Raw genomic sequence first — 110,500 nt, forward strand, 5'->3', positions numbered from 1 at the left:
TCACCAGACCCAGCACACGGTCGCCCAGAAACTCCAGCCGCTGGTTGTCGTCGCGGGTGGGGGATGACATCGACGAATGGGTAACGGCCCGATGCAATAGCTCGGGCCGCTTGAACGTGTAACCAATCCGGCCCGCAAAGGCCTTTAGTTCAGACGAGAGTTTCATTTTATTGCCTTTTGATAGCGTCCCTTACGCCATGCCCAGAATGATAGCAACGACAGACCAGATGAAGAAAACACAACCATATCCGCGCGGGCAATCAGATTTTCTTCAGGCACAAACCCAATCCCACCGGTATTAGCATGAAACCGGCTGTCAATAGAGTTGTCGCGGTTATCCCCCAAAAAGAAATAATGGCCTTCGGGGACGGTATAAACGCCCGTGTTGTCCTGAGAGTAATCGCCAATATCCAGCATATCATAGCTTACACCATTAGGCAGGGTTTCAGTTTTCAGCGTCTTTATACAGGTTTCACCGATTGCCGGATTATTTGCGCATAGCGGGTAGTTGCCCGAAAATCCTTGTCGCTCATAGGTTTCCGTAAACGCGCCCGCCGGTTCAGTCTTTACCGCCTGACCATTGATATGCAGTACACCGTTTTTTATCTGGATCTTGTCGCCGGGCATCCCGATCAGCCGCTTGATAAAATCCTCTTCCAGAACAGGATGCCGGAAAACCACGACATCGCCGCGCTTTGGTGGGTTCGTCCAAATCTTCTTGCCGCCGCAAGGCCAGCCACAATACAGACCATATGCATACCGGTCTGCAATCAGGTAGTCGCCAACCAGCAAAGTTGGCTTCATTGAGCCTGCGGGAATATAGTATTTATCGATGTGCGCCAGACTCGCAATGAATGTGATGGCCAGCAGCAGCATGTCCCTAGTTTACCGCCTTAAAGAAACGATCCGAACGCCATGTCCAGAAATAGAACAGCGATTTACCGGCGGACGAAAACATGATCCGGTCGGCACGGCCGATGATGTTTTCAAACGGCACATAGCCAACACCACCCGCGGTCTGCGGGAAACGGCTGTCGGTGGAATTGTCGCGGTTGTCGCCCATAAAGAAATAGTGACCTTCGGGCACGACATAAATGCCGGTGTCATCCTGTGCCTGTTTTCCAATATCCAGAATATCGTGTGACACACCGTTTGGCAGGGTTTCGATTGCGCGTGTCTTTTCGCAGACACCGCCAACGCCCGGATTATTGGAACAACGCGGAAAAGTGCCAGCCGACCCCTGCCGCTCGTAGGTTTCGGTAAACACGCCAGCCGGCTCAATCTTCACCGCTTGGCCGTTGATATGCAATACGCCACCCTTCATCTGGATTTTATCACCGGGCAGGCCGATCAACCGCTTGATAAAGTCCTGACCGTTCACCGGATGGCGAAACACCACCACATCGCCGCGTTCGGGTTCGGACCCCATAATGCGGCCGGAAAATGGGCAGGCCGAAAACGGGCAGGAATATCTGGAATAGCCATAGGCCATTTTGTTCACAAACAGGAAATCCCCGATCAACAAGGTATCTTTCATTGACCCTGACGGAATCCAGAAAGGTTGAAAGAACAGGGTGCGAAATACGCCTGCAATCAGCAGTGCCCAAAAGACTGTTTTTACTGTTTCCATAATACCATCGGGTTTATCTGCTTTGCTTGCCATTGTGTGGGGTGTTCCTGCTCGGATTGATGTTTAAGGCTACATGAATGGCAGCGGCGGCAGAGTCAAGTTTTCGGGCGTGCTTCGATGATCACAAAGGCCTGTGCCCAAGGGTGATCGTCAGTCAATGTCACATGGATGATGGCCTCGTGGCCCGCTGGCGTCATTGCATCCAGCCGTTCCCGCGCCCAACCCGTCACCGCCATCACGGGCTGACCGGTCTCCAGATTACTGACCGCCATGTCCCGCCATGAAATTCCCATCCGCAAACCGGTGCCCAGCGCCTTGGAACAGGCCTCTTTTGCGGCCCAGCGTTTGGCATAGGTGCCTGCCACATCCTTGCGGCGTTCGGCTTTTTGCTGTTCGACCTTGGTGAATACGCGGTCGCGGAACCGGTCGCCAAAACGCGCCAGCGTCTTTTCGATGCGTTCTATATTCGCAAGGTCTGTGCCGATGCCCAAAATCATCTGAAACTTGCCTGAACCTGACTTGTTGCGCGGTTGATCACGGTTGTGTCTCGAAAGTGGTGGAAATTGATTTCAGGCACCTCCGAGCGGGTTGAGTTATGCGCCGGTCAGGCGGCTTGGTCAAGGGTTGCGTCGGCGACGGGCTGAGCGAGCGTTTCCCAGCCATCGACCTTTCGCATGACGATCTGCCCCGAGGCCATCAGAGCCCAAAGCAGCATCGGCACGGTCTCGGCGCATGGCAGCACGGTCTGGGTCTTGATGCGGCGGCGGAATTCCTCGTTCAGGCGTTCGATCGCATTTGTCGTTCTGGCCGATTTCCACTGGCCTTGTGGCAGACGCGTGAAGGTGAAAAGCTTATCTCCTGCTTCTTCCAAGCTGTCAGCGACGGCCTTGCATTTCAGCCGCCATTTTCGCAGAAATGCCTTGCGGCGGGTGGCGATTTCCTCGGGTGTTTTGGCGTAGATCATGTCGCGGTAATCTTCTGTCAACTCATCATGCATACGCTTGGGTGCCTTGGCCAGAAGGTTGCGGTGCTTGTGCACCGTGCACCTCTGGATCGGCAGATCTTCACCCCAGAGGGCAATGAGAGCGACCTCAAGTCCCGGTGCCCCGTCCACGATGACAAATTCGGGCCGTTTCAACCCGCGCGCATCCAGATCGTTGATGAACTGACGCCAGGCGGAGGTGCTTTCGCCGCCCATGTTCATCAGTGATAACAAGACCTTCTGCCCATCCCGGCGCACGCCAATCGCGGCCAGAACCGAGATATTGGTGGCCTTCCTGTCAATCCGCGTTTTGATCACGGTGCCGTCCAGGATCAGCCGCACGATGTCTTCATCCGCAAGGCTGCGGGCGCACCACGCCTGCCAGTCCACCTTCACCTTGCGCCAGGCGCGGCTCACCACATCCTTGCTGACCGCCCCCTGAAACAGGCCGAACAGGGCGCGTTTTACCCGCCGTGTGTTGGTGCCCGAAAGGTAGACAGCAGCGATCAGCGCCTCGGCCTTCTTCGTCAGCCGCTGGTAGCGGGGCAATGCCTTCGAGCGCCATTCTCTGGCCTTGCCGGCCTCGCCTGTGATCCGCGCACGCGGCACGCGCACCGTTTCGGTTCCAAATGTTCCGACCAGTTGCCGCTCGCGATGCCCGTGGCGGTATCCGGCCTTTGCCCCGCCGCTGCGGCCATACCGGCAACGGCCCAGAAACTGCTCCAGCTCCTCTTCGAAAACCGCCTCGATCGTCGCGCGGATGTTCTGGCGCAGCCGGTCTTCAATCGGGTCATAGCCTGCTTCATTGGCCAGTAGCGCGGATGTCGATGTTGCTGTATTCTTTGTCATGGCGTGATCTCCTTGGCGGTTCCAGCCGCCGGTTGGGTGGCTTCGATGCACCCGGAGATTACGCCGTCCTCGAATTTCCACCAAACTCGCGACACTACCGTTGATCACCACGGTTACCGTGCCCGGAATTGCACGGCCCGCATCATAATCATATTTTTCCGCATCGATCATCAGGACCAGTCCGCGCGCGGGGTCATAGCTGGCCTTTAATCCGTCCAGCGAGAGCATGTTATAGCCGTCCCCGATACCACCGGCGGAAACCACCTTGCAGGCGCGTCCCTCGGCCTCGATGTAATCATTCGGGAGATATATAACCGCCAACTGGAATGCCGCGTTTGCCGGGTCCCAGTAATCCAGCACAGCAACCCGCACATCGCCATTGGCAAAGATCCGGGTGTTTTCTTCCCACGGTTCGGCCAATAGGTTGATGGTGATTTCCCCTTCACAATCACGCACAATTTCTGCCTGCGCGGACAGGGTGCTGGCAACTAACGACAAGATGAATAAAATAATCCGCATTTCAAACCCCTTCAATACAATACCTTACAAGGGCCATCCTGAACGCGGAGGCTGTTGGCAGCAAGTGGGGATATCCTTACTCACCACTCCTCAGGCTCGTGCCTCGTCCATCAGATCGCGCATTTTCCGGATGGCTGGTTGCAAGCCCATGAAGATCGCCTCGCCAATCAGGAAATGACCGATGTTCAGTTCCATCACCTCGGGGAATTCGGCGATTGGTTTGACAGTGTCATAAGTGATACCGTGACCCGCGTGCACCTCCAACCCCAGTGAATGGGCATAGGTCGACATATCACGCAGCTTTTCCAGTTCCGTTTCCGCCACATCAAAATGCCCTTCAGAAAAGGCATCGCAATAGGGACCGGCGTGCAGTTCGACAATGTTTGCGCCAATCCGTGATGCCGCGTCAATCTGGCGTTTATCGGTGGCCACAAACAGCGATACACGGCAGCCTGCCTCGCGAATGGGGGCGATGAAATGGGCCAGCCGGTTTTCCTCGCGCGCCACTTCCAGACCGCCTTCGGTCGTCAGTTCCTCGCGTTTTTCGGGCACGATACAGACCGCGTGGGGTTTGTGGCGCAGGGCAATCGCCTGCATTTCCGGCGTTGCTGCCATCTCGAAATTCAGCGGCACCTTTAGCACCTCCATCAGCCCGTCAATGTCGGCGTCCGAAATATGCCGCCTATCTTCGCGCAAATGCGCTGTGATGCCATCGGCGCCTGCTTCTTCGGCTAGCTTGGCAGCACGTAGCGGGTCGGGATAGCTTCCGCCGCGTGCGTTGCGCACTGTGGCAACGTGATCAATGTTAATTCCAAGCCGCAGCTTGCCCAGATATTCCTGACCCATTGAATTGGCCCCTTTGTGACTCGATTTCGCAAAAGCCTAGACTTATTCGCCACCCTCGTCAGCCTTCTTTGCCTTCTTATCGCGAATTTCTGCAAGTTTCGCTTTCAGGCGCCCCTTGCGGCGGTTCTGATATGCAGTAATCACCGGCACACTCAGATAATAGCAGATTACACCGGCAATCGGCCCAAGGATCAGACCACCCACCAGATAGGGCAGGAATATTTCGTGATAAAAGCTGGCAAGATTGCCCCATTCGGCAACCTGATCGGTAAACATCGCCCAGAAATTATGCTTCAGGTCATCCCATGCACCGCCAAACGTCGCCATAAGCGAATGGTTTACCCCTTCGTCATAATGCGATCCCAATATCCAGTGGCCAAGTTTCAGGCCACCCGCGGCAATAAACGGGAATGTCAGCGGATTGCCGAAAAACGTTGCCATGATGGCAGCGATCACATTCCCGCGAATGGCTAGAGATATTAGAGCTGCGATGACAAAGTGAAATCCGAATAACGGCGTGAAGCTGACCAACACACCGGCAAATACCCCGCGGGCAATCCTGTGCGGCGGGTCTGGCAAACGGCGCACACGGTGTTTGACGTAATGAAACGCCCTCACCCAGCCGCCTTTTGGCCAGATCAACTCCCAAAGCACCTTGAAAAAGGGCCTTTTATCACGGCGTTTGAAAACCAATCTGGTTGTCCTTTACTCTCAAAATACCTGCCCGATCAGGGCTTGCGGGCTGGATCCCGATACCGTTCCAATGCAGCGACATCGCTGTCTGCCTCCAGTGCAGTCATTACCGTATGCAGATGCTCGACATCCCTCAAGTCCACATCAATCAGAATTCGGTAAAAATCCGGTTTCCGGTCCATAAATACCAAGTCCGCAATATTGGCCTTTTGCTCGCCGATCAATGTGCAAATTCGTCCCAGCACGCCAGCGTCATTCGAGATGGTCATCATAAAGCTGACCGTGTGGCCCGCAGGGTGCTTGCCACTGTGCCAGTGCAAATCAACCCAACGGTCGTTCTGATCCTCGAATTCCGACAGGACAGGGCAGTCGATGGCATGAACAACCACACCTTTTCCGCGGTAACTGATGCCGACAATCCGTTCACCGGGAACCGGCTGACAACAGGATGCACGCTCGAACGTCTGGTCCTGCTCCAGCCCGACAACCGCGCGGGTCAGTTCAACTTCGTCACCGGTGTGGGTGGCCAATTCGGGATATAGGCCTTCGACCACTTCGCGGGCATTCATCTCGGCGCTGCCAAGTAGTGCCAGCAGTTCATCAGCGTCAACCAGCCCCATGCGTTTAGCTGCGGTGGCCAGTGCTTTGTCGGTTGCTTTTTTGCCGACATGCTCAAATGCCACGCGGGCCAGTTCACGACCGAGTTTGATAAACCGCTCACGGTCCTCGGAACGCAAGGATCGGCGGATCGCGGATTTCGCCCGCCCAGTAACAGCGATATCAATCCAGGTCGCCTGTGGGCGCTGGCCTTCGGCTGTCATAATCTCGATCGATTGGCCGTTCTTTAGCCGCGTCCACAGCGGCACGCGAATGCCATCGACCCGCGCCCCAACACAAGAATCCCCAATCCGCGTGTGGATCGCATAGGCAAAATCCAGCGGCGTCGCCCCACGTGGCAGTTTCACAACCTCGCCTTTGGGGGTGAAACAGAACACCTGATCCGAGTACATCTCCAGCTTTACATGCTCCAGAAACTCGTCATGATCCTCGGACGAATCCAGCCGGTCTGTCAGGCTTGCCACCCATTTCGCCGGATCCACCGCAAAGGGGTTTTCCGAACGCACCCCGTCCCGATAGGACCAATGCGCCGCCACACCGGATTCCGCCACGTCGTGCATTTGCTGGGTTCGTATCTGCACTTCGACCCGCTTGCCGTCACGGCCCGAAACCGTGGTATGAATGGACCGGTAACCGTTCGATTTTGGCTGACTGATGTAATCCTTGAACCGTCCCGGCACCGCGCGCCAGCGCTGATGGATCGCCCCCAGAACGCGGTAGCAGTCACATTCTGTCGTGGTAATCACACGAAAGCCGTAAATATCGGACAGGCGGGAAAAGCCCTGTCCCTTTTCTTCCATCTTGCGCCAGATCGAATAGGGTTTCTTGGCGCGGCCCAGAACCTCGGCCTTGATCCCGACTTTGTCCAGTTCGATTCGGATATCGTCGGTGATCTTCTTGATCACATCGCCGCTTTCTTTTTGCAGTGTGATGAACCGGCGCATGATGGAATTGCGGGCCTCGGGGTTCAGCACCGAAAAGGCCAGATCCTCCAGCTCTTCTCGCATCCACTGCATCCCCATGCGACCTGCCAGCGGTGCGAAAATGTCCATCGTTTCACGGGCCTTTTGCACCTGTTTGTCGGGGCGCATGGATTTAATCGTGCGCATGTTGTGCAAACGGTCAGCCAGCTTCACCAGTATGACGCGTAAATCCTTGGACATCGCCATGAACAGTTTGCGGAAATTTTCCGCCTGTTTGGTCTGGGTCGACGATAGTTGAAGATTGGTCAGCTTGGTCACACCATCGACCAGTTCTGCAATCTCCTTGCCGAATTTCTCGGTCACCTCGGTATAGGTGGATTTTGTATCTTCGATGGTGTCGTGCAACAGGGCGGTGATGATCGTCGCGTCATCCAACCGCTGCTGGGTCAGTATCGCCGCCACAGCCACCGGATGGGTGAAATACGGCTCACCGGAATGGCGGAACTGCCCTTCGTGCATCGCTTGCCCATAGGCAAAAGCCTCGCGGATCAGCGGTTCGTTTGTCTTAGGATTATAGCTGCGAACAAGCGCGATCAGATCGTCTACTGTGATCTTTTCCGGCATCCGGTCCGCGCCTTATTGCAGGGGGTTATGGCCGCCCCTGTGCTTCCATCAATGCCCGCAGCAGTTTTTCTTCCGACATGTCGTCTTCTGCCGGCTTGTCTGCCTCGGCCCCCATCAGAAGTGCCATGGCATCTTCTTCCGGCTCATCCACCTCGATCTGGGTTTGCTGGCTTTCGATCATCCGCTCGCGCAGATCTTCAACCGATTGGGTTTCCTCGGCGATTTCGCGCAGGGCCACAACGGGGTTTTTGTCGTTGTCGCGATCCACGGTCAGTTCGGCCCCGGACGCGATTTCGCGCGCACGATGGGCGGCAAGCATGACCAGATCAAAACGATTTGGTACCTTATCAACGCAATCTTCAACCGTAACGCGGGCCATAGGGCGACTCCTGAATATCGACTTCGGGGTGTTAGAAGGTGCTATTTAGGGGCTTTAGACCTTGATGACAAGTATTGAATCGGCATCCTTATAACGGTTTTACCTGCGCAACATCGGCTGGGTCCAATTCATCGCGCATTTGGGTCGCCGTGCACCCCAACACAGGATGCCGCCATTCAGGCGCGATTTCCGCCAATGGCACCAGCACAAAAGCACGGTCCTGAATGCGCGGGTGGGGCAGAATTAATTGTGTTGGTGCCTCTTTCATCTGCTCGCCTAATGGCAGATTCATCCAATGCCGAAATGTAGTCAGATCAGGCCGAATCACTTCTCCATATGCTAATAAATCAAGGTCCAGCGTTCGTTGCCCCCATCTGGTCACTCGTTCACGGCCTAATTCGGTTTCTATTTCATGCAGACGCGACAATAAGTCCGCCGCGGAAAGCCGCGCGGTCAGGATAGCCACCGCGTTCACATAATCAGGGCCGGAATTTTCAGGAAAACAAGGGGTTTTGTAAAATCGGCCTACAGTTTCAACATGAAGATCCTTGCTTTTTAGCAAGGTCAAAGCCCGGTGCAAAGTCACCTCCGGCCCACCCGCTGCTGAAGGTAAGTTCGCTCCAAGGCCAATAATCGCCGATATTGGTCCGGTTTTCTGCCCAAAGGGTTGCAAGATTTGTAACAATCCTTAAAGATGAAAGCGGTTTCGCATATTTTAACAGTAACCACACTCACTCACGGAAACGAAGTCGAAACCGACTACCGGAAGGAAAATTTTATGTTCTACAGAGACGAACGGCTGGCGCTGTTCATCGATGGCTCGAACTTATATGCAGCGGCAAAATCGCTGGTGTTCGACATCGACTATAAACTGCTACGGCAGGAATTCATGCGTCGTGGCAAAATGTTGCGGGCGTTTTATTACACCGCGCTGCTGGAAAACGATGAATATTCACCGATTCGCCCCCTGGTCGATTGGCTGCATTACAACGGCTTTACCATGGTGACCAAACCGGCCAAGGAATACACCGATTCCATGGGCCGCCGTAAGGTCAAAGGCAATATGGATATCGAACTGGCCGTCAATGCGATGGAACTGGCCCCGCATGTGGATCACATGGTGATCTTCTCGGGTGATGGCGATTTCCGTCCGCTGGTGGAAAGCCTGCAACGCCAAGGCGTGCGTGTTTCGGTGGTTTCGACCATCCGTTCGCAACCGCCAATGATTGCCGATGAACTGCGCCGTCAGGTTGATAATTTCATCGAGTTGGACGAATTGCGCGACGTGATCGGCCGCCCCCCGCGGGAACCTGTTCACACGCCTGCGGCCGCAGAAGAAGTCGTCGATTAAACAATTTAAAGCCGGGGCAGTCGCTCCGGCTTTTTCCTTTTGTGGGCTGGACGCCGCCCCTTGTAGGCCCTAATTCTATGCCAACCGAAACAGGGCCGATATGACAAAACCATCACTAACCCTTTACCTTGCCGCCCCGCGCGGTTTTTGCGCCGGTGTCGTGCGCGCCATCAAGATTGTCGAACTGGCAATCGATAAATGGGGCGCGCCGGTCTATGTGCGCCACGAAATCGTGCATAACAAATTCGTGGTGGATGGTCTGCGCGAAAAGGGCGCCGTGTTTGTCGAGGAACTGGACGAATGCCCCGATGACCGTCCGGTGATCTTTTCTGCCCACGGTGTGCCAAAATCTGTCCCTAACGCAGCGCGGGTCCGCAATATGACCTATGTCGATGCCACCTGCCCGCTGGTGTCCAAGGTCCATATCGAGGCCGAGCGCCACAATGAAAACGGGCTTCAAATGGTGATGATCGGGCACGAGGGCCACCCTGAAACCGTAGGCACAATGGGGCAACTGCCTGCGGGCGAGGTTCTGTTGGTCGAAACCGCCGGGGATGTTGCCAAACTGGATGTACGCGACCCCGAAAAGCTGGCCTATATCACCCAAACCACCCTTTCCATCGACGACACTGCCGAGATTGTCGCAGCATTAAAGGCCCGCTTCCCCGCCATTATCGGACCGCACAAGGAAGACATCTGTTACGCCACCACCAACAGGCAAGAGGCGGTCAAGGAAATCGCGGCCAAATCCGACGCCATCCTTGTGATCGGCGCGCCGAATTCATCCAACACCCGCCGCCTGGTCGAGGTAGGCGCGGCAGCAGGCTGTGACTATTCACAACTGGTGCAACGCGCCCGCGATATCGACTGGCGCGCATTGGACGGCATCACATCACTGGGACTTGCCGCTGGTGCCTCGGCCCCTGAAGTGCTGGTGGACGAGGTGATCGACGCCTTTCGCACCCGCTATGACGTGACCGTAAAACTGGTGGAAACCGCCAAGGAACATGTCGAATTCAAAGTGCCACGTATATTGCGGGAAGGAGATACGACATGATCTCGGTCGAATTTCTGCTAACCGCGCTGGCCGTGGTTCTGATCCCCGGAACTGGCGTGATCTATACGCTTGCTACCGGCATCAGCCTTGGCAGTCGGGCGGCCATCGCGGCGGCTTTTGGTTGCACCTTCGGGATTGTTCCGGCCATGTTTGCCGCAATACTGGGGCTTGCCGCATTGCTGCATACATCTGCGGTTGCCTTCCAACTGGTGAAATTCGCAGGCGTTGCCTTTTTGCTGTACATGGCATGGCAAACCCTGCGCGAGGCAGGGACGATGAGCATCAATCAAAAGGTAAAATCCCGCGCCCTTGGAAAGATCGCCCTGCGCGGAATACTGATCAACGTGCTAAACCCCAAACTGTCGCTTTTCTTCCTTGCCTTCCTGCCGCAATTCTTGTCGGGCAACCCCGAAAACGCGGCTTTCGAAATGCTTGGCTTGGGCGTTGTGTTCATGGTGATGACCTTTGTCGTATTCGTGTTATACGGCCTGTTCGCCGCCACAGTCCGCGACCGTGTTCTGTCCAGTCCCCGCGTTTTGAAATGGATGCGACGCGGATTTGCCGCCACCTTTGCCGGACTCGGCCTGAAACTTGCGTTTGAAAAAGCATGAGCAGCGACACTACCACCATCGCCGCCTATTCGAAGGCCGCGCAGGATTATGCCAACGGGTTTGCCCGAAAAAAGAACGCCGAACAGGATCTGGATATGACCGGTTTTCTGGCGCTTGTTCCCGACGGCGGGCGTATCCTTGATCTTGGCTGCGGACCGGGTCATTGGGCGGCGACGTTCAAGGATGCAGGTTTCATGGTTGATGCCACCGACGCCACCCCGGAAATGGCCGATCTGGCGCTTGAGCGCTATGGTATCAAGGTCCGCGTCGAACACTTTGATGCACTGGAAGCAGTGGCCGAATATGATGGTGTCTGGGCCAACTTCAGCCTGCTGCACGCGTCACGCACAGAATTTCCTGCGCATCTGACACGCATCCATCGGGCCTTGCGTCCGGGCGGCGCCTTGAGCCTTGGCATGAAGCTGGGCACCGGCGAAGGCCGCGACCGGCTGGGCCGGTTCTATACCTATTACACCCAGAATGAATTGACGGGGTTGGTTACGGCAGCGGGGTTCACCGTCATTCAAACCCGGCGTGGTAATGGCGCCGGATTGGCCGGCGGGGTTGAAACATTTATGGTGCTGACTGCTCATGCCTGACCTGTTCGCTTATACCGACGGCGCCTGCTCTGGCAATCCCGGCCCCGGTGGCTGGGGCGCGCTGCTGATCGCCCGTGATGGCAACAAGGTGCTTAAAGAACGTGAACTGTGTGGCGGCGAGGCTGACACAACCAACAACCGCATGGAATTGCTGGCCGCGATCCATGCGCTCGAGGCGCTCGAACGCCCCTCGACCCTGACCATCATCACTGACAGCGCTTATGTGAAAAACGGAGTGACATCCTGGATCCACGGCTGGAAGCGCAATGGCTGGCGCACATCGAACAAAAAGCCGGTAAAGAATGTCGAACTATGGCAGCGTATCGATGATGCGCAAGCGCGCCATGACGTGACATGGGAATGGGTCAAAGGCCACGCAGGCCATCCGGAGAATGAGCGCGCGGACGAGTTGGCCCGTCGCGGGATGGAGCCTTTCAAGCCGTAAAAAGACGCGGATTAGGGTCTATTTTTGAAAATACGTCCGGTAAACCCAGATCAGCAACACTGCCCCCAGAACCGCTCCGACAAAGCCAAAAGCAATGCTGGTCAGCGTCAGCAACACCCGCAGGGCAATCCCCCCGATCAGTGCGCCGAAAATGCCGATAGCAATGGTGGTGACAACATCCGTTTCCATACGCATCATCCGCGTGGCAATGAACCCCGCAGCGGCACCGATTATGATCAGAAATATCACTGGCATAGGTCTAATATAGGGTGCCTTGGCGCGTTTTCAAATCGAACGCAAAGCGCTTTAGCTTAACCGCTTTGGCAATTCGAACCCGCGCAGCAATTCTTCGGCCTCCATTGGCCGTTTCCCTTGCCGCTGGGCCTGCATAATCTCGACCGCCCCATCGCCGCAGGCAATCCGCAAACCACCCAGCACCTGACCGGCCGACCCCTTGCCTTCAACCACACGGCTGCGCAGCAATTTCAGGCGCTCGCCATCCACATCACACCACGCACCCGGAAAGGGCGACAGCCCGCGGATCAGCCGGTCCACTTCGACTGCCGGTTTTGACCAATCCACCCGCGCCTCAGCTTTGTCGATCTTTTTGGCATAGGTCACGCCTTCTTCGGGTTGCGAAACAGGCTCTAACCCGTCAAGATTCGCCAATGCTTCGACAATCGCCCCGGCACCCAGCGCCGACAGGCGGTCGTGCAACTCTGCTGTGGTTTCCTCGGCCCCGATCGTCACCATCTTGCGCAGCAACACCGGCCCCGTGTCCAGACCCGCCTCCATCTGCATGATGCAAACGCCGGTTTCCTGATCCCCCGCCATGATCGCCCGATGGATCGGCGCCGCGCCGCGCCAGCGTGGCAACAGGGACGCATGGATGTTCAGACAGCCCTTAGCGGGTGCATCCAGTACCGCTTGCGGCAGGATCAGCCCATAGGCCACCACAACGGCAATATCAGGCTCTAACGCAGCGAATTCCGTCTGTTCCGCTTCGCCTTTTAGCGATTTGGGAAAACGCACCGGCAAGCCCAGTTCCTCGGCCTTTGCCTGCACCGGACTGGGGCGGTCCTTTTTGCCACGCCCCGCTGGCCGTGGCGGCTGGCAGTATACGCAAAGCACCTCGTGCCCCGCATCCACCAGCGCCTCTAATACCGGTACCGAAAAATCCGGCGTGCCCATGAACACAACCTTCATCGCACCCCTTTCCGTGCCTTGCGCAGCAACATATCGCGTTTCACCTTGGATAGGTTGTCAAAATACATCCGCCCGTTCAGGTGATCAATCTGGTGCTGAACGCTGGTCGCCGACAGCCCGACGAAATCCTTTTCTTCGACCTGCCCCGCCGTGTTCAAAAACCGCACCGTCACCGCGCGGGGGCGTTTGATTATGGCCGATACACCGGGCAGGTTCGGGCTTGCCTCTTCATGTTCCCGCAGCTTGGCCGAGGCATGCAGCACCTCGGGGTTGGCCAGCAAGATCGCCTGCCCGCGCTCCTCGGAGCAATCCACCACCGCAAGGCACAGCATCACCCCGATCTGTGGCGCGGCAAGGCCGACGCCGGGCATCGCATCCATGGTTTCGACCATATCCGCCCAGATGCCGCGCACCTCGTCCGTCACGGCCTCGACCGGATCGCATACCGTTTTCAACCGCTTGTCGGGGTAGGGCACAAAGGGGTGGATCATGCCTTTTCCCGTGCCCGCTCGCGTTTTAGTTTCACCATTTTGCGGGTGATCATCTGGCGCTTTAACGTTTTGAGGTAATCAATGAACAGCTTGCCATCCAGATGGTCGATTTCATGCTGAACGCAAGTCGCCCACAACTTGTCGAACTTCGCCTCGCAAGCGGCCCCGTGCATGTCCAGCCATGTCACCTTCACCTCGGCAGGGCGCTCGACCTCAGCGTATTGCTCGGGGATGGACAGACAGCCTTCCTCGTAAACATTCAGCGCCTCGGACGTCCACTGAACCTTGGGGTTGAACAGCACCATCGGTTGCGGGTCCGCGCCCTCTTCCTTGATGCAGTCCATCACGATCAGACGTTGCAAAACACCCACCTGCGGCGCGGCCAGACCAATGCCCGGCGCTTCATACATGGTTTCCAGCATGTCCTCGGCCAGTTTGCGCATTTCATCACTTACCCCCTCAACAGGGGCACAAACCTTTTTCAGGCGCGGGTCGGGGTGTATCAGGATCGGTCGTATGCTCATATCGCCCATGTAAGACATGATGCGCCAACGTGCAACGCCCCTTGCGATTATGGCGCAATCCGCTAGCGTGCAGACAAAACGGATAAGGGACAAAACCATGAGCTTTGACGACATCATCGACCGCCGCAACACCCACTGTGCCAAATGGGACGTGATGGAGCCTTTGTACGGCGTGCCCCTGAAAGACGGCATTGCCATGTGGGTCGCCGATATGGATTTCCGTGCGCCCGATTGTGTGCAGGACGCGGTGCAGAAAATGCGCGATCACGGGATTTACGGCTATTTCGGGGATGATGCCGAATACAAGGCCGCAATCCAGTGGTGGATGAAGAACCGCCACGGCTGGGCTGTGCAGGCAGGCGATATTTTCACCACGCACGGGTTGGTGAACGGCACGGCGTTATGCGTCGATGCCTTTACCGAAAAAGGCGACGGTGTGGTGCTGTTCACCCCCGTTTACCACGCCTTTGCCAAGGTAATTAACGCCGCAGGGCGCAAGGTGGTGGAATGCCCGCTGGTCAACAATGATGGCCGCTATGAAATGGATTTTGCCGCTTATGACGCACAGATGACGGGGGCGGAAAAGATGGTGATCCTGTGTTCACCACATAACCCCGGCGGTCGGGTCTGGACGCGCGATGAATTGCAGGGCGTGGCCGATTTTGCCAAGCGCCATGATTTGGTGCTGGTATCGGATGAAATCCACCATGACCTGATTATTTCCGATGCCGAACACACGGTGATGCCGCTGGTTGATCCATCCATCGCGGATCGTCTGGTAATGATGACGGCTGTTACCAAAACCTTTAACATCGCGGGCGCTCACACCGGCAACGTGATCATCGCTGATCCCGATTTGCGGGCCAAATTCGCAGCCACCATGCACGCGCTTGGCATGTCGCCCAATTCATTCGGCCTGTTCATGACCACCGCCGCATATTCGCCCGAAGGGGCCGCATGGGTGGATGAACTGACCACCTATCTGGCTGGCAACCGCGAGTTGTTCGATACGGCGATCAATGCCATTCCGGGCCTGAAATCCATGCCGCTTGAGGCCACCTATCTGGCATGGGTCGATTTTTCCGGCACGGGGATGGACGCGGCGGAATACACCGCACGGGTCGAGAATGTCGCCAAAATAGCGGTGAACCACGGCGAAACCTTTGGCACCGGCGGCGAGCCCTTTTTGCGTTTCAATCTGGCCACGCCAAGGGCCGTGGTGCAGGAAGCGGTTGATCGGCTGAAAGAAGCATTCTCCGACCTACAGTAGGGCGGGGTTCACCCCGCCAGCCGCTTTGTCACCTGCACCCTCGACCGTCAGATTATACGCCCGCAGCGGCTCGGCCAAAACATCGGACAAAACCACCTCGGCCTTTGATCCGTCATCATTCAGCAAACGGTCGCCAGTCAGAAGATCAGCGGCATCCACCCAATATCAATCCGCCTAAACCCCCGCATCAAATGCGGGACTGCCCCCGTCCCTACCTAAACAACAAAACCGGTACCTGACAGCTTTGCACCATCGCCGTTGTGGTAGACCCAATGATCAGGCTGCGGATGCGGGAATGGCCATAGGCACCCATCACCAGAATATCGGCACCATCCTTTTGCGAAGTCTCGCAGATCACCTTTTCCGCCTGCCCCTGCGCAATCTCGGTTTCCACCTGATAACCGGCACCCCGCAACAGCGCCGCCGCCCCTTCAAGGGCGCGTTTGACCTCGGGCTTGTCCGCGCCCACCGTCAGCAGCTTGCAATCCAGACCGGCGAAAACCTTGCTCTGTTCGATATGGTTCACCGCCTTTAATGACGATGCCCCACCGTCAAAGGCAATCATGAACCGCTGTGGTTTCTCGAATGCGCGCGAGGCCACCAGAACCGGTTTTTTGCACGACCGCACAACACGTTCCAGATTGCTGCCCAGATGCAGCTTGGCGAAATCCGCCGCCTCGCCACGCTTGCCGATGATCACCAGATCGGCATCCGCTTCAGCGGCCAGCAGTTCCTCGACCAGATCGCCCTGCCGCAGCCGTGTAGTGACATCCGTCACCCCGTCGGCCCGCAACCGTGCTTCGGCGTCTTCCAGAATGGCCCGCCCGCGTTTTTGCGCCAGTTTGGCGTTTTGTGCATCCAGATCGGCCAGTTCTTCCATCAGCTTGCTGCGCGCACCCAGACCGATGTTGCCGGACAGGTTGGTTTGCTTGCTTTCGGGGTGTTTCAGAACATGGATTACTTCGACACTGGACCCTTTACGCGTGGCCACCCATGCGGCATGGTCACAAACGCTTTGCGAATAGATGGAGCCATCCACCAGTGCGATAATTTTTGACATGTTCTAGTGCCCCATCAGACGTTCAATTGCATCAGGCTTATCATGGATCGCGAGTTTATCCACGATGGTTTCGGTGGCTTCGTTCATGCCGATGATTTCCACCTCGGCGCCTTCGCGGCGGAATTTGACCACCACCATGTCCAGCGCCTGCACCGATGAAATATCCCAGATATGCGCGTGGGTAACGTCGATCACCACGCGCTCCAGCACCTCGTGAAAATCAAACGCGGCGGTGAATTCGGGGGCCGAGGCAAAGAACAACTGCCCTTCAACCGTATAGGTCCGCTGCCGCCCGTCCGGCGTCAATTCAGAAGTAACACGGAAGATTTGCGCGATCTTTCCGGCAAAGAAAATCCCCGACAACAGCACACCGGTCAGCACACCATAGGCAAGGTTATGGGTCAGTACCGTAACCACAACGGTCGCCAGCATCACAATGCTGGAGGATTGCGGATGATGCCGGATATCGCGGATCGAGGACCAGCTGAATGTGCCGATCGACACCATGATCATAATCGCGACCAATGCGGGCATCGGGATCTGTTTCACCCAATCGCCCAGCACCACGATCAAAAACAGCAGGAACACACCGGCGGAAAAGGTGGACAACCGCCCACGCCCGCCGGATTTCACGTTGATCATCGACTGGCCGATCATCGCACAACCGGCCATGCCGCCGATGAAACCCGTAGCGGTGTTGGCAATCCCCTGACCCACACATTCGCGGTTTTTGTCGCTTTCGGTGTCGGTCAGATCATCCACGATGGTGGCTGTCATCAGGCTCTCAAGCAAGCCCACAGCAGCCACGCCAGCAGACACCGGAAAGATGATTTTCAGGGTTTCGAAATTCAGCGGAATGTCGGGGATCAGGAACACCGGCAGGGTATCGGGCAGCTTGCCCATGTCCTGCACCGCCCGCACGTCCAGCCCGAAATAGATCGTCAAACCCGTCAGCACCACAATGGTCACCAGCGGCGACGGTATGGCCGTGGTGATATAGGGGAACAGGTAAATGATGGCCAATCCACCCGCGACCATCACATAGGTCAGATAAGTCACCCCTGTCAGCTCCGGCAATTGCGCCATAAAGATCAGGATCGCCAGCGCGTTCACAAAACCGGTGATGACCGAGCGGGACACGAACCGCATCACCTTACCCAGCTTCAACATCCCCGCCGCGATTTGCAGCAGCCCCGCCAACACGGTCGCCGCCAGCAGGTATTCCAGCCCGTACTCTCTGACCAAAGTGCCCATCAGCACCGCCGTTGCCGCCGTCGCCGCCGAGATCATCCCCGGACGTCCGCCGACAATCGCGGTGATCACGGCGATGGAAAAGGACGCATACAGGCCAACCTTGGGGTCAACCCCCGCGATGATCGAAAAGGCAATCGCCTCGGGGATCAGGGCCAGCGCCACCACAAGGCCCGCCAACAGGTCGTTACGGATGTTGCCCAGCCAGTCATGGCGCAGGGTGGTCAGAAAATCAGTTTTCACGTTCAGGTCTCCAGAACCTTGGTCAAGCCGCAGGCTTTACCCGCCCAAAGCCGAACTGGCAAGGTCCGCGTTCTAATCGGTCCGATCCTGGCTAAATCCATAGGGAACCTCTAAAAATCCCCCAAAATCCGGCCTGACGGGGTAGAATCGTCATCAGGATGAAAATGATTCGACCGACGGGGTTTTGTCATGGGTCAGATGGGATTTTTTGATCTTTCCAGCCGATACGCGGGACTGGACAAATCTGGTGATCCGCTGGTGTTGCTCAACGACATGGTGCCGTTCGAGGATTACCGGGACGAGCTGAAGGCCATATGGCGCACGCCGCCCGAACAGCGCAAATCCAACGCTGGCCGCCCGCCTTGGGATGAGGTGCTGATATTCAAGACGATGGTTTTGCAGCAGCTCTACAACCTCTCTGACGATCAGATCGAGTATCAGATCCGCGACCGCCTGTCGTTCATGCGGTTTCTCGGCCTTGGCATTGAAGACAGCGTACCTGACGCCAAGACCATCTGGGCCTACCGTGAAAGGCTGGCCGGGGCCGGGAAGATGAAGGAGCTGTTTGACAAGTTCGATGCCTTTCTGCGCGAAAAGGGCTATCTGGCGATGGGCGGGCAGATTGTTGATGCGAGCATCGTTCCGGCGCCGCGCCAGCACAACAAAAGGGACGAGAACGAGAAAATCAAGGCGGGCGAAACGCCTGAAGAGTGGGAGGAAAAACCCCACAAGAAGCGCCAGAAGGACGTGGATGCGCGCTGGACGAAGAAGCACGGCAAGAGCTATTACGGCTACAAGAACCACATCAATGTCGACCGGCGGCACAAATTCATCCGCGCTTATGATGTCACCGATGCCGCCGTGCATGACAGCCAGGCGCTTGCCGGTCTGATTGATGCGAGCAACACCTCATCGGACCTGTGGGCCGACAGCGCCTATCGCTCGCAAAAGATCGAAAGCGAGCTGGAAGAGCGGGGGCTTCACAGCCATATCCATCACAAGGGCAGGCGCGGCAAGCCGCTTGGCGAGCGCCAGCAAAAGGCCAACCGGAGGCGCTCGAAAGTGCGGGTCCGGGTCGAGCATGTATTCGCTTTTCAGGAGCGCTCCATGGGCGGCAAGCTGATCCGCTCCATCGGCCTGAAGCGGGCGCGATTTCGCATCGGGATGATGAACCTGGTCTACAACATGAAGCGCTTCGTCCAGTTCGAATGCGGCCTGGCGGCGCCGGGATAAGGGTTCATGGGGTGAGGTGTGCCTGAAATACCCAAAACCGGCTTGAAACCGGTGAAAATGGGTTTATGATCCGAAGCAATCAGGCGGGACAGGCGAAAAACCGTCCACCCCGCCGCGAAGAAGGCGAAAACGGGAATTTACAGAGGTTCCCTTTATACTCGAAATTCGGCATGATTCACCTTTTGGGTTGTCGCAAGACGCAAGTCTTAGCAAATTCATTTGTCCAAGTCCAAACGCTTGTGGCTGTTTCCCGCCGTCTCTATCAGTTCAGCTTTTTCGCAATAATTTCGTTCACCGCTTTGGGGTTGGCCTTGCCGCCGGTGGCTTTCATCACCTGCCCGACGAACCAGCCTGCAAGTTTGGGGTTTTCCCTGGCCTTTTCCACTTGGGCGGGGTTGGCGGCCATGATCTCGTCTACAGTTGCTTCGATCGCGCCCATATCGGTGACCTGTTTCATGCCGCGGGCTTCGACGATCTCGGCAGGGTCGCCGCCTTCGGTATAGACAATTTCAAACAGCTGTTTGGCGATTTTGCCGCTGATGTCCCCTTTGGTGATCAGGGTGATGATCCCGCCCAGTTGTTCGGCGGAAACCGGGCTGTCCTTGATGGTTTTTTCATCCTTTTTCAGGCGGCCGAACAATTCGTTGATTACCCAGTTGGCGGCCAGTTTACCATCGCGGCCTTTGGCCACATCCTCGAAAAACGCGGCATTGGCCACATCGGCGGTCAACACCGAGGCGTCATAATCGGACAGACCGAATTCGCTGATGAAACGCAGTTTTTTCGCGTCGGGCAGTTCGGGAAGGGTTTTGGCAATATCGTCTACCCAATCCTGTTCGATGGTCAGTGGCAGCAGGTCGGGGCAGGGGAAATAGCGGTAATCATGCGCCTCTTCCTTGCTGCGCATCGAACGGGTTTCGTTTTTGTCCGGATCATACAGGCGGGTTTCCTGATCAATCTTGCCGCCGTCCTCAAGAATTGCAATCTGGCGGCGGGCCTCATAGTCGATCGCGGCCTGCATGAAGCGAAGCGAGTTCATGTTCTTGATTTCACAACGGGTGCCAAGGTGGCTGAAATCCTGCGTTTCCATGTAACGCTCGTAATCACCGGGGCGGCAGACCGAAACGTTCACATCCGCCCGCAGGTTGCCGTTTTGCATATTGCCCTCGCAAGTGCCCAGATAGCGCAGGATCTGGCGCAGCTTGGTGACATAGGCGGCGGCCTCTTCCGAGCCGCGGATGTCGGGGCGCGAAACGATCTCCATCAGCGCCACACCGGTGCGGTTCAGATCGACAAAGGACATGTTCGGGTCCATGTCGTGAATGGATTTGCCGGCGTCCTGCTCCAGATGGATGCGTTCCACCCGCACCACACGGGCCATGCCTTCGCCCATTTCCACAAGGATTTCACCTTCGCCAACGATGGGGTGGTAAAGCTGTGAAATCTGATACCCCTGCGGCAGGTCGGGGTAGAAGTAATTTTTGCGGTCAAAGGCGGAATAAAGGTTTATGTCTGCCTTCAGTGCCAGACCGGTGCGCACCGCTTGTTCCACGCAATATTCATTGATCACGGGCAACATGCCGGGCATGGCGGCGTCCACAAAGGCGACGTTCGAATTCGGCTCGGCCCCGAATTGGGTCGAGGCGCCGGAAAACAATTTGGCGTTGCTGGACACCTGTGCGTGCACCTCGAGGCCAATCACCAGTTCCCAGTCGTGTTTGGCACCACTGATAACTTTGGGGGCGGGGGCGGTATAGGTCAGGTCGAGCATATCGTGTCCATCCGGATGTTGGTTGTTCCCAGCCTTCTAAAACAGGGGCGGTCAGGGGGCAAGGGGGGACAATGGGCAAGCGGCCGCTGAAAAGGGGTATCAGGATTTGCACTTGGGGGGGAAATGCAGCATCACTGCACAAAATGGTTGTTGGAAAGTTGATATGATGCGTTTGCTCCCTTTAGTTGTCTCTTTGTTTTTGCCGCTTTCGCTAGCGGCCTGCAATACTGATCAGGGGGATACGCTGGAACCCGAACCCGTCTGGTTCACCATGGACGATGCGGCCCTGCCCGCCGCACGGTGGGATCACCAACCGATGGGCAAACTGTGGACACGCACCGCAATCGGGGATCTGGTTTCGGGCGCGGGGATGCCTTTGATCAATATGGTGCCAAATGATATTGATGCATGGTGCCCGGCCTACCCTGATCAGGACCAGATCGGGCGCGCGGCGTTCTGGACGGGTCTGCTGTCGGCGATGGCAAAGCACGAAAGTACTTATAATGAGGCGGCTGTTGGCGGTGGAGGGCAGTGGTTCGGGCTGGTGCAGATTTCACCTGCGACGGCCAGACATTACGACTGCGGGGCCACCACGGGCGGGGCTTTGAAAAATGTCGTGAACAATCTGCAATGTGCCATCACGATTATGGCGGCGACGGTGCCGCGTGATGGGGTTGTCGCCGCCGACGGGCGCGGCGTGGCGGCGGATTGGGGCCCGTTCCACAGTGCTGCGAAACGGGCGGAAATGCAGGGTTGGGTTTCTTTGCAGGCTTATTGCCGTTAGGTAGGTTCGGCAACAAGCGTTTTTTGGGCCTGACGCAGTTTTGCCAGCGAGAACAGATGCAGCCCAAGGAAGATCGGAATCAAGAACCCCGGAATCAGCGCCAGCGGATACTGGGTGATGATGTTGGTTTTGCCATGCGCAAACAATTGCAGCATTCCCGCGCTGCTGAAAGTGCCGGCACCGACAGCGACGACAAAATCCAGAATCCCCCAGATATTGGTCCGTTTGATAAACCGGCTTGCCCGACCGTCGTTTCGCAGGGTTGCGACCATTGCCTGAAGGGCCAGCAGGCCGACGATGGTATCCCCGATGGCCGCCGGAAAGGCGAATTGCCAGGGCAGCAGGCCGAGATACCAGGCAACGATAAAAATCGCCCCTGCGACACGCGGTATCTGAATGGCCATCAGCAGGGATTGATCCGCGTTGCTTATGGCCTTTTGCGTTAGGGGGGTGACCTTGACATAGCCCCAGAACAACAGGCTCCCGCCCAGCAGGAACAACAGAATGTAGGGCGGTGAACCTAATGAAAACGGTCTGGCAAACAGCCCGGATTTTGCCGAAACGGCGACCAGCCCGAACCATAGCCCGAACAGAACAACCAGCGGCAGCAGCAGGCGCAGCATTTTTGAGGCCCCGAAATTCATATTCATGCTGCTGATGGCAAAGATGACCAACACAAACCCCGGGATTAAAAAGGCGGTGCTGAGCATGAAAAAGGTTGTGTCTCGAAAGTGGTGGAAATTGATTTCAGGCACCTCCGAGCGGGTTGAGTTATGCGCCGGTCAGGCGGCTTGGTCAAGGGTTGCGTCGGCGACGGGCTGAGCGAGCGTTTCCCAGCCATCGACCTTTCGCATGACGATCTGCCCCGAGGCCATCAGAGCCCAAAGCAGCATCGGCACGGTCTCGGCGCATGGCAGCACGGTCTGGGTCTTGATGCGGCGGCGGAATTCCTCGTTCAGGCGTTCGATCGCATTTGTCGTTCTGGCCGATTTCCACTGGCCTTGTGGCAGACGCGTGAAGGTGAAAAGCTTATCTCCTGCTTCTTCCAAGCTGTCAGCGACGGCCTTGCATTTCAGCCGCCATTTTCGCAGAAATGCCTTGCGGCGGGTGGCGATTTCCTCGGGTGTTTTGGCGTAGATCATGTCGCGGTAATCTTCTGTCAACTCATCATGCATACGCTTGGGTGCCTTGGCCAGAAGGTTGCGGTGCTTGTGCACCGTGCACCTCTGGATCGGCAGATCTTCACCCCAGAGGGCAATGAGAGCGACCTCAAGTCCCGGTGCCCCGTCCACGATGACAAATTCGGGCCGTTTCAACCCGCGCGCATCCAGATCGTTGATGAACTGACGCCAGGCGGAGGTGCTTTCGCCGCCCATGTTCATCAGTGATAACAAGACCTTCTGCCCATCCCGGCGCACGCCAATCGCGGCCAGAACCGAGATATTGGTGGCCTTCCTGTCAATCCGCGTTTTGATCACGGTGCCGTCCAGGATCAGCCGCACGATGTCTTCATCCGCAAGGCTGCGGGCGCACCACGCCTGCCAGTCCACCTTCACCTTGCGCCAGGCGCGGCTCACCACATCCTTGCTGACCGCCCCCTGAAACAGGCCGAACAGGGCGCGTTTTACCCGCCGTGTGTTGGTGCCCGAAAGGTAGACAGCAGCGATCAGCGCCTCGGCCTTCTTCGTCAGCCGCTGGTAGCGGGGCAATGCCTTCGAGCGCCATTCTCTGGCCTTGCCGGCCTCGCCTGTGATCCGCGCACGCGGCACGCGCACCGTTTCGGTTCCAAATGTTCCGACCAGTTGCCGCTCGCGATGCCCGTGGCGGTATCCGGCCTTTGCCCCGCCGCTGCGGCCATACCGGCAACGGCCCAGAAACTGCTCCAGCTCCTCTTCGAAAACCGCCTCGATCGTCGCGCGGATGTTCTGGCGCAGCCGGTCTTCAATCGGGTCATAGCCTGCTTCATTGGCCAGTAGCGCGGATGTCGATGTTGCTGTATTCTTTGTCATGGCGTGATCTCCTTGGCGGTTCCAGCCGCCGGTTGGGTGGCTTCGATGCACCCGGAGATTACGCCGTCCTCGAATTTCCACCAAACTCGCGACACTACCCAGGAACTGACCCATGGCGGGCTGTCCAAGAAAAGCCGCCAGATGCTGAAGGCACTGTCCGCCGAGATGCACGGCAAGCGGCTGGGCGGCCAGCCCAAAATGCTGGACGATCGCAAACCCATCCCCGGCACCCGCCTGATCCGTGAATGGCAGGGCGTCACTCATGTGGTCACCGTTCAGCCCGACGGCTTCGATTATGGCTGCCAGCGCTACAAATCGCTTTCCAAGGTGGCCAACACCATCACCGGCAAGCACTGGAACGGGTTCGCATTTTTCGGCCTTGGTCGTGCGCGGAAAGGCGGTGCCTGATGGATGGATCATTGCAAGCCACCCGCAAACTGCGCTGCGCCATTTACACCCGCAAATCCACCGAGGACGGGCTGGAGCAGGAATTCAACACGCTGCATGCCCAACGCGAGGCCTGCGAGGCCTATATCACCAGCCAGCGGTCCGAAGGCTGGGTCGCGGTGCGCGAACATTACGACGATGGCGGGTTCTCCGGCGGCACGCTGGAGCGCCCCGCGCTGCGCCAGATGTTGGCCGACATCGAGGACGGGCTGGTCGATGTGATCGTGGTCTACAAGATCGACCGACTCAGCCGCTCGCTAATGGATTTCGCCAGGCTGGTGGAGATTTTCGACCGCAATCAGGTGACATTCGTCTCGGTCACGCAATCCTTCAACACCACCACGTCGATGGGGCGGCTGACGCTCAATATCCTGCTGAGCTTTGCCCAGTTCGAGCGTGAGGTCACCGGCGAGCGCATCCGCGATAAGATTGCCGCCTCGCGCCGGAAGGGCATGTGGATGGGTGGCAGCGTGCCGTTCGGCTATGTGCTCCAGGACCGGAAATTGGTGCCCCATGATATTGAGGCCCCGATCGTGAAGGCAGCGTTCGAGCGCTATATCGACCTTGGCTCCAGCACCTTGCTGGCGCGGGAACTGCAGGCCAAGGGCGTGACCACCAAGGCGGGCAATCCACCGAATTCCCAATTCGTCATCCGCATGCTGCAAAATCCGGTCTATGCGGGCATGGCGCGCCACAAGGAAAAGAGCTTTCAGGGCGAGCATGAGGCCATCGTCGATCAGGCCACATGGGACCGCGTGCAGGAGCGGCTCAAAGCTAACGGTCGCAAGCACCGGCGCGGGCGGCGGCCGAAAAACCCCGCCTATCTGCGCGGGTTGATTTTCCATGAGAACGGCGCAGCCATGACCCCGCATCACACCGGCAAGAAGAACAAGGAATACTGCTATTACGTTTCGACCGACTATCTGAAAATCCGCCACACCGAGCCCTCCGCCGCACCGCAACGCCTCGCCGCCGGCATGGTCGAAGGCGCGGTGGTGCGCGAATTGCGCCGTGTATTGCGTTCCCCCGAAATTGCCGCGCGCACGGCGGCGGAACTGTGCAGCAACGCTGAAACCAGCGAGGTTGCCGCTGCACTACAGGATTTCGACAGCCTCTGGGCCCAGCTTTTCCACAATGAGCGCGCCCGCATCGTCCAACTACTGGTGCAGCGCGTGACCGTCACCGGCGAGGGATTGGCGATCGACCTGCGGGCCGACGGGCTGAAGGGGTTGGCAACCGAATTGATGACTGGGCAGGAGGCAAGCATATGAACACCCCCGACACCATCCGCATATTCGTGCCGCTGGAATACCGCCGCCGCAACGGTCGCACCCAGATCCTGCCGCCCGAGAACCGGCTCGATGCCGAAGACCGCCAACAGGACCCCCACATCCTGCGCGCCCTGGCCCGCGCATGGGAATGGCGGCGGAAACTGGGGAGGCGAACACGATCAGCGATCTCGCGGCCGATGCAGAGCTGGCTGATCGGCATGTCAGTCGCCAAATCCGCCTCGCCTACCTTGCGCCCGCAGTCATCGAGCGCATGATCGTGGAACAGGAAATTCCGGCCGTCAGGATCATTGATCTGATCGATGCCGTATCATTGCCTTGGGCCGAGCAAGAGGCCGCGGTGTTTGAAACTGGATGATATTCAATCCCCGTGGCGCTTGATCTTTTCCAATGTCAGCCGATCATCCCCGTCCATACCATATGACATAAGCGGACCATCTTTGCCGGCGGAATAATCAAGACACAGAGCGTTCGGGGCTTGCAACACCGGCTGCCCGGTCAGCCAGTAATGGCCGAAGAACACCGGCTTGGCCGTTTCGGGGTAGACCATTGCCGATACATCCGCAGGCAGCCCACCCTTGGGTAAATCATCCGGTTCGGGCACTGACATGGCAATGTCGGCCCAGCTTTGTCCCTCCCCATTCCACCATTTTACCCGCACCTCGGTGCGCTGGTTGCCATCCTTGTCAGCAAAGCTGTGCCCATTCGGCAAGATAACCTCGGGGCCTTTGGTAATAGTTTCCACGAGATCATTGAGCGGATCGGCCGGATCGGCGGCCATGATGAGTTTTTCTTCCGATAGCACGCCCGAGGCCGTTTCCGTCTCCAGCCGAGCAATAAGCCCCTCGTCCCAGCAGGCATGCACGGCGCGAAACCCGTCAAGTTTCAGATAGAGCGGAAGGCTGCGCATCCAGCCGATGACATCACGCGTGGCGGTGCTTTCCGGCGGGAATTCATCCAGAAAGCTCTGGTGCTGACGCAGGTTTCTAGGGGACCACGGGCGCAAAGGCACGCCGGTTTCGGGATGCTTGGTATGGAAATGGATCGCGTTCAGTTCGTGATTGCCCATCACCGCCAGCGCTGTTCCGGCATCCAGCATCCCGCGCACCAGAGCGATGACATCCTCGTTTCGCGGGCCACGATCGATGAAATCGCCCAGAAAAACGCAAATGCGCCCGGGGTCCGAGTGCCGCCACGCTCCGTTTCGCCTTGCATACCCCAGTGAGGTCAGAGCGTGCTCCAGCTTTTCAAACTGGCCGTGAATGTCGGGAATGATATCGTACAAACTGTCCTCCAATTTCCAGATTGTATCTGGTTATCACAGGAAAAGGCAGCGCCATTCTCGTGGCCCCTGTTCAATGCATCCACCGAAGTCACCCCCGCACTGCCCTGCGGCTTTTCGCGCCAAAACGCCCCCTTCGGGTTTCTCTCGTCGAGTGAGAGGATTTGACATCGTTGCAACCGGTCGGGCACGAAATTCACGAAAAATCCTTGTTTTATTGGAGTTTTCGTGACCGACCTTAAACGCCCCGAAGGTCGGTCGAATAGAGAGAAACGGGGATTAGAGAGCGTAATGAGGTGATCGGGCATTCTCGCGGGTTCGGTCACCAGGCCTAAACCCCTTTGAAACATAAGGAAAATCACCCCCGCGTCGGGGCATATCCGCGTTTTAATGAAGGCAAGTGGCGGAGGGGACGGGACTGGTGTTGAAAGTTCTCCAAACTATGAACCCTCGGACGGCGAATGACTCGCTGCGGCATCTTAGAGCGGCTTGCATCTGATCGGATTCGGGATTCCCTTTTGTCTTGAAGCGTGATTTCCTGTTTCAAACAGACAAGGGCGGTCAGTATGGGCAAACCTCATCCATTGGAGCTTCGGCAGCACGTTGTTGCGCATGTCGAAGCGGGCAACACGCATCATTCGGCGGCGGCGCGGTACGATGTATCGGTTAAATTCGTGAATGACATGGTCAAGCTGAAGCGCGAGACCGGGGCGCTTGCGCCGAAACGGCAGGGCAATCCGGGCATCGGCAAGCTGACACCTCACGAAGGCTGGGTGCGTGCGCAGGTAGAGGCCAAGGGCGAGATCACGCTCGACGAAATGGCGGCACGCCTGCAGGCCGAACGTGGCGTGTCTGTCGATCCCAGCTCGGTCTGGCGGCTCTTCCGGCGGCTCGGCCTGACACACAAAAAAAGACATTCAGGCGCTTGAGCAGAAGCGCACCAAGGTCGCGCGCCAGAGGCACTTCTGGATCGCGCATCGCCAGCCCTTCATGGCGCATATGCTCGAACGCATCGGCTTTCTGGACGAGACCTGGCTCAAAACCAACATGGCCAAGACCACCGGTTGGGCTCCGCGAGGTCAGCGGCTGGTCGATCATGCCCCGTTCGGGCACTGGCGCACGCAGACCTTTGTCGCCGCCCTGCGCCACAACCGGCTGGATGCGCCCTGAGTCATTGATGGCACCATGAACCGCGTGACCTTCGACACCTACGTCGAAACCCAGCTCGCGCCGACCCTGAGCAAGGGCGATGTGATCATTCTGGACAATCTGTCCAGCCACAAAAGCGCCCGCGCTGCCGAGGTGTTGCGTGATGTCGGCGCATGGTTCCTGTTCCTTCCGCCGTATTCGCCCGATCTCAACCCGATCGAGATGGCCTTCTCAAAGCTGAAAGCCCTGATCCGAAAAGCCACCGCGCGAACCTACGAGGACCTTTGGAATGCTGTTGGCCATGTCTGCGACCTCTTCTCGGACGAGGAGTGCTTCAACTTCTTCAAAGCCGCAGGATACGGAACCGATTAAACGCAAAACGCTCTAGCGTTTCTTCCTGTCAGTTTGTTTCAAATGGATAAACCCCGGAGACAGCGGCCTGGCCTAGGGCAAGACCGCCATCATTCAAGGGCACTGCGGACGCACGAATGATGTCGAGCCCCTGCTTTTCCAACTGCGCAACAACTAAGGCCAGAAGATGGGCGTTCTGAAACACGCCACCGCAGAGGGCGATCGTGCCCAGCCCATGTTCGCCCGCCAACCGGGCGGCGGTTTCGGCGACGCCGGCGGCAAGCCCGCGGTGAAACCGTGCCGCGATCACGGCAGCCTGTTCGCCGCGCCGCAGGTCGGCGGCAAGTGCCCGCCACATCGGCGCCCAGTCAAGCACTTTACCCGGACCCACCGGATATCCGCCGCTCTCGGCCGGCACACGTTCGGCCAGCGCCTGAAGACGCATCGCCGCCTGGCCTTCGTAGGTCTGTTCGTCGAAACACAGCCCCAGCGCGGCGGCAACCGCGTCGAACAGGCGCCCTGCCGACGACGCCGGGGGCGCGTTCAGCCCGCGGTCGATCATCTGTTGCATGGGCTTCCAGGGTTTTTCGGAGAGGCGTGCAAGACCGGCACCGTCGCCGTCCGCAATCATGCGGGCGGTTACTTCCGCTCCGAAAGCATGGTTCAGATGCGCCAGAAGATTGCGCCAGGGCTGCCGGCTGGCCGCGTCGCCGCCGGGCATCGGCACGGGCGCGAAGTGGGCCAGACGCGTGAAACCGCGAAAATCGGCGCACAGGAATTCGCCGCCCCAGATCGTGCCGTCCATGCCCCAGCCCAGACCGTCGAGCACCACCCCCAGCACAGGGGCGGCATCTGGCGGCAATCCCGCGCCAGCCATCACGGCGGCGACATGGGCGTGGTGATGCTGGACTTCGACCAAAGCGGCGCCCTCGGCCTCGGCGAGCTCGCGCCCGAGACGGCTGGAGAAATAGCTCGGATGGGGGTCAACGGCGATGCGCGTGGGCCGCGCCCCGAACAGCGCACGCATGAATTCCAGACGGCGCGAGAGGTCGCGGCGCGCGCGCGCGGTACCCATGTCGCCGATATGGGGCGACAGGATCGCCCGTCCCCCGCCCTTCAGGCAAAAGGCGTTCTTGATATCGCCGCCCGTGGCTAGCACCGGCGGCAGGTCGGCAAAGCCTTCGTTCAGGATCAGCGGGGCCGGCGCCAGCCCGCGCCCGTGGCGCATGACCTGACGGCCCAGCGCCGTCATCTGCACCACGCTGTCGTCCACCCGGTGGACAACTTCGCGATCATGGCCAAGGAAGGCATCGGCCACCGCGCCCAGCAGGGCGCGCGCCTCGTCGTCGTCGGTGATTTGCGGATCGCCTGAGGCATTGCCCGAGGTCAGCACGATCGGGCCGCGCATGCGCGCCATCACGAGGTGATGCAGAGGCGTGGCCGGCAGCATGAAGCCCAGCCGGTTCATCCCCGGCGCCACCGCGTCGGGCAGGCCCGCGCCGTCTTTGCGGTGCACCAGCAGCACGATCGGTGCGGCGGGGCCGGAAAGCTCGTCGGCCTCTGCATCGCTCACCTGGCAGAAGCGGCGGACCTCGTCGAGGCTATGCGCCATCAGCGCCAGCGGCTTTAGCGGGCGGTGCTTCAGCGCGCGCAGCCGCGCCACTGCCGCCCCATCGGTAGCATCCACCGCCAGTTGCCAGCCGCCCAGCCCCTTGATCGCCACGATCCGGCCGCGCGCGAGCAACTGCACGGCGGTGGCGACGGGATCGCCCGGCAAGGCCTCACCATCGGCGCTGCGCAGCCTTAAGCGCGGCCCGCAGGCGGGGCAGGCATTGGGTTGGGCGTGAAAGCGGCGGTCGGCGGGATCCTCGTATTCGGCGCGGCAGGCGGGGCACATCCCGAAGGCCGCCATCGAGGTATTGGCCCGGTCATAGGGCACCGCGCGGGTGATCGAAAGCCGCGGGCCGCAATTGGTGCAGTTGGTGAAGGCATAGCCGAAGCGGCGGTTGGCCGGGTCGGCGATCTCGGCCAGGCAGTCGGGACAGGTGGCGGCATCGGGGGTGACGGCGGCGCGCGGCGCGCCGGTGCGGCTGGCGACGATCTTGAAGCCCGTGCCGCCGAGTGGCGCGCAGGGCACGATCTCGATTGCGTCGATGCGCGAAAGCGGCGGGGCCTTGAGCCGGATTGCCTTGGCAAGCGCCTCGGCCTCACCCGGCGTCGCCGCAAGGCGGATCAGCACGCCCTCGGCATCGTTCAGCACCTCGCCGACAAGCCCCGCCGCCTGTGCCAGGCGCCAGACATGCGGGCGAAACCCCACCCCCTGCACCAGCCCGCGGATGCGCAACTGCCAGCCCTGCGCGCCCTTCTCCACCGTCATCAGTGTACCGTGCAAACCATGCACGGATCGAACGAGCGCACCACATGCTGCACCATGACCGGCACATCCTCGCCCGCCGCCACGGGCAGGCCGACCAGCGCCTGTTCCAGCGGACCCGGCGTGCCCGAGGCATCGCGGGGTGAAAAGTTCCAGGTGGTGGGGGCGATGATCTGGTAGTTGGCGATGCGCCCGCCTTCCACCCGCAGCCAGTGGCCGAGCGCGCCGCGCGCCGCCTCGGTCAGCCCCGCCCCCCGCGCCGCGGGCGGTGTCTCGCCATGGGCGATGAAGGGCTCCTCTGGGCGGATCGCATGCAGCCAGCGTTCCATCTCCGGCAGGACACGCGCGATCTCGACCATCCGCGCCACGATGCGCGCCTCGGCATTGCCGCCCTTTTGCGTCAGGCTGCAAAGCAGGGGATTCCCGGCCACCACCAGGCGGGCGAGCGCCCCGGTTTCGGCGGGCGCACCGTCCAGGCGTGGGGCCTTGCACCAGCTGTAGCCCGTGCGCATCTCCGGGTCGGGTTCGGTGCGCCCGTCTATCGGATGGCGCGCCGGGCCGTCATCGGCCAACCAAGCGTGGCTCACATCCTCGGTTATGCGGGCCGTGTCCAGCGCGGCACTGTCATTGCAGTTCACCCTGCCGGGGGCGAAAAGGCAAGTGTCGTCCCGCGGATAGGCGCCAAAGCTCAGGTAATGATCGTTGCCGCGCCCCAACCGGTTCAGCCCCAGATCGCGGCTGGCCCTCAGAAACAGCGAAAGATCGGCCCGCGGACGGGCCTCGGCCCAGGCAAGCAGCGCGTCCTCGTCCGTGAGGGCGGCAAAGGCATCGAGCGGGCCGCCGAAAAGCGCAGCCTCCAGATAACGGCGGAAACCCGCAAGAACGCCCGAAAGGCGGCGCAGCTCGTTTGCCGTTACCACTCGCGCCGCGCCGCCGGGCTGGAGCGTCATCGTGTGCGGCCACTTGCCCGCCAAGATGCCAACCACATGCAGGAACTCAGCCCGTGGGGCCAGCATCGCCCGTCTGCTGCCACCCGAACCGTTGCCGAAACGCGCTTGCATCTCGTCAAACCAGAGTCGCGCCACATAGGCCGGACGGGCGAAATCGGGCATGAAGAACAGATGGAAATGGGTCAGGTGATCGGCTATGTTTTCCGTCGCGTGCACGATATTCGTGACCAGCTGTCCGTTCGGCATCGGCACCAGCCCCTGCGCCGCGGCGATAGCGCGCGTGGCGGCCACCGACTGGCTGACGCTGCAGATGCCACAGATGCGCGGAGCGATCACCAACGCGTCGCGCACATCCTTGCCGCGCAGCATGTTCTCGAAGCCGCGATAAAGCGGCGAGACCACCTCGGCCCTGGCCACCGCGCCGCCGGCCACCTCCAGCCGCACCTCCAGATCGCCTTCGACCCGGTTGAATGGTCCTACGATCAGCCGGCTCATGGCCCCCTCCCCTTGCGCTGGGGGTATACGCGCACCCGGTCAGAGGTGGCGTTTTTGCGCAACCGCCTGGGCGTTGCCGCCTTGGACAGCGATGCCAGTGCCACGAACCACGCCTTGGGCATGTCGGTGGGAAGACCGACGGGAATGCCGGCGATCTTGGGGGTTTCGACAAAGGGGTGGCCCGGCTCTTCGAAGCCCGGTTCGGTGCAGGCGATGCAGGGATAGCCCCCAGTGATGCAGGAACCCGCGCCGTTCCAGGGACGGCTGTTGCAATCGCCCGCGGCCTGTGTGCCCTTGCAGCCGAGATTCTCCATCATGCAGCCGACATCGCAGAGCTTCTCGGCGCTGGCCTTGTATTCGTAATATTCGTTGCGCGAACAGCCGTGATGCACCAACGCGCCCGAGATCGCGTGAGGTCGGCCCAGATCGTCCAGATCGTCTGGCCCCAGCGCCCCGTCGGCCAGCGTGGCCAGCGTCTCGGTCACCCAGTCGGGATGCACCGGACAGCCGGGGATATTGACCACCGGCAGACCGGACGGATCGCGCCAGTCTCCCCCCAGAAGCCCGCCCGGCACGTCGCCGTCATGGGCCAGCCCGACGGCGCCGGCAGCATTGTCGCCGGTCGCCGTGATCCCGCCCCAGGCGGCGCAGGAGCCGACCGCCACCAGATGCCCCGCCTTCTCGGCCAGCCGCGCCAGCACGTCCATCATCGGCTCGCCCGTCCCGGCCATCAGGTGAAAGCGGCCGGTGCCGCCGGGGCCGGTCATCACCGACCCCTCGAGGCACAGGATATCGAGCCGTTGCCGCCCTTCCAGCACCGCTGCGATGATGTCGCGCGCCTCCCGCCCGGTCTCGAGGCTCAGCGCCGGATGCCAGAGCAGGTCGATCCCCGCCGCCTCGAAAGCGGTTAGAAAATCCGGCGACTCGGCACAGATCAACGACAGCGTGCACCCGCCGCAGCCGCCCGATTGCAGCCAGAGAAGCGTGCGGGGGTTGGAGGCAGGGATGTTCATGGTGCCACCTCGGGCGGAACCGCCGGCAGATCCAGCGTGAAACAGGCCCCGCCCGCCTCACTTGAGGAATGGCTGAGACGGGCACCCAGTTCCTCAGCCATTCGGTAGGACAGATAGAGGCCCAGGCCCGTGCCATGCCCGACAGGCTTGGTGGTGAAAAACGGCTCGAAGATCCGGTCCGCCGCCTCCGACGCGATGCCGGGGCCGTTGTCGCAGACGGTAATCTGAACGCGTCCGTCCCGGGCTCGCTCCGAAAGTTCGATGCGTGCCCGTCCGGTGCCGGCCAGCGCGTCGAAGGCATTCTGCACGAGGTTCACCAGAATCTGATGCACATGTCCGCGCCGCGTGGTGACCACCAGTCCGGCTTCGCAGGCGACGGAGATCTCCGGTATTGTTCCGCCTCCCCGCTTGACCCAAGACAGCGCCGTGCGCATTGCGCTTTCGATGGCAAAGGTCTCGTTCGGCTCGCGCTGATTGCCGGAAAAGCGCCGCAGGTCCTGCACGATGCTCGAAACCCGCTCGGCCCCTTCCAGCGTGCCTTCGATCAGCCCCGGCATGTCGTCGATGATGCGGCCGATGCCGAGCGCCTCACGCATCTCGGCCAGCGTCTGCGCACTGGCGCCGTCCTCCACCGCCTTCAGATAGGTCTCCAGCCGGGCCTGGTATTTCTGCAGCGCGTGGATATTGCCGTAGATGAAGCTGATCGGATTGTTCAGCTCATGCGCCACCCCGGCGACCAGCCGCCCCAGCGCCGCCATCTTTTCCGAGGCGATCAGCTGCTGCTGGGCACGCTCGAACTGTTTGAGCGCAGCATCGAGCTTGCGATAGGCGCGCTGCAATTCGCCCATCGGCCGGCCGATCAATACCAACCCGGCGGGCCGTCCGCGCCGGTCATGGCGCGGCGAACAGTTGACCGAAAGCGGCACCTCTTCGCCATTTGCCGCGCGGATCGCCACCTCGCAATCGGAAAAGGCCCGGCGCGCCCGCAGATGCACGACGAAGGTGTCGTCGGCGTCCTGATCGGGGGCGTGCAGCACCTCCGCCAAAGCGCGCCCTTCCAGATCGCCCGGGTCGAGGCCGGTAAGCCGGATCAGCGCTTCGTTGACCTGAACGATCTGCCCGTCGGTGTCGCAGACGATCATCAGATCGCTCATCGCACGCATCACCGAGGCGATGAATTCCTGCGCGCTTTCCAGTTCGGCGTTCTTGGCCTCGAGCGCGACCTGGCTTTCCACCAATTCCGAGTAAACACGATCCATCTGCCGTATGACGTCGATCCAGACTTCCTCGCCCCGCTCGCCCGTTGCGAGACCTCGCAGATGCTCCGACAGGATCGTGGGGCGTGAAATGGGTTCGGTTGTTCGCGTCATGCTCACCACTTTCAGAAGGGTCAGACAGATGAAGCTTCGGCCAATCCGGCCTCCCTTTCAATGCCGTATCGTTTAAGCTTCGAGCGCAGCCCGACCCGCGAAAGGCCCAGTTCGCGCGCCGCGCGGCTCTTGTTCCAGCGGTGACGGATGAGGGACTCGCGCAGGATACGCGCCTCGATCGCTTCTACCCGTTCCTTCAGCGTCTGATTGCCGCCGTCGGGCAAATGCGCCAGATCGCTGTTCTGCGCGGGATCGAGCGCCATCAGCACCCGGGGCGAAATCACGTCAGCGCCAAGTTCGCCCCCTTCCGGCCCCATGACCAGCATGCGCTCGATCTCATTGCGCAATTCGCGCACATTGCCCGGCCAGTCATGGCGTTTAAGGCAGGAAAGCGCCTCGGGCGAAAACCCCGTCGCCTCCTTGCCCAGCGACGCGGTCGCCTGTTTGAGCAGGTAGTTCGCCAGTATCGGCACGTCTTCGCGTCGTTCGCGCAGCGGCGGAATGGCGATCGTGACTCCGGCCAGGCGGAAATAGAGATCCTTGCGGAAGCAGCCCTCGGCCACGGACTTTTCAAGGTCGGCGGAGGTGGCGGCGATGATGCGGATATCCAGCTTGCGGCTCTGGTTGGAACCCAGGGGACGATATTCGCCTTCCTGCATCACCCGCAACAGGCGGGCCTGAAACGACAGCGGCATTTCCGCCACCTCGTCCAGAAACAGCGTGCCGCCGAAGGCGCGCTCCAGCACCCCGGGTTGATCGGCGCGGGCGTGGCCTTCGCGCACGCCGAACAGTTCACGCTCAAGCCTGTCATGATCCACCGCCTGACAAGCCTGCACGGCAAAGGGCTTGTTCCAGCGCAGCGAATTGTAGTGGATGGCGCGCGCCGCCAGTTCCTTGCCGGTGCCGCTTTCACCCAGGAAAAGCACCGACAGGTCATAGGGGGCCACCCGCGCCAGCGTATCGCAGATCCGGTTCATGGGCGAGCCCTGCGCGCGCACGATACCGTCATCGAAATCGTACTGGCGCCGCAGCTTGCGCCGGTTGTCGGAAAGCTTGCGCCGAGCACCCTGTTCGGAAAGACGCAGTTCAATCGCCAGCAACTGGTTCTGGCGCTGCAGTTCGAACATCTCCAGCGCGTTCTTCAGCGTCAGGATCAGCTTTTCCGGCTGCCAGGGCTTGGTGATGTAGTGGTAGATACCGGCCTCGTTCAGCCCGGCGATGATGTCGTCGGCTTCGGTATAGCCGGAAATGATGATGCGGATCACGTCGGGCCAGCGGTCGCGCACCCGGGTCAGAAAGGCGACACCGGTTTCCTCTGGCATGCGCTGATCGCACAGGATCACCTGCACCCAATTGTCGGCCAGAAGCCGCTCGGCCTCGGCGGTGGTTTCGGCGGTCAGCACGTCGAAATCGTCGAAAAGCGTGCGTTCCAGCGCCTCAAGCGAGCGCACTTCATCATCAACGATCAGGATGGTCGGTTTGGTCATGACACGGCTCTTTCAGGTTGCATCCGCCGTTTGTCGCGGTGGCGGGCAAGGGTGACGGGCGTGCGCGACTTGGGCACCTTGCGCACAAAGTTGTAGCGGGCGACGTGATAGCTGGGATCGAAGCCGAAAAAGTTACGGCGCATCTGGGCAAGCTCTTCGGCGCGATAATGGGCAAGCGGTTTCTCGGCCTCGTCGGCGGCGCGGCGGGCGCGTTTCTCGGCCAGCAGAGCGCCAGCTTCGTGCGCCAGATCACCTGCCCGGCGCACAACTTCGGCCGTGAATGCTGCCCGCTCGGAGGGTAACACCGCATCAGCCAGACCCAGCGCTCGTGCCTCGGCGGCACCCATCGGCAAGCGGGCGTCCGCGATGCGGCGAGCATTCTCGGCCCCGCAGCAGCGCGGCAGCAGATAAGTCCAGAATTCCGAGCCGTAGAGATTGCCCATGTCCTTGTAATGGGGGTTCAGGATCACCCCCTCGCGCAGCCAGACCCGGTCGCAGGCACGGGCCAGAAACACCCCGCCCGCACCGGCATTTCCGGCCATCGCCGCCACCGTCAGATGGGTTTCGCAGCGAATCAGCGCCTCGGCCAGATCGTCCATGGCATTGATGTTGGCCCAGCTTTCCTCGGCCGGGCTGGCGGCGGCCTCGATCCTGTTCAGATGGATGCCGTTCGACCAGAAATCCGGCCCGCCTTCCAGCACGATCACCTTCACCGGGCGCGTGCAGGCACGGTGAAATGCCGTCAGCAGCCGCGCGCACTGGCCGGTAGACATGGCCCCGTTGAGAAAGGAAAAGGACAGCCAGCCCACGTCGCCCTCTTCGCGCCAGGCGATTTCGGGATAGGCGCCGGCTGCCTCTGCCGCAACTTCCGCCAGCCCGTGCACCACCTCGCCCAGCACCTGCCGCGCCGGCAGCTTGACCGGCACCTCGGCCGCCGGGTCGCGCATGTGGCCGATCCACACGGCGCCATCGGCACAGGCCAGCGCCACCGCCGGCCCCGACACGGCCAGCAGCGCCCCCGGCGGCCCGGAAAGCCCCGGCGCCGGATGCCCGTCATGCAGCAACAGCCTGCGTCCGTCGATGTTGTCGGCAACCCCTGGCACACCGTCCGAGGCATGCATCTTTCCGAGCACATCCATCACGCGGTCGCGCGCCCAGTCAATGGCGCGGTCGCTCTGGCGCACCGGACCGTTCAGGCAGCCAGTGGCGAATTCAGCCTCTTCCAGCGGCACCGGCCGCGCGCCCGCCGCGATCTTTTCCAGCGCCTCGAAGATCGCCGCCATGGCCCCGTCGCTTACCTTGTTGCGATAGAGGCTCGACTTGGTAGCCGCACGCATCGGGAACCGCCGCCAGGCCCAGATCGGCCCCGCATCCATCTCTTCGCGCGCTTCCAGCACCGTCACCCCCCACTCACGCGCACCGCGCAGGATCGCCCAGTCGAGTGCCGCCGGCCCCCGGTCTCCGGGCGGGCCGGGATGGACGATGAGTGTGGGCGTGGCGCGCCAGATATCGGCGGGCACGGCACGCTTGAGATAAGTGCACAGGATCAGATCGGGCCGCCACAACGCCACCGCCTCGCGCGCCAGATCGTCATTGGTGAAGAATTCGACCGAGACCTGGTGACCGGCCTGCCGCAGTTCCACGTGCGCCCGCTGCGAAAGCGAGTTGAAGGCGTGGATCAGCAGCAGGATGCGCATCAGCTTGCCCCCGCGCCAACCAGCACCGGCAGGAATTCGGCCATATGCGTGGCCCCGATCCACACCGCCATCCCGGCAACGGCCAGTTGCACGGCCAGAAACAGCCGCCCGGCCGTGCTTTCGGCGAGCCGCAGTGGCCAGGAGGCCGCCCAGGTCAGAAGCCCCATGCCCAGCACCGAACCCAGCCCGAAAATGGCCACATATTCCATCGCCACCCAGACGCTCCCCGTTGCCGCGGCCACCAGCGCCACCAAGGCGCCAGAGCCCGCCGCCCCGTGCATCAGCCCCACCGAAAAGGCGCGCAGGGAAAACGCGCCGTGGGCATGAGTATGCGGGTCTTGCGCGTGGGTCAGTTGACTGCCGGCATGAGAATGCGCATGCAGATGCGGTCCGGTCCCGTGGTCGTGAACGTGGAAGTGAATGCGGTTGCGGCGCATCTTGCGCAGCACGTTTAGCCCGAGCCCGATCAGCATCAGGCCCACGGCGACTTCAAGCCCCGCATAGGCACGCGCGCTCAGCACATAGCCGAACACCACCACCGGCAGTGACAGCAGAAACAGCGTTGTCGTGTGGCCCATGCCCCAGCTCGCGCCAAGAAAGGCCAGTCCCTTGCCCGATGTGCGCCTTGATGAAGCGAGCGCGCCGACCGCCGCGAGATGATCGGCCTCCAGCGCGTGTCTCATTCCCAGAAAAAAACCGAGGATCAAAAACCCAAGCATGTCATTCTCCCTGTTTGCGCTCAGCATATCCGCGGCAGTTGCTCGCCCGCCAGCCAATCGACGATGCGCGTGCCGCCAAAGCCCGTTTCCATCGTGACAAAGCCCATGTCGTCCTCCACGACCTCGCCGATGATCGCAGCATCGCGCCCCAACGGGTGGGCACGCATCGCCGCAAACAGCCGGTCGGTATCTTCCGCCGGGCAGATCGCCACCAGCTTGCCCTCGTTGGCCACATAGAGCGGATCGAGCCCCAGAAGTTCGCAGGCCGCGTCCACCTCGGCCCGGATGGGGATGGCTGCTTCGTTGAGTCGCATGCCCACGCCCGAGGCTTGGGCGATCTCGTTCAGCGTTGCCGCCAGCCCGCCGCGGGTCGGGTCGCGCAGCGTGCGTATGGCTGGCACCTCGGCCACCATTGCCGCCACCAGCCCGTGCAGCGCGGCGCTGTCCGAAACGACCGCCGTTTCGAATTCCAGATTCTCGCGGCTGGACATGATTGCCACACCATGATCGCCCAGATAACCGCTGACCAGTATCTTGTCGCCCGGGCGCGCGTTGCCGCCGGAAATGTCGAGCCCCACGGGCACAACGCCGACGCCGGTCGTGGTGATGAACGCGCCGTCGCCTTTGCCACGCTCGACCACCTTGGTGTCGCCGGTCACCACCGGCACGCCGGCATCGGACGCCGCGCGCGCCATGCTGGCAACGATGCGTTCAAGATCGGCCAGCGGGAAACCCTCTTCGAGGATGAACCCCGCCGACAGGTAAAGCGGTTTCGCCCCCGACATCGCCACATCGTTGATCGTGCCATGCACCGAGAGCGATCCGATATCGCCGCCGGGAAAGAACAGCGGGCTCACCACATGCCCGTCGGTGGCCATCACCATGCGCCCCGCATCCACGTCGAAGGCGGCCTGGTCGTTCATTGCGCGCAGCATCTCGTTGTCGAAATGTGCAACAAACAGCTCCTCGATCAGCTGCGCCATGGCCCGTCCGCCGGCGCCGTGCGTCATATCCACCCGCCCCTTGCGCAGGGTGATCCGGGCGGGAAAACGCTTCTGTTGGGCGTTCATGCGGCAGCCTCCCTTGCGCCGTTGCGCTCTTTCTCGATGCGAAACCGGCCATAGCTCCAGTAGGCCGCGCAGGATCCTTCGGACGACACCATGCAGGATCCCTGTGGGTTGTCGGGGGTGCAGACGGTGCCGAAAAGCTTGCAATCGGTGGGTTTCCTGACGCCACGCAGGATCGCCGGGCATTCACAGCCCTTCACGTCCTGCCCGCGGCTGACGCCCAGGGCAAAGCGCCGTTCTGCATCGAAGCGCGCGAAACATTCGCGGATCTTCAGCGCCGAGAAGGGCACCTCGCCCAGCCCGCGCCATTCGAAACGGCTGCGCAGTTCGAACACTTCGCTGACCAGCGCCTGCGCCTTTCGGTTGCCTTCGCGGCTCACCACGCGGGTATATTCGTTTTCCACCTCGAAACTGCCCGCGTTCACCTGCCGGATGAGCATCAGCGTCGATTGCATCACGTCGAGCGGCTCGAAACCGGCGATGACCACGGGTTTCTGAAACTCCTCGGCAAAATATTCGTAAGGCGCGCTGCCAATGATGGATGAGACATGGCTGGGGCCGAGAAACCCGTCGATGCGCACTTGCCCAAGTTCGCGCACCTCGGGGCTTTGCAGGATGTGCTGGATCGCCGAAGGTGTCAGCACATGGTTGCAGAAGACGGTGAAGTTTTCGAGCCCCTCTGCCGCGGCCTGCCTGATGGCCACGGCGGTGGGCGGCGTCGTGGTCTCGAAGCCGATAGCGAAGAACACCACTTCGCGGTCGGGGTTCTCGCGCGCGATCTTCAGCGCGTCCTGGGTGGAATAGACCATGCGGATATCGGCACCATCGGCCTTGGCCTTGATCAGGCTGCGCTTTTTCGAGGCCGGCACGCGCAGCATGTCACCATAGGAACACAGGATCGCGCCGTGCCGTTCTGCCAGTTCGATGGCGTTGTCGATGCGCGGGATCGGCAGTACACACACCGGGCAGCCGGGACCGTGAACATAGCGCACATTTGCGGGCATCAGATCCTGCACGCCGTAGCGAAAGATCGCGTGAGTGTGGCCGCCGCAAAACTCCATGAAGGCATAGTCGCGCGCGGGGTCCGCCTCGGCGGTTACGCGGGCGGCGAGCTTCTGCGCGATGTCCTTGCGGCGAAAATCGTCCACGTATTTCATTGCGCGGCCTCCGTTGCCTCGTATTCGGCCATCAGGGCCAAGGTCGCTTCCGCTTCTTCACGGCTTACCACGTTGAGCGCATAGCCCACATGCACAAGCACATAGTCGCCGGGCTTCACGCCCTCCACCAGGGCAAGCGAGATGTCCTTCTTCACCCCGTCGAGCGAAATCGTGGCGTTTTCACCGTCATCGTGAACGGCCACCACTTCGGCCGGAATTGCCAGACACATCGCTCAGCCCTCCATTTCCGCTGATTGTCCCGCCGCCTGCATCGCGCGCGCGGCCTCGATCCAGCCCAGCCAGCCAGCCATCCCTTCACCGCTGCGCGCCGAGAGCCGCAGAACCTTGATGCGCGGATTGATCCGGCGGGCATGTGCGATGCAGGCCTCCACGTCGAAATCCAGGTGCGGCAACAGGTCGGTCTTGGTCAGGATCATCAGGTCCGACGCGTGGAACATGTCGGGGTATTTCAAGGGCTTGTCCTCACCTTCCGTGACTGAGAGGATCACCACCTTGTGCGCCTCGCCCAGATCGAACCCCGCGGGGCAGACCAGATTGCCCACGTTTTCGATGAACAGCACGCCGCCCGACAGGTAGAGACGTTCCATCGCGTGACCAACCATATGCGCGTCCAGATGGCAGCCCTTGCCAGTGTTGACCTGAATGGCCCGCACTCCCGTCTCGCGGATGCGCTCGGCATCGTTGGCGGTCTGCTGGTCGCCCTCGATCACCGCCAGCGGCAGGCTCTCCTTCAGCCGCGAAAGCGTCGCGGTCAGAAGCGTCGTCTTGCCCGATCCGGGCGAGGAGACGAGGTTGAGCGCCAGCGTGCCAGCCGCCGCCAGAACCGCGCGGTTGGCGGCGGCATATTCGTCGTTCTTGGCGAGGATGTTCTGTTCAATCTCCACCATACGCGCCTGGCTGAGCCCCGGCGCGTGGGCATGGGCCGGCCCCCGCCCATAATCATGCACATCGCCATAGTGATGATGGTGATCGTGATCGTGGTGATCGTGACCATGCGGGGCCTTGCCCTCCACCGTCACTTCGCCCTCTCCGCAGCCGCAAGTCGTGCACATCAATCCACCTCCATGTCCTTGATCCTGAGTTCGTCGCCCCCGGTGATCTGCACCTGATGGCTGCCGCATTTCGGGCAGGGGTCGAAGCGCTGGCTGACCTCGACAGCCTCGGCGCAGAGCATGCACCAGGCGGTGACCGGCGGGGCGATGATCTCCAGCGCAGCCCCCTCGGCAAGCGAGCCGCGCGTCACCACGTCGAATGAAAAGCGCAGCGCCTCCGTCTCGACCCCGGCCAGCGGGCCGATCTCCAGTCGCACCCACCGGACCTTGCGAAAGCTCTGTGCCACCGCCTGCGCCTCTATCACCCCGAGGATGCTTTCGCAGATGCTCATCTCGTGCATCAGGCCACCCTCAGTTCGTAGTCCACGCAAGGGTCGATCGCCTTGATCACCAGCCCTGCCTCATCGGGCGCCAGCCCCGCCAGGGCCCGCGCGGCCATGCCCTCGGGGTGGAAGTTCCATTCGGTCGGCGCCACGATCGCATAGGCCGCGACCTTGCCGCCTTCGACCCGCGCCGCATGGATGAGCCGCCCGCGGGCGGTCTCGACTGTCCCGAAGCCCGACGCGGCCTGCCGCGGCCGGGCGACGCGGATCGCCTCGGGCAGGCCGGCAAGCTCTACCAACCGCGCCACCATCCGCGCCAGCAGACCCGCGCCATGTTTGCCGATCACGCCTGCCACCAGAGGCTGGTTGAACTGGCGCGCCAAAGGCCCGGTTTCGCGCGGGCCGTTCCATTCGGGGCGAGCGAGGAAGGCGGGATCGTCGAGCCGCTCGGCAATCCGGCCCGGCGCAAGCGCGGGCAGGAAGGCCGGCTCCACCATGCCCAGACCGGCCCGGCCGCGCGCAAGCACCGCGCGCAGGAAACGCGCCGGCCGGGTGTCGGCCTCGCCGAGCCATCCATGGAATTCGCGTTGCGACAGAAAGTCATCCGGCGCACAGCCCAGAACATGCGCGCTCAGGTAGTCTTCAAGCGCGGCCGCGGCATCCCCGCCCCGGCGCGCGGCCTCAACCAGCGCCATGACCGGCGCGGCCGGCAGTGGAACTTCGCCGGATGCGCACCAGCCCAGAGCGATGCGCAACAGATGCTCGCGCGCGCTTTCGGCGGTCACGAGACGCATCTGCGCCGCCGATGCCCAGCCGAAAAGCGCAAGCGCCGCGGCGGCGCGGTGCGCCTCGCCGCAGAGCGAAAAGAGACGCGGCAGCAGCTCGGCCGCCTCGCGCGCGTCGCGCCCGACCATCAGCCGCGCCAGATCGGTGCGCCGGCTCGAGACGATCCGCGCGCGCGCGTCGCGCAACTCGATGGTCAGGCGACCTTCGAGACTCATGCTGCATCCTCCGCGCCGCCGCGCAGGAAGGCGCGGCGGGACACATTGCGCGGCCCGGCGTCTTTTTCCTCTGCCTCGTTCTCGACATCTTCGTCTTTGCCGGCTTTCAAGACCTCGGCGAGCGCCGCCCTGCCCGCATCCAGCGCCGCCTCCTGATCGGCGAACTCGAAGACCGGCGAAAAAAGCGAACACATCACGAGCGGACCAAGCTCTTCATCCAGCGTCACGATGAATTCCACCCGGCCCGCGGGCAGATCGCGGGTGAGCTTGTCGCCGGTGGCCCATTCCCCGGCCGCGCCGGGCAGGATCACAAGATTCATGAACCACGGCGTGAGCAGAACGCCCAACCGATCGGCGCCCAGCGGCTCGAACCCTAGCGCCGCCACCCGAAGGGCCGGGTTCATCACCGGCACGCCTTGCATGCGGGTGCTGGCAATCTCGTCGTAGCGGCGCTCGAGCCGGACGCGGATATGGGCGGCTTCTTCGCTCATTCCACCACCATGAAATCCTCGCGCCGGCCGTCGCATTGCGGGCAGGACCAGTGCTCGGGAAGTTTCGAGAACGGCGTGCCCGGCGGGATCTGCCAGTAGGCATCCCCCCGTTTCGGATCGTATTGCCACCAGCAGATCTTGCACTCCAGAACGTCGTCGTCGCGCAGCTTAGCAAGATCGCCGCCAAAGGAGCCGTTGAAGTCACTCATCGTAGAGCCTCATCACCTCGGCCAGCCGCTCGGCGCTGTCGGCAATGTCCTCGGGCGCGGCCAGGATCACCTCAGGCACGGGCACGATCTCGATGGAATTGAGGATCACCGCGTCCTGCGAATTGTAATAGCGCACCCACCAGACATTTTGCGTGCGTGTGGAGACGACCCGGCAATTCCCGTAGCCGCGCGAAAGTACGATGGTATCGCCCTCGCCGAGCTTCGCGCTCAGATAGAGCAGATCGGCTTCGCTATGAGGCAGAAGCGAAAGGTTGATCGAATGCGCCTCCGCGCCAGGGCGCGCGCGCGGCGCTATTTCGGCGATCTCCGTGATGAGTGACGGCGCGTTGAAGACACCTTCGGGAAGGGTGTCGTCGATCTCTCCGGGCACTTCGACCGCGCCCTCGAACACGCGGGCCGATACCGCGCCGGGCCAGGGGCCGATTTCGGCCGTGTCGCGTGCCAGCACGCCGCTCGCGTCGAAATGCAGCACCCGCCAGAGCCCGGCAAAGACGGATTCCTGCACCTGTATCGACGGCCCGGCCACCATCGAGACCTCGCCTTCGCCCAGAATCTGATTGACCAGCCCCAGATCGGCGGGGGGCAGGTCGGACAGTTCAATGGCGTGCGCCGCATCACCCGGCTGCCAAGCGGCCAACGCGCGCTGGATGTCGCGCAGCCGCGCCTTGCCCGCCTCCATGCCCGCCGTGTCTTCGGGCTCGGGTGCAATCGGCGCGTCGAAGGTGAACATCTCGCGCGGCATTTCCATCGGTTCAAGCTTGACGTCATCCGGTTCGGGTTGCGATCCAGGGCCGATCCCGATGCTTGGCGGAAACTGAAAATCACTGCTCATGCGGACTTCTCCTCAGTTCGCGGTCTGCGCGGGCGCGCAGCCATCGGGGAATTCGTAAGCCGGCGGGTCGTGTGGCGCGCGTGCGAGAATCGCGTTGATCTCGGTGATGTAATCGGCCCAGTCGAGCACCTTCTGGATGCGCCCCAGATATTCGCCGTTGCGCAGAAAGATCAGCACCGGATAGCGGTTGAAGCGGAAACGCGTCTGGATGCTGCGCTCGCTGGCGCGGTCGAGCACCGCGCCGGTCAACTGCCCGCCGGCGGCCTTCAGGATCTCCGGCAGGATCACGGCGAGATCGTTGACCTCCACGTGACGGTGCCAGTCGCCGCCGACCATCAGCACCATGTCACCAGCCTCGCGGGCGAAATCGTCCAGCGTTTCGGCGCTCAGCACCGGCAGGCCCTCGCGTTCGATGATCTGCTGCATGAGAGGTGAAAACATCAGCGTCCCTCCCTTCGGTCGCGTTCCCCGGCGGCGGCGATGATGTCGGCGAACATCGCGTCGATATTGCCGGTGCCGCCCGCCATGACATCATCCAGAGCCGCAAGAGCATCGGTGATGCGTGTGGCGTCCTCGGCCGAAATCACCTTGCGCGCGGCGTCGATGAAAACCAGCAGCCAGGTTCCCGGCGGCTGATCGCCGACCAGCATCGTGTCGATGCGTCTGCGCTTGCCCGCCTGGGCACAGATGGCAAAGCCGGTGCCGCTTTCGACCACCTGCATCGGGATCCCGAGGCACATCAGCCCGCCCCCCCATGCGACCTGGCAAGGATAGCCTCCACCTCGGCATCCGGGTCGTCGGGTGGGGCAAAGGCGCCACCGGCCAGCACCCGCATGTCGCCCCTGCGAAAGGCCTGATCCGCGGGCGGGCGCCCGCCCTCGTAACGCTCGGCGGTCATGATCGGGCAGGCGATGGTGCTCTCGGGTGGCAGCGGCTGCGGGCGCGGGCGCACCTCGATGCCCAGGCGCGCCAGTTCGTCCAGCGCCAGGTCGATCGCCGGGCGGATCTGCGCGCGCACGCTGTCGCGCAGACCGCCGCCGTAATCGTCCAGCTCCTCGGGCTGCACTCCGATCAGCAGGAGCCGCTCGGGGGCATCCCCCATCATCTCGGCCATGGCGATCACTTCCTGAAAACCTGTCTGGTGCAGGCTGACCTTTTTCGCGCCGAGGAATTGCGGCACCGCGTCGTCCTCGACCCGCCTGATGGTGCCCGGCGGCAGACCGTAATCCACCGCATCGAACACGATCAGCACATCGGCCTCACGCACATGCTGCACCAGATAGATGCCCTGCGTGCCGCCATCCATCAGCGTCACGTTGTCCGGGGTCTCGACGCAGCGGTGCATTTCCTCGACCGCGCGCACCCCGAAACCCTCGTCTGCCCAGAGCAGATTGCCGATGCCCAGGATCAGTACGTTCGCTTGCTCCGCCAAGTCTCCCACCCCCCTTGTCCAAACATGCCGAATCGCGGCATGCGGATGGCTTTCTTACAGTATGGCACGAATTTCGGCTGATCGCTTACCGTTTTTCAGGTTTCTTTTTCTTTTGAATTCAGTGCATCTCCTGCTCGGAACAGGCATAATCGGATAGTCACTAATCGCTTAATGGAAGGACGGTTGCCATTTTCGGGCATCGCGCTGCGACCCCACGCCATGGGAAAGGCGCCGCCCGATTGGCGGCGCCCTGCGAAGATCGGCCCGGGCTTTGGATCAGTCCCTGTCTACCGGACGGTCATCCTTGAAAAGACGCCAGCCCGAGATCATCGACGAAATGATCGACTGGCGCGACATGATATCCTCGCGCACCGCGACATAGACATGGATGATGACGAAGCAGATGATCACCCACATGCCCAAATGATGCCAAGTGTGCACATCCTGGCTCTGCCCGAACAGCGGGATAACCCAGCTCGAAAACCAGTCGTATTGCCAGCTTCCCATGCCCGCGCCCTCGCCATAGAGCGCAAGGCCCGTGACCATCATGAAGATGATCCCCCAGACATACATCACATGCATGGTGAGCACCGCCAGCGGATTGTGACCTTCGTACTTTCGCGGCTCTTTCGCGACCATCGCATACCACAGGATTTCATGCCAGACGCCGCCCCAAAAGCTCGTGCGCCAGACCGGCGGAATGAAGATTTCCCTCGAATGCGCGTTGCCGACGATCATCCAATAGACCCGAAAAACGAAGCCCACGATTACAATCCAGGCCGAGACGAAATGGATGTAGCGGATCCAGCCGAAGAGGAACCAGTCGGAGGCTTCGCCACCAAGCGCCGGCGGCGGTGAGCCGATCAGATAGCCGGTGCCGATCAGCCCGAGGATAGCAAAGACCTGGACCCAGTGCCAGACGCGGATCGGCGCCTGATAGACATAGATCGCTTCTTCCTTGCGTGATGTCACGTCAACCATGGCGCCCTCCTCAGCGGACTTTCACATTAGCAAGTTCCTCACCGTCTTCGCTCATCACATGGGTCGAGCAAGCCAGACACGGATCGAAGCTGTGCAAAGTGCGCAGAATTTCCACCGGCTCTTCGGCGACCTCGACCTTGGTATTCATCAGCGAAGCCTCGAAAGCGCCGATATTGCCCTCGTTGTCGCGCGGGGAGCCGTTCCACGTGGTCGGCACGACGCACTGGTAGTTGTCGATCCTGGTGTCCTTGATCCGCACCCAATGCCCGAGTGCGCCGCGCGGCGCCTCGGTGAAGCCCACACCCTTGACCTCGGCGGGCCAGGTGGACGGGTCGAACTTGGCGGTGTTCGCCGTGGCGCTGTCGCCGGCCTTGATGTTGGCGATCAGCTTGTCAAGGAAATAGAGCTGCTTCTTCGCCGCCCATTGCGCCTCGAGCGCCCGCGCCGCGGTGCGGCCCAGCGTCGAGAACAGCGCCGAAACCGGCACGTCGAGCGCCCGCAATACACCGTTGATCTGGTCGGTAATCTCCTCGTGGCCGCGGGCATAGCCGACGATGTAGCGCGCCAGCGGCCCCACTTCCATCGCATGGCCGCGCCAGCGCGGCGCCTTGATCCAGGAGTATTTCGCCGCCTCGTCAAGCTGCTCGATATTGGTTTTCGTGCCCTTGGCGTTGGGGCCAAGCTGGTAGTTCGGTTCGGTCACGCCATCCCAGGGGTGCAGGCCCTTGGCCTCGTCGGGGTATTTATACCACGAATGCGGCACGAATTCCTGAATCTGTTCGGGGTCGCGCACATCGACATCGTGGACCTCCTTGAGGTTACCGCCAATGATCGCGCCCGAGGGCATCATCAGGTTGCCCGGGGTATAGTCATTGGCCCGGTCCGGAATGTCGCCGTATGCGAGTACATTCTGCCCGGAGAGCCCGCCACCATAGAGCCAGCCCTTGTAGAACTGCCCCACCGCCAGGATATCGGGGATATAGACGTTGTTCACAAAGTCGATTGCGCGCAGCGTGACGGAGCGCACATAATTCAGCCGCTCCATGTTCACCGGCGCGCCGGCGGCCTGCGCCCCGTCCATGTTGATCGCACAGGGCACGCCGCCCACCAGCCAGTTGGGGTGCGTGTCCTTGCCGCCGAAGATGGTGCGCACGGTCATGATTTCCTTCTGGAAATCGAGCGCCTCAAGGTAGTGCGTGACCGCCATCAGATCGGCCTCGGGCGGCAGCAGATAGGCCGGGTTCGTCCAGTAGCCGTTCTTGAAGGGGCCAAGCTGCCCGCTCTCGACGAACTTGCGGATGCGCGTCTGCACGTCGCGGAAGTAGCCGGGCGAGGATTTCGGGTGATGCGGGCTGACCTTCTGCTGCAACTCGCTGGTGGCCTTTGGGTCGGCCTTCAGCGCATTCACCGGGTTCACCCAGTCGAGCGCGTGCAGGTGATAGAAATGCACCAGGTGATCATGCACCTGAAGCGAAAGCTGCATGATGTTGCGGATCGAGTTGGCGTTTTCCGGGATGGCGATCCCCAGCGCGTCCTCCACCGCGCGCACCGAGGTGAGCGCGTGCGTCCCGGTGCAGACGCCGCAGATGCGCTGCACGAAGGCCCAGGCATCGCGCGGATCGCGCCCTTTCAGGATCACCTCCAGCCCGCGCCACATGGTGCCGGTGCTGACCGCGTTGCGGATGACATTGTTCTCGTCGATGTTCACCTCGCAGCGCATGTGGCCTTCGATCCGGGTCACCGGATCCACCACAACGCGGCGGCCGCTGTCATCGAGGGTGAAACCGTTGGGTGTGGTAACCATCGCCATTATGCGTCATCTCCCTTGCTCGCGATACGCTTCACGACCGAAACGCCCGCGTGAATTGCAGCAGCACCGGCAACGATGCCGGCGGCCGTCTTGCCGATCTTGTCGGCGTCAGCGTCGATGCCAAAGCCGTTGATGTTGGTAAGGCGGTTGTAGAATCCGCCTTTGTCCCAGAACCCATCCTCGGAACAGCCGATGCAGGGATGGCCGGACTGGATCGGGAAGCTCAGCCCGCCGTTCCAGCGGATGGTGGAACAGGCGTTATAGGTGGTCGGCCCCTTGCAGCCCATCTTGTAAAGGCAATAGCCCTTTCGCGCGCCCTCGTCGTCAAACTTCTCGACGAACTGTCCGGCATCGAAATGTCCGCGGCGGTAGCATTTGTCGTGAATGCGCTGGGAATAGAACATCTTTGGCCGGCCCTGATTGTCGAGCTCGGGCAGCTTTTCGAAGGTGAGGATATAGGTGATCACCGCCGTCATCACCTCCGATATCGGCGGGCAGCCGGGCACCTTGATGATCGGCTTGTCGGCGATGCCGGGCACCTTGTGAGTGGGGGTGGCGCGCGTGGGGTTCGGACGCGCCGCCTGCACGCATCCCCAGCTTGCGCAGGCCCCCCAGGAGACGATCGCCTTGGCGTGATGCGATGCCTGCACCAGCCGTTCGACAAAGGGTTTACCGCCAATGATGCAATACATGCCATCCTCGTTGAGCGGCGCATTGCCTTCGATGGCAAGAATGAAGTTGCCGTCGTATTTCTCGATCGTCTCGTCGATGATCGCCTCGGCCTGATCGCCGGCAGCGGCCATGATGGTATCGTCGTAATCCAGCGAGATCATCGAAAGGATCACGTCCTTGGCCAACGGGTGCGCACTGCGGATGAAGCTTTCCGAACAGCAGGTGCATTCCAGCCCGTGCAGCCAAAGCACCGGAATGCGCGGCTTGGTCTCCATCGCGTGAGCGATCTTCGGCGCATAGGCAGGGCTCAGCCCCAACGCGCCGGCCGCAAGGCTGCAATATTTCAGAAAGCTGCGCCGGGTGATCCCCTGCCTGCGCATGACTTCATAAAAGGTCTCGATTCTCTGGGCCATCTGGTCTCCCTCGTCTGCGACACTACCGCAATCGCCCTGCCAGGCGCGCGTCTTTCAGCCCGATGTTGCACGAGAACCGAGATGGAACATAGCTGAACAGACGGGTTTTCGATGACGTCTAAAGGTCATCTTCTTTTCTTGTGATTATAAATAGTTACAATCTTTTCGGGAGTGTTGCGATCACCATCGCGGTGTAACATCGCATTCCGATCCGGTGGAATCTGGAAACCGTTGTTACAGTTTCGCAAGCGCCCCACATCGGGTTGCAGCCATCAAGATGCGTTCCATTTCCCGTGCCATGTGGCAAGCCAAGTGTTGGCGACACAGCTGTTGGCACAAATCGTGCCGTGGGTTCAATGGATGGGTCGAGCACTGCGGGGCCCTGTCAAGTTGGCGGTTCGTGAAGAACATGACCCACAAGCCAAGATCGCGCTTAGCTACCACCAGCTTTCTTCTCGACCGCCCCCAGCAGCCCCTGATCGATTTCCGGGTCATCCCAGGCGCCGGCGGCCGCTGCCCACCGGTCGATCGTTTCCCGCAGTCCCGGGTCATCGGCCATCAGGTGGAATGTGTAGAGTCGATTGACGATCTGGCGCATCAGCGCGCGCATGGCCTCGTCGTCAAGATGCGAGACTTCTGTCCACGGGATTTCCCGCCCTTCGGCATCGATCACCATGACGTCCGAACAGTCCCCGGCCTTGCTGACGGGCGTGATGCCCGAATGCAGATCTTCGAGCGCCGTATTGCGCACGCACAGCATGGCCAGGGTTTTGGCCAGATTGGCCGCAATGCGTTTTTCATCGGCGTCGTTCATCCTGCGATCATAGCGCTGGATGGCCGGAAGGGACAGGTGGGCTCAACCACCTTATTTCCGGGATCACCCGAAGATCCTGAGCTTCACCGCCACGCCTGCAATCAACGCCAGCAGCAGGCCGGAGGTGATGAGCCGCACGATGGTCTGCCAAGCAGTACGCCTTGCCATGCGCAAGGACGCCAGCAGCGTGCGCAGGTCGCGGATATCGATCGCCGCTTCCGGTCCTTCGAGGCCGACATCGGCCAGCGCCTTGCGGGCGCCTTTTTCTGCGGCGCGGGTGAGGATGGCCTCGAAATCTTCCTCGGGCATGCGGACAAATCCCGCGTCCTTGTGCGGTGGGGTCATGGTGTCGTCTCTTTCTGATAGGTTGGAATCACGCGCTCGGCGCGGTCGGCAGCAGGTACTGGATGGCGATCCGCACATCGCCGCCGGTGAAGTTGCCGCCATTGGCGGTGAGCACGATGGGAATGGACGCATAGAAGGCCTGCGGGCCGATCACGCCGACATTGGTGCTGCCGGCGGCCACACCGAGCGAACCGCCGAACTTTGCGGGCTGACCCGATATCCCGCAATCGTAGGACGTCGCGCCCAGGACCGCCGTAACCGTTCGCGTCGAAACCGCCAGTACGATGGCGCGGTCGGGAATGGCGATGGCGGAGGCGACGGTTGCGCCGGATAACCCCGAGAGCTGTTCCTCTTCGACATGAAGTTCGATCGACGCGCCGTTGGCGGAGAGTGCCACTTCGACGGAATGGCTGCGCTTCAACAAATTCAGCGCGGCCTCCAGCATCAACCATGCCCCGCCCACGCGCACGACCAGCACGCCCTCATCCTCCACCCAGACCCGCCATCCCTCGTTGGCCGAAAAGCGCACCCATGCGCCGCCGGTGAACAGCACCACGTCGCCGTCGACCGGGCTGGCGGGCGGCGCGGCGAGGTTTCGGTCCTTGACCGAGAGCTGGACGAGTCCGTCGAGGCGCGAGAGCGCGTCGTTGACGGTGACATGCTTCTGGGCCTGGGCGGCGGAAAGCAGCGGCAGAGCGAGGTTCGGGCTGGTCATCAGACGGTCTCCGTGACGGTGAGGGTGGCGGCAAGCGGTACGCCGCGGCCCAGCGCGCCGATCTGGGTGATGCGGACATCAAGGCTGGCGACCGGCCCGCCGAAGTCGGCGGTCTGCATGGCGGCGGTGTAGAGGGCGGTCGGCGTGGCAACCGTCAAGGTTCTCTTGACGGTTCCCCCGGACAGGATTTCCAGATCATAGCTTTCGGATGCCTCGGACATGGGCACGTCGGTCAGCACCCAGCTGTCGGCGGCGAGTGCCCGGTCGCGGCGAACCCACCGCAGGACGAGATCGCCGTTCGCCTCGCGCCGCATGCGCGCCTGCGCCGGGGAAAAGGGCTTCAGGCCGCGCCCGTTCGGCGTGAAGGTCAGCGCCCGCATGATGGCGTCCGAGGGCGCGGCATTGCCCGGCCCGACGCGCCAGTTCCATGGCAGGCCCAGATCGGCCTCGGCGATCGAGAGCGGCACGGTCGCCGCATCCAGCACCACCACCCGCGCGCCGGCGGGCGTCGGGTTGCCCATGGCATCTGCCGTGCCACGCTGGCCGCGCAGCAGATGGGTGAGGCTGTAGCGCCCGGTTGCCACCAGCGTGGCGGTGCCCGCCTGCACGATTTCCCAGATGCCCGGTGCGCTTTCCACGGCGAGCGCATTGGCCCCGGCGAAGAGCTCGTCGTCGGTGACGCTGGTGAGCATGCCGGAGGAAAGGTCAATCAGCAGCTGGCTGCCATTGTCCCAAATGTCGGTCGGCCCGGCGGGGAAATCGGCGGCGAGCCGCCCCATGCGCGCGGGCTGGCCCAGCGCGTCGAGCAGCGCAAACCCGGAATTGCTCGTGCTGCGCCAGACGGCGGCGGCGCCATACCAGGGCTTGGCGAACACCGCGGCGTAGGGGCGGTGCGGCGGTACCGTGTCGGCGAGCTGCGGCAGGTCCATCAGCGCCACGTCGGCGGGGCCGTACACCGCGGGCGTGTTCAGCTGCGGCGCTCGGCCCTTGCCGGGCGGCATGTCGTAGATGTCCGGATCGGATCGCGTGGCCTCGATCGCGCGCGGACCTGCATCATTGATGCGGGCGATGCGGTAATCGACCTTTCGCCCATCGTGGTCGAGCGCCACCACATCGCCGGGATCGAACGCCAAGCGGGACGGCGGCAGCTTTGCGGTCAGGGTTTCCCGACCGGCCCAGGCCTCCAGCAGCGCCGGTCGGCTTCCTCGAGCGACACCGCCAGCGGGAAGCGTTCGGCGCTCACGCCGTCCGCCGCCACCTCGGTGCGGCGCGCCTCGACCGTCGCGGCATCGTATTCCTCGTCCGCGCGCACCAGCTGCCATTTCAGCGCCTGGGGCAGTTCGGTCTCCTGGCCGCGCATCAGTTCCATGATCTCGCCCTTGGCGCCGACCAGATCGTCGGGTCGGATGGTGACCGCCGGCGCCCGCCCCCTTGCCCGGAACACGATCCTGCCGCCGCTTTCCACCGCATCGAAGCCGAAATGCCGCGCCAAGACCGAGATCGACGTGCGCGGGCTCTCGACTGCCGCCACGGTGAAGCCCGGCACGATTTCGGTTATTTCGGAGACGTCCACCAGGGTATCCGACAGCCCGGCGGTGCGGCACAGATCGCGCACCAGCGCGCCCAGCGAGACCTGGCCGAGCCGTCCGCCCATCCAGTGCCCGAAGGCCCAGTTCGCGGCGTCCGACCAGACGTCGGAACGCGACGGGAAGTCCGGGTATGGCCGCGCGTCCCAGGTCCAGAGCGCCGCCTCGGCGATCTTGATCATCGGCGCGCCGTAAACGCTCGAGACCGGGTTCTTCGTCGCATCTCCCCAGTATCCAAGAGTGGCCTCGACATAGGCCCGCTGGATCGCCTCGTCCTGCCAGCCGCGGGAGAAATACGGCAGGGCGCTCTCCGAGCTCTTGGGATCGTAGAACACGTTCGGCTGGTTGGTGCCCCGGTCGACGGCGGGGCAGCCGAACTCGGTGAAACGGATCGGCTTGGATTGCGGCGCCCAGCCGGTGGTGGATTTTCCGTAAGGAAGCACCTCGACGCCAAAGACGATGATGTCGTCGCCGGCCGTCGCGGAACGCGGCCCGATCCGAAAGCCGGAAGAGCCCGCAATTCCCGCCATCACGTCCAGGGTGATCTTCCAGAGGCCGGGGAAAACTTCGGCTCGGCTTGTAGCGTTAATGGTATGCGCCCCGACAACCGTGTGCCCCACCCGCCCAGCGCGCCAAAAAAGCCGGCGTGCTGGCTGCCCGATCCGAGCGTGAGGTTGAAGGAGAACTCCCCAGACGTGCCCGCTGCAACATAGGCGGTGATCACGACGCGCTCGCCCACCGCCAGCGTGCGGTAGCCCGGCGTCGCCCCGTGCCATGTGGCGCCGCCCGAGGCGATGCGGGCGGGGGTGGTGAAGGGCCCGAAACTGCCGGTGGTGGGCGAAATGGTGACCGAGGACGGGTTCTTCGCGTAGGAACTCGGATCGGCGCAGTTCTGGAACCAACCGAAGCGCACCCCGCCCAGCCGGTCGTGGTGCAGGTTCTGCCACCAGCCGCGCATGTCCTTCGGTTGCCAGATCCACGGCTCGCCATAGAAGCTGTCCGAGATGGTGGTGCGCGTCTGCGCGGTGCGGTCGGCATCGGAGGCGTAGTACCAGTCGAACCGCTCGCCGCCCTCGATGTTGGCCTTGAGATAGTCGAGATCGCGCACCGAGCTCCACCCCGCCTGCGCATCCGCATGGTCAAACCCGTCGCGCCAGTCGGACAGCGGGAAATAATTGTCGATGCCGATGAAATCGATACTGGAATCGGCCCACAATAGATCGAGATGATAGAACAGATCACCGGAGCCGTCCGTCGGCTGGTGCCCGAAATACTCGCTCCAGTCTGCGGCGTAGCTGATGGCGGTTCCGGAACCGAGAATAGCAGCGACATCTCCAGCCTGTCAATGAGCATTTAAAACTGACCCGGTTTCGGCATTTAAATTTGCCCCCCCCTTTGTGGCGCAAAGCCCCCAGTCGGGCCGCCTTCATGTAGCGAGTCCGTCTGGGGGCTTTGCTTGCGGAACGGCTAGTTTTTTCTACGGCGTTTACTCTGGGCGAACCGGTATGAGGTATTGCCGGTTTCGATGATGTTGCAGTGATGAGTGACGCGATCCAGAAGGGCGGTTGTCATCTTGGCATCCCCGAAGACCGAGACCCATTCACCGAACTCAAGGTTGGTTGTGATGATGATGCTGGTCTTCTCGTAGAGCTTGCTGATCAGATGGAAGAGCAACGCGCCACCGGATTTGGGAAACGGGATGTAGCCCAGCTCGTCGATGATGACGCAGTCCAAAGCCGAGAGCTGCCGGATGATCTTCCCTGCATTGCCGTCGGCCTGTTCCTTGATCAGGGCGTTGATCAGATCGACGGCGTTGAAGAAGCGCGCCTTCTTGCCGTTGTTGATCAGCGTCGTTCCCAGCGCGATGGCGATGTGGGTTTTGCCCGTGCCGGTTCCGCCCACCAGGATGAGGTTATGGGCCTCCTCTGTGAACTGGCCGGTGCAGAATGGTTCGATCTGGGCCTGGGTGAGGGCGGCGGCGCTGTAATCGAAGGTGGCGAAGTCCTTGTGATGGGGGAACTTCGCAACCCTCATTTGATACTGGATGGAGCGCACCCGGCGCTCTACAGTCTCGGCGTCGATCAGTTGCCTTATCGCTGTGGTCAGACTTGGCGGCTTGCGCGCGGACAGCAGATCATGGGCGCAAGCTGCCATTCCATGCAACCTGAGGGCTGTCAGTTGGTCGATCAAGGCATTCATACGGCAACCTCCTCAGCCGAGCACAGGGTCTCATAGCGTTTGCAATCGGCTTCGGGCCGCAAGGTCAGCTGCGGATAAGCGCAGGCATCGCTGAGCGGTGTGATGACCGGTTCCACCAACTGGTTGATCAGATTGATGATGGCGGGCAGCCGCAGGGTGTTTTGTGCCACCGCCAGATTGCAGGCCGTCTCGACCACCTCGATCCCGTGATCCTGTGCCAGCAGGAGCAGGTCGACGAACTCCCGATCCCCGCCTTTACCAGCCATGTAATGTTCCCTGATCCGATGCATGGCCTCGGGCAGTTCCCAGCCCACAAAGGGGGCGCCATTGCGCAGGGCACCAGGCTTGCGGTCCAGCAGGGGAACGTAATGCCAGGGCTCGAAATAGCTGATATTGCGGGTAAAATGACGCCTGTGCTCGGCAATCACATCCTGACCGGAGACCACCACGATCCGGCCGGCATAGGCGCGTAGCGACACATGATGCCCGGCAAAGCGGGAGGGCACGCTGTAGCGATTGCTGGCATATTGAACCAGGCAGGTGGAGCGGACACGGACGGTCTTTTCCACGTAGCCGTCGAAGGCCCGACCCAGGGGGCGCAGTTCGGCGCGCTCGTCTTCGAACACTTCGGTAATCGTGCGATCCTGCTGCTCGGGATGGGGACGCTCTGCCAGATCTTCGCAACGCAGACGCAGCCACGCGTTCAGCGCCTCGAGATCATCAAAGGCCGGTTCGGGAACGAACAACCGGCCCCGCAAGAACTGGACCTGGTTCTCGACCTGTCCCTTCTCCCAGCCCGCAGCGGGCGTGCAGGCCACCGGCTCCATCACATAGTGGGGAACCTCTGTAAATTCCCGTTTTCGCCTTCTTCGCGGCGGGGTGGACGGTTTTTCGCCTGTCCCGCCTGATTGCTTCGGATCATAAACCCATTTTCACCGGTTTCAAGCCGGTTTTGGGTATTTCAGGCACACCTCACCCCATGAACCCTTATCCCGGCGCCGCCAGGCCGCATTCGAACTGGACGAAGCGCTTCATGTTGTAGACCAGGTTCATCATCCCGATGCGAAATCGCGCCCGCTTCAGGCCGATGGAGCGGATCAGCTTGCCGCCCATGGAGCGCTCCTGAAAAGCGAATACATGCTCGACCCGGACCCGCACTTTCGAGCGCCTCCGGTTGGCCTTTTGCTGGCGCTCGCCAAGCGGCTTGCCGCGCCTGCCCTTGTGATGGATATGGCTGTGAAGCCCCCGCTCTTCCAGCTCGCTTTCGATCTTTTGCGAGCGATAGGCGCTGTCGGCCCACAGGTCCGATGAGGTGTTGCTCGCATCAATCAGACCGGCAAGCGCCTGGCTGTCATGCACGGCGGCATCGGTGACATCATAAGCGCGGATGAATTTGTGCCGCCGGTCGACATTGATGTGGTTCTTGTAGCCGTAATAGCTCTTGCCGTGCTTCTTCGTCCAGCGCGCATCCACGTCCTTCTGGCGCTTCTTGTGGGGTTTTTCCTCCCACTCTTCAGGCGTTTCGCCCGCCTTGATTTTCTCGTTCTCGTCCCTTTTGTTGTGCTGGCGCGGCGCCGGAACGATGCTCGCATCAACAATCTGCCCGCCCATCGCCAGATAGCCCTTTTCGCGCAGAAAGGCATCGAACTTGTCAAACAGCTCCTTCATCTTCCCGGCCCCGGCCAGCCTTTCACGGTAGGCCCAGATGGTCTTGGCGTCAGGTACGCTGTCTTCAATGCCAAGGCCGAGAAACCGCATGAACGACAGGCGGTCGCGGATCTGATACTCGATCTGATCGTCAGAGAGGTTGTAGAGCTGCTGCAAAACCATCGTCTTGAATATCAGCACCTCATCCCAAGGCGGGCGGCCAGCGTTGGATTTGCGCTGTTCGGGCGGCGTGCGCCATATGGCCTTCAGCTCGTCCCGGTAATCCTCGAACGGCACCATGTCGTTGAGCAACACCAGCGGATCACCAGATTTGTCCAGTCCCGCGTATCGGCTGGAAAGATCAAAAAATCCCATCTGACCCATGACAAAACCCCGTCGGTCGAATCATTTTCATCCTGATGACGATTCTACCCCGTCAGGCCGGATTTTGGGGGATTTTTAGAGGTTCCCAGTGGTTCATCAAGGCCAGGAACCGGGGATGGAATATCCGCTCCTTCGAGCGCGAAACGTAGGTCACCATGGTCTTGGGGTTGTCGATGATCACCCTGCGCGGAACGCCTCCGTAAAAGGACAGCGCCTGCACGAAAGCATCCAGCACCATCTCCTGGGCTTCACCGGGATAGGCAATCACGAAAGGCTTGCGGCTGTGACACAGGCGGAAATGAGCGACCTTCACCTTCTGCTCGACACCACCCAGTACGACCCGTTCTTCGCTCCAGTCAAATTGCAGCGCGTCACCCGCCGCAAAATGCAGCGGGATAAACGCATCTCCCGAACAGGCCCCGGCGCGCTTCAACTCACGAACAAAACGCTGAACCGGCGAATAGGACCCGGTATAGCCCTCTGCCACAAGCTGCTCGTATAGCTTCTGGGCCGTCCGCCGCTCCCGGCGTGGTCGCCTCGAGTCCTGATCAAACAGTTCCTGCAGCCGAAGATCAAACCCATTGCACAGTTTGTGCCGAACTGGCGGCGCATGGCGCTGGTAGCTCGGCGGATTCTCGTCCTTCAAATACTTCTTGATCGTGTTCCGCGACAGTCCCGTCGCCCGCGCCACAGACCGGATGCTGCGCCCTTCAACCAGCACCCAGCGCCGGATCTTCGATACGCTTTCCATCAATATCACCTGCTCTTTCCTCCGCACAATTTTGCGCGGATGTTAACGAAACAGGTGGGTCAATTTTACTCGCTCATAACCCACCCAAGTGGGTCAGTTTTGCACGCCGATTCACATCCAGATAGACGGAAGGCCGAGTTTCGGCGATCTCGTGGGCAAGGGTCGTCTTGCCAACCTGGCGCGGGCCAATGATGGCAACAGCAGGAAAACTGTCCAGAAGCTCAGTGACTTCGTGATATTTCCCCCTCTCAATCATCCTTGTAATATTGGATATTCATTCCAACTTTGCAAGGTAAAGTTTAAAGAAATCCGCTGGGAGAAATGATAGAGAACGAAACATGCAACCTGAACCGATGGCAGTCACGGACGACTAAGCCCGTTTCTTCCCGTCACCTTCCTCCCGGCTCACCGGTTGCGCCAACGCAGCAGTCGCTTGGAAAAACGCGTCCTAAGACCTCTGCATGAGGCCATGGCTTTCGGTTGAAGCAAGATTTCGGCCGCCCACCTTGCGCCCCTGCGGGTCCGGCGGACAGACGGGTGGCGGGGTTTGGGGCTATGCGATTGCGGGGGTTTGCGGGTTGAGGGTGATCCTGTTTGCGGCCTTGAGCAGGTTTTGCGCGATGGCGGCCATGACCATCTGGGCATGCACCCTGGCGCGCCCGAAATATCTCGCCCGCTGCAGGCCGAAGAGGCGTTTCATCGTGCCGAAAGTCTGCTCGATGCGGAAGCGGCGTTTCGAAATCAGCCGGTTGAAGCGTTTCTCCGATTGCCGCAGGGGGCGGCCGCGCGCTGCCTTGCGCAGGATGCCGTCGCGGTATTTGCCGCGCAGCATCTGGCGGTTGGCCTTGCTCGCATAGGCCTTGTCGGCCAGCACCCGCTGCGCCTTTGCGCCCGCGATCATGGTGGCGAATTCGGGGCTTTCGGCGGCATTGGCGGGCGTGGTGTGCACCTTGTCGATAAAGCCCTCTTCGTCGCAGCGGGCAAAGCCCTTGTAGCCGAGCGTGCTCTTGCGGCCCTTCTTGACCCAGCGGACATCAGGGTCGGCGCTGAAATGCAGCTGTGCCCCGTCGGGTGAGACCTCGGGCGGATCATCCGGCGTCCCTTCCCTTGCCCCGTCCTCTGCCCGGTCCTGCGGGGCGTCGATATGGGTGCGCGGGCGCGCCGCCGCCGCGATCAGGGTCGCATCAATGATCGCCGCCTCAGCCTCTTTCAGCTTCAGCCCATGCGCCTCGATCTGGCGGCAGACCTCGGCCAGCAGCTCATCGTAAACGCCACCCCGGACCAGCGCATTGCGGAACCGGCAGTGGGTCGTCTCATCCGGCACCGACGCGTGCAGATCGAGCCCGCAGAACAGCATGAAATCCAGCCGCACCTTCAAGGCCCGCTCCAGCTTCGGGTCGCTCAGCCCGTGCCACTGGCCAACCAGAAGACACTTGAACAGAACCAGCGGATCATAGCCCTGAGGCCCGATCCCCGAGCGCCCCAGACCGCGCCGCAGGATCGGCAAAAACGAGTTCCAATCCATCAGCGCGTCGATCTTCGACAGAACGTCATCCGCGCCGATCCGTGCCGCCGCTTCGTGCAGGAAAAGGTCCATCTATTCACCCCAGAGATTTCCCGGCTAGCTTACCAAAACGGCCAACCCGGGGGAATCCCGATGTTATGCAGAGGTCTTAAATAGCTGTCGCCGCGTTCGTCAAAAAGATAAATCGCACGGGCGCCAAGCGGATTGTTGGGGCCGCCCGGCATCCCTTTTTCATAACGTCCACCGGGTACGAAACTCTTATAAGCGGCCGGTTCGCGTTTCATCATGGCCGGTGTCGGTTTCCAGCTGGGCCATTCCCGTTTGGCCCCGACATAAAATGTTCCATCGTGATACAGGTTCCCGCGTCCTACACCGACGGTATAACGAATGGCCCGCCTTTTGGGTAACGTCAGATACAGCACGAAACGGTTTGGATCGACATGGATTTCACCAGCGGGCAGCTTGTCGCGGATTCTGACCTCGCGCGGCAGGAATTCTTCAGGCAAAGTATATTCGGGTTTGGCGGTTTGGGCGTTTGCGCCGGCAAGCCCAAGGCCCCCCATAGCAATCCCCGTTGAAATAAATTGGCGTTTGTTAAGCATAATAACGGTTTCTCCAGCAAAATATGGTGCGTGATGTTCGCTTCACGACCCTGTGAAGAATGCTAGCCGTAAAGACGGAGCAACCAAAATAACAATTCCGTAATCAAAAAGGCCCCGACGTTTCCATCGGGGCCTTCTCTCGAAATTTGCTGGAAAGCAAAGATTACTCTTTGTCTTCTGTAATCTCTTTGCCGGTTTCCGGTAGTGTCGCGAGTTTGGTGGAAATTCGAGGACGGCGTAATCTCCGGGTGCATCGAAGCCACCCAACCGGCGGCTGGAACCGCCAAGGAGATCACGCCATGACAAAGAATACAGCAACATCGACATCCGCGCTACTGGCCAATGAAGCAGGCTATGACCCGATTGAAGACCGGCTGCGCCAGAACATCCGCGCGACGATCGAGGCGGTTTTCGAAGAGGAGCTGGAGCAGTTTCTGGGCCGTTGCCGGTATGGCCGCAGCGGCGGGGCAAAGGCCGGATACCGCCACGGGCATCGCGAGCGGCAACTGGTCGGAACATTTGGAACCGAAACGGTGCGCGTGCCGCGTGCGCGGATCACAGGCGAGGCCGGCAAGGCCAGAGAATGGCGCTCGAAGGCATTGCCCCGCTACCAGCGGCTGACGAAGAAGGCCGAGGCGCTGATCGCTGCTGTCTACCTTTCGGGCACCAACACACGGCGGGTAAAACGCGCCCTGTTCGGCCTGTTTCAGGGGGCGGTCAGCAAGGATGTGGTGAGCCGCGCCTGGCGCAAGGTGAAGGTGGACTGGCAGGCGTGGTGCGCCCGCAGCCTTGCGGATGAAGACATCGTGCGGCTGATCCTGGACGGCACCGTGATCAAAACGCGGATTGACAGGAAGGCCACCAATATCTCGGTTCTGGCCGCGATTGGCGTGCGCCGGGATGGGCAGAAGGTCTTGTTATCACTGATGAACATGGGCGGCGAAAGCACCTCCGCCTGGCGTCAGTTCATCAACGATCTGGATGCGCGCGGGTTGAAACGGCCCGAATTTGTCATCGTGGACGGGGCACCGGGACTTGAGGTCGCTCTCATTGCCCTCTGGGGTGAAGATCTGCCGATCCAGAGGTGCACGGTGCACAAGCACCGCAACCTTCTGGCCAAGGCACCCAAGCGTATGCATGATGAGTTGACAGAAGATTACCGCGACATGATCTACGCCAAAACACCCGAGGAAATCGCCACCCGCCGCAAGGCATTTCTGCGAAAATGGCGGCTGAAATGCAAGGCCGTCGCTGACAGCTTGGAAGAAGCAGGAGATAAGCTTTTCACCTTCACGCGTCTGCCACAAGGCCAGTGGAAATCGGCCAGAACGACAAATGCGATCGAACGCCTGAACGAGGAATTCCGCCGCCGCATCAAGACCCAGACCGTGCTGCCATGCGCCGAGACCGTGCCGATGCTGCTTTGGGCTCTGATGGCCTCGGGGCAGATCGTCATGCGAAAGGTCGATGGCTGGGAAACGCTCGCTCAGCCCGTCGCCGACGCAACCCTTGACCAAGCCGCCTGACCGGCGCATAACTCAACCCGCTCGGAGGTGCCTGAAATCAATTTCCACCACTTTCGAGACACAACCCGGTTTCCTGATCGACCATTTTCATCGCCAGACGAACCTTGCCGCGATCGTCAAAGCCCAGCAGTTTGACCCAAACTTCCTGACCCTCTTTCAGAACATCCGAAGGATGGTTCAGACGGCGGTTTTCGATTTGGGAAACGTGGACCAGACCGTCGCGCTTGCCAAGAAAGTTCACAAAGGCGCCGAAGTCGACGATCTTGACAACTTTGCCACGATAGATCACGCCTTCTTCCGGCTCGGCCACGATTGAGTTGATCATGTCATAGGCCTTTTTGATGGCTTCGGCATTCGGCGAGGCGATCTTGATGATACCTTCGTCGTTGATGTCGACTTTGGCGCCGGACACTTCAACGATTTCACGGATCACTTTACCACCCGAACCGATCACTTCGCGGATTTTATCCGTCGGGATCTGCATGGTTTCAATGCGCGGTGCGTGGGCGCTGAATTCGCCAGCTTCGGTCAGTGCGTTGGCCATTTCGCCAAGGATGTGCAGACGGGCGTCTTTGGCCTGTGCCAATGCCTTGTCCATGATGTCGGGTGTGATGCCCGCAACCTTGATATCCATTTGCAAGCTGGTGATGCCTTTGTCGGTACCGGCAACCTTGAAATCCATATCGCCAAGGTGGTCTTCATCACCCAGAATATCGGTCAGGATGGCATAGTTGTCGGCATCCTCAAGGATCAGACCCATGGCCACACCGGCAACAGGTGCCTTCAGCGGCACACCGGCGTCCATCATCGACAGCGAGCCACCACAGACCGAAGCCATAGAGGACGAGCCGTTGGATTCGGTGATTTCCGACACGACGCGAATTGTGTAGGGGAAATCGGTGGCAGGGGGCAGAACCGCCTGCAACGCACGCCATGCCAGTTTACCGTGGCCGATTTCCCGGCGGCCGGTGAAACCAAAGCGGCCAACTTCGCCAACCGAATAGGGCGGGAAGTTATAGTGCAGCATAAAGTTGGATTTATACATGCCCTGCAGCGCGTCGATCATCTGTTCGTCATCGCCGGTGCCCAGAGTGGTCACAACCAACCCCTGAGTTTCGCCGCGTGTAAACAGCGCCGAGCCGTGTGTGCGGGGCAGAAGGCCGGTTTCGGATGTGATCGGGCGCACCGTAGTGGTGTCGCGGCCATCAATCCGTTTGCCGGTTTTCACAACGTCGCCACGCAGAATGCTGGCTTCCAGCTTCTTCATGGCCGAGCCGAGGTTTTCGTCGGCCAGCTGTTCTTCGGTCAGCGCCGCCTTTATGGCTTCGCGGGCCTCGGCAACTGCCGCAGTGCGTTCCTGCTTGTCGGTGATGGCGAATGCCTTGCGCATCTGCTTCTCGCCAGCTTTGGCAACCGCTTCGTACAGCTCGGAATAATCGGCGGGCTGATAGTCGAACGGCTCTTTGGCGCAATCTTCGGCAAAGTCGATGATCAGGTCGATCACCGGCTGGATCTGCTCGTGCGCGAAATTCACAGCGCCCAGCATTTCGGCTTCGGTCAGCTCGTAAGCTTCGGATTCAACCATCATCACGGCGTCTTTGGTGCCAGCGACAACAAGGTCAAGCCGCTGCTCGGGCTTGTTGCGCAGATCGTGCATGTCGTCGATTTCGGGGTTCAGGATGTATTCGCCATCGACAAAACCAACGCGACAGGCGCCGATCGGGCCCATGAATGGAACGCCGGAAATTGTCAGCGCAGCCGAGGCACCGATCATCGCGACCATATCGGGATCATTCACCAGATCGTGTGACAGAACGGTACAGATCACCAGAACTTCGTTTTTAAACCCGGGAACAAACAGCGGGCGGATCGGACGGTCGATCAGGCGGGATGTCAGCGTTTCTTTTTCGGTTGGGCGTGCTTCGCGTTTGAAGAACCCGCCGGGCACTTTGCCGGCTGCATAATATTTTTCACCATAGTGAACGGTCAGCGGGAAAAAATCCTGCCCCGGTTTTTGTGTCTTTGCAAAAGTCACAGCACACAGAACGCTGGTTTCGCCCAAAGTGGCGATCACACAGCCGTCTGCCTGACGGGCGATCTTGCCCGTTTCCAGTGTCAGCGTTTCTTCGCCCCACTGCATAGATTTCGTTGTTACGTTAAACATATCATTTCCTAATTTGGCCGCCGGGGCCCATCCCCTTTGGCCGATTTCATACGGGCCGTATGCCCGTGACCTGTTTCATGTGCATATGACACCCCGTTAGGTCCGGCAGGGTGCAGCATCTTAAAAAGCAAGAAGCGCCCCGCAGGGCGCATCTTTGGGTCGGTATTAGCGGCGCAGGCCGAGGCGTTTGATCAGATCCTGATAACGCGCTTCGTCTTTGGCGCGGGTGTAGTCCAGAAGTTTGCGACGTGTCGCAACCAGTTTCAAAAGACCACGGCGGGAATGGTTATCCTTTTTGTGGGTTTTGAAGTGCTCGGTCAGTGTCGCGATCCGCGATGACAAAACAGCAACCTGAACTTCGGGCGAACCTGTGTCGCCTTCATGGGTTGCGAATTCTTTCATGATGCGGGCTTTTTCTTCTTTGGTAATCGACATCGGGGTCTCCTTTAATATCAAAAGTTGCGGGCGCAGGCCGGGATGTCGTCCAGCAAGGTCCATAGAGCATCCGCCCGATGAATCAGGCATACACGCGCGTATAGGTTTTTTTTGGGTAAAAGGAAAGGGGTAATAGGGGCGATCAATCAAACGCGCTACATACGTCTATTCTTTGGCGTTAGCTGGTTGATAAAACCTTCATTTTTGGTGGAGTATATTGAAAATAGGCGGTTTTGGCTCAATATGTTAGTTAATCAGATAAAGTATGAGTGAGTATATTATGCGTATATTGTGGGTGATCGTCCTTATATCCGGTATAGCAGGTCTATCGTCGGCGCCTCAAAGCGCATGGGCGGATGAAACAGAACAGCCTAGGCAGCTTGGCGTAACTGTTGGAATGCAAAGTTTTACGACCAGATATAAAATATCGCTCGAAACTGATGAAAAACTCAAGCCCGGCGATTACGTAACTCTCTATGGGGCTGACCCAGATAACTACTTCAAGTAACGCTTAACCCATTGTCTTAGCTGCAATAACTGAGCTGAAGGGTCACTGTTGTTGAAACGCCACTCGCATTCCTTCAAATATAGCCCAAATTGGGCCTTGGGGACACCGTTAAATCGGCGCATGTGGCGCTTGGCTTGGTTCCAGAAATTCTCGATGCCATTGATGTGGTTGTGACGGTCTGCAAAGAGCTTGGAATGGTTGATGCGAAAGTGGTGGAAGTCTGACACATCCAGCACATTATAACCGCGCCAACAATCGGAATAGACGATGGAATCCGGCACGACTTTGCGCTCTATGATCGGGATCAGAGTGGCGGATTTGGCGTCCGGGATGATCTTGGTGTAAACCTTCCCACCCCTTTTTAATATACCAAAAACGGGAATTTTACCTGCCGCACCACGCCCGCGTTTACCTTTGCGTTTGCCGCCAAAGTAGCTTTCGTCCACTTCTATTTCTCCGCCGAACATAGCTTGGCTTTCCGCCTCCAGCTCATAGGCGATTATCTCGCGCAGGCGTAGAAAATAAAACGCTGCGGTCTTGCGGTTTACACCACACAAACTGGCTGCTGTTCGTGCTGTCGATCCCGAAACAAAATGCTCCGTAAGACGGTCTTGCTTGTAGTGGCTCAGGCGACTCTTTCTCATGCTTCCCATCATAACCTCTTTTTAGGTTATCTGGGTCAGCCCCGTAAAAAATAATAAACCGAGGCAGCATAAGGATTTCCCCATGGCGAAAATCGCATTGGTGGACTACGACAGGAACATTCTGACGTCCGTTCAAATGACTCTCGAAGCGGAAGGTTTCGAGGTTGTAACCTATAATGATGGTCAGGCCGCGCTGGACGGCTTTAATCTGGGTCTGCCCGATCTGGCAGTTCTGGATATTAAAATGCCGCGCATGGATGGCATGGACCTGTTGCAAAGAATGCGCCAGAAAACCAAAATTCCTGTGATTTTCCTGACCTCCAAGGATGACGAGATCGACGAGGTTCTGGGCCTGCGCATGGGGGCGGACGATTACGTCAAAAAGCCGTTCTCGCAACGCTTGCTGGTGGAACGTATCCGCGCCTTGTTGCGTCGTCAGGATGCAATCGAAAACAATACTGTTGGCGATACCGAAGAAACCAAAGTAATTGAACGGGGCAACCTTCGGATGGATCCGCTGCGCCATTCAGTCAGTTGGAAAGGAAACGAGGTTTCCCTGACAGTGACCGAATTCCTGTTGCTTCAGGCATTGGCCCAGCGGCCCGGATTTGTCAAAAGCCGTGATCAGTTGATGGATGTTGCTTATGACGATCAGGTTTATGTAGATGACCGCACAATCGACAGCCACATCAAACGCCTGCGCAAGAAAATGCGCACAGCGGACGATGATTTTTCAGCGATTGAGACGCTTTATGGCATCGGGTACAGATACAACGAAGAATGAGCATTGTATCGGGGATAGATGTGTTTCGCGGCAAATCGACCAAAAATGCTGACATCGCGCTGGGCGAGGACTGGGATGGTCCGGACCAGACGCAGGATTCAGCCAGAAGCTCACGGCGCAAGCGGCGTGGGCTGGTGTCGATCAACCGGTCGCCGCTTGCCCGCAAGATCATCACGTTCAATCTGATTGCGATTATTATCCTTGTTGCCGGTGTTCTGTATCTGAACCCGTTTCGCGACAGCCTGGTTTTGCAGCGTGAACAGGGGTTCGTGACCGAAGCGGGGCTGATTGCGGATGTGTTCGAGGCTCAAATGCAGGCCAGCGGTGTAGCAGATTTTTCAAACAGTGCACAGGTTGCTACCACGTTGGAAAACCTTGATCTGCCCATTGGTATAGAGGTGTTCGTTTTTGACCCGGATCAGAAGCTTGTCGGTATGACCCGTAGTCAGGCTGATCCTGATAGTGCCAAGGTTTCCAGTTTACAGAAAGACACGCGTAGCACCCTGATTACAGATTTTCTGAATGCGGTCTGGGAAAGTGTTTCGGGTTTATTGGCACCAAAATCCGCTCTGGATTCAGATACAATAGCAAGAAGTATGGCAGAAGAACTGGTTGCACCGGCACTTGCCGGGGAAACCAGGGTGAAATCCGGTTACGATGACACGGGCGAAATCATTTTTTCGGTGGCCAAGCCGATTATCCGGAATGATGCACCCGTAGGTGCAATTGCTGTCACGACTGCTGCTGGTGAAATCGACTATCTGGTGCGTGCCGAACGTGAACAGATATTACAGATGTTCGTGATCGCTATTCTGGTATCAATCGGGCTAAGCCTTGTATTGGCCTCGACGATTGCCAACCCATTGTCTGATCTGGCCGCTGCGGCCGAACTGGGTCGCGACAGGGATGCCCGCAAGCTGAACCCCGGGCGTATCCGGATTCCAGATATGACAGCCCGCCCCGACGAGATCGGGCGCCTGTCTGTCGCGCTGCGCGGGATGGTAGCCGCATTATATGACCGGATTGATGCGAACGAACAGTTTGCCGCCGATGTGGCGCATGAAATCAAGAATCCTCTGGCGTCCCTTCGTTCGGCTGTCGGGTCTTTGCGTATCATCAAAAAGGATGAACAACGCGGCAAGCTGCTGGATGTTGTCGAACATGATGTGCGCCGACTGGATCGTCTGGTCAGCGATATTTCCAATGCTTCAAGGTTGGATAGTGAATTGATCAAGGAAGAGGAAGAGAGTTTTGACCTGTTGAAAACGGTCTCGAACATTGGCGAGTATCTGGGGCAGGAAGCCTCGAAAAAAGGGGTCGAGCTGATTACCGATCTACCGTCTGGTCCAATTGTAATCTATGGTCTGGAAGCGCGGTTGGCACAGGTGTTTGTGAACCTGATCACCAACGCTATTTCATTTTGTGAAGAAGGCGATGCCATCAGGGTTTGGGCGCGGCGGCGGGAAAACCGGATACTGGTGGTGGTCGAAGATACAGGCCCAGGCATTCCGGATCAGGCGTTGCATAAGGTGTTCAACCGTTTTTATTCCGAACGCCCACCCGATCACTATGGCAATAATTCGGGCCTTGGCCTGTCGATTTCTAAGCAGATTATCGAAGCCCACGGCGGTGTGATCTGGGCTGAAAATATCCGTCCGACCGAGGCCGATATCACGTCAGAACCGCTGGGTGCGCGGTTTGTCGTGGGCCTGCCTTTGTAGGGATGGGCACCCGTGTGAATGGCCCAATTGTTGTTCACGCGTCCTGTGTTGCTGTTGAAGGCAAAGGTGTCCTGGTTATCGGTCCGTCCGGATCGGGAAAGTCTGCGCTTTGTTTGCAATTGATGGCGATGGGGGCAACGCTGGTTGCGGATGATCGCACAGAATTGATATCCGGCGATAGTGGTACGCTGGCCCGTGCCCCTGAAACGATTGACGGTTTAATCGAGGCCCGCGGCGTGGGTTTGCTTGCCGCTGACAGCTGTGTGGCCCGTGTCATGCTGGTGGTTGATATGGAACAGGTTGAAACCGACCGTCTGCCGCCGCATCGCACCTACAATTTACTTGGCCAAAAAGCCCCCTTGCTGCACAAAGTAGAAGCTGCGCATTTTCCGGCAGCGATTCTACAATATCTGAAAGGCGGGCGAAGCGCTTAATATGACGTCCAGCAATCGAACAACATCAAAAACAGGCAATCAGCGTGTTGTGCTGGTGACCGGTCCCTCGGGTGCAGGCCGCTCGACCGCCATCAAGGTGCTGGAAGATGTGGGGTACGAGGCCATCGACAACCTGCCCCTGTCCTTGTTGCCGCGTCTGCTGGACGGGCCGCCAATTGGCCACCCGCTGGCGCTGGGCATTGATGTGCGCAACCGCGATTTCAGCACCGCCGCCCTGATCGAGATGATCGAGACCCTTTCCCGCACTGACGGGTTGAAAGTTGAATTGCTGTATCTGGATTGCAGCACCGATGTTCTGGTGCGCCGCTATTCCGAAACGCGCCGCCGGCATCCGCTGGCGCCGGCCAAATCCCCGATTCAGGGGATCGAGAAAGAAATAGATTTATTGGTGCCGATCCGCGCGCGGGCCGATGTGTTGCTGGATACATCCACCATGTCCCCGCATGAACTGAGGGCCGAGGTTGAACGCTGGTTTGCCCCCGAAACCGGGCAACGGCTGGCGGTGTCTGTTCATTCCTTTTCCTATAAACGCGGTGTGCCGCGCGGTGTGGATATGATTTTTGACTGCCGCTTTCTGAAAAACCCCCATTGGGAGGAAAGCCTGCGCAGTTTTGACGGGCGCAACAAAGAGGTGGCCGACTATATCGCCACCGATCCACGATATGATGTGTTCTTTGGCAAGGTGCAGGATCTGATTAATATGCTGCTGCCTGCCTATATCGAAGAGGGTAAAGCACATCTGTCAATCGGGTTTGGCTGCACCGGCGGTCAGCACCGGTCGGTTGCCGTGGCGGAAAAGCTGGTGAATGCCCTTGCGCAGGATGGGTGGCAGGTGTCTATTCGTCACAGGGAAATGGAACGAAAGGCCCAGAACGGGTCTGCAAGCAGTCGGGGTGACAAAACGTGATCGGCATCGTGATTGTCGCGCACGGGGGATTGGCCAGAGAATATCTGTCCGCTGTCGAACATGTTGTCGGCAAGCAAACAGGGATTCGCACCATCGCGATTGAAAACGACTGCGACCGCGAGGGCAAAAAGGACGAAATCCGTGCCGCTGCCGAAGAGGTCGATACAGGCGATGGCGTTGTGGTGGTGACTGATATGTTTGGCGGCTCGCCTTCGAACCTGTCACTGGGTGCCTGTTGCAAAAAGGATCGCAAGATCCTGTATGGCGCAAACCTGCCGATGCTGGTGAAGCTGGCCAAATCGCGCGATAAACCGTTTGACGAAGCGGTGTCAGCGGCGCTTATAGCTGGGCGCAAGTATATAGATTGTATTGACGGAACAAATGGATAGCCCCTTATGAGTAACCGCCAGACAATGAAAATCACCAATGAAAAGGGGCTGCATGCACGGGCCTCGGCCAAATTTGTCGAAATGGTCGAGGAACACGATGCCAGCGCCGAGGTGTTCAAGGACGGGATGAGTGCGTCAGGGGATTCGATCATGGGGCTTTTGATGTTGGCAGCCTCGGTCGGAACCTCTATTGAGGTTGAGACGACAGGCCCTGAAGCCGACAAGTTGATGGATGCACTAAAGGTGCTTGTGGCCGACCGTTTCGGCGAAGATATGTAAGGTGACTGGAAAACTCTTGGTGGATAGTGCGCAAGATAAACCGGCGGAACAGGATTCCGACTATGTGCCCTACAAGCGGCAGAAACTGTCCTACGCCAATACGTTCAAGAATCCGTTCAAGGTGCTGGTTATCCGGGCGATGGAATGGGGCACCGGTAAAATCCCGCTGCTGCGCCTGATCCGCAAATTTGAACAAGAAGGCGTGGTCAGTGGCCAGCCATTCTTCACCCGCGCCCTGCAGCTGATGCAGATCGACGTGGTGACACCCGAAGAACAAATCGCCAAGATCCCCCCAACTGGGCCGATGATCGTGGTGGCAAATCATCCGCACGGTCTGGTGGATGGTCTGGTTCTGGCCGAACTGATCGGCAAGGTGCGCACGGATTACAAAATCCTGACACGCAGCCTGTTGACCGGCATCCCCGAGATCGAAAAATTCATGCTGCCCGTGGCCTTCCCGCACGAGGAAAACTCACAACGCCTGAATATCAACATGCGCAAAGAGGCGATGGCCCATCTGAAAGACGGCGGCGTGATTGTGCTGTTTCCGGCGGGTGTGGTGGCCTCAAGCAAAACCCTGTTCGGACCCGCGATCGAGGCCGAGTGGAACCCCTTTACCGCCAAGATGATCTTGCGATCGGGCGCTACAGTGGTGCCGATCTTTTTCCCCGGTCGCAATACCCGCACCTATCTGATTGCCAACCTGATTTCGGCAACCCTTCGTCAGGGGCTGTTGCTGCACGAGGTGGTGAAATCACTGAAGAAGCCGCAAGCGCCGATCATCGGCGAGCCGATCCCGCCAGAAGAAGTGGTGGAATGGTCCAAGGATCCGCGCGGGTTTATGGCGTGGCTACGTGATAAAACGCTGGCATTAAAGCCGAAACTCTAGCGCGTCGGCACCGGCGTTTCACCGCGATAATCGTAAAATCCACGGCCCGATTTGCGGCCCAGCCAACCGGCCTCGACGTATTTGGTCAGCAGCGGGCAGGGGCGGTATTTTGTATCGGCCAGCCCGTCGTGCAGCACGTTCATAATCGCCAGACAAGTATCCAGCCCGATGAAATCGGCCAGTTCCAGCGGCCCCATCGGGTGGTTGGCTCCAAGCCGCATGGATGTGTCGATGGATTTCACCGACCCGACCCCTTCATACAGGGTATAAACCGCCTCGTTGATCATCGGCATCAGGATACGGTTGACGATGAAGCCGGGGAAATCCTCGGCGGCGGTAGAGGTTTTCCCCAAACGCTCCACCACAGTTTCGCAGGCCTGAAAGGTTTCCTCATCCGTTGCTATGCCGCGGATCAGTTCGACCAGTTGCATCACCGGCACGGGGTTCATGAAGTGGAACCCCATGAATTTTTCCGGCCGGTCCGTGCGCGAGGCAAGGCGGGTGATCGAAATCGACGATGTGTTCGAGGTCAGCAATGTATGCGGCTGAAGATGCGGGATCAGATCCTCAAAAATGGCGGTTTTGATCGACTCGCGTTCGGTCGCGGCTTCGATCACCAGATCGGTCTGGCCAAGGTCGGGCAGTTTTAGCGTGGTTTTGATCCGGCCAAGGGCTGTGGCCTTATCTTCGGCCGTGATTTTCTCGCGGCTGACCTGACGTTCCATGTTGCGATCAATCCGCGCGCGCGCCTTGTCCAGCGCCTCGCTCGACATGTCGGCCATGATGATATCATAGCCCGCCAAAGCGCAGACATGGGCAATCCCGTTGCCCATCTGACCCGCGCCAACGATACCGATTTTTTGAACTTCCATAGCACACCTCGTGACTTCTTGGGGCGACTTTACGGTGTGCATGCAGGGGGGGCAAGGCGCTAAAAATTACGGCAAATTGTTGGTTTAGCTATTTGGAAACCCCTTTGCGCGAATCTGTCTTTGGGTGAATCGAAACAAGGGGTGGGTGGAATGACCTATTTGAATCTGGGCGAATGTGCCCTTGACTATTATCCGTGCAGATACGGGAAATCGAAATTGCTGTTCCGCGGGCCGCGTCGGGAAATGACGGGGGATTTTATTGCGATGATCGGCAGTACGGAAACTTACGGCAAATTCATTGAAAAACCGTTTTCCGCGCTGGTTGAACATGCGATTGGCATGGAGACCGTGAACTTTGGCTGTGTGAACGCTGGGGTGGATGTGTTTATCAACGAACCTTCCGTGCTCGAGGCCTGCGGCAACGCGCGGGTGACGGTAATTCAGGCACTTGGCGCACAGAATATGACCAACCGGTTTTACGCGGTGCATCCACGTCGTAACGACAGGTTTTTGCGCGCCTCGGCCTTGCTGAAAACCATCTACAGCGAGGTGGATTTTGCCGAGTTCAGTTTTACCAAACATTTGATGAACGCGCTGCAGGCCATATCGCCGGAACGGTTTTCGGTGGTGCAGGGTGAACTGCGGGCGGCAGAGCTATGCCCAAAAGTTGGTGACGCAGTAATCAGGCGGCATGTTTTTCCTGCTTGATCCCGTCCTTAAATTCAACCCCTTCGATGATTTCCGGCAATCGGAATGCGCCGTCGAGTTTACGCCATTTCTTCTTTGCCGACATCATCAGGCGGAAGGTCATTGCCAAGGCGGTCTTGCGCCCGAGGCAGCCTTTGGTCTTCTTCGTTCGGTGCCGCACGGTGGCAAATATGCTTTCGATGGGGTTGGATGTGCGGATGTGTTTCCAGTGCTCGGCAGGGAAGTCGTAGAAGGTCAGCAGCACGTCCCGGTCCTTGGTCAGCTTCCCCACGGCACGCTCGTATTTCACGCCATAGGCTTCGATGAAGAAATTGAACGCGGCCTCGGCGTCCCGTTTGTTCTCGGCCATCCAGATGTCCTGTAGATGGCCCTTGGCTTTGGCTTGCAGCGACTTCGGCATGGCATTCAGGACGTTGCCGGTTTTATGCACCCAGCAGCGCTGCTCCCGGGTCTCACCGAACACCTCCCGCAAGGCGTTCCAGAAGCCGAGCGCGCCATCACCAACGGCCAGATCAGGGGCTTTTCTGAGGCCACGACGTTGCAAGTCCAGCAGCAGTTCACGCCAGCTCTGGCTGCTTTCTCGATACCCGTCCACGAGGCCCAGAACATCCTTGTTACCCCACTCGTCCGCGCCGATGATCACCAGCATGCATTGCTTGTCAGCATCCGTGCGCGGCTTGAAATAAACCCCGTCGGCCCAGAAATACACATAGCGTTTGGCCGACAGGTCACGCCGGTTCCAACGCTCGTATTCTGCCCACCACTCCGCCTTCAGGCGCGAAATCGTGCTCGATGTCAAACCACCCGCATCAGGCCCCAGAAGGGCCGCCAGTGCTTCGCCGAAATCACCCGTGGAAATACCTTTGAGATAGAGCCAGGGCAACAACTCCTCGACCGACTTTGCCCGGCGCAGATACGGCGGCAGAAGCGTCGAGGTGAACCTGATCTTCTCCGCCCCCGTGCCACGATCACGCACCCGAGGCACATTCACCGGGACAGGGCCGATCCCCGTCATCACCTCGCGCTCCGGCAGGTATCCGTGGCGAACAAGGCGCTGGCGACCGGCCGAATCCCTCAAATGCGCGTGTTGCGCCATCAGATCACAAACCTCGGCCTCGACCGCCTGTGCCAACAGATCCCGCGCGCCTTTGCGCAAGATATCCGTCAGCGGATCAGGTGAAATTCCGGCTGGATCGGTAAACTCCAAAATAGTATCGTCTTCCATGTGGCATATCCTTTTCTCTCTGAGAATCGCGGCGCGTCAACACCGCCATGATATGCCACCCAATCACCCCATCACCAACTTTCGGGCATTACTCATGGATCTTAGCCTGATTTGGCAGACCGCCACAGGAGGCGGCCGGGGTGACGCGGTAAATTCGTGATTACAGGTCAGGACAACAATAGCACCAAACGCGCCATGAAGCCCGTTGCCATCGGCCGCAAGAACTGGATGTTCGCAGGCTCACAGCGCGGCGGCAATTCCATGGCCATCGCCTTTATCTTGATGAAAACAGCCTAGCTGAGCAAGGTCGACCCGCAAGTATCGTTTACACAATTTCTAGACGTATATGAGACCACAGGGCCAACATGCTGGACGAACTGACGCCATGTAAATATATTCTGGCAGCATAGGCAGGGGACTATGGATAATTGCAATCCGGATATATTGGCCAAAACAGGATTCATTATGACAAATAGATGAAGTGGTCCCGAAAAATTGGACAGTCAGTTAAGGTGTATTCCAACGTGAAGAAGGAATACCAAAATGACCAAACGACGGAAATTTTCGGACCAGTTCAAGGCTAAGGTGCGCTTGAGGCTCTGCGCGGCGACCGGACGATCCAGGAAATAGCAGCCAAGCACAGATTACATCCTACTCAGGTCAGCACTTGGAAAAAGCAGGCCGTTGAGGGTTTGTCAGGTGTATTTTCTGAGGGTGGAAAGCCTCAGGGTCCAAGCGAATCCGAGATCAAGGATCTGCGCGCCAAAATCGGGAGGTTGGCAGTTGAGAACGATTTTTTAGCGCAAGGGCTCAAACGATGAGCCCGAAGGAGCGCCGGAAAATGGTCACCAAGACTGCGAATATCATCCTGTCTCGCCAGTGTAAAATCCTGAGAATTAGTCGATCATCGCTGTATTACACACCGGTCGGATTCAGCCCTGAAACGCTGGAATTGATGCGCCAAATCGACATGGTCTTCACCCAATATCCATTTTTTGGCAGCCGCCAGATTGCCGCATACTTGCCGAGAAAAAGGTATCATGCCGGTCGCCACCGTATTCGACGCTTGATGAAGATCATGGGGTTGGAGGCGATCTACAAGCGCCCCAACACCCGTTGCCCGTCAACACATGCCTGCATGTATGAGAGGGGGCAAAAAGCACCCCGAGAACCGGATTTATCCATATCTGCTCAGAAACATGCAGATCACCCGTCCCAATCAGGTTTGGTGTTCTGACATCAGCTATATTCCAGTGAAACGGGGCTTCCTGTATCTGGTGGCCATAATGGACTGGGCCACGCGCAAGGTTCTGTCGTGGCGGTTATCAAATACGATGGATGCCAGCTTTTGCAAGGAAGCGTTGGATGAGGCTATCGCCAAATACGGCCCGCCAGAAATCATGAACACCGATCAGGGCAGCCAGTTCACCGGGGCTGCATGGATCACCACGCTGACCAAGGCGGATGTGGAAATATCCATGGACGGGCGCGAGTGCTATCTGGACAATATCTTCAGGGAACCTCTGTAAATTCCCGTTTTCGCCTTCTTCGCGGCGGGGTGGACGGTTTTTCGCCTGTCCCGCCTGATTGCTTCGGATCATAAACCCATTTTCACCGGTTTCAAGCCGGTTTTGGGTATTTCAGGCACACCTCACCCCATGAACCCTTATCCCGGCGCCGCCAGGCCGCATTCGAACTGGACGAAGCGCTTCATGTTGTAGACCAGGTTCATCATCCCGATGCGAAATCGCGCCCGCTTCAGGCCGATGGAGCGGATCAGCTTGCCGCCCATGGAGCGCTCCTGAAAAGCGAATACATGCTCGACCCGGACCCGCACTTTCGAGCGCCTCCGGTTGGCCTTTTGCTGGCGCTCGCCAAGCGGCTTGCCGCGCCTGCCCTTGTGATGGATATGGCTGTGAAGCCCCCGCTCTTCCAGCTCGCTTTCGATCTTTTGCGAGCGATAGGCGCTGTCGGCCCACAGGTCCGATGAGGTGTTGCTCGCATCAATCAGACCGGCAAGCGCCTGGCTGTCATGCACGGCGGCATCGGTGACATCATAAGCGCGGATGAATTTGTGCCGCCGGTCGACATTGATGTGGTTCTTGTAGCCGTAATAGCTCTTGCCGTGCTTCTTCGTCCAGCGCGCATCCACGTCCTTCTGGCGCTTCTTGTGGGGTTTTTCCTCCCACTCTTCAGGCGTTTCGCCCGCCTTGATTTTCTCGTTCTCGTCCCTTTTGTTGTGCTGGCGCGGCGCCGGAACGATGCTCGCATCAACAATCTGCCCGCCCATCGCCAGATAGCCCTTTTCGCGCAGAAAGGCATCGAACTTGTCAAACAGCTCCTTCATCTTCCCGGCCCCGGCCAGCCTTTCACGGTAGGCCCAGATGGTCTTGGCGTCAGGTACGCTGTCTTCAATGCCAAGGCCGAGAAACCGCATGAACGACAGGCGGTCGCGGATCTGATACTCGATCTGATCGTCAGAGAGGTTGTAGAGCTGCTGCAAAACCATCGTCTTGAATATCAGCACCTCATCCCAAGGCGGGCGGCCAGCGTTGGATTTGCGCTGTTCGGGCGGCGTGCGCCATATGGCCTTCAGCTCGTCCCGGTAATCCTCGAACGGCACCATGTCGTTGAGCAACACCAGCGGATCACCAGATTTGTCCAGTCCCGCGTATCGGCTGGAAAGATCAAAAAATCCCATCTGACCCATGACAAAACCCCGTCGGTCGAATCATTTTCATCCTGATGACGATTCTACCCCGTCAGGCCGGATTTTGGGGGATTTTTAGAGGTTCCCTTCATTGAACGTCTGTGGCGATCCCTGAAGCAGGAAGCGGTATACTTGCATGAATTGACGGATGGCTTTGTGGCCGAGCGGGTCATTCGCGATTGGATCACATTCTACAACACCGACCGACCCCACACCGCACTTGAAAAGCGAACGCCGGATGAGGCATACTTTGACGGTAATGAAATGATGAAAGCGGCATGATAACGAAACCCGATACACCTTAAATCAGCCGCAAACCTGTTCGGAAAAGCAGGACCACTTCAGACAGCGTTCTTTGACATGCGGTTGTGTCTCGAAAGTGGTGGAAATTGATTTCAGGCACCTCCGAGCGGGTTGAGTTATGCGCCGGTCAGGCGGCTTGGTCAAGGGTTGCGTCGGCGACGGGCTGAGCGAGCGTTTCCCAGCCATCGACCTTTCGCATGACGATCTGCCCCGAGGCCATCAGAGCCCAAAGCAGCATCGGCACGGTCTCGGCGCATGGCAGCACGGTCTGGGTCTTGATGCGGCGGCGGAATTCCTCGTTCAGGCGTTCGATCGCATTTGTCGTTCTGGCCGATTTCCACTGGCCTTGTGGCAGACGCGTGAAGGTGAAAAGCTTATCTCCTGCTTCTTCCAAGCTGTCAGCGACGGCCTTGCATTTCAGCCGCCATTTTCGCAGAAATGCCTTGCGGCGGGTGGCGATTTCCTCGGGTGTTTTGGCGTAGATCATGTCGCGGTAATCTTCTGTCAACTCATCATGCATACGCTTGGGTGCCTTGGCCAGAAGGTTGCGGTGCTTGTGCACCGTGCACCTCTGGATCGGCAGATCTTCACCCCAGAGGGCAATGAGAGCGACCTCAAGTCCCGGTGCCCCGTCCACGATGACAAATTCGGGCCGTTTCAACCCGCGCGCATCCAGATCGTTGATGAACTGACGCCAGGCGGAGGTGCTTTCGCCGCCCATGTTCATCAGTGATAACAAGACCTTCTGCCCATCCCGGCGCACGCCAATCGCGGCCAGAACCGAGATATTGGTGGCCTTCCTGTCAATCCGCGTTTTGATCACGGTGCCGTCCAGGATCAGCCGCACGATGTCTTCATCCGCAAGGCTGCGGGCGCACCACGCCTGCCAGTCCACCTTCACCTTGCGCCAGGCGCGGCTCACCACATCCTTGCTGACCGCCCCCTGAAACAGGCCGAACAGGGCGCGTTTTACCCGCCGTGTGTTGGTGCCCGAAAGGTAGACAGCAGCGATCAGCGCCTCGGCCTTCTTCGTCAGCCGCTGGTAGCGGGGCAATGCCTTCGAGCGCCATTCTCTGGCCTTGCCGGCCTCGCCTGTGATCCGCGCACGCGGCACGCGCACCGTTTCGGTTCCAAATGTTCCGACCAGTTGCCGCTCGCGATGATCCGGCCTTTGCCCCGCCGCTGCGGCCATACCGGCAACGGCCCAGAAACTGCTCCAGCTCCTCTTCGAAAACCGCCTCGATCGTCGCGCGGATGTTCTGGCGCAGCCGGTCTTCAATCGGGTCATAGCCTGCTTCATTGGCCAGTAGCGCGGATGTCGATGTTGCTGTATTCTTTGTCATGGCGTGATCTCCTTGGCGGTTCCAGCCGCCGGTTGGGTGGCTTCGATGCACCCGGAGATTACGCCGTCCTCGAATTTCCACCAAACTCGCGACACTACCTTGGAAGATGCGACGGCCTATTTTATCACCTCCCGTGAAACACTGGAAAATGTTTTGGTTCATATAGTCCGGACGTATTGAAGAGGGCGGCTAACATAATGAATATGGAATTGTAATGCCTTCGCACCCTGAAAATAGGAAAGCATCAAGCACATTAAGCAATTGAAACGTTGCGAATATCATTGCGGTCAGTTTTCGAAAAAACAAAAAGGCCCCCGCAGGGGCCTTTGTTCATTGGTCGGAGTGAGAGGATTCGAACCTCCGACCCCTGCCTCCCGAAGGCAGTGCTCTACCAGGCTGAGCTACACTCCGACTGTCTGGCGGATTACAAAATCTTGCGGTGATTAGCAAGGCCATAACTGCCAGCTTTTCCGTATCTGTCAGCTATTTTTGCGGCCGAACAGGTTCTTTAGCCAATACAGCGGGATCAGCAACAGAAAGAAAAACTTTTTCAGGAATATCAGCGCAACTGCGATCAAGCCGGTTTTCGCCAGAACCTTGCCGGCAATCAACCCGCCGATTCCAACCGCTGCAACCTTGTCAATTGATGGTTTGAAATCCGAAGAGGTGGTCGCGGAAATTCGGACCAGTTGTTAAGGTGGATCGACTTATGAGAAAGACGATTCAAAATGACGAAACGAAAGAACCATTCTCCCGAATTCAAAGCCCGCGTTGCGCTTGAAGCAATCCGCGAGGAAATGACGATGGCGGAGCTGTCGAAGAAGTATGGTGTGCATCCAACCCAGATTGGCACATGGAAACGAGCAGCGATTGAAAACATGGCCACGGCATTTTCCAGACGGGGCCGTGATCCTGATCGGGTTGATGAAGCCCAGATTGAGAAGCTGCACTCCAAGATTGGTCAGCTGGTCGTGGAACGGGATTTTTTAGCCAACGCCTCGCAACAGTTGCTCGGGAAGCGAGGCAAAAAATGGTGAGCCGTGAGCATGATCTGAGTGTGCGACGACAATGCGGGCTACTTTCTCTGGCGCGCTCGAACCTGTATTACCAGCCAAAAGGCGAAAGTGCTGAAAATTTGCGGTTCATGACAATAATCGACAAGCAATTCTTGCAGACGCCGTGGTATGGATCACGGCAAATGGCCCGGCACATGCAGCGCCAAGGTTACAAGTGTGGTCGCCACAGGGTCCGCCGTTTGATGCGGCTGATGCGGTTGGTTCCGATCTACCAGACGCCCAACACGAGCAAGAAACATCCGCAGCATAAGATCTACCCGTATCTGCTGCGAGACCTGACGATTGATCGTCCAAACCATGTGTGGTGCGTAGATATCACCTACATTCCGATGCAGCGCGGGTTCCTCTATTTGGTCGCGATCATGGACTGGCACAGCCGCAAGGTTTTGAGCTGGAGATTGTCAAACAGCATGGAGGCAGATTTTTGCGTTGAAGCCCTGAAAGAGGCTATGGCCAAATACGGCAAGCCCGATATCATGAACAGCGACCAGGGCAGCCAGTTCACCGGGTTTGAATGGACGCAGGCGCTGAAAGAAGCCGACGTGAAAATCTCGATGGATGGCAAAGGTCGCTGGGTCGATAACCGGATGATCGAGCGGCTTTGGCGATCCTTGAAATACGAATGCATTTACCTCAACGCATTTGAAACGGGTTCGCAGACCCGCGCCGGGATCGGGAAATGGTTGGCTTACTACAACACCGAGCGCCCGCATTCCACCCACGGAATATTGACCCCGGATGAAGCCTATGACAGAAAAACAAAACCAATGAGTTTGGCAGCCTAAATGAAACCCTGATCCATCTTAAACTGGCTGCTGACTGGTCAAAAAAGTGGGACCACCTCTACTCTTTCTCATGCTTCCCATCATAACCTCTTTTTAGGTTATCTGGGTCAGCCCCCCGAATATTTGTTTCCATCCGTAAAGTTTGTCATTTTCAGAACCGTTGGAACAGCCTTGTTCACCTGATCCAGCATGTCCATATCTGCAATGAAATTTACAACCAACACACCTTTACGCCCCAGAATACGGATATTGTAATTCAGTGTCGTTGTCTCGTCACCATCAAAGCGTATTTCTTTTGCCCAATACAGTTTACGTCCTTCAGAATCATAATGTGGTGGTGCGGCCCAGCCCAATAGTTCGATCGCGGGATAATTATTTTCGCGCCGCCATTCGTTTTCGTCCTGCATATCCTGCTTCATTGTTTTCAGCAGCTCGTCATAATCATAGCTGCCCGCATCTTCGTCCGATACATAGCCGATATCGTCAAAAGATACCTCGATCCCCCATGTTTCATCCAACGGGGTTTTATCAGCGGGAAAGACCATGCCCAAAGTGCTGTCATCAGGTGGATTTCCCCACAGTGTTGTCAGAACATAGTTGGCATCCTTGGCATCAAGGAAATAGAATTCATCTGTCAGGTCAAGCGTTGCCAGATTGCTACCAACTGTCACTTTACCCTGTTTGAAATCCAGCGCTTCAAGTGCCTTTATACCTTCGTCATTATAGGTTTTGGAAATGTCGGGAAACATTTCTGTCAGGGTTTTTGCGGCAAGCGGGGATGCCAATGCCATTGAGGCGGCAATTGTCAGGAATATACGGTTCATAGGTAAGACCTCAAAAATACAAAAAGGGGCACAAAACTGCCCCTTTTTATCATTACAGGCCGGTATTTCAACCAATAGTTACAGTGATGCATCCAGCGCAGCAATCACCGCATTGCCCATTTCACTGGTGCTGGCGGGTTTTGCATCACCGGCCTGCATCAGGTCAGCGGTGCGCACGCCATCGGCCAGAACCTTTTCAACCGCGGTTTCCAGACGGTCGGCCTCGGCGCCCTGGTCATAGGAATAGCGCAATGCCATCGCAAAGCTCAGGATCGTTGCACAAGGGTTAGCCTTGCCCTGACCGGCAATATCGGGGGCCGAGCCATGCACAGGTTCATACATCGCCTTGGGTTTGCCGTTTTCCATAGGCACGCCCAATGATGCGGATGGCAACATCCCCAGTGATCCGGTCAGCATCGCCGCGCAATCGGACAGGATATCGCCAAACAGGTTGTCGGTGACGATGGTGTCAAACTGTTTCGGGTTGCGCACCAGCTGCATCGCGCAATTGTCGGCATACATGTGCGACAGTTCCACATCGGGGTAATCCTCGGCACCGATCTTGGTGACAACTTCGCGCCACAGAATGCCGCTTTCCATCACGTTGGCTTTTTCAACGGACACCAGACGGTTGTCGCGTTTGCGGGCCAGTTCAAAGGCCGAGCGCGCCACGCGGTCGATTTCGCTTTCGGTATAGCGCTGGGTATTGATGCCTACACGTTCGCCATTTTCCTCGAAAATGCCGCGGGGTTCGCCGAAATAGCTGCCCGAGGTCAGTTCGCGCACGATCATAATATCCAGACCGGCGACCAGTTCTTTCTTGAGCGACGAAAAATCGGCCAGCGCGTCAAAGCATTGCGCTGGGCGCAGGTTGGCGAACAGGTCCATTTCCTTGCGCAGGCGCAACAGGCCCCGTTCGGGTTTGACCGAGAAATCCAGATCGTCATAGGCCGGACCACCCACAGCGCCCAGCAGAACCGCGTCTACCTCTTGGGCGTGGGCCATGGTGTTATCGTGCAGCGGCGTGCCATGTTTGTCATAGGCGGCACCGCCGACAAGGTCTTCGGTCACGTCGATTTTCAGGTTGCGCTTGGCATCGAACCAGTCGATGATTTTGCGCACTTCGACCATGACTTCGGGGCCGATACCGTCACCGGCGAGGATAAGAAGCGAAGGGTTGCTCATGTTGCTGTTGTCCTTGATCTAAATGGGTTGACAACCGCGTAAACCTTTGGGCACGTCGGGTCAAGAAACGAAGGGGGATAACCCCTCGGCCAGCATATCCCAGACGCGGCGGATACGCGGGGTCCGGCGCATGGCCTGATGCGTCACCAGCCAGACAGGCAGCGGCGGGATGGGCAGATCGGGCAGCACCTGTTCTACCAGCGGGTCATCCATCGCCACATAGGTTTGCGAAAACCCCAGCCCGCATCCGGCACGCAGCAGTTCCCAGTAAACCACGTTGTTATCGCAGCGGATGCGAAACCAGTCACGCTTGGCCTCCTGCCCCATCTGCCGCATACCGCGCAGGATCTGTTCGTCCGCGTCATAGCCAATCAGGTCATGACCGTTCATCATATCCTCGATCGTTTCCGGCCGCCCTTTGCGGTTCAGATAATCGACCGAGCCAAACACACCCAGCGGCAAATCCCCCAGATGTTTTGCCACCACATCCAGTTGCGTCGGGCGATACATACGGATGGCGATGTCCGCTTCGCGGAACAACAGGTTTTCGCTGGCGTCATTGGGGGCCAGTTCAATCGCGATATCCGGTTCCTGCCGCATGATATGCGCAATGATCGGCGGCAGGATGTGGTGCGATACGAAAACGCTGGCGGTGATGCGCACGGTGCCTTTGATCTGCTGTTCCTGCCCCGCCGCCGCCAGCGCCATTTGCCCCGCTGCTTCGCGCATCGTTTGGGCCGCAGGCAGCAGGGTCTGCCCGATATCGGTCAGTTGCAGCCCGCGCGGTTTACGGGTGAACAGGGTCACCCCCAGTTGCTGTTCCACCTGCCGAATCTGGCGCCCCAGCGTGGGTTGACTGGCCCCCAGACGCCGCGCCGCTGCGGAAAGCGAGCCTTCCTCGGCCACGGCCATAAAGGATTGCAAAAGAGACCAGTCAAGATTTGCGAGCGATTTATCCATTCATAAGACCTCTGCATAACATCGGGATTCCCCCGGGTTGGCCGTTTTGGTAAGCTAGCCGGGAAATCTCTGGGGTGAATAGATGGACCTTTTCCTGCACGAAGCGGCGGCACGGATCGGCGCGGATGACGTTCTGTCGAAGATCGACGCGCTGATGGATTGGAACTCGTTTTTGCCGATCCTGCGGCGCGGTCTGGGGCGCTCGGGGATCGGGCCTCAGGGCTATGATCCGCTTGTTCTGTTCAAGTGTCTTCTGGTTGGCCAGTGGCACGGGCTGAGCGACCCGAAGCTGGAGCGGGCCTTGAAGGTGCGGCTGGATTTCATGCTGTTCTGCGGGCTCGATCTGCACGCGTCGGTGCCGGATGAGACGACCCACTGCCGGTTCCGCAATGCGCTGGTCCGGGGTGGCGTTTACGATGAGCTGCTGGCCGAGGTCTGCCGCCAGATCGAGGCGCATGGGCTGAAGCTGAAAGAGGCTGAGGCGGCGATCATTGATGCGACCCTGATCGCGGCGGCGGCGCGCCCGCGCACCCATATCGACGCCCCGCAGGACCGGGCAGAGGACGGGGCAAGGGAAGGGACGCCGGATGATCCGCCCGAGGTCTCACCCGACGGGGCACAGCTGCATTTCAGCGCCGACCCTGATGCCCGCTGGGTCAAGAAGGGCCGCAAGAGCACGCTCGGCTACAAGGGCTTTGCCCGCTGCGACGAAGAGGGCTTTATCGACAAGGTGCACACCACGCCCGCCAATGCCGCCGAAAGCCCCGAATTCGCCACCATGATCGCGGGCGCAAAGGCGCAGCGGGTGCTGGCCGACAAGGCCTATGCGAGCAAGGCCAACCGCCAGATGCTGCGCGGCAAATACCGCGACGGCATCCTGCGCAAGGCAGCGCGCGGCCGCCCCCTGCGGCAATCGGAGAAACGCTTCAACCGGCTGATTTCGAAACGCCGCTTCCGCATCGAGCAGACTTTCGGCACGATGAAACGCCTCTTCGGCCTGCAGCGGGCGAGATATTTCGGGCGCGCCAGGGTGCATGCCCAGATGGTCATGGCCGCCATCGCGCAAAACCTGCTCAAGGCCGCAAACAGGATCACCCTCAACCCGCAAACCCCCGCAATCGCATAGCCCCAAACCCCGCCACCCGTCTGTCCGCCGGACCCGCAGGGGCGCAAGGTGGGCGGCCGAAATCTTGCTTCAACCGAAAGCCATGGCCTCATGCAGAGGTCTTATTCATTATTGAATACACGATCTGCATATTTTCGCAATTTATAGTTTTATGTGAATGGTTAAATTGGGGTCAACACAACACAGGAGTTTATAAAATGTCCAATACTGTATTGATCCTTGGCGGCCGAGGCCGCTTTGGCCGCAACGCCACCAAAGCCTTTCAGGCCCGAGGGTGGGAGGTGCGCCAATTTGACCGCAAATCCGAAAACCTGTGGGATGTCGCATGGGGCGCGGATGTAATCGTGAATGGCTGGAACCCCCTGTATCCTGATTGGGCTACACAGGTGCCAAAGCTGACTAAACAGGTGATCGAGGTCGCCAAATCCACCAAGGCCACGGTGATCATCCCCGGAAATGTTTATAACTACGGCAAGGATGCGCCATCGGTTTACAAGGCAGGCACACTACACGGGGCCAAAAACCCGCTGGGCCGTGTGCGCATTGAAATGGAAGCGGCCTATCGTGCCTCGGGCGTGCGCACCATTATTCTGCGCGCGGGGGATTTCATCGACACGCAAGCCTCGGGCAACTGGTTTGATATGATGATGATTCCGAAAATCGGCAAAGGAAAATTCATCTACCCCGGCAACCCCGATATTGAACATGCCTGGGCGTGGTTGCCCGATCTGACGCGGGCGGCGGCGGAACTGGCCGAAATGCGGGATGATCTGCCGAGTTTCGCGGATATTCCTTTTCCCGGCTACACCCTGACAGGGCGTGAACTATGTGCAGCGGTGTCAAAGGCCTATGGGAAACCCCTGCGGCTAAAGAAAATGAACTGGCTGCCAATCCAGATCGCCCGCCCGTTTTGGCCGATGGCCAAGTATGTGTTGGAAATGCGTTACCAATGGAACAAACCTCACCGGATCGACGGCGCTACATTTGACGCCCTGTTGCCGGATTTTGAAACAACGCCACTCGAGCAGGCCATGCCGCTAGCGATCAATCACCAGATCAACCCAGACTAACCGATGGCGCGAGGCAACATCGGTGCCCCCGTCCGCAGGCCAATAAACCCCTGCACCTGCAACCTGCAAATCCCTTGACGGCAACACATAATCCACCCGCAGGTTGCCCGGTGCAGGGGTGTCTTTCCAATCAACCGTATCCAGCGCCGGATCGGTCAGGTGGTTTGCGTTTGCCCCGCCCTGTTCTTGCGCCGCCAGCACAGCCCCTTTGCTTTTGGGCTGCGGGTCCTGCACCAGCGGATTCGCAAGCAAACCGCGAATGGCATCTTTCAGCCCTTCCCCATCCTGCGGGTCCTGGTTGGCATCCCCCAGAATAACGAACGGACCATTCGCCTGAGGCGTGCCCAGCCCGCCATCCAGATAAACGCTCCAGAACTTCACCTCGTCATGGTTGCGTTTGCCGTTACGGTCCTCGGGGCCGTCAAAAACCGGCGGGCCGGCGTGAAAGGTCATCAGGTTGATCACCCCTTCAGGTAATTTCACCGGCACCACCCAGTGCCCGACCGATGATAATCTTTGCGCCGCCACAGCCTGCGGTGACGGAAACGGTTTGCCATCTTTCGTTGGCAGTAACGCATCTGGAAAGTCGGCCCAATTCAGCCCCGAAAAATCCTGCACATGGTCTGTGTCCAGCGGAAAGCGCGACAGAATCGCCATACCGCCATATCCGGCAAACCGGCCAAACCCCTGCGCATCACGCGCGCCACCAATGCGCCCGTCGCCATCCATATCCAGACCCGTCTGCATCCCCGTATTCGGCCGCAGGGCAAAGCGGTAGGGGTAATCATTCAGCAGGTCTGCAAAGGCCGTCAGCGCAACGCCACCTGCGTCATAGTCAAACCCGTTCAGCAACAGCACATCGGGGGATACCTGTTTGATAACATCTACAACGGCCAGAACCTGTGCATCCTTGCCCGACAGAATATCGCGCAGCAGCAGGCCAGGTCCGCGCCGTTGTAATTCTGTGTTATAGGTGGCAACCCTGTAGGTATCGGCCAGAACCGGTGAGGCCAGCGTGGCGAATATCAGGCCGGCGTATAGCCATGCTTTTCGACATAGGCATTGCTGCGCTTGCGCTTTTCCTTGATCATCGCCGCGATCCGCCGCATGGCGATCCCGCGCATAAACAGACTGGTTGGAAGAAATGCCCATGCTGTCATTGTCCACACCATTGTTTGCGGGGAATCAAGCACAATCGGGTCAAACACCTTGGACGCCGCCAGAACCATGACCGGCAGCAAGAAAGGCAAAACCAGCCCCAGAATGATATTAACACGCCCGTCACGCACCAGGCGTGCCACAACATCACTGCCTGCCGAGGGATCAAATGTCGGCAGGTTCACCCAAACATTGAATGTCTTGCCACGGGATGGCCAGCCCTGAATCCGGATCAGCATTAAAAATACAACCAACGTCATCAAGGAAATCAGATAGCTAAGCCCGGCGATCGAGCGGATCAGGACCAGTTGGTCAAGCCCCGCATCTGCAGGCAACATCAAGGCAACCAGATTAACCGGGCTATATTCGAAATTAATCGCCTCGCCGATGATATTCCCGGTTGCCTTGGCATACAGGCTCAGGGTCGAGGGTTCTGCTTCACCGCGCACAATGATGGTCAGCAAGGAAACTGTTATCAACAACGAAACGTAGCGCACGCGGTTAAACGGCGGCGCATCGCGAAATTCGACAAGGCTGGGATAGGTGGATGAATATTCAAAGAAAACCAGAACAGCCCCTGCTAGACTGACCAGCGCCACGACTTGCGCTGTATCCGCATTCACCCCGGGCAATAGAACTGACGGCATCGAGATAACAACAAGCACAAGAATGGCACGCACAAAGGCGCTTGTTAGTTGGGAGAAAACTACCTTCACACCGCCTACCCCACGAGAAACAGCGCTTTGCTGCTCCTCCGTTCTTTGAATTTTCCGCATGCTTCCGCGGTCTGCATTTATATCAGCCACTTCCTGCCTTCTTTCACTTCCCAGCACAAGTTACAGGTAAATTTAAACGAATTTTTAAGGCAATTTCGTGGAAAAACTGGTGCGACTTTGCATCAAATCTGGCAACAATAAGGGCCCAGCCTATGACCGGACCCTATATTGTGTGTTTTACGTGGTTTGATCCGCTAGAAGTTCGTTACACCCAAGGTCGGGCCGATGCGGACATGGTTTCGTAGCTAGCAATCGAATCGGCTTTCTTCAAAGTCAGGCCGACATCGTCCAACCCTTCCAGCAGACATTGCTTTTTGAAGGCATCCACGTCGAATTTCACCACGTCACCATCCGATGTGGTAATTTCCTGCGCTTCCAGATCCACCGTCATGCGGGCATTGGCCCCTTTTTCGGCATCTTTCATCAACAGGTCCACCTGTTCCTGCGGCAGCACAATCGGCAAGATGCCGTTCTTGAAGCAGTTGTTGAAAAAGATGTCGGCAAAGCTGGTCGAGATCACGCATTTGATGCCAAAATCCTTGATCGCCCACGGCGCGTGTTCCCGCGATGACCCGCAGCCAAAGTTGTCGCCAGCGACAATAACTTCGGCATTTCGATAGGCAGGCTGGTTCAGCACGAAGTCGGGTTTTTCGCTGCCATCATCGTTATAGCGCATCTCGTCAAACAGATGCACGCCAAGGCCCGACCGTTTGATGGTCTTCAAAAACAGTTTGGGAATGATCATATCTGTATCGATGTTGATCAGGGGCATGGGTGCCGCGACACCGGTGATTTTTTCAAATTTTTCCATTGTCGCTCTCCTTACAACATTTCCCGAACATCGGTCAGATGACCGGTGATCGCTGCGGCGGCTGCCATGACGGGGCTGACCAGATGGGTGCGGCCCCCTTTGCCCTGACGGCCCTCGAAGTTCCGGTTGCTGGTTGACGCGCTTCTGTCGCCCGGCGCCAGTTGGTCGTCATTCATCGCCAGACACATGGAACAACCCGCCAGACGCCATTCAAAACCGGCCTCGGTGAAAATCTCGCCCAGCCCTTCTTCTTCGGCCTGCGCCCGCACAAGGCCCGATCCCGGCACGATCAGGGCGCGCACACCCTCGGCCACCTTCTTGCCTTTGACGATTTGGGCAACGGCGCGCAGATCCTCGATCCGGCCGTTGGTGCAGGAGCCGATAAAGACGGTGTTGATCGGAATGTCGGTCAGTTTGGTGCCCGGAGTCAGGCCCATATATTCCAGCGACCGCGCGGCGGCGTCTACTTTGCCACCCTCGAAATCCTCAGGCGCGGGAACAGTCGCGGTGATCGGCAGAACATCCTCGGGCGAGGTGCCCCATGTGACCACCGGCGCGATGTCTTCGCCTTTCAGCACCAGCACCTTGTCGAAATGGGCGTCATCGTCGGTGAACAATGTTTTCCACCATTCCAGCGCCATTTCCCATTTGGCCCCTTTGGGTGCGTGCGGGCGGCCTTTGACATAGTCATAGGTGGTTTCATCCGGTGCAATCAGACCGGCGCGCGCGCCACCCTCGATCGCCATGTTACAGACGGTCATGCGGCCTTCCATCGACATGTCGCGGATCACCTGACCGCAATATTCGATCACATAGCCGGTGCCCCCCGCCGTGCCGGTCGCGCCGATCACCGCAAGGGTCACGTCCTTTGCGGTTACACCGGGGCGCAGCTTGCCAGTGATTTCCACCTTCATGTTTTTCGATTTCTGCTGGATCAGCGTCTGCGTGGCCAGCACATGTTCCACCTCAGATGTGCCAATCCCGTGGGCCAGCGCACCGAAAGCACCGTGGGTGGCGGTGTGGCTGTCGCCGCAAACCACCGTCATGCCGGGCAATGTCCAGCCCTGCTCGGGGCCAACGATATGCACAATGCCCTGACGGACATCATCGACCGGATAGTAATGCACGCCGAAATCGCGGGCATTCTTGTCCAGTGCCTCAAGCTGGATGCGGGATTCCTCGTTGCTGATAATACCGTTGGTGCGGTCCAGCGTGGTCGGCACGTTGTGATCCGGCACGGCGATGGTTTTGTCGGGTGCATGCACCTTGCGGCCAGCATCGCGCAGACCTTCAAAGGCCTGTGGACTGGTGACTTCGTGCACCAGATGGCGGTCGATAAACAGCAGGGATGTGCCGTCGTCGTCTTCGGTAATGACGTGGGCGTCCCAGATTTTATCATAAAGTGTCTTCGGGGCGGTCATGGTTTTTCCTTTCCCGCAGGATGTTACAGATGGGGGTGACAAACAGCGCCAAAGGGCGCCGGACCATTATAGGTCGGCGTGGATCGCAAGCGTTTGACCGTGGAACCGCCAAGGCAGGCGGGCGTGGTCGTCCATATCAAAAATCCGAGTCATACCAGCGGGGATACATCGCACGCGGGGCATGGGCAAGAGCGTTGGCCATTGTCACGGCGATAATAACTGTGCAAACCTGCGGTTATGGAGCCGGAAACACAAAGCGCAGGCGCGCAGATACAGACATTGTTCGATAAGCTGGTTGCCTTTGGTAACAGCCTTATGATGCCATCAAGGCTGACACAAATGGGGATCATGATCGGTCTGCTGATCGTGGCCTATTTGTTTAAACTGTATTTCGGCCCCAAATTCCACAATTGGATGCGCGGCCTGTCCGGTCGGCCCAAATGGCAGTTGCGCATACTGGTGATGCTGCACCGGCGTTTGCGGTTGATCGTGTTTGTCATACTGATCTGGGTCGTTATCGCTTTTATGCGGCAGGGTTTGGGTCTATTCCCGTCCCGCACCTATTTGCTGGCCATCGTTGGTACCATATCGCTGACATGGCTGCTGATCGTCTTTGCCGCCCGTTTCATCCATAACAATTTCTTGCGCCGGCTGGTGACCTGGGGGGCGTGGATATACGCCACGCTCTACTTCCTGAACCTGACCACAGCCGCCGAACAATTACTGGATCAGGTCGCGGTTGATCTGGGCGGGCTTCACTTGTCATTGCTGGTGGTCATCAAGGGGCTGGTTGTCACGGCGCTACTGTTCACCCTTGCCCGTGTAATATCGTCCGGCACCACCAAGCGCATTCGCAACAACAAGGAAATATCGCCATCCATGCAGGTGCTGATGGTGAAATTCATGCAGGTGACCCTGTATGGCGCGGCGTTTTTCATAGGGCTGAAGGCGGTCGGGTTTGATCTGACCGGTCTTGCCGTTCTGTCCGGTGCCATCGGCATTGGCCTTGGGTTCGGTCTGCAGAAGGTGGTGTCGAACCTTGTGTCCGGCATCATCATCCTGCTGGATAAATCCATCAAACCTGGCGATGTGATTTCGCTGGGTGATACCTTTGGCTGGATCAATACACTGGGTGCCAGATATGCCTCAGTCGTCACCCGCAACGGCAAGGAATTCCTGATCCCGAACGAGGATCTGATCACCAATCAGGTGGTCAACTGGTCCCACACCAATGATTTCGTGCGGCTGGATATCCATTTCGGCACAGCCTATCACGATGACCCACACAAGGTGCGCAAACTGGCCTGTGATGCCGCTGCTTCAGTCGATCGCGTGCTGGCAATGCGCCCACCGGTTTGCCATATCGTCGGGTTCGGGGATAGTTCGGTCGACTATATCCTGCGTTTCTGGATCACCGACCCGACCGGTGGTTTGACCAACATCCGCGGCAATGTGTTTCTGGCGCTCTGGGATACCTTCAAGGAAAACGATATCTCGATCCCCTTCCCGCAGCGCGAGGTAAAGCTGCTCGAGGATTCCCCGAAATGATCCAAAACAGCGATGCAACCGGCATCCTTGCGGCGTTGACCAACAGGGACATTTCAGCCACCGACCTGATGGCCCAAACCCTTGCCCGTATTGACACGGTTAACCCCGCCGTAAACGCCATCGTCGCCCTGCGTCCCGCCGATGATTTGCTGGCCGAGGCCAAAGCGGCTGATAACACCGCCCCCAAAGGCCCGCTGCACGGCCTGCCCATCGCGATCAAAGACCTTGCCGAAACCAAGGGCCTACACACCACCTTTGGCTCGCCCATATTCGCCGATAACATCCCGACTGCCGACAGTCTGATGGTGGCCCGTATCCGCGCAGCCGGCGCGATTATCATCGGTAAAACCAACACGCCGGAATTCGGCCTTGGCTCGCACAGTTTCAACCCCGTCTATGGCACCACCTGCAACCCATATGACACCACCCGTTCCGCAGGTGGTTCCAGCGGTGGCGCGGCGGTGGCACTAACCACGCGGATGCTGGCGCTGGCTGATGGTTCGGACATGATGGGATCACTGCGCAATCCGGCAGCGTGGAATAATGTCTACGGGTTTAGGCCCTCATACGGGATGGTGCCAAGTGACCCCATCGGTGATACATTCCTGCACCAGCTATCCACCAACGGCCCGATGGCCCGCAGCATCCGCGACCTGTCGTTGTTGTTGCAAGTCATCGGCACACCGGACGCGCGCCTGCCGCACAGCATGGCCGCCTTCCGCCCCTTACCCGACACATCCACCATGTCCGGCACCACCATCGGCTGGGTGGGTGACTGGGGCGGATATTACCCGATGAACCCGGAAATCCTGACGCTGTGTGAAACCGCGCTGGATCAGATGCGCGAACTGGGGGCGACCATTGTCGATTTCACCCCGCCCATCGCACCCGAACAGCTGTGGCACTCATGGACCACCCTGCGCAGTTGGGCCATCGCCGCCAAACAGGCCCCGCTTTACCAAAACCCGAAAACCCGCGATCTGCTAAAACCCGAAATGCTGTGGGAGATCGAGCGCGGGTTGTCCCTGTCCCCGCTGGATATCCACAACGCCAGCGTAATCCGCAGCAAATGGTTCGCCGCCTTCGCCAGCCAGACAGATGTCGATGTGATGGCCCTGCCCTCGGCCCAGATATTCCCGTTCAACGCCGACTGGCGCTGGCCCAAAACCGTGATGACCCGCGACATGGACAGCTATCACCGCTGGATGGAGGTGGTCGTGCCTGCCTCGCTCACCGGCCTGCCCGCGCTGAACGTGCCCGTAGGGTTCGGCAAACAGGGGCTGCCGGCAGGCCTGCAACTGATCGGCCAGCGCGGTGCGGATGCCCGCATTCTGCAGCTTGGCCAGACATGGCACACCGCCACCGACTGGCCCAATCAGCGCCCGCCGAATTTCCCCCCTTGAACCCGAACAAACACAAGCCCATAAGCGCACATTGAGATTTACCGAATCCGGTGCTACCAATATGGCACAACCCGCGCTTTTCTTAAGGAGGACACGTTTGTCCAGCACAGCTAAAAAGGTTTCAAGCAAAGCCCTGCTTGAAAGCATCCTATCCTCGCTTGACGATAACAAAGCCGAAGATGTGGTTTCGATTGACCTGAAGGGCAAATCCGAGATTGCCGATTATATGATCGTTTGCTCCGGCCGTTCCTCGCGGCAGGTCAGCGCGATTGCGGAAAAACTGTCGGATGACCTGAAACAGACATTCGAGATTTACCCCAAGGTCGAGGGCAAGGATCAGGGCGACTGGGTGCTGATTGATGCGGGCGATGTAATTGTGCATGTGTTTCGCCCCGAAGTGCGCGAATTCTATCAGCTTGAAAAGCTGTGGCAGGGGGCCGGCCCCGAGACGCCTGATGCGTGTCCACATCTGCGCGGTGGGCCGGATGCGCGCCGGACCCGAGCGCGAATTACTGGATGATTACCTGAAACGGTTTGACCGCACAGGGCGGGCCTTGGGCCTTGGCCCCGTAACGATGCACGAGGTCGAGGACAAGAAAGGCGGCGGTCAGGAGGCCGAGGCGGTTCTGCTGGAACGTGCCATTCCCAAGGGGGCGATGATCTGTGCGCTGGACGAGAGGGGCCGCGTGATGCCCTCGCCGGAGTTTGCGGGCAAGCTGGGTGGCTGGCGCGATCAGGGTGTGTCCGATCTGGCCTTTGTGATTGGCGGCGCGGACGGGATTGCCAAAACCTTGCAAAACCGTGCGGATTTCAAACTGTCCTTTGGCGAAATGGTCTGGCCCCACATGCTGGCGCGGGTGATGCTAAGCGAACAGTTGTATCGGGCAACGACGATACTGGCAGGAGGGCCGTATCATCGGGGGTGACCCTAAAAAAACCAACTGTTCTACCCCTTCGTCAGTTTTGCAAATCTCAAGGGAACCTCTAAAAATCCCCCAAAATCCGGCCTGACGGGGTAGAATCGTCATCAGGATGAAAATGATTCGACCGACGGGGTTTTGTCATGGGTCAGATGGGATTTTTTGATCTTTCCAGCCGATACGCGGGACTGGACAAATCTGGTGATCCGCTGGTGTTGCTCAACGACATGGTGCCGTTCGAGGATTACCGGGACGAGCTGAAGGCCATATGGCGCACGCCGCCCGAACAGCGCAAATCCAACGCTGGCCGCCCGCCTTGGGATGAGGTGCTGATATTCAAGACGATGGTTTTGCAGCAGCTCTACAACCTCTCTGACGATCAGATCGAGTATCAGATCCGCGACCGCCTGTCGTTCATGCGGTTTCTCGGCCTTGGCATTGAAGACAGCGTACCTGACGCCAAGACCATCTGGGCCTACCGTGAAAGGCTGGCCGGGGCCGGGAAGATGAAGGAGCTGTTTGACAAGTTCGATGCCTTTCTGCGCGAAAAGGGCTATCTGGCGATGGGCGGGCAGATTGTTGATGCGAGCATCGTTCCGGCGCCGCGCCAGCACAACAAAAGGGACGAGAACGAGAAAATCAAGGCGGGCGAAACGCCTGAAGAGTGGGAGGAAAAACCCCACAAGAAGCGCCAGAAGGACGTGGATGCGCGCTGGACGAAGAAGCACGGCAAGAGCTATTACGGCTACAAGAACCACATCAATGTCGACCGGCGGCACAAATTCATCCGCGCTTATGATGTCACCGATGCCGCCGTGCATGACAGCCAGGCGCTTGCCGGTCTGATTGATGCGAGCAACACCTCATCGGACCTGTGGGCCGACAGCGCCTATCGCTCGCAAAAGATCGAAAGCGAGCTGGAAGAGCGGGGGCTTCACAGCCATATCCATCACAAGGGCAGGCGCGGCAAGCCGCTTGGCGAGCGCCAGCAAAAGGCCAACCGGAGGCGCTCGAAAGTGCGGGTCCGGGTCGAGCATGTATTCGCTTTTCAGGAGCGCTCCATGGGCGGCAAGCTGATCCGCTCCATCGGCCTGAAGCGGGCGCGATTTCGCATCGGGATGATGAACCTGGTCTACAACATGAAGCGCTTCGTCCAGTTCGAATGCGGCCTGGCGGCGCCGGGATAAGGGTTCATGGGGTGAGGTGTGCCTGAAATACCCAAAACCGGCTTGAAACCGGTGAAAATGGGTTTATGATCCGAAGCAATCAGGCGGGACAGGCGAAAAACCGTCCACCCCGCCGCGAAGAAGGCGAAAACGGGAATTTACAGAGGTTCCCATACCAAAAACGGGAATTTTACCTGCCGCACCACGCCCGCGTTTACCTTTGCGTTTGCCGCCAAAGTAGCTTTCGTCCACTTCTATTTCTCCGCCGAACATAGCTTGGCTTTCCGCCTCCAGCTCATAGGCGATTATCTCGCGCAGGCGTAGAAAATAAAACGCTGCGGTCTTGCGGTTTACACCACACAAACTGGCTGCTGTTCGTGCTGTCGATCCCGAAACAAAATGCTCCGTAAGACGGTCTTGCTTGTAGTGGCTCAGGCGACTCTTTCTCATGCTTCCCATCATAACCTCTTTTTAGGTTATCTGGGTCAGCCCCATTCTTTTTCTATGGCACAGCAGGTGTGGGCATTTCCGATGCAGGCGCGAAACCTTCCGGTGTGTCCGGAAAAACCCGGCACACAGGGTTTTCCTACGGGTTGGGTGTGGAAATGGCGATCAACAACGGTTGGTCGGCACGGCTCGAGGCCACTCAATATAATTTTGGCAAGGCGAACGCGCAGAGCTTCAATGGCAGCAGTCAGAAGGTCGACACAGATATCCGCATGATCTCGCTTGGTCTGTCGCGGAAATTCTAGGTGGTTTGGATGTTTCAAAGATCCCGCTCACGGGGTGTAGGGTATAGTCTGCTGCTGGTCGCCTCATTAACCGGCTGCGGCTATACCCCGCAAACTACCCTGCAGGCTCTTAGCAAGGTTGATCCGAATACCCCGCCCGAGGACATGAAAATCATGGTGGCCTTGCCGCCTGATATTCGGCCGCAAAAGAAGGCGCCAATCCTGAAAATGGCTTTGCTGGCAAACAAAACAATGCCGACAGAAAGCCAGTCATTCACATTGGAGCGCATCCCGAATGGTCCGGATGAAATACGCACGCATCAAAGTGCGAACGGCTTTGCCTATCGTTTACGTCGCGAGGATGTGCCACGTTTCAAAGCTCTCTATGCCAAGGGAGAGGCAGATGACTCGCGGGAGGGCAGCATAGATGTGGATGCGGATTTCTGCCACACAACGCCTGAAGTGCCAAAACAGGCCATTGTCACGGTTTATTTGAAAACCGCCGAGTTGCATGACTATGTGCCGCTTGTTAAAAATATCGATTTCATGAAAGAGCTTGATCCGGCCGAAAGGGCTTTGGGATTCCCACGCTGCACTAAGGACATTGCCCTACAACCATAGTGCAGCAGCCCCCGGGGTGCCTGAGCAATCAGGCGCCCCGAACCGTGTCGATCATCCGTTGCACGTTGTCAGGGTCGGCGTCCGGCGTGATGCCGTGGCCAAGGTTGAAGATATGCGGTCCCTTGGAAAACGCTTTGACGATGCGTTTGGTTTCATCCACCAGTTCCTGCCCGCCGGTCACCATATGGTGCGGTGCAAGATTGCCCTGAACACAGCCATCCACCTGCACTTTTTCGGCCGCCCAGTCGGCGGAAACCGAATTGTCCAGCGCCACGCAATCGGCACCGGTGGCTTTGGCGAACCCGATGTAATTGTCCCCTGCTTCGCGCGGAAAGGCGATGACGGGGGTGTTCGGGTGTTCGGCCTTTAGCGCCGCAATGATCCGTTTGGTTGGTTCCAGCGCGTATTTGATGAAATCCTCGCCTTTCAGGGATCCGGCCCAGCTGTCGAAAATCTTGACCACTTCGGCCCCGGCCTGAATCTGCATCGACAGATAAGAGATTGTTGCCTCGGTGATCTTGTCCAGCAGTGCTTCGAATGTGGCGCGGTCCTCGGCGATCAGCTGATGCGCTGGTGCTTTGTCATCAGTGCCGCGGCCGGCGATCATATAGGTGGCAACGGTCCATGGCCCTCCGGCAAAGCCGATAAAGGCGGTTTCGGCGGGCAATTCGCGCGCCACAGTGCGCACGGTTTCATAGATCGGCGACAGGGTTTCGTGTATATCCGAAACCGGCTTTAGCTGTTCCAGTTCGGCGGGCGTTGTGATGGTCGACAGGCGCGGGCCTTCGCCGGTGACGAACCACAGGTCCGCCCCCAATGCCTGTGGCACTAGCAGGATGTCGGCAAACAGGATCGCCGCGTCAAAGCCGTAGCGGCGGATCGGTTGCAGGGTGACTTCGGTGGCAAGTTCAGGGTTATAGCACAGCGACAGGAAATCGCCGGCTTGCGCGCGGGTGGCCTTGTATTCGGGCAGATAGCGGCCCGCCTGACGCATCATCCAGATCGGCGGCGTGTCCAGCGTTTCACCCGCCAGTGCGCGCAGTAGTTTCTTTTGTTCGGCCATAACTGCCCCCTATCCTTAGTGCTTGTAATTCACCTCTATTGCCAGCGACATGATGTCAAGCCACCCGTGGGATGTTTGCCGTTGTCAGGCGCATTTGACGCGCTTAAACAGGGGTATGACGAAAGATTTACCAAACCCCGCTTCGCCCCTGAAAATAGGCACCCGTGGCTCGCCTTTGGCGTTGGCGCAGGCGTATGAAACGCGTCGTCGTCTGATGGCGGCGTTCGATCTGCCGGAACAGGCGTTCGAGGTGGTGGTGATCACCACATCCGGTGACCGGATTCAGGACCGCCCCTTGAAAGAAGTTGGCGGCAAGGGTTTGTTCACCAAAGAGATCGAAGAGGACATGCTGTCGGCCAAGATCGACATCGCGGTCCATTCGATGAAGGATATGCCGGTTGATCAGCCCGAGGGGCTGTTGCTGGATACCTATCTGCCGCGCGAGGACGTGCGCGATGCGTTTGTTTCGCCCAAGCTAAAGCGGCTGGCGGATTTGGCCCAAGGGGCAACCGTTGGCACCTCGAGCCTGCGACGTCGGGCGCAACTGCTGAACAAACGCCCTGATCTGAACATCGTCGAATTTCGCGGCAATGTGCAGACCCGTTTGAAAAAGCTGGCCGATGGCGTTGCCGAGGCGACCTTCCTTGCGATGGCCGGTCTGAACCGGATGGGGTATGACGATGTGGCCCAGTCCCCGATCGAAGTTGACGACATGCTGCCCGCCGTGGCGCAAGGGGCCATCGGTATTGAACGGCGTGCGGATGATATGCGCGTGGCGGATATGCTGGCGGCGATCCATGACGTTGAAACCGGCCAGCGGCTGGCAGCGGAACGGGCGTTTCTGGCGGCGCTGGACGGATCATGCCAGACCCCGATTGGCGGGCTGGCCGTGCTTGAGGGGGATGCGATTTACCTGCGCGGCGAAATCCTGCGCCCCGACGGGTCCGAGTGTCTGACCGACGAAGACCGCAGCCCGATTTCAGACGCTGCCGAAATGGGGCGCGCCGTGGCCGAACGTCTGCGGGCACGGGCCGGAGAAGGGTTCTTTGACTGGGTCTAATGGACAGGGCTAACGTCACGTCCCCCCTTTACAATCCGCCCCCGTTTCCCGCACCATTTGGCACATGTATGCAGATCGCCTGAAATTGATGTTCTCGCACACCTCGGTGCAGGTGATGTTCGGCTTGTGGCTGCTGGGCTGGGCGCTGGTGATCGGCACTGGAAATGCCCGTCTGCTGTGGCTGGCACCGCTGGGTATCATCGGCCAGATGCTAAATGAATACTCGGTGCATCGTTACCTGTTCCACTGGCCCGCCCCGCGCAGCCAGTTCTGGTTTGATGTGCTGTATCGGGTGCATTACGGCCACCATGATTTCCCCAACAAACCGGCGCTGTTCTTTGTGCCGGTGTGGTTTGCGGTGCCGATGGCCCTGCTGCATGTAACGCTGGCCTATATTGTGCTGCGGCTGTTGGGGTTTGAAAGCCCGCTGATCAGCGCTACAACATTCACCTTTGTCGGCGGCATCACCGCGTTTTTGTTTTACGAATGGTTCCACATGACGGCTCATACCAATGTGCGTAAATGGGTGGTGGAACGCTATGTCACCCGCCTTCACGGGATGCACCATTTTCGTAATTACCAGCGCTGGTTCCACGTCAACCCGGGTGGCGAGGTGATTGACCGGATCATGGGCACGGCGATTCCCGATGAAGAGTTGAAACAAAAGGGGCGGATGCAGTTTTTGTCAACATTAGGCCTGAAACCCGATGATCCTCGTCTGATCAGCGCCCGTGCGCGGCTTGGCCCGCAATACAATATCACCGAACAGGATATGACCCGCGCAGCCGCTACAATTTGACGCTTGCGGCGTGGAACAGGCGGGCATAGCATTATACCCATGCTACGTTTGATCAACGCCCTATTCCTGTCGCTGACACTGGTGGTCACCAGTATCAGTATGGCCGTGGCGCGTGGGCAAAGCCCTGATATCGGCACTGATATTGTGATCTGTACCGGCGTAGGCATAACGACCATTACAATTGGTCCCGATGGACAGCCGATAAAGAAAACCCATCTCTGTCCTGATGGCGTTTCGATCTTTGCAGCCACGTTCACAACCCCGATTGTGCCGGTTTTGCCTAGCGTGATGGTGTGGCGCCTCGCGTTGCCCTCAGATACCGTTATCTTGCCACAGGAAGCCCCGTCTCCTGCGGCGCGTGGGCCACCCCTGGATGTTTGAACTCTAGCCAACTTTAAACAGAATAATATCCAAGGGGACGCGTATGTCTTTCACAAAAACAATTCTGGCATCGGCCACGGCAATTATCCTTGCCATGCCGGCCTTTGCTGATGGCATCATGATCAAAGATGCCTATATTCGGTCCTCTGGCCCCAATGCCAAAACCGGCGCGGCCTTTCTGGTGATCATGAATGAAACCGATCAGGATGATACACTGGTTGGCGCGACTTCCGATGTAGCGAAACGTATCGAAACACACACCCATATCAAAACCGACGATGGTGTGATGCAAATGCGCAAGGTCGAAGGCGGCTTTCCTGTTGCGGCTCATGGTATGCACGCATTGCAGCGTGGTGGGGATCATTTGATGTTTTTGGGGCTGACCCGGCCCTTGAACCAAGGCGATATGGTCTCGGTCACCCTGACATTTGAAAATGCCGGCGATATGACCGTCGAAATTCCGGTTGACCTGAAACGTATGCCCGAAAGTGGCATGACGATGAAACACGACATGGATATGTCGAACGGCACCAACGACTAGGTTTGGTGCTTTGGTAGGTATCGGCCCCGCGTTCATGTGTTGAACGCGGGGATTTTTTGTAGAGGGCGCTTGATCATGCGGATATTGTTTGTTTGCCTTGGGAATATTTGCCGCTCCCCTTCAGCTGAAGGGGTGTTTCGCACGCTTAGCCAAAAGGCCGGGCTGGATCTGGAAATTGACAGCGCTGGCACCGGGGGCTGGTATATCGGCAAAGCACCCTATGGCCCGATGCAAGCCGCTGCATTGCAACGGGGGTATGATTTGTCAGACCTGCGCGCACGGCAGTTCCATTCGGGTGATTTTGACAGTTTTGACCTGATCATCGGCATGGATGCAGAAAACATCGCGGATATAGAAAGCCTGCGCCCCGCCGGTAATATGACGCCTGTGCGCCTGTTCACTGATTACGCACCGCAATCCGGTGCCGACCATGTGCCGGACCCCTATTATACGCGGGATTTCGAGGGGCCATTGGCATTGATCGAAGAAGCCAGCCTTGGCCTGATCGCAACCCTGTAGGGTGGGCCGGTTCTGTGGCAAAGCCACAGGTTCGCCCACCATTCGCACCAAAACCTTACTGGCAATAAGCCTGCGCCGTGGCGCCGAAATCCTTATACCGCCGCCAGAAGGCTTCTTTGCGGGCATTGTCTGCCTGACGCACATCCTGTGCCAACTGTGGGTCTTTAAAGAACTTGGCGGCCAGCGCCTGATCGCGATTGGTCAGGACCTGATCTGCGGCATCCTGAATGCAGCGGCACAATTGACGCGACGCGCCGGGGCGTTCGGATTTCATGCAGGCGCGGTGGATTTTACCACCGGCAAGGGCCACAGGGGCGGTTGCGGATAAGATGGAAACGGCGATCAGCGCCGTGAATGCGATGGTCTTCATTGTCTTTGCCTCTTGCCTATGCGGGCGCTCCGGTTCATCCGGATGTCATCCCGCTTTTTGCTCGTTTTTTGGCAATATGCCCGAAGTGGTTCCAAAATTCAATCACCCAGAAAAAGGGTGTGGCCTGATTGTGCTACTCTAGTTGCACAAGCGGGCATTGGGCCACCAGCGCATTGGCCTCGGCGCGTGGGCACAGGCGGGTGGCATCGGTCATCACAGCGGCGCTTGCGGCGGCGGCCCCTTTTTGCAAGGCTTGCGACGGGGCTTCTCCGCGCGATAGGGCCAGAACCAGCGCCCCGACAAAACTGTCGCCCGCGCCAACCTTGCTGCGCACCGGCACATCGGCTGCTGCCGCATGCCAGCGTTCATTGCCAGTGGCCAGAACAGACCCCTTTGCCCCAAGCGCCATCACGATCACCTGCGCTACCCCACGTTTGACCAGATGGGTGGCGAATTGGGCCAGTGCCTTGACGGTTTGCAGCGGTTCTCCTGCCAGTTCCTCGGTCTCGGCCTTGTCCATACGCAGCAGGTAGGGCGGGTTCGCCGGGCCGGACACCATTTGCCGCAAGGCCCGCCCGGATGTGTCCACCACCAACCGTGCGCCGGTGCCGTAAATTTGCCGTTCAAGCATGGCAGGGAAGTCATCAGGCACGCCGGGCGGGTTACTACCGCTTAACACCACATATCCATCTTTCGGGATGGTTTTGCGAATGTCCGCCAGAGCATTTTTCACCAGCGCCGCGTCCCAGATCGGGTCGGGCATCACAAAACGGTATTGCTGGCCTGTGCGCCGTTCTGTCACCGCCATGCTTTGACGGGTTTCACTGGGAATATCGAAGGGATGCACCTGCACCCCTTCGCGGCCCAGAAGGCTTAGCAATATCTGCCCCATATGTCCGCCCACGGCGGCAAAGGCGCAGGCGTCGCCGCCCAGAATATGGATAGCACGGGCCACATTTACCCCGCCACCGCCGGGATCGCGCATTGCGGCAGTGCATCGTACTTTGTGATCCGGACGAACCCGTTTGGCCGAGGTCGAAAAGTCAACCGTAGGGTTCAGGGTGATGGTCAGAATATCGGACATTTTGCGGCGCCTTTAACATGCGGTTCCGTTGGCGATCAGCGTCCCAGATTTCGCTTGGTTTGGCAACAGGCCTCAGCCGCACAGGCAGTGGCTATTCCGGATATTTACGTCTGGCTTTGGCCACCTCGATCTTCCCGCCGTTCTTGCGGGTTTGGGCTGTGGCGCGCCACTCGTAAGTATGTCGACCGCTGGGCGGGCAGGGGGATTTGTATTTGAACGCACCGGGTTCGATCACCTGCTGGCCGGTGTATTTCACCACCCCGCCACCGTGGTTATATCCCGGCACATCGCGATCGGTCAGTTTGAAGCGGATATATTGGGTGCCGACGGGGACGTCTTTCAGAACAAAACGCGGGTTGAGGACGCGGTTCGGATTGCCGCTGGTACACAGCTTTAACCCTTTCCAGTCAAATCCGATTTCGAACGCTTGTGCGGCAGGGACGGATAGGGCAAGTGTGGTGGCGATGGCAAATGTTGATAATAGAATGCGCATTGAATAACCTCGTAAAGAAACAGAATTCGTGCATCATAGCTTATTTCGGCAATCTGGCCAACACGCGCTGCAATTCACCGATCAGTGCCTTACGCTCGTCCACCGACAAGAACGCCCCAATCTCGACCTCGCGGTCCCCGCCGCGCAGGGTCAGGTAGCTGTCTACGGGGCCGGATTTCGGGTGCATGTGCACGCTGACCCAATAGGGGTTGGCCGCCCAATGTTGCGGCTTGCCGCGCGGGTTCTGGCGGGTCAGTTCCATATGGTCGGACCAGATGGTCAGGGTCTCGAGGATCGTCCCGTCCTTGTAGCTACGCATCAGAAAATACCAGATGGATGCAACAGCCGCGGCCAGAAATGGCAACATGATCCATAGGTGGCGGGTGCCCAGCAGGGCAAATAGCGGGACACATAACAGGGCAACAGTAAGGCCGATGAACCAGACAAATCCGCGTGGCGGCAAGGACCGGTATGGCCAGAGGGTAAGCTGGCAATAGGGTTTGCCTGTAGTATGGGCAAAGCAAGAGGCCCCGAATTGCTCCGAGGCCTCTTGATCAGGTTTTATCTGCCACTCGTAAGGCAATGCGCCATCCCCTTAGTGGTTGTGGCTTCTGTCCCATTCTTCCTGCTTGGCAAGAATTTCGAACGTATGCTCCGGCGGCGGGGTGGGCAAAGTCCACTCCAGCGTATCGGCATATTCGTTCCAGTAGTTCTTTTCGGTCACCCGTTTGCCTGCCAGCAGCGTGTAGAACACGATGCCGATGAAGAACACGAAGGAGGCGAAAGACAGGAAGGCCCCCCATGATGAAATATAGTTCCAGTAGGCAAAGGCCTCGGGGTAGTCGATATAGCGGCGCGGCATGCCCTGACGACCCAGAAAGTGCTGCGGGAAGAACGTCAGGTTCGTACCGATAAAGAACATCGCGAAATGCAGTTTGCCTGCCCATTCCGGATATTGGCGGCCTGACATTTTGCCGATCCAGAAATAGACGCCGGCAAAGATCGCGAATGCGGCCCCCAGAGACATCACATAATGGAAGTGCGCCACGACATAGTAGGTATCATGATAGGCGCGGTCCAGACCCGGTTGGCTAAGGACAACACCCGTAACGCCACCAACGGTGAACAGGAACAAAAAGCCGATGGCAAACAGCATCGGAGTTTCAAAACTGACCGAGCCTTTCCACATCGTCGCGATCCAGCTGAAGATCTTGATGCCCGTGGGCACCGCAATCACCATCGTAGCCATCATGAAATAGCTTTGCTGTGACAGGCTCATCCCGACGGTGTACATGTGGTGCGCCCAGACGACAAAGCCCAGAACCCCGATTGCCACCAGCGCGTAAACCATCGGTAGATAGCCAAAGATCGGTTTGCGCGAGAAGGTCGCGATAACGTGGCTGATGATGCCAAAACCGGGCAGGATGATCATGTAGACTTCGGGATGACCAAAGAACCACAGGATATGCTGGTAAAGGATCGGATCACCCCCGCCGGCAGGATCAAAGAAGGTTGTGCCGAAATTTCGGTCGGTCAGCAGCATGGTGATGCCACCCGCCAGAACCGGTAGCGACAGCAAAATCAGCCATGCGGTGATAAAGATCGACCAGGCAAACAGCGGCACCTTGTGCAGGGTCATCCCTGGTGTACGCATGTTCAGGAAGGTAGTGATCATGTTGATCGCGCCAAGGATAGATGAGGCGCCGGACAGGTGAACCGCAAAGATCGCCAGATCCATCGAGATACCTGTTTCCGAAGTGGATAGCGGCGGATACAGGACCCAGCCAACACCAGAGCCGGATTGCCCATTGCCCCCCGGCGCAAGCATCGAGGCGACCCCCAGTGTTACCCCTGCCACATACATCCAGAACGATAGGTTGTTCATCCGTGGAAACGCCATATCAGGTGCGCCGATATGTAGTGGCATGAAATAGTTGCCAAAACCGCCAAACAACGCCGGAATGACAACAAAGAACATCATCAATACACCGTGGTAGGTGATCATTACATTCCAGAGATGCCCGTTCGGAGTGCATTCCCGAGTCGCATCCGCAATAAAGCGCGCGCCCTCAAGGCACATGTATTGCACGCCCGGTTCCATAAGCTCGAGCCGCATGTAAACCGTGAACAGAACCGAGATAAATCCGACGGCTCCTGCGGTAAAAAGGTAAAGAATTCCGATGTCTTTGTGGTTTGTGGACATGAACCAACGGGTAAAGAAACCCTTTTTGGCATGTTCATCATGGCCGTGGATAGCTGCGTCCGCCATGAACGTACTCCCTGTTCTTATATTTATAATTCGTGAAAAGTTGCCTTTCCACGTCGCGTTCCTTACGCCTTTGTAGGGGGAAAATTGATCCAGATCAATAAAACGTTACAGGGGTTTGCAGCAGGAAGGGGTAAGGCGCGACATTTTGGCCCAACACTGGATCATCCGCATAGAAAAAGCCGCGAAAAGGAAACACCTTATCGCGGCTTCAATTTGATTTGCATAAAGTGTGATGCGTGTTGCAATTGCTCTTAGTTAGAGGCTTCCGGTGCCGGACCGACGCTGGCCAGATAGGCCGCTACATCTTCGCCGCCGTGCTTCAGCTTGAAAGACATGCCTGTTTTGGAGGGCTGGTCATGAGCTTTCAGGAAATCTTTGGGGTTGGTGACCCATTCGGCCAATGTTGCTTCGTCCCAAACCAGACCGCCTTCGCCCAAAGCTGTCAGGCCTGCGCTGTATTTGGTAAAGTCCTCTTGCGAGCCAGCAGCACGACCAATGACACCATAAAGGTTCGGGCCGGTTTTGCCGCCTTTGAAGATCACATCATCGCCGTTGACGATCATATGGCAGGCTTTACATTTCTTGAAAAGCTTTTCACCGGCGGCAACATCGCCCTCGGCAAATGCAGGTGATGCCGCAGCAAGAACTGCTAGAATGGCAAGTGTACGTTTCATAGTTACCTCGTTCAGAAAGATTCGCGTCCCCTGCGGAATATAAGGTCTGTGACGGGAATTGAAAGGCGATCCCTGAATTGGGCGGGATTTGACTTATTAGTCACTGAATACCTTAGTAAAACAGTGTTTTAATGCAACATCTACATCGGTCATGTCCACCGGCCGCCCCAGATCGACCAGACTGGTCACGCCATATTGCGTAATCCCGCAGGGCACAATGCCGCTGTAATGCTCCAGATCGGGTTCCACATTAATTGAAATCCCGTGAAAGCTGACCCATTTGCGCAAACGAACCCCGATGGCGGCGATTTTATCCTCGGCTTGTGAGCCGTCAGCATTCAGCGGCTTGTCATCACGCACCACCCAGACCCCGACACGCCTGTCGCGGCGTTCGCCTTTGACGTTGAACTGCTCCAGCGTGCAGATTACCCAATCCTCGAGTTGCTGCACGAACTTGCGAACATCGCGCCCCCTTTTGCCAACATCCAGCATCGCATAGGCGACCCGCTGGCCGGGGCCGTGATAGGTATATTGCCCGCCACGTTTGGAAGTATAGACAGGGAATCGGTCAGGATCGGTCAGGTCGGCCGGTTTGGCGCTGGTGCCTGCGGTATAAAGGGGCGGGTGCTCGACCAGCCAGATTGCCTCGTCAGCGTTGCCGGCAGCAATTGCCTCTGCCCGCTTTTCCATTTCGGAAACCGCGAAATCATAATCCGTCAGATCGGAGGAGATGATCCATTCAACCATTGGCTTGCCCATCATAATGCGATGTCCGTCTGTGGCATCGGCCGGTTGGATTGTCAAAGGGGCTATGGGGCGCTTTTGCTCTTCACAACCCACCGGCGTTTCGGTATATGCCGCACATCTTACCAGATCACATGCGGTTGTGGCGGAATGGTAGACGCGCAGCGTTGAGGTCGCTGTGGGGTAACACCCGTGGAAGTTCGAGTCTTCTCAACCGCACCACAGGTTCTTCTGGAACAGAAGGACCAACGGGATTTTGAAAAATACACTGGACGGCAGTCGTTTCAAAGAAACGACGAGAGCACCCGGCGTTCGAAGAATATCTCGTCGAGTGCACCATCGGCTTTTCACACCAAGCCAGACAAACTACATGCAGTTTGAAATGCAGGCGCATGCCGGTTTGCTTCACCTCAGCCTTCCCCGACGCAAAGCCAAAAAGATATTCAAGGCGTCATATTGCACTTGTCCCCACCGTTAAGCCCCGCTAAACCCGTCGACGGAGACGTGGCCGAGTGGTCGAAGGCGCTCCCCTGCTAAGGGAGTAGGCGAGGAATCGTCTCGAGGGTTCGAATCCCTTCGTCTCCGCCACTTGCCTTCATTGAAACGCGGAAATGCCCTGATGCAGGGGTGATTTTCTTTATGTTTCAAAGGGGTTTAGGTCTGGCGACCGAACTTGCGAGAATGCCCGGTCACCTTATTACGCTCTCTATCCCCCGTTTCTCTCTATTCGACCGAACCTCGCGGCGATTTGGTTCGCTCGACGAAAGCCCAATAAAACATGGGTTTTTCGAGAGTTTCGCATCCGACAGGTTGCAGCCGTGTCAAATCCTCTCACGCGATCAGCGAAAACAGAAATGGACGTGGCAGGGCGAAAGGTTGAGAATTTCCGAAACTATCTGGCGAAACCCATGGTTGTCGCCTAAACTGCTCGGATGTTTCGCTTTATTCATACAGCGGACCTTCATCTCGACGCTCCTTTACATAGTCTTGCGCTCAAGGATGAGGTCCTTTCCGACCTTGTGGGGTCCGCAACACGCGGAGCACTTGAGCAGATCGTGACCCTTTGCCTGGAAGAAGATGTCCACGCGTTGCTCATCGCGGGTGATCTATATGACCGCGACCTTCACTCCATGAAAACAGCAGCCTTCCTGACGGCCCAGTTGGAGCGCCTGAATGCTGCTGAAATCCCCGTCTTCATTATTCGCGGCAATCATGACGCTGCGAGTGTCATCACAAAGGAACTGGATCTGCCCCCGAACGTCCATGTGTTTTCCGGGCATGGCGGGACGAAACAGCTTGAAGAATACGGCGTCGCCGTTCACGGGGTCAGCTTTGCCAAGCCGCAGGCACCGGAAAGCCTGCTGCCCAAATATCCTGCGCCTGTGGCGGGATGCTTCAATATCGGCTTGCTTCACACGAGCCTTGCGGGGTCCGAGGGGCACGACACATACGCGCCCTGTTCCGTCTCGGACCTCAAGAACCATGGCTATGATTACTGGGCTCTGGGGCACATCCACAAACGGCAGGTCCATTCCGAGGCGCCCCATATCGTAATGCCCGGCATGCCGCAGGGGCGCGATATCGGTGAGGCCGGTACAAAAACGGTCACGATGGTCAGCGTGTCGGATGGCCCCGGTTCCAACAATGTCACGCTGGAGGAAAGGCGCACATCGCAGGTTGAATTCAACCGGGTGTCCTGCGCGCTGGATGGTGTGGAGGAATGGCGCGACATGCTTGCGCAGATCACCGCCGCGATAACAGAGGCGGTTTCCCAGGCTGCGGGAAATAGCATCCTGCGGGTTGATCTGACAGGGCAGACGCCGCTTGCCTGGCGGGTTCGCCGGGATATGGACCTGCTGAGCGAGCAGATCAGGGAAGCGGCCCAGTTCATCGGAACCGTCTGGATTGAAAAGGTCGAATGTCATTTACGTCAGCCGGAAGCTTCTGAGGCCCGCGAGGACCCGCGGTTTGAACTCCAGGCCCTCATGCAAACGCTGATGCAGGAAGAGAGCGTCACCGCTCGCGCAGTGGAAATGGCCGAGTGGCTGGTGGGAGAACTGCCACCGGAAATCAGACCCGGTTTTGGTGCGGACAGGGATGCGTTGGCGGCAAGCGTCACCACATTTCTTACTGAAGGTTGCGAGGACGTCGTGGCCATGATGATGGGTGAAGAAACCGAGGGGGACAGATAATGCGCCTTCGCCGTCTTGATCTCACCCGCTTTGGCCATTTCACTGAAATTTCGCTGGATTTCGGGGCATCTGAGTCAGAAAAACCCGACTTGCACATCATTTTTGGCCCAAATGAATCGGGCAAGACAACGGCATTCGAAGCCTATCTCGATCTGCTTTTTGGTATCCACGCGCGCAGCCAATACAATTTCCTGCATGATTATGACAACATGCGCATCGGGGCCTGTTTGGAAATCGACGGGGCGGAACATGAGCTTGTCCGTATCAAAAAACAGCAAAACAATCTGCTTGATGCCAGCGGCAACCCGGTTAATCCGGCCATTTTGGCCCGCGCCCTTGATGGCATGAACCGAGAGCAGTACCGGGCGATGTTCTCGCTTGATGACGAGACGATCGAAAAAGGTGGCGATGATATTCTTGCCAGCCATGGCGACCTTGGCCAGCTTCTGTTTTCCGCAGCTGCCGGGCTTTCTGACCTGAGCGGCGTGCTGGACAAGGCGCGCGAGGCGGCGGAGAATTTTCACAAGAAATCTGCGCGTAAAAGTTTTTTGGCCGAGGCGCGCCGCAAGCTGAAAACTCTGGACGGACAAATCCGTGATCTTGACCTGAATGCCAACCGCTTTCGTACCTTGCGCACGGCGCTGGCAAAAGCCGAAACGAATGAAAAGGCGGCGCGGAAAAAACGCGATGATCTGATGGGTGACAAAGCCCAGGTTGATGCTGTTATCGAATGCTTGCCTCTGTTGGCCAAACGCAATGGGCTGCACTCCGATCTGGAATTGGTGAAAGATCATACCGTTTTTCAAGAGGCTTGGCCCGAGCAGGCCCGCGGCTTGCGTGAACGCGAGGTTGCGGCTACATCCACGCAAACTACGGCGCTGGAAACGCTGGAAAAACTCCGTGAAAAACAGGAAGAGATCAAGCCGGATCCCGATATCCTTGCCGTCAGGCAGGAGATTGAACAGCTGATGGATGCGCCGCGCTCCCGGGCGCTGACGGCACGCGATGACGTACCGAAACGGGAGCAAGAACTGACAGAGCTGAACGCGGATATTGAACAGGCCATGAAAGATTTAGGCCTGACCGAGGCTGAACCGGAAATCCTTGCCGAGCCAGTTCTAGGCAGGTTTGAGCGCTTGGCAAACGAAGTGAAAACGGCACGGAATTTGCTCGACGCAGCGCGTGATGAAGAGCGTGGCGCGAAGGCAGAGCTAGACGAAATCTCCGAAGATGAAGCCGAAATAATTGAGGCCATTCCATCGGTTGATGATCTTCGCGCCCTCTTGGATCGCCTTGAACCTGAAGCCTTGGTCAGCCAGCTGCGCGAAGCCAATGTAGCCACAGACCGTGAAAAGAATACTGTCAGGGACGCGCTGGCAGGTCTGGTGCCGTGGCACGGCGACGCTGACCAATTACCGGTGGCTCCGGTGACAGAAGATCAGGCGCGGCGGATCGCTGATGGCCACAATGAGCTGAAGGATGCGCACAAGGCAGCACGACAGGATTTTGACAAGGCGGCGCGCGAGCTGGCCAGTATCACAGCCCGAATCGACACCATGAAAACCGATGCCAGCCTGTTTTCGGATGAGGACAAGCAAGAGGCACGGGTCCATCGCGATTCTGTCTGGAACGAGCACGCCCAGACTCTTACCCGTGAAACAGCGGACAGGTTTCATGAAGAAATGGTGCGGGTGGACACCATACAGGACGCGCAGTTGGAGGCAGCCGATCGGGTGGCCCAATTGCGGGAACTGCAAATGAATGCGGCTGACCTGAAGGCACAAAAGGCCCATTGGAATGCACAAGTCGAGACGCTGACACAAGCGCTGGAGGCTGAACAAGGCGCGTTTGCCGGTATTCTCAAAGAGCTTTCCCTGCCCGAGGATTTTGATCCCAACGATCTGCAGCCTTGGCTGAAATCACTTGCAGGTGCCCACAAGGCCACCGCAGCCCTTGCGGAGGCGAAGGAAGTTCAGGCGCTTGCGCAGGCGGATATCGCCCAGGCCGAGGCGGCTCTGTGCAAGGCGCTGAACGCTGACCCGAAAGCGGGGGACCTGTCCGACCTTACCCGTATGGCGCGCAAAACCCTTGAGGATGCCGGACGTGTTCAGGAGCGCGCAATCGCGATTCAAAAAGCCAGCGCCAAGCTTAAAAAGCGCAAGCAAAAAATCGAGGAGCTGGAAAGATGCCTTTCGAAGGCTGAAGCCGAATGGCAGGCCCAGGCTGA

Annotated in this window: 120 protein-coding genes, 3 tRNA genes and 5 pseudogenes (2 of these 128 running past the window's edge); 47 read left to right on the top strand and 81 right to left on the bottom strand. The window is 58.8% G+C overall.

Annotated elements, in window-relative coordinates; all coding sequences use genetic code 11:
• The 10 genes from rnc to folK form a co-directional block, all read right to left on the bottom strand.
• Positions 1–166: the 5' portion of a ribonuclease III gene (gene rnc / locus ACQY4M_RS18660; RefSeq protein ID WP_428547288.1), read on the bottom strand. The gene continues 521 nt to the left of window position 1, outside the view; only the first 166 of its 687 coding nucleotides appear in the window; the start codon lies at positions 164–166; its stop codon lies off the left edge, out of view.
• Positions 163–876, bottom strand: a complete 714-nt coding sequence (lepB, locus tag ACQY4M_RS18665; RefSeq protein WP_428547291.1) for a signal peptidase I — start codon at positions 874–876, stop codon at positions 163–165. The genes rnc and lepB (ACQY4M_RS18665) overlap by 4 nt, the downstream gene beginning before the upstream one ends.
• A gap of 4 nt (positions 877–880) precedes the next feature.
• Entirely contained in the window at positions 881–1,663 is a 783-nt protein-coding gene (gene lepB / locus ACQY4M_RS18670; protein ID WP_428547294.1) for a signal peptidase I, read from the bottom strand.
• A 62-nt stretch (positions 1,664–1,725) separates the two neighbouring features.
• Positions 1,726–2,127, bottom strand: coding sequence for a holo-ACP synthase (acpS, locus tag ACQY4M_RS18675; RefSeq protein WP_428547297.1), 402 nt, complete (start codon positions 2,125–2,127; stop codon positions 1,726–1,728).
• Positions 2,128–2,234: 107 nt separating this feature from the next.
• Positions 2,235–3,461 (bottom strand): IS256 family transposase, encoded by a 1,227-nt coding sequence (locus tag ACQY4M_RS18680; protein WP_428539582.1) that lies wholly within the window; start codon positions 3,459–3,461, stop codon positions 2,235–2,237.
• Positions 3,462–4,070: 609 nt separating this feature from the next.
• Entirely contained in the window at positions 4,071–4,826 is a 756-nt protein-coding gene (locus ACQY4M_RS18685; RefSeq protein WP_428547300.1) for a pyridoxine 5'-phosphate synthase, read from the bottom strand.
• A gap of 42 nt (positions 4,827–4,868) precedes the next feature.
• Complete coding sequence (locus ACQY4M_RS18690) at positions 4,869–5,519, bottom strand: DUF2062 domain-containing protein (protein ID WP_428547303.1); 651 nt, start codon at positions 5,517–5,519, stop codon at positions 4,869–4,871.
• Between the two features lie 35 nt (positions 5,520–5,554).
• Positions 5,555–7,684, bottom strand: coding sequence for a RelA/SpoT family protein (locus tag ACQY4M_RS18695; RefSeq protein ID WP_428547306.1), 2,130 nt, complete (start codon positions 7,682–7,684; stop codon positions 5,555–5,557).
• Positions 7,685–7,709: 25 nt separating this feature from the next.
• The gene (rpoZ, locus tag ACQY4M_RS18700) at positions 7,710–8,063 is read right to left on the bottom strand and encodes a DNA-directed RNA polymerase subunit omega (RefSeq protein ID WP_428547309.1); all 354 of its coding nucleotides are present in this window, start codon (positions 8,061–8,063) and stop codon (positions 7,710–7,712) included.
• Between the two features lie 88 nt (positions 8,064–8,151).
• A complete protein-coding gene (gene folK, locus ACQY4M_RS18705; protein ID WP_428547312.1) occupies positions 8,152–8,748 on the bottom strand; it encodes a 2-amino-4-hydroxy-6-hydroxymethyldihydropteridine diphosphokinase in 597 nt (198 codons plus the stop codon).
• 93 nt (positions 8,749–8,841) lie between these two features.
• Between folK and ACQY4M_RS18710 the strand changes: the two genes are divergently transcribed.
• The 5 genes from ACQY4M_RS18710 (at position 8,842) to rnhA (ending at position 12,126) form a co-directional block, all read left to right on the top strand.
• Entirely contained in the window at positions 8,842–9,414 is a 573-nt protein-coding gene (locus tag ACQY4M_RS18710; RefSeq protein WP_428548284.1) for an NYN domain-containing protein, read from the top strand.
• Between the two features lie 100 nt (positions 9,415–9,514).
• A complete protein-coding gene (ispH, locus tag ACQY4M_RS18715; RefSeq protein ID WP_428547315.1) occupies positions 9,515–10,471 on the top strand; it encodes a 4-hydroxy-3-methylbut-2-enyl diphosphate reductase in 957 nt (318 codons plus the stop codon).
• Positions 10,468–11,082, top strand: a complete 615-nt coding sequence (locus ACQY4M_RS18720) for a LysE family translocator (protein WP_428547318.1) — start codon at positions 10,468–10,470, stop codon at positions 11,080–11,082. Before ispH ends, ACQY4M_RS18720 begins: the two co-directional genes overlap by 4 nt.
• The gene (locus ACQY4M_RS18725; RefSeq protein WP_428547321.1) at positions 11,079–11,681 is read left to right on the top strand and encodes a class I SAM-dependent methyltransferase; all 603 of its coding nucleotides are present in this window, start codon (positions 11,079–11,081) and stop codon (positions 11,679–11,681) included. Before ACQY4M_RS18720 ends, ACQY4M_RS18725 begins: the two co-directional genes overlap by 4 nt.
• A complete protein-coding gene (rnhA, locus tag ACQY4M_RS18730; RefSeq protein WP_428547324.1) occupies positions 11,674–12,126 on the top strand; it encodes a ribonuclease HI in 453 nt (150 codons plus the stop codon). Before ACQY4M_RS18725 ends, rnhA begins: the two co-directional genes overlap by 8 nt.
• Positions 12,127–12,144: 18 nt before the next feature.
• On the opposite strand, the gene ACQY4M_RS18735 is transcribed toward rnhA, so the two are convergent.
• The 4 genes from ACQY4M_RS18735 to def (ACQY4M_RS18750) are packed head-to-tail and all read right to left on the bottom strand — an operon-like array spanning position 12,145 to position 14,347.
• Positions 12,145–12,381 (bottom strand): GlsB/YeaQ/YmgE family stress response membrane protein, encoded by a 237-nt coding sequence (locus ACQY4M_RS18735; RefSeq protein WP_428547327.1) that lies wholly within the window; start codon positions 12,379–12,381, stop codon positions 12,145–12,147.
• Between the two features lie 51 nt (positions 12,382–12,432).
• Positions 12,433–13,332 (bottom strand): methionyl-tRNA formyltransferase, encoded by a 900-nt coding sequence (fmt, locus tag ACQY4M_RS18740; protein ID WP_428547330.1) that lies wholly within the window; start codon positions 13,330–13,332, stop codon positions 12,433–12,435.
• Positions 13,329–13,823: a peptide deformylase gene (gene def, locus ACQY4M_RS18745; protein WP_428547333.1), complete on the bottom strand. Its 495-nt coding sequence runs from the start codon at positions 13,821–13,823 to the stop codon at positions 13,329–13,331. Before def (ACQY4M_RS18745) ends, fmt begins: the two co-directional genes overlap by 4 nt.
• On the bottom strand, positions 13,820–14,347 hold the full coding sequence (gene def / locus ACQY4M_RS18750) for a peptide deformylase (protein WP_428547336.1): 528 nt from the start codon (positions 14,345–14,347) through the stop codon (positions 13,820–13,822). The genes def (ACQY4M_RS18745) and def (ACQY4M_RS18750) overlap by 4 nt, the downstream gene beginning before the upstream one ends.
• Before the next feature lie 97 nt (positions 14,348–14,444).
• Here def (ACQY4M_RS18750) and ACQY4M_RS18755 point away from each other — a divergent pair, with 97 nt between their 5' ends.
• Positions 14,445–15,617, top strand: a complete 1,173-nt coding sequence (locus ACQY4M_RS18755) for a MalY/PatB family protein (RefSeq protein WP_428547339.1) — start codon at positions 14,445–14,447, stop codon at positions 15,615–15,617.
• Here ACQY4M_RS18755 and ACQY4M_RS18760 read toward each other — a convergent pair.
• Genes ACQY4M_RS18760 through ACQY4M_RS18770 form a run of 3 tightly spaced genes read right to left on the bottom strand, consistent with a single transcriptional unit; the run spans position 15,609 to position 18,156 of the window.
• Entirely contained in the window at positions 15,609–15,776 is a 168-nt protein-coding gene (locus ACQY4M_RS18760) for a hypothetical protein (RefSeq protein ID WP_428547342.1), read from the bottom strand. The two genes, ACQY4M_RS18755 and ACQY4M_RS18760, sit on opposite strands and share 9 nt — an antisense overlap.
• 52 nt (positions 15,777–15,828) lie before the next feature.
• Positions 15,829–16,677 carry a universal stress protein gene (locus tag ACQY4M_RS18765; protein WP_428547345.1) on the bottom strand — a complete coding sequence of 283 codons (849 nt, stop codon included), beginning with the start codon at positions 16,675–16,677 and terminating at the stop codon, positions 15,829–15,831.
• A 3-nt stretch (positions 16,678–16,680) separates the two neighbouring features.
• Positions 16,681–18,156 (bottom strand): SulP family inorganic anion transporter, encoded by a 1,476-nt coding sequence (locus ACQY4M_RS18770; RefSeq protein ID WP_428548287.1) that lies wholly within the window; start codon positions 18,154–18,156, stop codon positions 16,681–16,683.
• Positions 18,157–18,360: 204 nt separating this feature from the next.
• Here ACQY4M_RS18770 and ACQY4M_RS18775 point away from each other — a divergent pair, with 204 nt between their 5' ends.
• On the top strand, positions 18,361–19,404 hold the full coding sequence (locus ACQY4M_RS18775; RefSeq protein WP_428539227.1) for an IS5 family transposase: 1,044 nt from the start codon (positions 18,361–18,363) through the stop codon (positions 19,402–19,404).
• A gap of 262 nt (positions 19,405–19,666) precedes the next feature.
• Here ACQY4M_RS18775 and gatB read toward each other — a convergent pair whose 3' ends face one another.
• Positions 19,667–21,175 carry an Asp-tRNA(Asn)/Glu-tRNA(Gln) amidotransferase subunit GatB gene (gatB, locus tag ACQY4M_RS18780; protein WP_428547348.1) on the bottom strand — a complete coding sequence of 503 codons (1,509 nt, stop codon included), beginning with the start codon at positions 21,173–21,175 and terminating at the stop codon, positions 19,667–19,669.
• Positions 21,176–21,287: 112 nt separating this feature from the next.
• On the opposite strand from gatB, the gene ACQY4M_RS18785 reads away from it, so the two are divergent.
• On the top strand, positions 21,288–21,959 hold the full coding sequence (locus ACQY4M_RS18785; protein WP_428547351.1) for a transglycosylase SLT domain-containing protein: 672 nt from the start codon (positions 21,288–21,290) through the stop codon (positions 21,957–21,959).
• On the opposite strand, the gene ACQY4M_RS18790 is transcribed toward ACQY4M_RS18785, so the two are convergent.
• The gene (locus tag ACQY4M_RS18790) at positions 21,956–22,714 is read right to left on the bottom strand and encodes a hypothetical protein (RefSeq protein WP_428547354.1); all 759 of its coding nucleotides are present in this window, start codon (positions 22,712–22,714) and stop codon (positions 21,956–21,958) included. The genes ACQY4M_RS18785 and ACQY4M_RS18790 overlap by 4 nt on opposite strands.
• 27 nt (positions 22,715–22,741) lie before the next feature.
• Positions 22,742–23,968, bottom strand: a complete 1,227-nt coding sequence (locus ACQY4M_RS18795; protein WP_428539582.1) for an IS256 family transposase — start codon at positions 23,966–23,968, stop codon at positions 22,742–22,744.
• Positions 23,969–24,109: 141 nt separating this feature from the next.
• Between ACQY4M_RS18795 and ACQY4M_RS18800 the strand changes: the two genes are divergently transcribed.
• The 3 genes from ACQY4M_RS18800 (at position 24,110) to ACQY4M_RS18810 (ending at position 26,062) form a co-directional block, all read left to right on the top strand.
• The gene (locus tag ACQY4M_RS18800) at positions 24,110–24,376 is read left to right on the top strand and encodes a DUF2924 domain-containing protein (RefSeq protein ID WP_428545595.1); all 267 of its coding nucleotides are present in this window, start codon (positions 24,110–24,112) and stop codon (positions 24,374–24,376) included.
• Complete coding sequence (locus ACQY4M_RS18805; protein ID WP_428542728.1) at positions 24,376–25,686, top strand: recombinase family protein; 1,311 nt, start codon at positions 24,376–24,378, stop codon at positions 25,684–25,686. Before ACQY4M_RS18800 ends, ACQY4M_RS18805 begins: the two co-directional genes overlap by 1 nt.
• Before the next feature lie 148 nt (positions 25,687–25,834).
• Positions 25,835–26,062 carry a hypothetical protein gene (locus tag ACQY4M_RS18810; protein WP_428542731.1) on the top strand — a complete coding sequence of 76 codons (228 nt, stop codon included), beginning with the start codon at positions 25,835–25,837 and terminating at the stop codon, positions 26,060–26,062.
• A gap of 3 nt (positions 26,063–26,065) precedes the next feature.
• On the opposite strand, the gene ACQY4M_RS18815 is transcribed toward ACQY4M_RS18810, so the two are convergent.
• The gene (locus ACQY4M_RS18815; RefSeq protein ID WP_428542734.1) at positions 26,066–26,989 is read right to left on the bottom strand and encodes a metallophosphoesterase; all 924 of its coding nucleotides are present in this window, start codon (positions 26,987–26,989) and stop codon (positions 26,066–26,068) included.
• 563 nt (positions 26,990–27,552) lie between these two features.
• Here ACQY4M_RS18815 and ACQY4M_RS18820 point away from each other — a divergent pair.
• The 3 genes from ACQY4M_RS18820 to ACQY4M_RS18830 all read left to right on the top strand — a co-directional run bounded on the left by ACQY4M_RS18820 (position 27,553) and on the right by ACQY4M_RS18830 (position 28,507).
• On the top strand, positions 27,553–27,915 hold the full coding sequence (locus ACQY4M_RS18820; RefSeq protein ID WP_428545598.1) for a helix-turn-helix domain-containing protein: 363 nt from the start codon (positions 27,553–27,555) through the stop codon (positions 27,913–27,915).
• 61 nt (positions 27,916–27,976) lie between these two features.
• Positions 27,977–28,156, top strand: coding sequence for a hypothetical protein (locus ACQY4M_RS18825; RefSeq protein ID WP_428545601.1), 180 nt, complete (start codon positions 27,977–27,979; stop codon positions 28,154–28,156).
• A 15-nt stretch (positions 28,157–28,171) separates the two neighbouring features.
• The gene (locus ACQY4M_RS18830; protein WP_428545604.1) at positions 28,172–28,507 is read left to right on the top strand and encodes a transposase; all 336 of its coding nucleotides are present in this window, start codon (positions 28,172–28,174) and stop codon (positions 28,505–28,507) included.
• A 28-nt stretch (positions 28,508–28,535) separates the two neighbouring features.
• On the opposite strand, the gene hypF is transcribed toward ACQY4M_RS18830, so the two are convergent.
• The 35 genes and pseudogenes from hypF to ACQY4M_RS19005 form a co-directional block, all read right to left on the bottom strand.
• Entirely contained in the window at positions 28,536–30,863 is a 2,328-nt protein-coding gene (gene hypF, locus ACQY4M_RS18835; RefSeq protein ID WP_428545607.1) for a carbamoyltransferase HypF, read from the bottom strand.
• Positions 30,863–32,305, bottom strand: a complete 1,443-nt coding sequence (locus ACQY4M_RS18840) for a nickel-dependent hydrogenase large subunit (protein WP_428547357.1) — start codon at positions 32,303–32,305, stop codon at positions 30,863–30,865. The genes hypF and ACQY4M_RS18840 overlap by 1 nt, the downstream gene beginning before the upstream one ends.
• Complete coding sequence (locus tag ACQY4M_RS18845; RefSeq protein ID WP_428547360.1) at positions 32,302–33,318, bottom strand: HupU protein; 1,017 nt, start codon at positions 33,316–33,318, stop codon at positions 32,302–32,304. Before ACQY4M_RS18845 ends, ACQY4M_RS18840 begins: the two co-directional genes overlap by 4 nt.
• Entirely contained in the window at positions 33,315–34,688 is a 1,374-nt protein-coding gene (locus tag ACQY4M_RS18850) for a sensor histidine kinase (protein WP_428547363.1), read from the bottom strand. The genes ACQY4M_RS18845 and ACQY4M_RS18850 overlap by 4 nt, the downstream gene beginning before the upstream one ends.
• A 20-nt stretch (positions 34,689–34,708) precedes the next feature.
• Entirely contained in the window at positions 34,709–36,175 is a 1,467-nt protein-coding gene (locus ACQY4M_RS18855) for a sigma-54-dependent transcriptional regulator (protein ID WP_428547366.1), read from the bottom strand.
• Entirely contained in the window at positions 36,172–37,872 is a 1,701-nt protein-coding gene (locus ACQY4M_RS18860) for an enoyl-CoA hydratase-related protein (RefSeq protein WP_428547369.1), read from the bottom strand. The genes ACQY4M_RS18855 and ACQY4M_RS18860 overlap by 4 nt, the downstream gene beginning before the upstream one ends.
• On the bottom strand, positions 37,872–38,618 hold the full coding sequence (locus ACQY4M_RS18865; protein ID WP_428547372.1) for a hypothetical protein: 747 nt from the start codon (positions 38,616–38,618) through the stop codon (positions 37,872–37,874). Before ACQY4M_RS18865 ends, ACQY4M_RS18860 begins: the two co-directional genes overlap by 1 nt.
• Positions 38,612–39,661, bottom strand: a complete 1,050-nt coding sequence (gene hypE / locus ACQY4M_RS18870) for a hydrogenase expression/formation protein HypE (RefSeq protein ID WP_428547375.1) — start codon at positions 39,659–39,661, stop codon at positions 38,612–38,614. Before hypE ends, ACQY4M_RS18865 begins: the two co-directional genes overlap by 7 nt.
• Positions 39,658–40,815, bottom strand: a complete 1,158-nt coding sequence (gene hypD / locus ACQY4M_RS18875) for a hydrogenase formation protein HypD (RefSeq protein WP_428547378.1) — start codon at positions 40,813–40,815, stop codon at positions 39,658–39,660. Before hypD ends, hypE begins: the two co-directional genes overlap by 4 nt.
• The gene (locus ACQY4M_RS18880; protein ID WP_428547381.1) at positions 40,812–41,045 is read right to left on the bottom strand and encodes a HypC/HybG/HupF family hydrogenase formation chaperone; all 234 of its coding nucleotides are present in this window, start codon (positions 41,043–41,045) and stop codon (positions 40,812–40,814) included. The genes hypD and ACQY4M_RS18880 overlap by 4 nt, the downstream gene beginning before the upstream one ends.
• Before the next feature lie 3 nt (positions 41,046–41,048).
• Positions 41,049–41,888 (bottom strand): hydrogenase nickel incorporation protein HypB, encoded by an 840-nt coding sequence (gene hypB / locus ACQY4M_RS18885; RefSeq protein WP_428548290.1) that lies wholly within the window; start codon positions 41,886–41,888, stop codon positions 41,049–41,051.
• Positions 41,888–42,229 carry a hydrogenase maturation nickel metallochaperone HypA gene (gene hypA / locus ACQY4M_RS18890; protein WP_428547384.1) on the bottom strand — a complete coding sequence of 114 codons (342 nt, stop codon included), beginning with the start codon at positions 42,227–42,229 and terminating at the stop codon, positions 41,888–41,890. The genes hypB and hypA overlap by 1 nt, the downstream gene beginning before the upstream one ends.
• Complete coding sequence (locus ACQY4M_RS18895) at positions 42,229–43,212, bottom strand: nickel-dependent hydrogenase large subunit (protein ID WP_428547387.1); 984 nt, start codon at positions 43,210–43,212, stop codon at positions 42,229–42,231. Before ACQY4M_RS18895 ends, hypA begins: the two co-directional genes overlap by 1 nt.
• Positions 43,209–43,703 (bottom strand): [NiFe]-hydrogenase assembly chaperone HybE, encoded by a 495-nt coding sequence (gene hybE, locus ACQY4M_RS18900; protein ID WP_428547390.1) that lies wholly within the window; start codon positions 43,701–43,703, stop codon positions 43,209–43,211. Before hybE ends, ACQY4M_RS18895 begins: the two co-directional genes overlap by 4 nt.
• The gene (locus ACQY4M_RS18905) at positions 43,700–43,912 is read right to left on the bottom strand and encodes a rubredoxin (RefSeq protein ID WP_428547393.1); all 213 of its coding nucleotides are present in this window, start codon (positions 43,910–43,912) and stop codon (positions 43,700–43,702) included. The genes hybE and ACQY4M_RS18905 overlap by 4 nt, the downstream gene beginning before the upstream one ends.
• On the bottom strand, positions 43,905–44,765 hold the full coding sequence (locus ACQY4M_RS18910; protein ID WP_428547396.1) for a hydrogenase expression/formation protein: 861 nt from the start codon (positions 44,763–44,765) through the stop codon (positions 43,905–43,907). Before ACQY4M_RS18910 ends, ACQY4M_RS18905 begins: the two co-directional genes overlap by 8 nt.
• 12 nt (positions 44,766–44,777) lie before the next feature.
• Positions 44,778–45,206, bottom strand: coding sequence for a hypothetical protein (locus ACQY4M_RS18915; RefSeq protein ID WP_428547399.1), 429 nt, complete (start codon positions 45,204–45,206; stop codon positions 44,778–44,780).
• Positions 45,206–45,505, bottom strand: coding sequence for a HypC/HybG/HupF family hydrogenase formation chaperone (locus ACQY4M_RS18920; protein WP_428547402.1), 300 nt, complete (start codon positions 45,503–45,505; stop codon positions 45,206–45,208). Before ACQY4M_RS18920 ends, ACQY4M_RS18915 begins: the two co-directional genes overlap by 1 nt.
• Positions 45,505–46,197: a HyaD/HybD family hydrogenase maturation endopeptidase gene (locus tag ACQY4M_RS18925; RefSeq protein WP_428547405.1), complete on the bottom strand. Its 693-nt coding sequence runs from the start codon at positions 46,195–46,197 to the stop codon at positions 45,505–45,507. Before ACQY4M_RS18925 ends, ACQY4M_RS18920 begins: the two co-directional genes overlap by 1 nt.
• 276 nt (positions 46,198–46,473) lie before the next feature.
• A complete protein-coding gene (cybH, locus tag ACQY4M_RS18930) occupies positions 46,474–47,178 on the bottom strand; it encodes a Ni/Fe-hydrogenase, b-type cytochrome subunit (RefSeq protein ID WP_428547408.1) in 705 nt (234 codons plus the stop codon).
• Between the two features lie 10 nt (positions 47,179–47,188).
• Positions 47,189–48,982 (bottom strand): nickel-dependent hydrogenase large subunit, encoded by a 1,794-nt coding sequence (locus tag ACQY4M_RS18935; protein ID WP_428548293.1) that lies wholly within the window; start codon positions 48,980–48,982, stop codon positions 47,189–47,191.
• Between the two features lie 5 nt (positions 48,983–48,987).
• Positions 48,988–50,073 carry a hydrogenase small subunit gene (locus ACQY4M_RS18940; RefSeq protein ID WP_428547411.1) on the bottom strand — a complete coding sequence of 362 codons (1,086 nt, stop codon included), beginning with the start codon at positions 50,071–50,073 and terminating at the stop codon, positions 48,988–48,990.
• A 433-nt stretch (positions 50,074–50,506) separates the two neighbouring features.
• Positions 50,507–50,887, bottom strand: coding sequence for a hypothetical protein (locus ACQY4M_RS18945; protein WP_428547414.1), 381 nt, complete (start codon positions 50,885–50,887; stop codon positions 50,507–50,509).
• Positions 50,888–50,950: 63 nt separating this feature from the next.
• Positions 50,951–51,232 carry a DUF6127 family protein gene (locus ACQY4M_RS18950; RefSeq protein ID WP_428547417.1) on the bottom strand — a complete coding sequence of 94 codons (282 nt, stop codon included), beginning with the start codon at positions 51,230–51,232 and terminating at the stop codon, positions 50,951–50,953.
• Positions 51,233–51,260: 28 nt separating this feature from the next.
• Complete coding sequence (locus ACQY4M_RS18955; RefSeq protein ID WP_428547420.1) at positions 51,261–51,947, bottom strand: DUF2793 domain-containing protein; 687 nt, start codon at positions 51,945–51,947, stop codon at positions 51,261–51,263.
• Positions 51,947–52,948 (bottom strand): phage tail baseplate protein, encoded by a 1,002-nt coding sequence (locus ACQY4M_RS18960; protein WP_428548296.1) that lies wholly within the window; start codon positions 52,946–52,948, stop codon positions 51,947–51,949. The genes ACQY4M_RS18955 and ACQY4M_RS18960 overlap by 1 nt, the downstream gene beginning before the upstream one ends.
• Positions 52,949–53,062: 114 nt before the next feature.
• Positions 53,063–54,309 (bottom strand): annotated as a pseudogene (locus ACQY4M_RS18965) (baseplate megatron protein TIM-barrel domain-containing protein); the annotation flags it as partial.
• Between the two features lie 125 nt (positions 54,310–54,434).
• Positions 54,435–54,872, bottom strand: a pseudogene (locus ACQY4M_RS18970) (baseplate megatron protein TIM-barrel domain-containing protein); the annotation flags it as partial.
• Between the two features lie 128 nt (positions 54,873–55,000).
• On the bottom strand, positions 55,001–55,732 hold the full coding sequence (gene istB / locus ACQY4M_RS18975; RefSeq protein ID WP_428539322.1) for an IS21-like element helper ATPase IstB: 732 nt from the start codon (positions 55,730–55,732) through the stop codon (positions 55,001–55,003).
• Positions 55,729–56,559 carry a Mu transposase domain-containing protein gene (locus ACQY4M_RS18980; protein WP_428547423.1) on the bottom strand — a complete coding sequence of 277 codons (831 nt, stop codon included), beginning with the start codon at positions 56,557–56,559 and terminating at the stop codon, positions 55,729–55,731. The genes istB and ACQY4M_RS18980 overlap by 4 nt, the downstream gene beginning before the upstream one ends.
• 160 nt (positions 56,560–56,719) lie before the next feature.
• On the bottom strand, positions 56,720–57,763 hold the full coding sequence (locus ACQY4M_RS18985) for an IS5 family transposase (RefSeq protein ID WP_428539227.1): 1,044 nt from the start codon (positions 57,761–57,763) through the stop codon (positions 56,720–56,722).
• 52 nt (positions 57,764–57,815) lie between these two features.
• The gene (gene istA / locus ACQY4M_RS18990; protein WP_428547426.1) at positions 57,816–58,514 is read right to left on the bottom strand and encodes an IS21 family transposase; all 699 of its coding nucleotides are present in this window, start codon (positions 58,512–58,514) and stop codon (positions 57,816–57,818) included.
• A 73-nt stretch (positions 58,515–58,587) separates the two neighbouring features.
• Complete coding sequence (locus tag ACQY4M_RS18995) at positions 58,588–58,770, bottom strand: AAA family ATPase (protein WP_428547429.1); 183 nt, start codon at positions 58,768–58,770, stop codon at positions 58,588–58,590.
• A gap of 297 nt (positions 58,771–59,067) precedes the next feature.
• Positions 59,068–60,111, bottom strand: coding sequence for an IS5 family transposase (locus ACQY4M_RS19000; RefSeq protein ID WP_428547432.1), 1,044 nt, complete (start codon positions 60,109–60,111; stop codon positions 59,068–59,070).
• A gap of 29 nt (positions 60,112–60,140) precedes the next feature.
• The gene (locus ACQY4M_RS19005) at positions 60,141–60,545 is read right to left on the bottom strand and encodes a L,D-transpeptidase (RefSeq protein WP_428547435.1); all 405 of its coding nucleotides are present in this window, start codon (positions 60,543–60,545) and stop codon (positions 60,141–60,143) included.
• Positions 60,546–60,940: 395 nt separating this feature from the next.
• On the opposite strand from ACQY4M_RS19005, the gene ACQY4M_RS19010 reads away from it, so the two are divergent.
• Entirely contained in the window at positions 60,941–62,167 is a 1,227-nt protein-coding gene (locus ACQY4M_RS19010; protein WP_428539582.1) for an IS256 family transposase, read from the top strand.
• Positions 62,168–62,204: 37 nt separating this feature from the next.
• Here ACQY4M_RS19010 and pnp read toward each other — a convergent pair whose 3' ends face one another.
• The 3 genes from pnp to ACQY4M_RS19025 all read right to left on the bottom strand — a co-directional run bounded on the left by pnp (position 62,205) and on the right by ACQY4M_RS19025 (position 65,918).
• Positions 62,205–64,331: a polyribonucleotide nucleotidyltransferase gene (gene pnp, locus ACQY4M_RS19015; protein ID WP_428547438.1), complete on the bottom strand. Its 2,127-nt coding sequence runs from the start codon at positions 64,329–64,331 to the stop codon at positions 62,205–62,207.
• A 165-nt stretch (positions 64,332–64,496) separates the two neighbouring features.
• Positions 64,497–64,766, bottom strand: a complete 270-nt coding sequence (gene rpsO / locus ACQY4M_RS19020; RefSeq protein WP_428547441.1) for a 30S ribosomal protein S15 — start codon at positions 64,764–64,766, stop codon at positions 64,497–64,499.
• Positions 64,767–65,261: 495 nt separating this feature from the next.
• A complete protein-coding gene (locus ACQY4M_RS19025; RefSeq protein WP_428539609.1) occupies positions 65,262–65,918 on the bottom strand; it encodes an IS1595 family transposase in 657 nt (218 codons plus the stop codon).
• A gap of 82 nt (positions 65,919–66,000) precedes the next feature.
• Between ACQY4M_RS19025 and ACQY4M_RS19030 the strand changes: the two genes are divergently transcribed.
• From ACQY4M_RS19030 to ACQY4M_RS19060, 7 genes are read left to right on the top strand one after another with little or no spacing between them, the layout of a single operon-like run.
• Complete coding sequence (locus ACQY4M_RS19030; RefSeq protein ID WP_428547444.1) at positions 66,001–66,702, top strand: response regulator transcription factor; 702 nt, start codon at positions 66,001–66,003, stop codon at positions 66,700–66,702.
• Positions 66,699–68,423, top strand: coding sequence for a sensor N-terminal transmembrane domain-containing protein (locus ACQY4M_RS19035; protein WP_428547447.1), 1,725 nt, complete (start codon positions 66,699–66,701; stop codon positions 68,421–68,423). The genes ACQY4M_RS19030 and ACQY4M_RS19035 overlap by 4 nt, the downstream gene beginning before the upstream one ends.
• A 14-nt stretch (positions 68,424–68,437) precedes the next feature.
• The gene (locus ACQY4M_RS19040) at positions 68,438–68,857 is read left to right on the top strand and encodes an HPr kinase/phosphorylase (protein WP_428547450.1); all 420 of its coding nucleotides are present in this window, start codon (positions 68,438–68,440) and stop codon (positions 68,855–68,857) included.
• Position 68,858: 1 nt separating this feature from the next.
• On the top strand, positions 68,859–69,785 hold the full coding sequence (gene rapZ, locus ACQY4M_RS19045) for an RNase adapter RapZ (RefSeq protein WP_428547453.1): 927 nt from the start codon (positions 68,859–68,861) through the stop codon (positions 69,783–69,785).
• Positions 69,782–70,174 (top strand): PTS sugar transporter subunit IIA, encoded by a 393-nt coding sequence (locus ACQY4M_RS19050; RefSeq protein WP_428547456.1) that lies wholly within the window; start codon positions 69,782–69,784, stop codon positions 70,172–70,174. Before rapZ ends, ACQY4M_RS19050 begins: the two co-directional genes overlap by 4 nt.
• Positions 70,175–70,180: 6 nt before the next feature.
• Positions 70,181–70,453 carry an HPr family phosphocarrier protein gene (locus tag ACQY4M_RS19055; protein ID WP_118943991.1) on the top strand — a complete coding sequence of 91 codons (273 nt, stop codon included), beginning with the start codon at positions 70,181–70,183 and terminating at the stop codon, positions 70,451–70,453.
• Positions 70,454–70,472: 19 nt separating this feature from the next.
• Complete coding sequence (locus ACQY4M_RS19060) at positions 70,473–71,342, top strand: lysophospholipid acyltransferase family protein (protein WP_428547459.1); 870 nt, start codon at positions 70,473–70,475, stop codon at positions 71,340–71,342.
• On the opposite strand, the gene ACQY4M_RS19065 is transcribed toward ACQY4M_RS19060, so the two are convergent.
• Positions 71,339–72,214 carry a 3-hydroxybutyryl-CoA dehydrogenase gene (locus ACQY4M_RS19065; protein WP_428547462.1) on the bottom strand — a complete coding sequence of 292 codons (876 nt, stop codon included), beginning with the start codon at positions 72,212–72,214 and terminating at the stop codon, positions 71,339–71,341. The genes ACQY4M_RS19060 and ACQY4M_RS19065 overlap by 4 nt on opposite strands.
• Before the next feature lie 150 nt (positions 72,215–72,364).
• On the opposite strand from ACQY4M_RS19065, the gene ACQY4M_RS19070 reads away from it, so the two are divergent.
• Positions 72,365–72,922: a DUF6473 family protein gene (locus tag ACQY4M_RS19070; protein ID WP_428547465.1), complete on the top strand. Its 558-nt coding sequence runs from the start codon at positions 72,365–72,367 to the stop codon at positions 72,920–72,922.
• Here ACQY4M_RS19070 and ACQY4M_RS19075 read toward each other — a convergent pair.
• A complete protein-coding gene (locus ACQY4M_RS19075) occupies positions 72,897–74,147 on the bottom strand; it encodes an IS256 family transposase (protein ID WP_428539230.1) in 1,251 nt (416 codons plus the stop codon). The two genes, ACQY4M_RS19070 and ACQY4M_RS19075, sit on opposite strands and share 26 nt — an antisense overlap.
• A 156-nt stretch (positions 74,148–74,303) precedes the next feature.
• Between ACQY4M_RS19075 and ACQY4M_RS19080 the strand changes: the two genes are divergently transcribed.
• The 4 genes from ACQY4M_RS19080 (at position 74,304) to ACQY4M_RS19095 (ending at position 75,676) form a co-directional block, all read left to right on the top strand.
• Positions 74,304–74,444 carry an IS66 family transposase gene (locus ACQY4M_RS19080; protein ID WP_428547468.1) on the top strand — a complete coding sequence of 47 codons (141 nt, stop codon included), beginning with the start codon at positions 74,304–74,306 and terminating at the stop codon, positions 74,442–74,444.
• A gap of 302 nt (positions 74,445–74,746) precedes the next feature.
• Complete coding sequence (locus ACQY4M_RS19085) at positions 74,747–74,968, top strand: transposase (RefSeq protein ID WP_428548299.1); 222 nt, start codon at positions 74,747–74,749, stop codon at positions 74,966–74,968.
• On the top strand, positions 74,965–75,384 hold the full coding sequence (locus ACQY4M_RS19090) for an IS3 family transposase (RefSeq protein WP_428547471.1): 420 nt from the start codon (positions 74,965–74,967) through the stop codon (positions 75,382–75,384). The genes ACQY4M_RS19085 and ACQY4M_RS19090 overlap by 4 nt, the downstream gene beginning before the upstream one ends.
• A complete protein-coding gene (locus ACQY4M_RS19095; RefSeq protein ID WP_428547474.1) occupies positions 75,347–75,676 on the top strand; it encodes a transposase in 330 nt (109 codons plus the stop codon). Before ACQY4M_RS19090 ends, ACQY4M_RS19095 begins: the two co-directional genes overlap by 38 nt.
• Positions 75,677–75,813: 137 nt before the next feature.
• Here ACQY4M_RS19095 and ACQY4M_RS19100 read toward each other — a convergent pair whose 3' ends face one another.
• Entirely contained in the window at positions 75,814–76,857 is a 1,044-nt protein-coding gene (locus ACQY4M_RS19100; protein WP_428539227.1) for an IS5 family transposase, read from the bottom strand.
• A 90-nt stretch (positions 76,858–76,947) separates the two neighbouring features.
• Here ACQY4M_RS19100 and ACQY4M_RS19105 point away from each other — a divergent pair, with 90 nt between their 5' ends.
• Positions 76,948–77,139 (top strand): integrase core domain-containing protein, encoded by a 192-nt coding sequence (locus tag ACQY4M_RS19105; RefSeq protein ID WP_428548302.1) that lies wholly within the window; start codon positions 76,948–76,950, stop codon positions 77,137–77,139.
• A gap of 148 nt (positions 77,140–77,287) precedes the next feature.
• Here ACQY4M_RS19105 and ACQY4M_RS19110 read toward each other — a convergent pair.
• The 3 genes and pseudogenes from ACQY4M_RS19110 to ACQY4M_RS19120 form a co-directional block, all read right to left on the bottom strand.
• A pseudogene (locus ACQY4M_RS19110) lies at positions 77,288–78,503 on the bottom strand (IS256 family transposase).
• A gap of 334 nt (positions 78,504–78,837) precedes the next feature.
• Positions 78,838–78,914 (bottom strand) — tRNA-Pro (locus ACQY4M_RS19115).
• A gap of 68 nt (positions 78,915–78,982) precedes the next feature.
• Positions 78,983–79,192 (bottom strand): DUF2167 domain-containing protein, encoded by a 210-nt coding sequence (locus tag ACQY4M_RS19120; RefSeq protein ID WP_428548305.1) that lies wholly within the window; start codon positions 79,190–79,192, stop codon positions 78,983–78,985.
• Between the two features lie 39 nt (positions 79,193–79,231).
• On the opposite strand from ACQY4M_RS19120, the gene ACQY4M_RS19125 reads away from it, so the two are divergent.
• Positions 79,232–80,364, top strand: a protein-coding gene (locus ACQY4M_RS19125) for an IS3 family transposase (protein ID WP_428539245.1) whose coding sequence is annotated in 2 segments (ribosomal slippage) — positions 79,232–79,484 and positions 79,484–80,364 — 1,134 coding nt in all. Because the reading frame shifts where the segments join, the coding sequence is not laid out codon by codon here.
• Positions 80,365–80,471: 107 nt separating this feature from the next.
• Here the strand turns inward: ACQY4M_RS19125 and ACQY4M_RS19130 are convergent.
• The 3 genes from ACQY4M_RS19130 to ACQY4M_RS19140 are packed head-to-tail and all read right to left on the bottom strand — an operon-like array spanning position 80,472 to position 83,333.
• On the bottom strand, positions 80,472–81,263 hold the full coding sequence (locus tag ACQY4M_RS19130; protein WP_428547477.1) for a DUF2167 domain-containing protein: 792 nt from the start codon (positions 81,261–81,263) through the stop codon (positions 80,472–80,474).
• Between the two features lie 3 nt (positions 81,264–81,266).
• Complete coding sequence (gene leuB / locus ACQY4M_RS19135; RefSeq protein WP_428547480.1) at positions 81,267–82,373, bottom strand: 3-isopropylmalate dehydrogenase; 1,107 nt, start codon at positions 82,371–82,373, stop codon at positions 81,267–81,269.
• Between the two features lie 60 nt (positions 82,374–82,433).
• Positions 82,434–83,333, bottom strand: coding sequence for a LysR family transcriptional regulator (locus ACQY4M_RS19140; protein WP_428547483.1), 900 nt, complete (start codon positions 83,331–83,333; stop codon positions 82,434–82,436).
• An 82-nt stretch (positions 83,334–83,415) separates the two neighbouring features.
• Here ACQY4M_RS19140 and ACQY4M_RS19145 point away from each other — a divergent pair, with 82 nt between their 5' ends.
• On the top strand, positions 83,416–84,459 hold the full coding sequence (locus ACQY4M_RS19145) for an IS5 family transposase (protein ID WP_428539221.1): 1,044 nt from the start codon (positions 83,416–83,418) through the stop codon (positions 84,457–84,459).
• A 197-nt stretch (positions 84,460–84,656) separates the two neighbouring features.
• A complete protein-coding gene (locus tag ACQY4M_RS19150; RefSeq protein ID WP_428547486.1) occupies positions 84,657–85,529 on the top strand; it encodes an epimerase in 873 nt (290 codons plus the stop codon).
• Here ACQY4M_RS19150 and ACQY4M_RS19155 read toward each other — a convergent pair.
• From ACQY4M_RS19155 to leuC, 4 genes are all read right to left on the bottom strand, one after another.
• Positions 85,497–86,558 (bottom strand): endonuclease/exonuclease/phosphatase family protein, encoded by a 1,062-nt coding sequence (locus ACQY4M_RS19155; RefSeq protein WP_428548308.1) that lies wholly within the window; start codon positions 86,556–86,558, stop codon positions 85,497–85,499. The genes ACQY4M_RS19150 and ACQY4M_RS19155 overlap by 33 nt on opposite strands.
• Entirely contained in the window at positions 86,555–87,493 is a 939-nt protein-coding gene (locus ACQY4M_RS19160) for a hypothetical protein (RefSeq protein ID WP_428547489.1), read from the bottom strand. Before ACQY4M_RS19160 ends, ACQY4M_RS19155 begins: the two co-directional genes overlap by 4 nt.
• Before the next feature lie 175 nt (positions 87,494–87,668).
• Positions 87,669–88,274 carry a 3-isopropylmalate dehydratase small subunit gene (gene leuD, locus ACQY4M_RS19165; protein ID WP_428547491.1) on the bottom strand — a complete coding sequence of 202 codons (606 nt, stop codon included), beginning with the start codon at positions 88,272–88,274 and terminating at the stop codon, positions 87,669–87,671.
• An 11-nt stretch (positions 88,275–88,285) separates the two neighbouring features.
• A complete protein-coding gene (leuC, locus tag ACQY4M_RS19170; RefSeq protein ID WP_428547493.1) occupies positions 88,286–89,695 on the bottom strand; it encodes a 3-isopropylmalate dehydratase large subunit in 1,410 nt (469 codons plus the stop codon).
• 237 nt (positions 89,696–89,932) lie between these two features.
• Here leuC and ACQY4M_RS19175 point away from each other — a divergent pair, with 237 nt between their 5' ends.
• The 5 genes from ACQY4M_RS19175 (at position 89,933) to ACQY4M_RS19195 (ending at position 94,753) form a co-directional block, all read left to right on the top strand.
• Positions 89,933–91,243 carry a mechanosensitive ion channel family protein gene (locus ACQY4M_RS19175; protein ID WP_428547496.1) on the top strand — a complete coding sequence of 437 codons (1,311 nt, stop codon included), beginning with the start codon at positions 89,933–89,935 and terminating at the stop codon, positions 91,241–91,243.
• On the top strand, positions 91,240–92,646 hold the full coding sequence (locus ACQY4M_RS19180; protein WP_428547499.1) for an amidase: 1,407 nt from the start codon (positions 91,240–91,242) through the stop codon (positions 92,644–92,646). The genes ACQY4M_RS19175 and ACQY4M_RS19180 overlap by 4 nt, the downstream gene beginning before the upstream one ends.
• A gap of 97 nt (positions 92,647–92,743) precedes the next feature.
• Entirely contained in the window at positions 92,744–93,166 is a 423-nt protein-coding gene (rsfS, locus tag ACQY4M_RS19185; protein WP_428547502.1) for a ribosome silencing factor, read from the top strand.
• Positions 93,102–93,572, top strand: coding sequence for a 23S rRNA (pseudouridine(1915)-N(3))-methyltransferase RlmH (rlmH, locus tag ACQY4M_RS19190; RefSeq protein ID WP_428547505.1), 471 nt, complete (start codon positions 93,102–93,104; stop codon positions 93,570–93,572). The genes rsfS and rlmH overlap by 65 nt, the downstream gene beginning before the upstream one ends.
• Positions 93,573–93,709: 137 nt before the next feature.
• The gene (locus ACQY4M_RS19195) at positions 93,710–94,753 is read left to right on the top strand and encodes an IS5 family transposase (RefSeq protein WP_428539227.1); all 1,044 of its coding nucleotides are present in this window, start codon (positions 93,710–93,712) and stop codon (positions 94,751–94,753) included.
• 150 nt (positions 94,754–94,903) lie between these two features.
• Here the strand turns inward: ACQY4M_RS19195 and ACQY4M_RS19200 are convergent.
• Positions 94,904–95,182: pseudogene (locus ACQY4M_RS19200) on the bottom strand (IS1595 family transposase); the annotation flags it as partial.
• Between the two features lie 32 nt (positions 95,183–95,214).
• Between ACQY4M_RS19200 and ACQY4M_RS19205 the strand changes: the two are divergent.
• Together ACQY4M_RS19205 and ACQY4M_RS19210 are read left to right on the top strand one after the other, a co-directional pair.
• Positions 95,215–95,484 (top strand): annotated as a pseudogene (locus ACQY4M_RS19205) (outer membrane protein); the annotation flags it as partial.
• Between the two features lie 9 nt (positions 95,485–95,493).
• Positions 95,494–96,084: a hypothetical protein gene (locus ACQY4M_RS19210; protein ID WP_428547508.1), complete on the top strand. Its 591-nt coding sequence runs from the start codon at positions 95,494–95,496 to the stop codon at positions 96,082–96,084.
• Between the two features lie 28 nt (positions 96,085–96,112).
• Here the strand turns inward: ACQY4M_RS19210 and hemE are convergent, their stop codons facing one another.
• Positions 96,113–97,147, bottom strand: a complete 1,035-nt coding sequence (gene hemE, locus ACQY4M_RS19215) for a uroporphyrinogen decarboxylase (RefSeq protein ID WP_428547511.1) — start codon at positions 97,145–97,147, stop codon at positions 96,113–96,115.
• 115 nt (positions 97,148–97,262) lie between these two features.
• Between hemE and hemC the strand changes: the two genes are divergently transcribed.
• The 5 genes from hemC (at position 97,263) to ACQY4M_RS19240 (ending at position 100,447) form a co-directional block, all read left to right on the top strand.
• Positions 97,263–98,207 carry a hydroxymethylbilane synthase gene (gene hemC, locus ACQY4M_RS19220; RefSeq protein ID WP_428547514.1) on the top strand — a complete coding sequence of 315 codons (945 nt, stop codon included), beginning with the start codon at positions 97,263–97,265 and terminating at the stop codon, positions 98,205–98,207.
• Positions 98,208–98,271: 64 nt separating this feature from the next.
• Positions 98,272–99,006, top strand: coding sequence for a sterol desaturase family protein (locus tag ACQY4M_RS19225; protein WP_428547517.1), 735 nt, complete (start codon positions 98,272–98,274; stop codon positions 99,004–99,006).
• A gap of 39 nt (positions 99,007–99,045) precedes the next feature.
• Positions 99,046–99,387, top strand: a complete 342-nt coding sequence (locus ACQY4M_RS19230; RefSeq protein WP_428547520.1) for a hypothetical protein — start codon at positions 99,046–99,048, stop codon at positions 99,385–99,387.
• Positions 99,388–99,430: 43 nt separating this feature from the next.
• The gene (locus tag ACQY4M_RS19235) at positions 99,431–99,928 is read left to right on the top strand and encodes a copper chaperone PCu(A)C (protein WP_428547523.1); all 498 of its coding nucleotides are present in this window, start codon (positions 99,431–99,433) and stop codon (positions 99,926–99,928) included.
• A gap of 69 nt (positions 99,929–99,997) precedes the next feature.
• The gene (locus tag ACQY4M_RS19240) at positions 99,998–100,447 is read left to right on the top strand and encodes a low molecular weight protein-tyrosine-phosphatase (protein ID WP_428547526.1); all 450 of its coding nucleotides are present in this window, start codon (positions 99,998–100,000) and stop codon (positions 100,445–100,447) included.
• Positions 100,448–100,502: 55 nt separating this feature from the next.
• Here ACQY4M_RS19240 and ACQY4M_RS19245 read toward each other — a convergent pair whose 3' ends face one another.
• From ACQY4M_RS19245 to lipB, 7 genes are all read right to left on the bottom strand, one after another.
• Positions 100,503–100,817: a hypothetical protein gene (locus tag ACQY4M_RS19245; RefSeq protein WP_428547529.1), complete on the bottom strand. Its 315-nt coding sequence runs from the start codon at positions 100,815–100,817 to the stop codon at positions 100,503–100,505.
• 133 nt (positions 100,818–100,950) lie between these two features.
• Positions 100,951–101,901, bottom strand: a complete 951-nt coding sequence (locus tag ACQY4M_RS19250) for a 1-phosphofructokinase family hexose kinase (RefSeq protein ID WP_428547532.1) — start codon at positions 101,899–101,901, stop codon at positions 100,951–100,953.
• Between the two features lie 91 nt (positions 101,902–101,992).
• Positions 101,993–102,394, bottom strand: a complete 402-nt coding sequence (locus ACQY4M_RS19255; protein ID WP_428547535.1) for a hypothetical protein — start codon at positions 102,392–102,394, stop codon at positions 101,993–101,995.
• A 40-nt stretch (positions 102,395–102,434) separates the two neighbouring features.
• Positions 102,435–102,977: a DUF2244 domain-containing protein gene (locus ACQY4M_RS19260; RefSeq protein ID WP_428547538.1), complete on the bottom strand. Its 543-nt coding sequence runs from the start codon at positions 102,975–102,977 to the stop codon at positions 102,435–102,437.
• Between the two features lie 12 nt (positions 102,978–102,989).
• Positions 102,990–104,663, bottom strand: a complete 1,674-nt coding sequence (locus ACQY4M_RS19265) for a cytochrome c oxidase subunit I (protein WP_428547541.1) — start codon at positions 104,661–104,663, stop codon at positions 102,990–102,992.
• 251 nt (positions 104,664–104,914) lie between these two features.
• Positions 104,915–105,337, bottom strand: coding sequence for a c-type cytochrome (locus ACQY4M_RS19270; protein ID WP_428547544.1), 423 nt, complete (start codon positions 105,335–105,337; stop codon positions 104,915–104,917).
• Positions 105,338–105,433: 96 nt separating this feature from the next.
• Complete coding sequence (gene lipB / locus ACQY4M_RS19275; RefSeq protein ID WP_428547547.1) at positions 105,434–106,099, bottom strand: lipoyl(octanoyl) transferase LipB; 666 nt, start codon at positions 106,097–106,099, stop codon at positions 105,434–105,436.
• 118 nt (positions 106,100–106,217) lie between these two features.
• On the opposite strand from lipB, the gene ACQY4M_RS19280 reads away from it, so the two are divergent.
• From ACQY4M_RS19280 to ACQY4M_RS19295, 4 genes are all read left to right on the top strand, one after another.
• Positions 106,218–106,303: transfer RNA gene (locus ACQY4M_RS19280), tRNA-Leu, on the top strand.
• A 276-nt stretch (positions 106,304–106,579) separates the two neighbouring features.
• A tRNA-Ser gene (locus ACQY4M_RS19285) sits at positions 106,580–106,669 on the top strand.
• Positions 106,670–107,013: 344 nt separating this feature from the next.
• Positions 107,014–108,273 carry a metallophosphoesterase family protein gene (locus ACQY4M_RS19290; protein ID WP_428547550.1) on the top strand — a complete coding sequence of 420 codons (1,260 nt, stop codon included), beginning with the start codon at positions 107,014–107,016 and terminating at the stop codon, positions 108,271–108,273.
• Positions 108,273–110,500: the 5' portion of an AAA family ATPase gene (locus ACQY4M_RS19295; protein ID WP_428547553.1), read on the top strand. The gene runs 1,210 nt beyond the window's last position; 2,228 of the gene's 3,438 nt are visible here — the first part of the coding sequence; the start codon lies at positions 108,273–108,275; the stop codon falls past the right edge of the window. Before ACQY4M_RS19290 ends, ACQY4M_RS19295 begins: the two co-directional genes overlap by 1 nt.

Source organism: Profundibacter sp., assembly GCF_965277155.1.
GTDB lineage: Bacteria > Pseudomonadota > Alphaproteobacteria > Rhodobacterales > Rhodobacteraceae > Profundibacter.

Bases quoted from the DNA above. Each gene is read 5' to 3' on its own strand.
- lepB (WP_428547291.1), bottom strand. From the start codon at position 876: ATGCTGCTGCTGGCCATCACATTCATTGCGAGTCTGGCGCACATCGAT.
- lepB (WP_428547294.1), bottom strand. From the start codon at position 1,663: ATGGCAAGCAAAGCAGATAAACCCGATGGTATTATGGAAACAGTAAAA.
- acpS (WP_428547297.1), bottom strand. From the start codon at position 2,127: ATGATTTTGGGCATCGGCACAGACCTTGCGAATATAGAACGCATCGAA.
- ACQY4M_RS18680 (WP_428539582.1), bottom strand. From the start codon at position 3,461: ATGACAAAGAATACAGCAACATCGACATCCGCGCTACTGGCCAATGAA.
- ACQY4M_RS18685 (WP_428547300.1), bottom strand. From the start codon at position 4,826: ATGGGTCAGGAATATCTGGGCAAGCTGCGGCTTGGAATTAACATTGAT.
- ACQY4M_RS18695 (WP_428547306.1), bottom strand. From the start codon at position 7,684: ATGCCGGAAAAGATCACAGTAGACGATCTGATCGCGCTTGTTCGCAGC.
- rpoZ (WP_428547309.1), bottom strand. From the start codon at position 8,063: ATGGCCCGCGTTACGGTTGAAGATTGCGTTGATAAGGTACCAAATCGT.
- ACQY4M_RS18710 (WP_428548284.1), top strand. From the start codon at position 8,842: ATGTTCTACAGAGACGAACGGCTGGCGCTGTTCATCGATGGCTCGAAC.
- ispH (WP_428547315.1), top strand. From the start codon at position 9,515: ATGACAAAACCATCACTAACCCTTTACCTTGCCGCCCCGCGCGGTTTT.
- ACQY4M_RS18720 (WP_428547318.1), top strand. From the start codon at position 10,468: ATGATCTCGGTCGAATTTCTGCTAACCGCGCTGGCCGTGGTTCTGATC.
- ACQY4M_RS18725 (WP_428547321.1), top strand. From the start codon at position 11,079: ATGAGCAGCGACACTACCACCATCGCCGCCTATTCGAAGGCCGCGCAG.
- rnhA (WP_428547324.1), top strand. From the start codon at position 11,674: ATGCCTGACCTGTTCGCTTATACCGACGGCGCCTGCTCTGGCAATCCC.
- ACQY4M_RS18735 (WP_428547327.1), bottom strand. From the start codon at position 12,381: ATGCCAGTGATATTTCTGATCATAATCGGTGCCGCTGCGGGGTTCATT.
- fmt (WP_428547330.1), bottom strand. From the start codon at position 13,332: ATGAAGGTTGTGTTCATGGGCACGCCGGATTTTTCGGTACCGGTATTA.
- def (WP_428547333.1), bottom strand. From the start codon at position 13,823: ATGATCCACCCCTTTGTGCCCTACCCCGACAAGCGGTTGAAAACGGTA.
- def (WP_428547336.1), bottom strand. From the start codon at position 14,347: ATGAGCATACGACCGATCCTGATACACCCCGACCCGCGCCTGAAAAAG.
- ACQY4M_RS18755 (WP_428547339.1), top strand. From the start codon at position 14,445: ATGAGCTTTGACGACATCATCGACCGCCGCAACACCCACTGTGCCAAA.
- ACQY4M_RS18765 (WP_428547345.1), bottom strand. From the start codon at position 16,677: ATGTCAAAAATTATCGCACTGGTGGATGGCTCCATCTATTCGCAAAGC.
- ACQY4M_RS18775 (WP_428539227.1), top strand. From the start codon at position 18,361: ATGGGTCAGATGGGATTTTTTGATCTTTCCAGCCGATACGCGGGACTG.
- gatB (WP_428547348.1), bottom strand. From the start codon at position 21,175: ATGCTCGACCTGACCTATACCGCCCCCGCCCCCAAAGTTATCAGTGGT.
- ACQY4M_RS18795 (WP_428539582.1), bottom strand. From the start codon at position 23,968: ATGACAAAGAATACAGCAACATCGACATCCGCGCTACTGGCCAATGAA.
- ACQY4M_RS18800 (WP_428545595.1), top strand. From the start codon at position 24,110: ATGCTGAAGGCACTGTCCGCCGAGATGCACGGCAAGCGGCTGGGCGGC.
- ACQY4M_RS18805 (WP_428542728.1), top strand. From the start codon at position 24,376: ATGGATGGATCATTGCAAGCCACCCGCAAACTGCGCTGCGCCATTTAC.
- ACQY4M_RS18810 (WP_428542731.1), top strand. From the start codon at position 25,835: ATGGCGGCGGAAACTGGGGAGGCGAACACGATCAGCGATCTCGCGGCC.
- ACQY4M_RS18820 (WP_428545598.1), top strand. From the start codon at position 27,553: ATGGGCAAACCTCATCCATTGGAGCTTCGGCAGCACGTTGTTGCGCAT.
- ACQY4M_RS18825 (WP_428545601.1), top strand. From the start codon at position 27,977: ATGGCGCATATGCTCGAACGCATCGGCTTTCTGGACGAGACCTGGCTC.
- ACQY4M_RS18830 (WP_428545604.1), top strand. From the start codon at position 28,172: ATGAACCGCGTGACCTTCGACACCTACGTCGAAACCCAGCTCGCGCCG.
- hypF (WP_428545607.1), bottom strand. From the start codon at position 30,863: ATGACGGTGGAGAAGGGCGCGCAGGGCTGGCAGTTGCGCATCCGCGGG.
- ACQY4M_RS18840 (WP_428547357.1), bottom strand. From the start codon at position 32,305: ATGAGCCGGCTGATCGTAGGACCATTCAACCGGGTCGAAGGCGATCTG.
- ACQY4M_RS18845 (WP_428547360.1), bottom strand. From the start codon at position 33,318: ATGAACATCCCTGCCTCCAACCCCCGCACGCTTCTCTGGCTGCAATCG.
- ACQY4M_RS18850 (WP_428547363.1), bottom strand. From the start codon at position 34,688: ATGACGCGAACAACCGAACCCATTTCACGCCCCACGATCCTGTCGGAG.
- ACQY4M_RS18855 (WP_428547366.1), bottom strand. From the start codon at position 36,175: ATGACCAAACCGACCATCCTGATCGTTGATGATGAAGTGCGCTCGCTT.
- ACQY4M_RS18860 (WP_428547369.1), bottom strand. From the start codon at position 37,872: ATGCGCATCCTGCTGCTGATCCACGCCTTCAACTCGCTTTCGCAGCGG.
- ACQY4M_RS18865 (WP_428547372.1), bottom strand. From the start codon at position 38,618: ATGCTGAGCGCAAACAGGGAGAATGACATGCTTGGGTTTTTGATCCTC.
- hypE (WP_428547375.1), bottom strand. From the start codon at position 39,661: ATGAACGCCCAACAGAAGCGTTTTCCCGCCCGGATCACCCTGCGCAAG.
- hypD (WP_428547378.1), bottom strand. From the start codon at position 40,815: ATGAAATACGTGGACGATTTTCGCCGCAAGGACATCGCGCAGAAGCTC.
- ACQY4M_RS18880 (WP_428547381.1), bottom strand. From the start codon at position 41,045: ATGTGTCTGGCAATTCCGGCCGAAGTGGTGGCCGTTCACGATGACGGT.
- hypB (WP_428548290.1), bottom strand. From the start codon at position 41,888: ATGTGCACGACTTGCGGCTGCGGAGAGGGCGAAGTGACGGTGGAGGGC.
- hypA (WP_428547384.1), bottom strand. From the start codon at position 42,229: ATGCACGAGATGAGCATCTGCGAAAGCATCCTCGGGGTGATAGAGGCG.
- ACQY4M_RS18895 (WP_428547387.1), bottom strand. From the start codon at position 43,212: ATGAGTCTCGAAGGTCGCCTGACCATCGAGTTGCGCGACGCGCGCGCG.
- hybE (WP_428547390.1), bottom strand. From the start codon at position 43,703: ATGAGCGAAGAAGCCGCCCATATCCGCGTCCGGCTCGAGCGCCGCTAC.
- ACQY4M_RS18905 (WP_428547393.1), bottom strand. From the start codon at position 43,912: ATGAGTGACTTCAACGGCTCCTTTGGCGGCGATCTTGCTAAGCTGCGC.
- ACQY4M_RS18910 (WP_428547396.1), bottom strand. From the start codon at position 44,765: ATGAGCAGTGATTTTCAGTTTCCGCCAAGCATCGGGATCGGCCCTGGA.
- ACQY4M_RS18915 (WP_428547399.1), bottom strand. From the start codon at position 45,206: ATGTTTTCACCTCTCATGCAGCAGATCATCGAACGCGAGGGCCTGCCG.
- ACQY4M_RS18920 (WP_428547402.1), bottom strand. From the start codon at position 45,505: ATGTGCCTCGGGATCCCGATGCAGGTGGTCGAAAGCGGCACCGGCTTT.
- cybH (WP_428547408.1), bottom strand. From the start codon at position 47,178: ATGGTTGACGTGACATCACGCAAGGAAGAAGCGATCTATGTCTATCAG.
- ACQY4M_RS18935 (WP_428548293.1), bottom strand. From the start codon at position 48,982: ATGGTTACCACACCCAACGGTTTCACCCTCGATGACAGCGGCCGCCGC.
- ACQY4M_RS18940 (WP_428547411.1), bottom strand. From the start codon at position 50,073: ATGGCCCAGAGAATCGAGACCTTTTATGAAGTCATGCGCAGGCAGGGG.
- ACQY4M_RS18945 (WP_428547414.1), bottom strand. From the start codon at position 50,887: ATGAACGACGCCGATGAAAAACGCATTGCGGCCAATCTGGCCAAAACC.
- ACQY4M_RS18950 (WP_428547417.1), bottom strand. From the start codon at position 51,232: ATGACCCCACCGCACAAGGACGCGGGATTTGTCCGCATGCCCGAGGAA.
- ACQY4M_RS18955 (WP_428547420.1), bottom strand. From the start codon at position 51,947: ATGACCAGCCCGAACCTCGCTCTGCCGCTGCTTTCCGCCGCCCAGGCC.
- ACQY4M_RS18960 (WP_428548296.1), bottom strand. From the start codon at position 52,948: ATGCCGCCCGGCAAGGGCCGAGCGCCGCAGCTGAACACGCCCGCGGTG.
- istB (WP_428539322.1), bottom strand. From the start codon at position 55,732: ATGAATGCCTTGATCGACCAACTGACAGCCCTCAGGTTGCATGGAATG.
- ACQY4M_RS18980 (WP_428547423.1), bottom strand. From the start codon at position 56,559: ATGGAGCCGGTGGCCTGCACGCCCGCTGCGGGCTGGGAGAAGGGACAG.
- ACQY4M_RS18985 (WP_428539227.1), bottom strand. From the start codon at position 57,763: ATGGGTCAGATGGGATTTTTTGATCTTTCCAGCCGATACGCGGGACTG.
- istA (WP_428547426.1), bottom strand. From the start codon at position 58,514: ATGGAAAGCGTATCGAAGATCCGGCGCTGGGTGCTGGTTGAAGGGCGC.
- ACQY4M_RS18995 (WP_428547429.1), bottom strand. From the start codon at position 58,770: ATGATTGAGAGGGGGAAATATCACGAAGTCACTGAGCTTCTGGACAGT.
- ACQY4M_RS19000 (WP_428547432.1), bottom strand. From the start codon at position 60,111: ATGGACCTTTTCCTGCACGAAGCGGCGGCACGGATCGGCGCGGATGAC.
- ACQY4M_RS19010 (WP_428539582.1), top strand. From the start codon at position 60,941: ATGACAAAGAATACAGCAACATCGACATCCGCGCTACTGGCCAATGAA.
- pnp (WP_428547438.1), bottom strand. From the start codon at position 64,331: ATGTTTAACGTAACAACGAAATCTATGCAGTGGGGCGAAGAAACGCTG.
- rpsO (WP_428547441.1), bottom strand. From the start codon at position 64,766: ATGTCGATTACCAAAGAAGAAAAAGCCCGCATCATGAAAGAATTCGCA.
- ACQY4M_RS19025 (WP_428539609.1), bottom strand. From the start codon at position 65,918: ATGAGAAAGAGTCGCCTGAGCCACTACAAGCAAGACCGTCTTACGGAG.
- ACQY4M_RS19030 (WP_428547444.1), top strand. From the start codon at position 66,001: ATGGCGAAAATCGCATTGGTGGACTACGACAGGAACATTCTGACGTCC.
- ACQY4M_RS19035 (WP_428547447.1), top strand. From the start codon at position 66,699: ATGAGCATTGTATCGGGGATAGATGTGTTTCGCGGCAAATCGACCAAA.
- rapZ (WP_428547453.1), top strand. From the start codon at position 68,859: ATGACGTCCAGCAATCGAACAACATCAAAAACAGGCAATCAGCGTGTT.
- ACQY4M_RS19055 (WP_118943991.1), top strand. From the start codon at position 70,181: ATGAGTAACCGCCAGACAATGAAAATCACCAATGAAAAGGGGCTGCAT.
- ACQY4M_RS19065 (WP_428547462.1), bottom strand. From the start codon at position 72,214: ATGGAAGTTCAAAAAATCGGTATCGTTGGCGCGGGTCAGATGGGCAAC.
- ACQY4M_RS19070 (WP_428547465.1), top strand. From the start codon at position 72,365: ATGACCTATTTGAATCTGGGCGAATGTGCCCTTGACTATTATCCGTGC.
- ACQY4M_RS19075 (WP_428539230.1), bottom strand. From the start codon at position 74,147: ATGGAAGACGATACTATTTTGGAGTTTACCGATCCAGCCGGAATTTCA.
- ACQY4M_RS19090 (WP_428547471.1), top strand. From the start codon at position 74,965: ATGAGCCCGAAGGAGCGCCGGAAAATGGTCACCAAGACTGCGAATATC.
- ACQY4M_RS19095 (WP_428547474.1), top strand. From the start codon at position 75,347: ATGCAGATCACCCGTCCCAATCAGGTTTGGTGTTCTGACATCAGCTAT.
- ACQY4M_RS19100 (WP_428539227.1), bottom strand. From the start codon at position 76,857: ATGGGTCAGATGGGATTTTTTGATCTTTCCAGCCGATACGCGGGACTG.
- leuB (WP_428547480.1), bottom strand. From the start codon at position 82,373: ATGAGCAACCCTTCGCTTCTTATCCTCGCCGGTGACGGTATCGGCCCC.
- ACQY4M_RS19140 (WP_428547483.1), bottom strand. From the start codon at position 83,333: ATGGATAAATCGCTCGCAAATCTTGACTGGTCTCTTTTGCAATCCTTT.
- ACQY4M_RS19145 (WP_428539221.1), top strand. From the start codon at position 83,416: ATGGACCTTTTCCTGCACGAAGCGGCGGCACGGATCGGCGCGGATGAC.
- ACQY4M_RS19150 (WP_428547486.1), top strand. From the start codon at position 84,657: ATGTCCAATACTGTATTGATCCTTGGCGGCCGAGGCCGCTTTGGCCGC.
- leuD (WP_428547491.1), bottom strand. From the start codon at position 88,274: ATGGAAAAATTTGAAAAAATCACCGGTGTCGCGGCACCCATGCCCCTG.
- leuC (WP_428547493.1), bottom strand. From the start codon at position 89,695: ATGACCGCCCCGAAGACACTTTATGATAAAATCTGGGACGCCCACGTC.
- ACQY4M_RS19175 (WP_428547496.1), top strand. From the start codon at position 89,933: ATGGAGCCGGAAACACAAAGCGCAGGCGCGCAGATACAGACATTGTTC.
- ACQY4M_RS19180 (WP_428547499.1), top strand. From the start codon at position 91,240: ATGATCCAAAACAGCGATGCAACCGGCATCCTTGCGGCGTTGACCAAC.
- rlmH (WP_428547505.1), top strand. From the start codon at position 93,102: ATGCGTGTCCACATCTGCGCGGTGGGCCGGATGCGCGCCGGACCCGAG.
- ACQY4M_RS19195 (WP_428539227.1), top strand. From the start codon at position 93,710: ATGGGTCAGATGGGATTTTTTGATCTTTCCAGCCGATACGCGGGACTG.
- ACQY4M_RS19210 (WP_428547508.1), top strand. From the start codon at position 95,494: ATGTTTCAAAGATCCCGCTCACGGGGTGTAGGGTATAGTCTGCTGCTG.
- hemE (WP_428547511.1), bottom strand. From the start codon at position 97,147: ATGGCCGAACAAAAGAAACTACTGCGCGCACTGGCGGGTGAAACGCTG.
- hemC (WP_428547514.1), top strand. From the start codon at position 97,263: ATGACGAAAGATTTACCAAACCCCGCTTCGCCCCTGAAAATAGGCACC.
- ACQY4M_RS19225 (WP_428547517.1), top strand. From the start codon at position 98,272: ATGTATGCAGATCGCCTGAAATTGATGTTCTCGCACACCTCGGTGCAG.
- ACQY4M_RS19230 (WP_428547520.1), top strand. From the start codon at position 99,046: ATGCTACGTTTGATCAACGCCCTATTCCTGTCGCTGACACTGGTGGTC.
- ACQY4M_RS19235 (WP_428547523.1), top strand. From the start codon at position 99,431: ATGTCTTTCACAAAAACAATTCTGGCATCGGCCACGGCAATTATCCTT.
- ACQY4M_RS19245 (WP_428547529.1), bottom strand. From the start codon at position 100,817: ATGAAGACCATCGCATTCACGGCGCTGATCGCCGTTTCCATCTTATCC.
- ACQY4M_RS19250 (WP_428547532.1), bottom strand. From the start codon at position 101,901: ATGTCCGATATTCTGACCATCACCCTGAACCCTACGGTTGACTTTTCG.
- ACQY4M_RS19255 (WP_428547535.1), bottom strand. From the start codon at position 102,394: ATGCGCATTCTATTATCAACATTTGCCATCGCCACCACACTTGCCCTA.
- ACQY4M_RS19265 (WP_428547541.1), bottom strand. From the start codon at position 104,663: ATGGCGGACGCAGCTATCCACGGCCATGATGAACATGCCAAAAAGGGT.
- ACQY4M_RS19270 (WP_428547544.1), bottom strand. From the start codon at position 105,337: ATGAAACGTACACTTGCCATTCTAGCAGTTCTTGCTGCGGCATCACCT.
- lipB (WP_428547547.1), bottom strand. From the start codon at position 106,099: ATGATGGGCAAGCCAATGGTTGAATGGATCATCTCCTCCGATCTGACG.
- ACQY4M_RS19290 (WP_428547550.1), top strand. From the start codon at position 107,014: ATGTTTCGCTTTATTCATACAGCGGACCTTCATCTCGACGCTCCTTTA.